Annotated in this window: 94 protein-coding genes and 1 pseudogene (1 of these 95 running past the window's edge); 49 read left to right on the top strand and 46 right to left on the bottom strand. The window is 71.2% G+C overall.

Going from position 1 to position 97,926, the window contains the following annotated elements; translation table 11 throughout:
• The 5 genes from LXN57_RS14115 to LXN57_RS14095 all read right to left on the bottom strand — a co-directional run.
• Positions 1 to 1,411: ABC transporter permease subunit (locus LXN57_RS14115; protein ID WP_251798541.1), on the bottom strand; the 1,411-nt coding region annotated here is incomplete at its 3' end.
• An 8-nt stretch (positions 1,412 to 1,419) separates the two neighbouring features.
• Positions 1,420 to 2,268 carry a branched-chain amino acid ABC transporter permease gene (locus tag LXN57_RS14110; protein ID WP_251798539.1) on the bottom strand — a complete coding sequence of 283 codons (849 nt, stop codon included), beginning with the start codon at positions 2,266 to 2,268 and terminating at the stop codon, positions 1,420 to 1,422.
• Positions 2,265 to 2,945, bottom strand: a complete 681-nt coding sequence (locus LXN57_RS14105; RefSeq protein WP_251798538.1) for an ABC transporter ATP-binding protein — start codon at positions 2,943 to 2,945, stop codon at positions 2,265 to 2,267. The genes LXN57_RS14110 and LXN57_RS14105 overlap by 4 nt, the downstream gene beginning before the upstream one ends.
• Positions 2,942 to 3,700: an ABC transporter ATP-binding protein gene (locus tag LXN57_RS14100; protein ID WP_251798537.1), complete on the bottom strand. Its 759-nt coding sequence runs from the start codon at positions 3,698 to 3,700 to the stop codon at positions 2,942 to 2,944. Before LXN57_RS14100 ends, LXN57_RS14105 begins: the two co-directional genes overlap by 4 nt.
• Positions 3,700 to 4,872 carry an ABC transporter substrate-binding protein gene (locus tag LXN57_RS14095; RefSeq protein ID WP_251798536.1) on the bottom strand — a complete coding sequence of 391 codons (1,173 nt, stop codon included), beginning with the start codon at positions 4,870 to 4,872 and terminating at the stop codon, positions 3,700 to 3,702. The genes LXN57_RS14100 and LXN57_RS14095 overlap by 1 nt, the downstream gene beginning before the upstream one ends.
• A 96-nt stretch (positions 4,873 to 4,968) precedes the next feature.
• Between LXN57_RS14095 and LXN57_RS14090 the strand changes: the two genes are divergently transcribed.
• Positions 4,969 to 5,751 (top strand): PaaX family transcriptional regulator, encoded by a 783-nt coding sequence (locus tag LXN57_RS14090; protein WP_251798535.1) that lies wholly within the window; start codon positions 4,969 to 4,971, stop codon positions 5,749 to 5,751.
• Here LXN57_RS14090 and LXN57_RS14085 read toward each other — a convergent pair.
• Genes LXN57_RS14085 through LXN57_RS14060 form a run of 6 tightly spaced genes read right to left on the bottom strand, consistent with a single transcriptional unit; the run spans position 5,748 to position 11,478 of the window.
• Positions 5,748 to 6,950 (bottom strand): sensor histidine kinase, encoded by a 1,203-nt coding sequence (locus LXN57_RS14085; RefSeq protein ID WP_251798533.1) that lies wholly within the window; start codon positions 6,948 to 6,950, stop codon positions 5,748 to 5,750. The genes LXN57_RS14090 and LXN57_RS14085 overlap by 4 nt on opposite strands.
• Positions 6,947 to 7,630 carry a response regulator transcription factor gene (locus tag LXN57_RS14080; protein WP_221374264.1) on the bottom strand — a complete coding sequence of 228 codons (684 nt, stop codon included), beginning with the start codon at positions 7,628 to 7,630 and terminating at the stop codon, positions 6,947 to 6,949. Before LXN57_RS14080 ends, LXN57_RS14085 begins: the two co-directional genes overlap by 4 nt.
• Before the next feature lie 7 nt (positions 7,631 to 7,637).
• The gene (locus tag LXN57_RS14075; protein WP_251798532.1) at positions 7,638 to 8,513 is read right to left on the bottom strand and encodes a S1C family serine protease; all 876 of its coding nucleotides are present in this window, start codon (positions 8,511 to 8,513) and stop codon (positions 7,638 to 7,640) included.
• 48 nt (positions 8,514 to 8,561) lie between these two features.
• Positions 8,562 to 9,512: a VWA domain-containing protein gene (locus LXN57_RS14070; RefSeq protein WP_251798531.1), complete on the bottom strand. Its 951-nt coding sequence runs from the start codon at positions 9,510 to 9,512 to the stop codon at positions 8,562 to 8,564.
• On the bottom strand, positions 9,509 to 10,471 hold the full coding sequence (locus tag LXN57_RS14065) for a DUF58 domain-containing protein (protein WP_251798529.1): 963 nt from the start codon (positions 10,469 to 10,471) through the stop codon (positions 9,509 to 9,511). The genes LXN57_RS14070 and LXN57_RS14065 overlap by 4 nt, the downstream gene beginning before the upstream one ends.
• The gene (locus LXN57_RS14060; RefSeq protein ID WP_308206617.1) at positions 10,468 to 11,478 is read right to left on the bottom strand and encodes an AAA family ATPase; all 1,011 of its coding nucleotides are present in this window, start codon (positions 11,476 to 11,478) and stop codon (positions 10,468 to 10,470) included. Before LXN57_RS14060 ends, LXN57_RS14065 begins: the two co-directional genes overlap by 4 nt.
• 64 nt (positions 11,479 to 11,542) lie before the next feature.
• Here LXN57_RS14060 and LXN57_RS14055 point away from each other — a divergent pair, with 64 nt between their 5' ends.
• The 4 genes from LXN57_RS14055 (at position 11,543) to LXN57_RS14040 (ending at position 15,923) form a co-directional block, all read left to right on the top strand.
• Positions 11,543 to 12,034 (top strand): cupin domain-containing protein, encoded by a 492-nt coding sequence (locus LXN57_RS14055; RefSeq protein ID WP_251798528.1) that lies wholly within the window; start codon positions 11,543 to 11,545, stop codon positions 12,032 to 12,034.
• 63 nt (positions 12,035 to 12,097) lie between these two features.
• The gene (locus LXN57_RS14050) at positions 12,098 to 13,792 is read left to right on the top strand and encodes a type IV pilus modification PilV family protein (protein ID WP_251798527.1); all 1,695 of its coding nucleotides are present in this window, start codon (positions 12,098 to 12,100) and stop codon (positions 13,790 to 13,792) included.
• Entirely contained in the window at positions 13,789 to 14,424 is a 636-nt protein-coding gene (locus tag LXN57_RS14045) for a PulJ/GspJ family protein (protein ID WP_251798526.1), read from the top strand. Before LXN57_RS14050 ends, LXN57_RS14045 begins: the two co-directional genes overlap by 4 nt.
• On the top strand, positions 14,421 to 15,923 hold the full coding sequence (locus tag LXN57_RS14040; protein ID WP_251798525.1) for a ricin-type beta-trefoil lectin domain protein: 1,503 nt from the start codon (positions 14,421 to 14,423) through the stop codon (positions 15,921 to 15,923). Before LXN57_RS14045 ends, LXN57_RS14040 begins: the two co-directional genes overlap by 4 nt.
• Here the strand turns inward: LXN57_RS14040 and LXN57_RS14035 are convergent, their stop codons facing one another.
• The 4 genes from LXN57_RS14035 to LXN57_RS14020 form a co-directional block, all read right to left on the bottom strand.
• Positions 15,924 to 16,463 (bottom strand): hypothetical protein, encoded by a 540-nt coding sequence (locus LXN57_RS14035; RefSeq protein ID WP_251798524.1) that lies wholly within the window; start codon positions 16,461 to 16,463, stop codon positions 15,924 to 15,926.
• Positions 16,464 to 16,479: 16 nt separating this feature from the next.
• Positions 16,480 to 17,994 (bottom strand): GGDEF domain-containing protein, encoded by a 1,515-nt coding sequence (locus tag LXN57_RS14030; protein ID WP_251798523.1) that lies wholly within the window; start codon positions 17,992 to 17,994, stop codon positions 16,480 to 16,482.
• 102 nt (positions 17,995 to 18,096) lie between these two features.
• On the bottom strand, positions 18,097 to 18,333 hold the full coding sequence (locus LXN57_RS14025; protein ID WP_251798548.1) for a DUF3817 domain-containing protein: 237 nt from the start codon (positions 18,331 to 18,333) through the stop codon (positions 18,097 to 18,099).
• A gap of 2 nt (positions 18,334 to 18,335) precedes the next feature.
• Positions 18,336 to 18,758 carry a hypothetical protein gene (locus LXN57_RS14020; RefSeq protein WP_251798522.1) on the bottom strand — a complete coding sequence of 141 codons (423 nt, stop codon included), beginning with the start codon at positions 18,756 to 18,758 and terminating at the stop codon, positions 18,336 to 18,338.
• A gap of 86 nt (positions 18,759 to 18,844) precedes the next feature.
• Between LXN57_RS14020 and LXN57_RS14015 the strand changes: the two genes are divergently transcribed.
• A complete protein-coding gene (locus LXN57_RS14015; RefSeq protein WP_251798521.1) occupies positions 18,845 to 19,795 on the top strand; it encodes a GlxA family transcriptional regulator in 951 nt (316 codons plus the stop codon).
• Here LXN57_RS14015 and LXN57_RS14010 read toward each other — a convergent pair.
• The 3 genes from LXN57_RS14010 to LXN57_RS14000 form a co-directional block, all read right to left on the bottom strand.
• Positions 19,792 to 20,460 (bottom strand): YceI family protein, encoded by a 669-nt coding sequence (locus LXN57_RS14010; protein WP_251798520.1) that lies wholly within the window; start codon positions 20,458 to 20,460, stop codon positions 19,792 to 19,794. The two genes, LXN57_RS14015 and LXN57_RS14010, sit on opposite strands and share 4 nt — an antisense overlap.
• 273 nt (positions 20,461 to 20,733) lie before the next feature.
• Positions 20,734 to 21,729: an LLM class flavin-dependent oxidoreductase gene (locus LXN57_RS14005; RefSeq protein WP_251798518.1), complete on the bottom strand. Its 996-nt coding sequence runs from the start codon at positions 21,727 to 21,729 to the stop codon at positions 20,734 to 20,736.
• A gap of 24 nt (positions 21,730 to 21,753) precedes the next feature.
• A complete protein-coding gene (locus LXN57_RS14000) occupies positions 21,754 to 22,365 on the bottom strand; it encodes a class I SAM-dependent methyltransferase (protein ID WP_251798517.1) in 612 nt (203 codons plus the stop codon).
• A gap of 87 nt (positions 22,366 to 22,452) precedes the next feature.
• Between LXN57_RS14000 and LXN57_RS13995 the strand changes: the two genes are divergently transcribed.
• On the top strand, positions 22,453 to 24,765 hold the full coding sequence (locus LXN57_RS13995) for a putative bifunctional diguanylate cyclase/phosphodiesterase (protein ID WP_251798516.1): 2,313 nt from the start codon (positions 22,453 to 22,455) through the stop codon (positions 24,763 to 24,765).
• Here LXN57_RS13995 and LXN57_RS13990 read toward each other — a convergent pair.
• From LXN57_RS13990 to LXN57_RS13965, 6 genes are all read right to left on the bottom strand, one after another.
• On the bottom strand, positions 24,762 to 25,823 hold the full coding sequence (locus tag LXN57_RS13990) for an amidoligase family protein (protein ID WP_251798515.1): 1,062 nt from the start codon (positions 25,821 to 25,823) through the stop codon (positions 24,762 to 24,764). The genes LXN57_RS13995 and LXN57_RS13990 overlap by 4 nt on opposite strands.
• Positions 25,820 to 26,635 (bottom strand): hypothetical protein, encoded by an 816-nt coding sequence (locus tag LXN57_RS13985; RefSeq protein WP_251798514.1) that lies wholly within the window; start codon positions 26,633 to 26,635, stop codon positions 25,820 to 25,822. The genes LXN57_RS13990 and LXN57_RS13985 overlap by 4 nt, the downstream gene beginning before the upstream one ends.
• On the bottom strand, positions 26,632 to 27,129 hold the full coding sequence (locus LXN57_RS13980; protein ID WP_221374735.1) for a SigE family RNA polymerase sigma factor: 498 nt from the start codon (positions 27,127 to 27,129) through the stop codon (positions 26,632 to 26,634). The genes LXN57_RS13985 and LXN57_RS13980 overlap by 4 nt, the downstream gene beginning before the upstream one ends.
• 85 nt (positions 27,130 to 27,214) lie before the next feature.
• Entirely contained in the window at positions 27,215 to 28,144 is a 930-nt protein-coding gene (locus LXN57_RS13975) for a diacylglycerol/lipid kinase family protein (protein WP_251798512.1), read from the bottom strand.
• A 36-nt stretch (positions 28,145 to 28,180) separates the two neighbouring features.
• The gene (locus LXN57_RS13970; RefSeq protein WP_251798511.1) at positions 28,181 to 29,749 is read right to left on the bottom strand and encodes an alkaline phosphatase D family protein; all 1,569 of its coding nucleotides are present in this window, start codon (positions 29,747 to 29,749) and stop codon (positions 28,181 to 28,183) included.
• 202 nt (positions 29,750 to 29,951) lie between these two features.
• Positions 29,952 to 31,205 carry a pyridoxal phosphate-dependent aminotransferase gene (locus LXN57_RS13965; protein WP_251798510.1) on the bottom strand — a complete coding sequence of 418 codons (1,254 nt, stop codon included), beginning with the start codon at positions 31,203 to 31,205 and terminating at the stop codon, positions 29,952 to 29,954.
• A gap of 295 nt (positions 31,206 to 31,500) precedes the next feature.
• On the opposite strand from LXN57_RS13965, the gene LXN57_RS13960 reads away from it, so the two are divergent.
• Genes LXN57_RS13960 through egtD form a run of 4 tightly spaced genes read left to right on the top strand, consistent with a single transcriptional unit; the run spans position 31,501 to position 35,739 of the window.
• Positions 31,501 to 32,694, top strand: coding sequence for a glutamate-cysteine ligase family protein (locus LXN57_RS13960; RefSeq protein WP_251798509.1), 1,194 nt, complete (start codon positions 31,501 to 31,503; stop codon positions 32,692 to 32,694).
• Entirely contained in the window at positions 32,691 to 33,992 is a 1,302-nt protein-coding gene (egtB, locus tag LXN57_RS13955) for an ergothioneine biosynthesis protein EgtB (RefSeq protein WP_251798508.1), read from the top strand. Before LXN57_RS13960 ends, egtB begins: the two co-directional genes overlap by 4 nt.
• Positions 33,992 to 34,783 (top strand): ergothioneine biosynthesis protein EgtC, encoded by a 792-nt coding sequence (gene egtC / locus LXN57_RS13950; protein ID WP_251798507.1) that lies wholly within the window; start codon positions 33,992 to 33,994, stop codon positions 34,781 to 34,783. The genes egtB and egtC overlap by 1 nt, the downstream gene beginning before the upstream one ends.
• A complete protein-coding gene (egtD, locus tag LXN57_RS13945) occupies positions 34,780 to 35,739 on the top strand; it encodes an L-histidine N(alpha)-methyltransferase (protein WP_251798506.1) in 960 nt (319 codons plus the stop codon). Before egtC ends, egtD begins: the two co-directional genes overlap by 4 nt.
• Before the next feature lie 248 nt (positions 35,740 to 35,987).
• Here the strand turns inward: egtD and LXN57_RS13940 are convergent, their stop codons facing one another.
• On the bottom strand, positions 35,988 to 37,259 hold the full coding sequence (locus tag LXN57_RS13940; protein ID WP_251798505.1) for a hypothetical protein: 1,272 nt from the start codon (positions 37,257 to 37,259) through the stop codon (positions 35,988 to 35,990).
• Positions 37,260 to 37,527: 268 nt separating this feature from the next.
• On the opposite strand from LXN57_RS13940, the gene LXN57_RS13935 reads away from it, so the two are divergent.
• Positions 37,528 to 38,481, top strand: a complete 954-nt coding sequence (locus LXN57_RS13935; RefSeq protein WP_251798504.1) for a cyclase family protein — start codon at positions 37,528 to 37,530, stop codon at positions 38,479 to 38,481.
• Between the two features lie 12 nt (positions 38,482 to 38,493).
• Here the strand turns inward: LXN57_RS13935 and LXN57_RS13930 are convergent, their stop codons facing one another.
• Entirely contained in the window at positions 38,494 to 38,892 is a 399-nt protein-coding gene (locus LXN57_RS13930) for an HIT family protein (RefSeq protein ID WP_251798503.1), read from the bottom strand.
• 62 nt (positions 38,893 to 38,954) lie between these two features.
• On the opposite strand from LXN57_RS13930, the gene LXN57_RS13925 reads away from it, so the two are divergent.
• Positions 38,955 to 40,391, top strand: coding sequence for a nitroreductase family protein (locus LXN57_RS13925; RefSeq protein ID WP_251798502.1), 1,437 nt, complete (start codon positions 38,955 to 38,957; stop codon positions 40,389 to 40,391).
• Here the strand turns inward: LXN57_RS13925 and LXN57_RS13920 are convergent.
• The gene (locus LXN57_RS13920) at positions 40,369 to 40,809 is read right to left on the bottom strand and encodes a GGDEF domain-containing protein (RefSeq protein WP_251798501.1); all 441 of its coding nucleotides are present in this window, start codon (positions 40,807 to 40,809) and stop codon (positions 40,369 to 40,371) included. The two genes, LXN57_RS13925 and LXN57_RS13920, sit on opposite strands and share 23 nt — an antisense overlap.
• A gap of 124 nt (positions 40,810 to 40,933) precedes the next feature.
• Between LXN57_RS13920 and LXN57_RS13915 the strand changes: the two genes are divergently transcribed.
• The 5 genes from LXN57_RS13915 to LXN57_RS13895 are packed head-to-tail and all read left to right on the top strand — an operon-like array spanning position 40,934 to position 45,099.
• Positions 40,934 to 42,130 (top strand): MFS transporter, encoded by a 1,197-nt coding sequence (locus LXN57_RS13915; RefSeq protein WP_251798549.1) that lies wholly within the window; start codon positions 40,934 to 40,936, stop codon positions 42,128 to 42,130.
• Positions 42,131 to 42,162: 32 nt separating this feature from the next.
• A complete protein-coding gene (locus LXN57_RS13910) occupies positions 42,163 to 42,855 on the top strand; it encodes a PIG-L deacetylase family protein (protein ID WP_251798547.1) in 693 nt (230 codons plus the stop codon).
• A gap of 10 nt (positions 42,856 to 42,865) precedes the next feature.
• The gene (locus LXN57_RS13905) at positions 42,866 to 43,705 is read left to right on the top strand and encodes an isocitrate lyase/PEP mutase family protein (protein WP_251798500.1); all 840 of its coding nucleotides are present in this window, start codon (positions 42,866 to 42,868) and stop codon (positions 43,703 to 43,705) included.
• Positions 43,702 to 44,436, top strand: coding sequence for a 3-keto-5-aminohexanoate cleavage protein (locus tag LXN57_RS13900; RefSeq protein WP_251798499.1), 735 nt, complete (start codon positions 43,702 to 43,704; stop codon positions 44,434 to 44,436). Before LXN57_RS13905 ends, LXN57_RS13900 begins: the two co-directional genes overlap by 4 nt.
• Positions 44,437 to 44,475: 39 nt before the next feature.
• On the top strand, positions 44,476 to 45,099 hold the full coding sequence (locus tag LXN57_RS13895; protein WP_251798498.1) for a maleylpyruvate isomerase family mycothiol-dependent enzyme: 624 nt from the start codon (positions 44,476 to 44,478) through the stop codon (positions 45,097 to 45,099).
• On the opposite strand, the gene LXN57_RS13890 is transcribed toward LXN57_RS13895, so the two are convergent.
• Positions 45,081 to 45,536: a hypothetical protein gene (locus LXN57_RS13890; RefSeq protein ID WP_251798497.1), complete on the bottom strand. Its 456-nt coding sequence runs from the start codon at positions 45,534 to 45,536 to the stop codon at positions 45,081 to 45,083. The genes LXN57_RS13895 and LXN57_RS13890 overlap by 19 nt on opposite strands.
• A gap of 212 nt (positions 45,537 to 45,748) precedes the next feature.
• Here LXN57_RS13890 and LXN57_RS13885 point away from each other — a divergent pair, with 212 nt between their 5' ends.
• The 6 genes from LXN57_RS13885 to LXN57_RS13860 all read left to right on the top strand — a co-directional run bounded on the left by LXN57_RS13885 (position 45,749) and on the right by LXN57_RS13860 (position 51,195).
• Positions 45,749 to 46,234, top strand: a complete 486-nt coding sequence (locus tag LXN57_RS13885; protein WP_251798496.1) for a GNAT family N-acetyltransferase — start codon at positions 45,749 to 45,751, stop codon at positions 46,232 to 46,234.
• Positions 46,235 to 46,318: 84 nt separating this feature from the next.
• A complete protein-coding gene (locus LXN57_RS13880) occupies positions 46,319 to 46,537 on the top strand; it encodes a helix-turn-helix domain-containing protein (RefSeq protein WP_251798495.1) in 219 nt (72 codons plus the stop codon).
• Positions 46,538 to 46,841: 304 nt separating this feature from the next.
• Entirely contained in the window at positions 46,842 to 47,714 is an 873-nt protein-coding gene (locus LXN57_RS13875) for a class I SAM-dependent methyltransferase (RefSeq protein ID WP_251798494.1), read from the top strand.
• A gap of 132 nt (positions 47,715 to 47,846) precedes the next feature.
• A complete protein-coding gene (locus LXN57_RS13870; protein ID WP_251798493.1) occupies positions 47,847 to 48,746 on the top strand; it encodes a hypothetical protein in 900 nt (299 codons plus the stop codon).
• Positions 48,743 to 49,924, top strand: coding sequence for a serine hydrolase domain-containing protein (locus LXN57_RS13865; RefSeq protein ID WP_251798492.1), 1,182 nt, complete (start codon positions 48,743 to 48,745; stop codon positions 49,922 to 49,924). The genes LXN57_RS13870 and LXN57_RS13865 overlap by 4 nt, the downstream gene beginning before the upstream one ends.
• Positions 49,925 to 50,079: 155 nt before the next feature.
• On the top strand, positions 50,080 to 51,195 hold the full coding sequence (locus LXN57_RS13860) for an alpha/beta fold hydrolase (protein ID WP_251798491.1): 1,116 nt from the start codon (positions 50,080 to 50,082) through the stop codon (positions 51,193 to 51,195).
• 212 nt (positions 51,196 to 51,407) lie between these two features.
• Here the strand turns inward: LXN57_RS13860 and LXN57_RS13855 are convergent, their stop codons facing one another.
• Positions 51,408 to 52,517, bottom strand: a complete 1,110-nt coding sequence (locus LXN57_RS13855) for an erythromycin esterase family protein (protein ID WP_251798490.1) — start codon at positions 52,515 to 52,517, stop codon at positions 51,408 to 51,410.
• Positions 52,518 to 52,624: 107 nt separating this feature from the next.
• On the opposite strand from LXN57_RS13855, the gene LXN57_RS13850 reads away from it, so the two are divergent.
• From LXN57_RS13850 to LXN57_RS13830, 5 genes are all read left to right on the top strand, one after another.
• Complete coding sequence (locus LXN57_RS13850; RefSeq protein WP_251798489.1) at positions 52,625 to 53,857, top strand: endonuclease/exonuclease/phosphatase family protein; 1,233 nt, start codon at positions 52,625 to 52,627, stop codon at positions 53,855 to 53,857.
• A gap of 242 nt (positions 53,858 to 54,099) precedes the next feature.
• Complete coding sequence (locus tag LXN57_RS13845) at positions 54,100 to 54,489, top strand: hypothetical protein (RefSeq protein ID WP_251798488.1); 390 nt, start codon at positions 54,100 to 54,102, stop codon at positions 54,487 to 54,489.
• The gene (locus LXN57_RS13840) at positions 54,483 to 54,710 is read left to right on the top strand and encodes a helix-turn-helix transcriptional regulator (protein WP_251798487.1); all 228 of its coding nucleotides are present in this window, start codon (positions 54,483 to 54,485) and stop codon (positions 54,708 to 54,710) included. The genes LXN57_RS13845 and LXN57_RS13840 overlap by 7 nt, the downstream gene beginning before the upstream one ends.
• Positions 54,707 to 55,813: an NAD(P)-dependent alcohol dehydrogenase gene (locus LXN57_RS13835; protein WP_251798486.1), complete on the top strand. Its 1,107-nt coding sequence runs from the start codon at positions 54,707 to 54,709 to the stop codon at positions 55,811 to 55,813. The genes LXN57_RS13840 and LXN57_RS13835 overlap by 4 nt, the downstream gene beginning before the upstream one ends.
• A gap of 180 nt (positions 55,814 to 55,993) precedes the next feature.
• Entirely contained in the window at positions 55,994 to 56,731 is a 738-nt protein-coding gene (locus LXN57_RS13830; RefSeq protein WP_251798485.1) for a methyltransferase domain-containing protein, read from the top strand.
• Positions 56,732 to 56,856: 125 nt separating this feature from the next.
• On the opposite strand, the pseudogene LXN57_RS13825 reads toward LXN57_RS13830, so the two are convergent.
• Positions 56,857 to 57,433: pseudogene (locus tag LXN57_RS13825) on the bottom strand (GrpB family protein).
• 326 nt (positions 57,434 to 57,759) lie between these two features.
• On the bottom strand, positions 57,760 to 57,882 hold the full coding sequence (locus LXN57_RS47885) for a hypothetical protein (RefSeq protein WP_285904620.1): 123 nt from the start codon (positions 57,880 to 57,882) through the stop codon (positions 57,760 to 57,762).
• Between the two features lie 204 nt (positions 57,883 to 58,086).
• Here LXN57_RS47885 and LXN57_RS13820 point away from each other — a divergent pair, with 204 nt between their 5' ends.
• The gene (locus tag LXN57_RS13820) at positions 58,087 to 59,109 is read left to right on the top strand and encodes a methyltransferase (protein ID WP_251798546.1); all 1,023 of its coding nucleotides are present in this window, start codon (positions 58,087 to 58,089) and stop codon (positions 59,107 to 59,109) included.
• Positions 59,110 to 59,231: 122 nt separating this feature from the next.
• On the opposite strand, the gene LXN57_RS13815 is transcribed toward LXN57_RS13820, so the two are convergent.
• Positions 59,232 to 59,948: an alpha/beta fold hydrolase gene (locus tag LXN57_RS13815; RefSeq protein ID WP_251798484.1), complete on the bottom strand. Its 717-nt coding sequence runs from the start codon at positions 59,946 to 59,948 to the stop codon at positions 59,232 to 59,234.
• A 117-nt stretch (positions 59,949 to 60,065) separates the two neighbouring features.
• On the opposite strand from LXN57_RS13815, the gene LXN57_RS13810 reads away from it, so the two are divergent.
• The gene (locus LXN57_RS13810) at positions 60,066 to 61,325 is read left to right on the top strand and encodes an SGNH/GDSL hydrolase family protein (RefSeq protein WP_251798483.1); all 1,260 of its coding nucleotides are present in this window, start codon (positions 60,066 to 60,068) and stop codon (positions 61,323 to 61,325) included.
• 246 nt (positions 61,326 to 61,571) lie between these two features.
• Here the strand turns inward: LXN57_RS13810 and LXN57_RS13805 are convergent, their stop codons facing one another.
• A complete protein-coding gene (locus LXN57_RS13805) occupies positions 61,572 to 62,300 on the bottom strand; it encodes an SDR family oxidoreductase (protein WP_251798482.1) in 729 nt (242 codons plus the stop codon).
• 72 nt (positions 62,301 to 62,372) lie between these two features.
• Between LXN57_RS13805 and LXN57_RS13800 the strand changes: the two genes are divergently transcribed.
• Entirely contained in the window at positions 62,373 to 62,975 is a 603-nt protein-coding gene (locus LXN57_RS13800; RefSeq protein ID WP_251798481.1) for a TetR/AcrR family transcriptional regulator, read from the top strand.
• Between the two features lie 22 nt (positions 62,976 to 62,997).
• On the opposite strand, the gene LXN57_RS13795 is transcribed toward LXN57_RS13800, so the two are convergent.
• Positions 62,998 to 64,401 carry an MFS transporter gene (locus LXN57_RS13795; protein ID WP_251798480.1) on the bottom strand — a complete coding sequence of 468 codons (1,404 nt, stop codon included), beginning with the start codon at positions 64,399 to 64,401 and terminating at the stop codon, positions 62,998 to 63,000.
• A gap of 83 nt (positions 64,402 to 64,484) precedes the next feature.
• Between LXN57_RS13795 and LXN57_RS13790 the strand changes: the two genes are divergently transcribed.
• Together LXN57_RS13790 and LXN57_RS13785 are read left to right on the top strand one after the other, a co-directional pair.
• Positions 64,485 to 65,414 (top strand): M56 family metallopeptidase, encoded by a 930-nt coding sequence (locus LXN57_RS13790; protein ID WP_251798479.1) that lies wholly within the window; start codon positions 64,485 to 64,487, stop codon positions 65,412 to 65,414.
• 29 nt (positions 65,415 to 65,443) lie between these two features.
• Complete coding sequence (locus LXN57_RS13785; protein WP_251798478.1) at positions 65,444 to 66,154, top strand: SprT-like domain-containing protein; 711 nt, start codon at positions 65,444 to 65,446, stop codon at positions 66,152 to 66,154.
• Between the two features lie 57 nt (positions 66,155 to 66,211).
• Here the strand turns inward: LXN57_RS13785 and LXN57_RS13780 are convergent, their stop codons facing one another.
• The 4 genes from LXN57_RS13780 to LXN57_RS13765 form a co-directional block, all read right to left on the bottom strand.
• Positions 66,212 to 68,725: a M14 family zinc carboxypeptidase gene (locus tag LXN57_RS13780; protein ID WP_251798477.1), complete on the bottom strand. Its 2,514-nt coding sequence runs from the start codon at positions 68,723 to 68,725 to the stop codon at positions 66,212 to 66,214.
• 78 nt (positions 68,726 to 68,803) lie between these two features.
• Positions 68,804 to 69,622 (bottom strand): MetQ/NlpA family ABC transporter substrate-binding protein, encoded by an 819-nt coding sequence (locus tag LXN57_RS13775; protein WP_251798476.1) that lies wholly within the window; start codon positions 69,620 to 69,622, stop codon positions 68,804 to 68,806.
• 66 nt (positions 69,623 to 69,688) lie between these two features.
• Positions 69,689 to 70,345, bottom strand: coding sequence for a methionine ABC transporter permease (locus tag LXN57_RS13770; RefSeq protein ID WP_251798475.1), 657 nt, complete (start codon positions 70,343 to 70,345; stop codon positions 69,689 to 69,691).
• Entirely contained in the window at positions 70,342 to 71,430 is a 1,089-nt protein-coding gene (locus tag LXN57_RS13765) for a methionine ABC transporter ATP-binding protein (protein ID WP_251798474.1), read from the bottom strand. The genes LXN57_RS13770 and LXN57_RS13765 overlap by 4 nt, the downstream gene beginning before the upstream one ends.
• A gap of 272 nt (positions 71,431 to 71,702) precedes the next feature.
• On the opposite strand from LXN57_RS13765, the gene LXN57_RS13760 reads away from it, so the two are divergent.
• On the top strand, positions 71,703 to 72,257 hold the full coding sequence (locus LXN57_RS13760; protein ID WP_251798473.1) for a Uma2 family endonuclease: 555 nt from the start codon (positions 71,703 to 71,705) through the stop codon (positions 72,255 to 72,257).
• A 102-nt stretch (positions 72,258 to 72,359) separates the two neighbouring features.
• Here LXN57_RS13760 and LXN57_RS13755 read toward each other — a convergent pair whose 3' ends face one another.
• Positions 72,360 to 73,376: an NACHT domain-containing protein gene (locus tag LXN57_RS13755; RefSeq protein ID WP_251798472.1), complete on the bottom strand. Its 1,017-nt coding sequence runs from the start codon at positions 73,374 to 73,376 to the stop codon at positions 72,360 to 72,362.
• Positions 73,373 to 73,750 (bottom strand): PCC domain-containing protein, encoded by a 378-nt coding sequence (locus tag LXN57_RS13750; RefSeq protein WP_251798471.1) that lies wholly within the window; start codon positions 73,748 to 73,750, stop codon positions 73,373 to 73,375. The genes LXN57_RS13755 and LXN57_RS13750 overlap by 4 nt, the downstream gene beginning before the upstream one ends.
• 50 nt (positions 73,751 to 73,800) lie before the next feature.
• Between LXN57_RS13750 and LXN57_RS13745 the strand changes: the two genes are divergently transcribed.
• From LXN57_RS13745 to LXN57_RS13735, 3 genes are read left to right on the top strand one after another with little or no spacing between them, the layout of a single operon-like run.
• Complete coding sequence (locus tag LXN57_RS13745; RefSeq protein WP_251798470.1) at positions 73,801 to 76,533, top strand: ATP-binding protein; 2,733 nt, start codon at positions 73,801 to 73,803, stop codon at positions 76,531 to 76,533.
• 48 nt (positions 76,534 to 76,581) lie between these two features.
• The gene (locus LXN57_RS13740) at positions 76,582 to 77,013 is read left to right on the top strand and encodes an SRPBCC family protein (protein ID WP_251798469.1); all 432 of its coding nucleotides are present in this window, start codon (positions 76,582 to 76,584) and stop codon (positions 77,011 to 77,013) included.
• On the top strand, positions 77,006 to 77,329 hold the full coding sequence (locus LXN57_RS13735; protein WP_221374549.1) for an ArsR/SmtB family transcription factor: 324 nt from the start codon (positions 77,006 to 77,008) through the stop codon (positions 77,327 to 77,329). The genes LXN57_RS13740 and LXN57_RS13735 overlap by 8 nt, the downstream gene beginning before the upstream one ends.
• Positions 77,330 to 77,380: 51 nt before the next feature.
• Here LXN57_RS13735 and LXN57_RS13730 read toward each other — a convergent pair whose 3' ends face one another.
• The 5 genes from LXN57_RS13730 to LXN57_RS13710 all read right to left on the bottom strand — a co-directional run bounded on the left by LXN57_RS13730 (position 77,381) and on the right by LXN57_RS13710 (position 81,839).
• Positions 77,381 to 78,970, bottom strand: a complete 1,590-nt coding sequence (locus tag LXN57_RS13730; protein WP_251798468.1) for an SLC13 family permease — start codon at positions 78,968 to 78,970, stop codon at positions 77,381 to 77,383.
• 38 nt (positions 78,971 to 79,008) lie between these two features.
• Positions 79,009 to 79,980 (bottom strand): ArsR/SmtB family transcription factor, encoded by a 972-nt coding sequence (locus LXN57_RS13725; RefSeq protein ID WP_251798467.1) that lies wholly within the window; start codon positions 79,978 to 79,980, stop codon positions 79,009 to 79,011.
• A gap of 339 nt (positions 79,981 to 80,319) precedes the next feature.
• Positions 80,320 to 80,646, bottom strand: coding sequence for a DUF3817 domain-containing protein (locus LXN57_RS13720; RefSeq protein WP_251798466.1), 327 nt, complete (start codon positions 80,644 to 80,646; stop codon positions 80,320 to 80,322).
• Between the two features lie 291 nt (positions 80,647 to 80,937).
• Positions 80,938 to 81,558, bottom strand: coding sequence for a hypothetical protein (locus LXN57_RS13715; protein WP_251798465.1), 621 nt, complete (start codon positions 81,556 to 81,558; stop codon positions 80,938 to 80,940).
• Positions 81,555 to 81,839: a hypothetical protein gene (locus LXN57_RS13710; protein ID WP_251798464.1), complete on the bottom strand. Its 285-nt coding sequence runs from the start codon at positions 81,837 to 81,839 to the stop codon at positions 81,555 to 81,557. Before LXN57_RS13710 ends, LXN57_RS13715 begins: the two co-directional genes overlap by 4 nt.
• 129 nt (positions 81,840 to 81,968) lie before the next feature.
• Here LXN57_RS13710 and LXN57_RS13705 point away from each other — a divergent pair, with 129 nt between their 5' ends.
• The 10 genes from LXN57_RS13705 (at position 81,969) to LXN57_RS13660 (ending at position 96,472) form a co-directional block, all read left to right on the top strand.
• Positions 81,969 to 82,976 carry a hypothetical protein gene (locus LXN57_RS13705; protein ID WP_251798463.1) on the top strand — a complete coding sequence of 336 codons (1,008 nt, stop codon included), beginning with the start codon at positions 81,969 to 81,971 and terminating at the stop codon, positions 82,974 to 82,976.
• Positions 82,973 to 84,247: a hypothetical protein gene (locus LXN57_RS13700; protein ID WP_251798462.1), complete on the top strand. Its 1,275-nt coding sequence runs from the start codon at positions 82,973 to 82,975 to the stop codon at positions 84,245 to 84,247. The genes LXN57_RS13705 and LXN57_RS13700 overlap by 4 nt, the downstream gene beginning before the upstream one ends.
• 47 nt (positions 84,248 to 84,294) lie before the next feature.
• Positions 84,295 to 85,635 (top strand): ferredoxin reductase family protein, encoded by a 1,341-nt coding sequence (locus LXN57_RS13695; RefSeq protein WP_251798461.1) that lies wholly within the window; start codon positions 84,295 to 84,297, stop codon positions 85,633 to 85,635.
• Positions 85,636 to 85,700: 65 nt separating this feature from the next.
• On the top strand, positions 85,701 to 86,978 hold the full coding sequence (locus tag LXN57_RS13690) for an MFS transporter (protein WP_251798460.1): 1,278 nt from the start codon (positions 85,701 to 85,703) through the stop codon (positions 86,976 to 86,978).
• A gap of 76 nt (positions 86,979 to 87,054) precedes the next feature.
• Positions 87,055 to 90,150, top strand: coding sequence for an AAA family ATPase (locus LXN57_RS13685; protein ID WP_251798459.1), 3,096 nt, complete (start codon positions 87,055 to 87,057; stop codon positions 90,148 to 90,150).
• Positions 90,151 to 90,387: 237 nt separating this feature from the next.
• The gene (locus LXN57_RS13680; protein WP_308206616.1) at positions 90,388 to 91,167 is read left to right on the top strand and encodes a DUF4142 domain-containing protein; all 780 of its coding nucleotides are present in this window, start codon (positions 90,388 to 90,390) and stop codon (positions 91,165 to 91,167) included.
• A gap of 119 nt (positions 91,168 to 91,286) precedes the next feature.
• Positions 91,287 to 91,781: a MarR family winged helix-turn-helix transcriptional regulator gene (locus LXN57_RS13675; RefSeq protein WP_251798458.1), complete on the top strand. Its 495-nt coding sequence runs from the start codon at positions 91,287 to 91,289 to the stop codon at positions 91,779 to 91,781.
• 543 nt (positions 91,782 to 92,324) lie between these two features.
• Positions 92,325 to 92,957: a TetR/AcrR family transcriptional regulator gene (locus LXN57_RS13670; RefSeq protein WP_251798457.1), complete on the top strand. Its 633-nt coding sequence runs from the start codon at positions 92,325 to 92,327 to the stop codon at positions 92,955 to 92,957.
• Between the two features lie 102 nt (positions 92,958 to 93,059).
• The gene (locus LXN57_RS13665) at positions 93,060 to 95,246 is read left to right on the top strand and encodes an MMPL family transporter (RefSeq protein ID WP_251798456.1); all 2,187 of its coding nucleotides are present in this window, start codon (positions 93,060 to 93,062) and stop codon (positions 95,244 to 95,246) included.
• Between the two features lie 50 nt (positions 95,247 to 95,296).
• Positions 95,297 to 96,472 carry an FAD-dependent oxidoreductase gene (locus tag LXN57_RS13660; protein ID WP_251798455.1) on the top strand — a complete coding sequence of 392 codons (1,176 nt, stop codon included), beginning with the start codon at positions 95,297 to 95,299 and terminating at the stop codon, positions 96,470 to 96,472.
• A gap of 84 nt (positions 96,473 to 96,556) precedes the next feature.
• Here LXN57_RS13660 and LXN57_RS13655 read toward each other — a convergent pair whose 3' ends face one another.
• Complete coding sequence (locus LXN57_RS13655; RefSeq protein WP_251798454.1) at positions 96,557 to 97,438, bottom strand: N-acetylglucosamine kinase; 882 nt, start codon at positions 97,436 to 97,438, stop codon at positions 96,557 to 96,559.
• Positions 97,439 to 97,533: 95 nt separating this feature from the next.
• Here LXN57_RS13655 and LXN57_RS13650 point away from each other — a divergent pair, with 95 nt between their 5' ends.
• Positions 97,534 to 97,926: the start of a MurR/RpiR family transcriptional regulator gene (locus LXN57_RS13650; RefSeq protein ID WP_251798453.1), read on the top strand. 657 nt of this gene lie beyond the right edge of the window; only the first 393 of its 1,050 coding nucleotides appear in the window; it begins with the start codon at positions 97,534 to 97,536; its stop codon lies off the right edge, out of view.

Raw genomic sequence — 97,926 nt, 5'->3', positions numbered from 1 at the left:
AGGCACCGTCATCCGAAGCGGAGCCATCAAACCCTGAACCGACAGAAGCAGCCGCCTCCGTGGCGGAGCCACCGGACCGAACACCAGGCGAAACAGAGTCATCGAGCCCAAGACCGGCAGCGCGTGACGTGGATCCACCGGCGGCACCACCAGACGAAGCAGAGCCATGTGACCCAGGACCGAAAGAACCAGCAGCGTCCGATGCGGAACCGCCGGACACATCACCAGGCGAAGCAAAGTCATCGAGCCCAGTACCGGCAGAACCGGCCGCGCCCGACGCCAAGCCACCGGACACAACGCCAGGCGAAACAGGGCCACCGAATCCAGGGCTGTCGGAAACACCAGCACCCGACGCGGAACCACCGGACTCGGCACCAGCCGGAGCCGAGTCACCAGGCCCGGGACCGATGGAAGCGGCAGCCGGGGCGGGGCCGGCCGACGGGAAGTGACCGCGACTTCGGAGCAAGCGGCTCACGGCCGGAACGATTCCGCGCGGCAGGTAGCGAACCACTGCGATCAGCACCAGGGCGTAGACCGCGTACGAGAAGACGGTCGGGGCGTAGCTGGGCATGCCAGGCTGGGTGCCGACGGTGTTGAGCACTTGGACCAGCAGCACGATCACCACGGCGCCGACTACCGGGCCGCTGAGGGTGCCGAGGCCGCCGACCACGGCCATCACCACGAACTCGATGGAGAGCAGCACCGGGAAGGAGCCTGGGGAGAGGTATCCCAGGTAGAAGGCGTAGACGCCGCCGGCCAGACCGGCGAACGCGGCTGACAGGGCGAACACCGCCAGGCGGTACGCGCCTATCGGCACGCCGGCTGCGGCGGCAGCGATTTCGCTGGTGGCTGCGGCCCGCAAGGCTCGGCCCGGGCGGGACTTCACCACGTTGCGCGAGATCAGCAGGACCACCGCCAGCACGAGCCAGGCCAGGTAGGCGTAGCCGAGGTCGTCGCGCGGTTCGTATCCGGGCACCGACAGGCGCGGGATGCCCTGCAGGCCGATCGCGCCGCCGGCCCACGTTCCCTGGCCCAGCAGCGAGAGCAGGATCAGCTGCACGGCCAGCGTTGCGAAGGCCAGGTGATGACCGCGCAGCCGCAGCAACGGCGCGCCGAGCAGCACCGCCGCCGCGGCCGCAATGACCGGCGCTGCCAGCAGACCGACCACCGGGGGCAGCCCGTGCACCGCCAGCAATCCCGCGCCGTAGGCGCCAATCGCATAGAACGCCGCCTGCCCGAGCGACACCTGCCCGGCGTAGCCCATGAGCAGGGACACCCCCACCGCGACGGTCGCGGTGAGACCCAGCAGCACATACGTCGTGAGGTGACGCTCCGGCAGCAGCGGCGGAATCGCCAGCGTCACGACGGCGGCGAGCGCCACCAGCCGCCACTTCCCGGCGTCACCGGCCATCCGCCTGCTCATCGCGTCACCTCGGCCGGTGCGCCCGCCCGCGTAGCCTGCACGACCATGACCGTCAGCATCAGCAACAGGGCCACCTCCAGCTGATAGGCGCCTCCGCCGAAGCCCGCGATCAGCGTCTGGGCCACGCCCAGCAGCAGCCCGCCCGCGAGGGCGACGCCCGGCCGGGTCAGGCCGCCCAGGATCGCGGCCGCGAAGCCGTTCACGATCAGGGCCACGTCGCTGTCGAAGGTGACCTGCTGGATCGGGGTGGTGAGCACGCCGGCCAGCCCGCCCAGCGCGCCCCCGAGCGCGAACGCCAGCAAACCCATCCGGCGCACGTCGATGCCCACCACCCGGGCCGCGTAGCGGTTGCTGGCGCAGGCCGTGAGGGCCTTGCCGAGGTCGGTGCGCCCGAAGAACGCGCCCATGGCCACGAAGACGGGCACCGTCACGGCGAGGATCAGCAGGTAGTGGGCCTGGATCCGGGCGTCGCCCACGGTCACCACGCCGGGCAGGCCCGCGAAGGAGCGCGGCTGGTCGCCCCAGACCACGATCTCGACCGCGTACGCGAAGACTCCCACCCCGAGCGTGACGATCAGCGCCGCACCGGGCTCCCCGGTTGCGATCAGGCCGACGAGAACCCCGACGCCGACCGCCACCAGGACCGCCGCCGACTCGGCCAGGACGTGCGGCAGACCGGCCGACAGCAGCGTCGAGGTGAGCATCGCGGCCACGACCGCGAACGCGCCCTGGGCGAAGTTCACCACCCCGGTCACCCGGTAGATCGCGACCAGCCCGCTGCCGACGAGGGCGTACCCGGCGCCGATGCCGAGACCCGTCACCACGTACGCGATGAGGTCGCTCATCCCGCCGCCACGTGACCGCCGAGGTAGGCCGCCGCCACGCGGGGGTCCCGCGCCAGCTCCGCCGCGTTTCCACTGAGGGCTATCCGCCCGGCCTCCAGCACGTACGCCCGCCGGCACATCGACAGGGCGAGCCGCGCGTTCTGTTCGATGAGCAGCACGGCGAGCCCTCGATCGCGGTGCAGCGCCTCGAGATGGCCGGCCAGGATGCGGACGACCAGCGGCGCCAGCCCCAGGCTGAGCTCGTCGACGACCAGGATGTCGGGCCGGGCCATCAGCGCCCGTCCGATCGCGACCATCTGCTGCTGACCGCCCGACAGCGTGCCCGCCGCCCGCCGGCGGAGCCCGCTCAGTTCGGGCATCAGCTCGTAGATGGCCGAGGTGTCCCGGCCGCGCCGGCCGTTGCGCCAGCCGCCCAGCCGCAGGTTGTCGTCGACGCTCAGGCCGGCGAAGACCTCCCGCCCCTCCGGCACCTGCGCGAGCCGGCCCCGCACGGTGATCTGTCCGGCCTCCGCCCCCACGAGGCCGGACAGAGCCTTCACCAGGGTGGACTTCCCGGCGCCGTTGGCCCCGATCAGCGCCACCATCTCGCCCGCCTCGACGGTCAGGTCGACCCCGTCCAGCGCGGTCGCCCCGCCGTACCGGACGATCAGCCCCTCGACCCGCACGACAGCCGTCACGCCGCCTCCTCGCCCAGGTAGGCGTCGATCACCGCGGAGTCGGCGCGCACCTGTTCCGGCCGCCCCTGCGCGATGACCCGGCCCAGGTCGAGCACGGTGACCCGGTCGGCCAGCCGCATGACGAAGCCGACGTCGTGCTCCACCAGCAGCATGGTCAGCCCCTCGCGGCGCAGCTCGCCCAGCAGCGCGGCCAGCCGTTCCCGCTCCCCCGCCCGCAGCCCGGACGCCGGCTCGTCGAGCAACAGCAGCCGCGGCTGCCCGCACAGCGCCCGCGCCAGCTGGAGCGCGCGCTGCTGCCCCAGCGGCAGCGTCTCGGCCGGTCGCCCGGCCCACTCGGAGATTCCGGTCCGGGCCAGGCATTCCCGCGCCCGGGCCTCGATCTGCCGTTCCTCGGCCCGGAACGGTGGCAGCCGCAGGGCTGCGGTCACGAACCCGGCCCGGGTCGTGCCGTGCGCGCCCACCATCACGTTCTCGAGCGCCGTCATCCCCGTGAAGATGCGAGCGGCCTGGAACACCACGCCCAGCCCACGCCGGTGGGCCGGCAACCGGTCGATGCGGCGCCCGTCGAGTTCCACCGTTCCCGCGTCCGGCGCGAGCTGCCCACCGATCAGCGCGAACAGCGTCGACTTGCCGGCGCCGTTGGGCCCGATCACCGCGCGCAGCTCGCCCGGCTCGACGGTGAGGTCCACATCGCGTACGGCGTAGACCCCGCCGAACGACCGGGACGCGCCGGCGACCGTGAGCGCCGCGCCCATCAGCCGCCCACCGTGGCCAGCTTGGCCTTCGAGTACGCGGTCGGCTCCAGGACCCCGCCGCGTACGGTGGTGATGGCGATGAAGTCCGTCGTCAGTCCACTGTGGTTGTCGGCCGCGTACTTGTAGGCGCCGTTGGGCGTGGTGAGGGTCAGGCCCTCCAACGCGTCCCGCACCTTCTCACGCTCGGTGCCGCCGGCCTTCTCGATGGCCGCCGCCAGCAGCTTGACCCCGCTGTAGCCGTCCTGGGCGAACTGCGGCGGCGGGTAGCCGTACTTCGCCTCGAACGCGGTCGACAGCTCTTCGATCGCGGTCTTCTGCGGACCGGCGGGCAACGCGTCGCCGACGACACCGATGGAGCAGGCGATCGTCACGCCCTCGGCGGCCGGCCCGGCCGGGTCGAGGAACAGCTTGCTGGCCTGTGATCCGGTGAGCACCAGCGGAATCTTCAGGCCGGACGCCGCGTACTGCTTGGTCAGCGCGACCGCGGGCGCACCGGTGCCCCACACCATCAGGGCCTGCGCGTCCGAGGCCCGCACGTGGGTGAACACGGCGCTGAACTCGGTGGCCGTGGTCTGGAACTGCTCGACCGGGCCGAGAGTCACCCCGTACGAGGAAGCCTTGGCCTGCAGGCCCTTGAAGCCGGCCGAGGCGTAACTGCTGCGGGTGTCGTACGCGACTGCGACGCGGGTCAGCTTCTGAGCCTGGAAGTACTGGAGCGCGGCCTCGGCGTACGTGCCGGAGAGGGCGGGCACGACGAAGACGTACGGGTGGATGGGCGTGACCTGCTCGTCGGCCGGTGTCAGCGAGAGGTACGGGATCTGTTCGCGGTCGACCAGCGGGATGGTGGCCAGCGCCGAGTTGCTGAAGGGTGAGCCGATGACGGCGTCGGAGTCGGCCTTGAGCTCGTTGAACGCGAGCACCGCCTGGTCGGGCAGGCTCTTGTCGTCCCGTACGGAAAGCTCGATCTTGCGACCGCCGATGCCACCGGCGGCATTGATCTGGTCGACGGCGAGCGCCACCGACTTCTGGTTCTCGGTGCCCAGGGGCGAGTAGTTGCCGGTCAGCGAGACGATCTGGCCGACCTTGATGACCTCACCGGAGGAGCCGCCGGAGGAATCGGCGGCGCACCCGGCGGTGACCAGGACGAGGAGACAAACGAGGACGAGTCGCACGGTATACCCCCAATGGGAGCGTGAAAGCCGTGAATATCTGCACCGAAGTTAGGCGTATCTGGAACTGCCGTCAAGAATCTGCCTAACATCTTCCGCATGGCGCAACCGCAGACCCTGCTGCTGATGCTGTTCGGCGACTTCGTGCTCGACCGCGGGGTCAGCGTCTTCTCGGGCAGCGTGATCGAGGTGTGCGCGCGGCTCGGCATCTCGGAGCACGCCGCCCGCTCGACGCTGACCCGGATGGTCAATCGCGACCTGCTGCGACGACGCCGGGACGGCCGGCGCATGTACTTCGGGCTCACCGACCGGTCGACGGCGATCCTGCGCGACGGCCGCACCCGCATCTGGGAGACCGGCGCCGTCAACGACCGCTGGGACGGCACCTGGACGCTGCTCAGCTTCTCGCTGCCCGAGTCGTGGCAGCGCCAGCGGCACGACCTGCGCTCCCAGCTCGCGTGGGCCGGCTTCGGCCCGATCCAGGGCGGCCTGTGGATAGCGCCCGGCGAGGTCGGCGCCCAGCAGATCGTGGGCGAGCTGGGGCTGGAGGCGCACGCCCGCGTCTTCCACGCCCGGGCCGGGGCGCTCACCGACATCGAGGCGATGGTCCGCGACGCGTACGACCTGGACGGGCTGGCCGGTCGCTACGCGGAGTTCCTCGACCGGTGGGACGGCCCGCCGCCGCTCGCCGACCCGCTGGCGGCCCGCCTCAGCCTGATCGCCGAGTGGCTGCACGCCATCCGCCGCGACCCGCGCCTGCCGGTCGAGCACCTGCCCCCGCAATGGCCGGCCGTCCGCGCCCAGAAGGTGTTCCGCGAGCTCGAGACGGCGTCCCGACCGGCCGCCCGTGCCATCGCCGACGACCTGCTCGACGTTCTTTAGGGCCAGGGGCTCCCGTGTGGGGGCGGCGCATCCTCGGTGCGGCCCGTGGCGGGCAGCCACAGGACGAACGTGCTGCCGTTGCCCGGCGTGGAGTAGGCCGCCACACGACCGTCGTGCGACTCGACGATCTGGCGGACGATGGCCAGCCCGAGGCCGGTGCGGCGTTCCCGGCGTACGCCGTCGGCTGCCGCGCCGTCGGCCCCGCGCCAGAAACGGTCGAAGACGCGGGGCAGGTCGTCCGGGGAGATGCCGGGCCCCTCGTCGGCGACGGCCAGCCACAGCCACGAGCCCGAACGGCCGGTGGCGACGGTGATGGTCGACGGCGCCGGGGCCAGCCGCACCGCGTTCGACAGCAGGTTGCCCGCGGCCCGGCGCAGCGCGTCGGCATCGCCGATCATGTGCAGGCCCGGCGTCGTCTCGTAACGCAGCCGCAGCGGACGGTCGGTCACGAACGACTCCTCGCCCGCCTCGCGCGCCACCGCCGAGAGGTCGACATCGGCGTCGAGGCTGGTCTCGGCGCTGCGCCGGGCCGTGGCCAGCAGGTCCTCGACCAGGCGGGACATCCGCGTGGTGGCCCGGTCGACCATGACCACGGCGCGCTGCCGCTCCGCCGGGGTCGCCTCGGCCACGTTGAGCGAGGCGTCCAGGTGGGTACGGATGATCGCCAGCGGGCTGCGCAGCTCGTGCGACGCGTCGTCGATGAGCTGCCGCTGGGCCTGGAACGCACGGTCGAGCCGGTCGAGCATCGAGTCGATGGTGTCGGCCAGGTCGCGCAGCTCGTCGCGCGGCCCGCCGAGCCGGATGCGCCGGGACAGGTCGGTGGCCTGGATGTCGCGGGTCGTGCGGGTGATCGCCCCGACCGGCCGCAGCGCCCGGCCCGACAGCACCCACCCGATGGCCAGGCTGGCCACGAACAGCACGGCCAGGGCGATCATCGAGTACGACCGGAGGGTGGTGAGCGTGTTGTAGTTGACCGCCGCCTCGATCTGGCCGATCTCGGCAACGTTCGTCACTCGCTGCAACTGCCGGTTCTGGTCGTACACCTTGGCCAGCTGCGCCGTCACCGGCTGCGGTTCCGTGGTCTGACGGACCGCCAGGTAGATCGCCCCGAGGGTCGCGGCCGCGACGGCGAACAACACCATCGAATAGATGACGGTGAGCCGGAACCGGATCGACCGGATCACCTCGGGGAGATTCACGCCGCCGCCTCCCGCAGCCGGTAGCCACGGCCCACGACCGTCTCGATCGAGCCCTCCCCCAGTTTGCGCCGCAGCGTGCCCACGGTGACCCGCACGGTCTGGGTGAACGGGTCGGCGTTGGCGTCCCAGACGTGCTCGAGCAGCTCCTCGCTGGAGACGACGTGGCCGGGCCGGGTCATCAGATATTCCAGCACGCCGAACTCCTTGGGCGTCAGCGACAGCGGCCGGTCGGCCACGGTCACCGTGTGGCGGGCCGCGTCGAGCACGACGTCGCCCACGGTGAGCTGCGACGACCCGCCGCCGCCGTCGCGCCGCAGCAGCGCCCGCACCCGGGCCAGCAACTCGGCCAGGTGGAACGGCTTGACCAGGTAGTCGTCGGCTCCGTCGTCGAGGCCGCGCACCCGGTCGTCCAAGCCGCCGCGGGCGGTCAGCATGAGCACCCGCGGGTCACCGTCGCCGGGCGTCGGCAGCTCGCCGGTGCGCAGCGAACGGCACAGGTCGAACCCGTTGCCGTCGGGCAGGTTCACGTCGAGCAGCATCAGGTCGTACTCGTTGACGGTCAGCCGGTCATAGGCCTGGGCGGCGTCGAAGGCGACGTCCACCGCGTAGCCGGTGCGGGCGAGCCCGACGCGCAGGCCCTCCGCCAGATCTTCCTCGTCCTCCACTACCAGCAACCGCATTCTTCGACTATCCACGCGCGATGAGGGAATCGGCGACCTGCCGGGCCCTTTCGATGGGAACCGCGAAGCCGATCCCGATCGAACCGCCGCCCTCCAGGGTCGCGATGGCCGTATTGACCCCGATGACCTCGCCCCGGGCGTTCACGAGCGGTCCGCCCGAGTTGCCCGGGTTGATGGACGCGTCGGTCTGCACCGCCGTCTGCCGCGAACTTCCCCCCAGCCGTACGGGCCGGTCCAGCGCACTGACGATGCCGGCCGTCACGGTGCCGCTCAGCCCGAGCGGGGAGCCCACGGCCAGCACCGGCTCCCCGACCCGGGTCGCGCCGGAGCCGGCCAGCGCGAGCCGGTCCAGCGCGGCCGCGTCGTCGACCCGCAGGACAGCGATGTCGTTGCTCGGGTCGGTGCCGACCACCTCGGCGTTGAGGCGGCGGCCGTCCGTCCCGACGACGGTGATCGATCCCCGTGCGGCGCCGGAGCCGGCCGTGACGACGTGGTTGTTGGTGACGATGTGGCCGCGGTCGTCGAAGACGAACCCCGAGCCGGAGCCGCCGCCCGAGGCGGTGCGAACCTGCACCGACACGACGCCGGGCAGCACCCGGGCGGCCGCGCCGACCAGGTCCGACGGCACCCCGCCGACGGGCGGCGGAGCGGCGGTGGCGGGCTCGGCGCCGCCGTCGTCGTCGCGGCCGGCCATGTAGCCGGCCGCGCCCCCGGCGCCGGCCGACAGCCCGATGACGGCCAGGGCGGCGAGAGCGGCGGCCGGCAGCCGGCGGCCCCGGGAGGCGGCGGCGTGGGCCGGGAAGGGTGTCCGGCCCGGCTCCGGCGCGGAGGCCCAGTCGGGCGAATGGAACTGTGGGCCACGAGGCGTCCCTAGTCCGGACATGGCGTTCCCTTTCAGGGTCAGGCGAAGGAGCGAAGGGAAGAGTGGGGGTTACGGGAGGCGGGCGAACCAGAACATCGACGCCAGCGCCGCGAGCAGCGCCAGGCCGAGCCCGATGCCGATGAAGCGCGCGGACACGTCCCGCACCTCGGTCTGGTAGCCCACGGAGGAGCCGATGTCCGCGTACGCGTTCCGCAGTTCCTCGGTGTTGGCGGCTTCGAAGTAGCGCCCGCCGGTGGCCTCGGCGACCGACTGGAGCGTCTCGCCGTCGACCGGCACCTGCTGGCCGTCGCCGATGGTGCCGCTCGCCGTGCCGAACGAGATGGTGTCGACCGGCACGCCCAGTTCGCCGGCCATGCGGGCCGCCTCGGCCGGGTCCTGGCCCGAGGTGTTGGCGCCGTCCGACAGCACGATCACGCGGGCCGGCGGCACATCTTCCTCGGCGGCCGAGTCGACCGACCGGATCTGGTCGAGCGCCGCCGCGATCGCGTCGCCGATGGCCGTGCCGGCCTGACCCGCCGACCCGTCGGCCAGCCGGTCGATGCCGGTGCCGAGCTGGGCCCGGTCGGTGCCCGGCGGCACGAAGACCGAGGCCTGGCCGGCGAACCCGACCAACCCGACGTTGAACTGCTCGGGCAGATCCTCGACGAAGAGGCGGGCCGCGTCCTTGGCCGCGCTCAGCCGGTCCGGCGCGACGTCGTCGGCCAGCATCGACCGGGACACGTCCACCGCCACGAGCACGGTCGCCCGTTCCCGCGGCACCCGCACCTCGTCCTGCGGCTGGGCGAAGCCGACGACCAGCAGGCCCAGCATGGCCAGGAACAGGGAGGCGGGCAGGTGCCGCCGCCAGCCCGGGCGGCGCGGCGCCACCCGGTCGAGAAGCTTCAGGTTGGTGAAACGAACGGCATACCTGCTGCGGCGGCGCTGCGCCACCACGTACGCCACGACGAGCGCGGCCACGCCGAGCAGCAGCCACAGCCGTTCCGGGGAGAGCCAGGTCATCTCGGTGTCCTTTGGGGTTTCGTCGCACCCCGGCTGAGCCGCCGCCGGGTATGCACGTGACGCACGATGTCGGCGACCCAGTCGCGGTCGGTCCGAAGGGGAAGGTGGGCGGCGCCGGCCCGCTTGACCGCCTGCGCGATCGTGGCCTGCTGCTGGGCGGCGGCCGCCGCGTACCGTTCGCGCAGCTTGCGACTGGCCGTAGGCACCTCGCGGCGCCGGCCGGTCTCCGGGTCGACCAGCGTGAGCAGGCCGACGTCCGGCAGTTCCTGCTCGCGCGGGTCGCCCACCTGCACGGCCAGCACCTGGTGCCGGGAGCCGAGCCGGCGCAGGGGCTCCTCCCAGGACGGGGCGGCCGGGCCCAGGCCGTCCTCGTCGAGCCCGTCGAGGAAGTCGGAGACCACCACGACCAGGCCCGTGCGCGGCGTCTGCCGGTGCAGCGCCTCGATGCCGTCGCCCAGCCCGGTCGCCTGCTGGTTGCGCGGCGTCAGCATCATCGCCCGCAGCAACGAGAGCAGGGCCTGCCGGCCACCGCGAGCGGGGAAACGCCGTACGCCCTCGCCGGTCAGCAGGTGCGCGCCGAGCCGGTTGCCGTTGCCGAGCGTGAGGAACCCGATGGCTGCCACCGCGGCGATGGCCAGCTCCCGCTTCTCGAGGTCGGCCGTGCCGAAGTCCATGCTGGCGCTGGCGTCGACCAGCACGTGGGTGCCCAGTTCCCGGTCGGCGTCGAGGGTGCGCACGTGCGGCACGGTGGTGCGGGCCGTGACGGACCAGTCCATCCGGCGCACCTCGTCCTCGCCGGGGCGGTACTCGCGGCTGCCCGCGGGCTCGCTGCCGATGCCGGGCAGCAGGCCGAGATACGTGCCGTGCAGGAGCCCGTCGAGCCGCCGCGTGATCATCAGTTCGAGCCGCCGCAGCCGGCGCTCCGGCACGAGCTCGGCCTGGAAGCCGCCCTCGTTCATGCGGCCATCCCCAGGCCCGGGCCGGCATTCTCCTGAGCCGGGGCGATCAGGGGCAGCGGGACGGCCTCGAGGATCCGCCGGACGATGTCCTCGGGCTGCACGCCGTCGGCCACCGCGTCGAACGAGAGAACCAGGCGGTGCGCGAGGACGTCGGGGGCGATCTCGAGCAGGTCGGCGGGCAGCACGTAGTCCCGGCCGCGCAGCAGGGCGAGCGCCCGCCCGGCGGCCACCAGGCCCAGCGTGGCGCGCGGGCTGGCCCCGTACGCGAGCTGCGACGCTACCTCGGGCAGACCGAAACGCTCGGGCTCGCGCGTGGCCAGCACCAGCCGCACGACGTACTCGGCCAGCGCGTGGTGGACGAAGACCTCGCGGGCCCGTCCCTGGAGCCCGTGCAGGATCATCGGGTCGAGAACCCGCTGGGCGACCGGGCGGGCGCCACCCATGCGGTAGAGGATGCCCAGCTCCTCCTGCTCGGTGGGGTAGTCGACGATCACGCGCATGAGGAAGCGGTCGCGCTGAGCCTCGGGCAGCTGGTAGACGCCCTCGCTCTCGATCGGGTTCTGGGTGGCCAGCACCAGGAACGGCTGCGGTACGGGGTAGGTGCGGCCGCCGAGCGACACGTGGCCCTCGGCCATCACCTCGAGCAGCGCCGACTGGACCTTGGCGGGGGCCCGGTTGATCTCGTCGGCGAGCACGATGTTGGCCATGATCGGGCCGAGCTCGACGTCGAACGACTCCTTGCCGGCGCGGTAGATGCGCGTGCCGAAGATGTCCGAGGGCACCAGGTCGGGGGTGAACTGGATCCGGTTGAAGGAGCCGCCGACGGCGACGGCCAGGGTCTCGGCGGCCAGGGTCTTGGCGACGCCGGGGACACCTTCGAGCAGGCAGTGACCGCCGGCCAGAAGTGCGGTCATCAGACGCTCGACCAGACGGTCCTGTCCGACGATCACCTTCTTGACCTCGAACAGGGTCCGCTCCAGCCGGCGGTCGGTTGCTTCGTCTGTCATGCGTCGATGACACCAACTGACACCGAAAACCAACCGAAGGCGAAACTGTGGATAGCCTGACCGCATGACATATCCCCCGCCGCGATACCACGGCATAACCGGAGAAGTCAGCGCCACGTACCGGTCGAAGGACACACCGCCCGAGTTCGTCTATCCGAACGGGACCAGGGTGTCCTACCTGTCGACCGGCGACTCGACGGGCGGGTTGTTCGGGCTCTACCGCTGGGAATGCGGGCCGGGGGTCACCGGGCCCGACCCCCACTTCCACCGCTCGATCGCCGAGTCGTTCTACATCCTCAGCGGCAGCATGACCATCCACAACGGCAAGGAGTGGGTCACCACCGAGCCGGGTGACTACGTGCACGTGCCGATCGGCGGCATTCACGGGTTCAAGAACCGGTCGGGCGCTCCGGCTTCGATGCTGCTGCACTTCTCGCCGGGCGCGCCGCGCGAGGCGTACTTCGAGGGGCTGGTCGAGATCGCCCAGATGGACGACGAGGAGCGCGCCGAGTTCTACGCCAAGCACGACAACATCTGGCTCGACGGCAAATCCTAAGGGTCGCCCGCGTTCTGCCGATCAGGCTGGTGAGAAATCGGACCAGCGTGCCGGAAGGAACGTATGCGGGACAGTGCCTCCGGCGGCGCCGGCGAGGAGGGCTTCAGCCTCGTTGAGGTCCTCGTCGCCCTGGCCGTCCTGTCCATCACCCTGCTCGCCAGCACCCCCTTCTTCGTGGGCAGCCTGCGCAACGTCAACAAGCAGCGCACCGAGCAGGCCGCCATCCAACTGGCCGACACCGCCATGGAGCAGGTGCGCGGTCTCAAGGGCAGTTCGCTGCTGACCGGGCACGGCCAGCAGGCCGGCGAGGCGCAGTTCGCCGCCGCGCCGGCTGCGGTCAAGCCCTATCTGGCGACCATGCAGGTCGGGCACGACGAGGACAACGCGGTGCTGCCGACCGACGGCGCCGATGCCCCGATCTCGACCGCCGCCCAGGTCACCACGGTCGAGGGCACCCCGTACACCCGGATGATCTACATCGGGATGTGCGAGGTCTATCTGACCCGCACCGGCGACTGCGTCTATCCGCTGGGCAGCGCCGCCGAACCGGCCGACAAGACGAAGATCTTGAAGTTCTTCCGCGCCGTCGTGCTGATCACCTGGCCCGACAACTCGTGCGCCGCGACCCCGGGCAATCCGCCGAACACCTGCCTGTACGTCACGTCGACGCTGGTCTCGCGGGCCCCGGAGCCCAACTTCGACCTGCACCGGCCGTCGCCGATCGTGCTCACCCAGTCGCTCACCTTCTACCGGGGCATCCTGACCGCCGCCCAGCTCGAGGCGCGGGGCGGTCAGCTCCCCAACACCTGGACCGTCGGCGCGCTGCCGGCCGGGCTCTCGATGACCCCGCTCGGCGTCATCAACGGCACTCCGGCCACGGTCGGCGTCACCGTGACCACGACGACCGTCACCGACAAGCTGAACCGGACCGACACCGAGCCCATCAGGTTCACGGTGGTGCTGCCGACCACCGTGACCGCGCCCGCCGACGCCACCAACCATGTCGGCGAAGCGGTGGCCCTGCAGGCCACGGCGGCCAACGGCGTCGGCCCGTACGTCTACAGCTCCTCGACCCTCGCCCCGGGGCTCACGATCAACCCCGGAACCGGCGCGATCACGGGCACGATCACCACCGCCGGCGCCTACACCTCGACGATCACCGCCACCGACCAGAACGGCATCGCCGGTTCGAGCACCTACACCCACACGGTGCTGCCCGCCGTCACCCTCGGCCCGCTGGCCGACCAGGCGATCGACATCAAGTCCAAGCTCGTGATGACCGCGGTCGGCGCGGGCGGCAACGGGAACTACTCGTACAGCGCCGCCGGACTGCCCCCCGGCGTGACCATCAACGACAAGAACGGCAAGATCAGCGAAAAGGTCGACGTAACGGGCCGGTTCCTACCCACGATCACCGTCACCGACAGTCTCGGGGGCGCCGGCGGCACCGCGAGCCGGCGGCTCGTCCTGATCGTCAACACCACCAACTCGCTCATCTTCACGGCCCCGGCCCTGGCCGCGCCCGACCAGACGACCGTCCGGGGCACCCCGGCGTCGCTGGCGCTGACGACCAACGGCTCGCTACTCGGCCTGAGCCCGATCGTGACGGTCACCGGCCTGCCGCCGGGCCTGACGTACAACGCGCTGTCCGGAGCCATCTCGGGCACGCCGACCACCGCGGGCGCGTACACGGTGACCGCGACCGCCACCACCGTGACCGCGACCAGCGTCCTCACCCTCGTCTGGACTGTCACATGATCGACGACGAACGCGACGACGCCGGCTTCACCCTCGTCGAGCTGCTGGTCGCCATGGGCCTGATGTCGGTGGTGCTGATCATCGTGACCAGCGGGGTGGCCGAGGTCTATAGGAACGTCAACCGGGCCGACACCCTGAGCGCCGCCCGCGAGCAGCTCACCACCAGCTTCCGCCGGCTCGACAAGGAGTTGCGCTACGCGAGCTGGGTCTCGACGCCCGGCCAGGTGGGCGGCAACTGGTATCTCGAATACGCCACCCCCCTGGGCTGCCGGCAACTCGTCCTCAGGAACGGAGTGCTGACCATGGCGAGCTGGAACCTGCCGTCGACCACGCCGGGTACGCCGACGACGATCGGCACCAACCTGACCCGGACCGGCGCCACGGACCCCTTCACGGTCTACCTGCCCAACTCCCAGCCGTTCGCGTCGGCCAGCCCCGGCACCGCCGGCGTGGGCAACGACTACCAGCTCGCGCACACCCAGGTCCGGATCCGGCTCACCGGCGCGCTGGGCCCGACCAGCCTGCCCTTCGACGTGCTCTTCACGGCCCAGAACACCAACGCCAGCAACGTGTTCTCGGACAACGGCAAGCTGATGCCCAACGACTGCAGCAAGGCGAGGCCCGCGGCATGAGACATTCGTGGCTGCGCGAGGACAGGGGCTCGATGCCGATGGCGATGCTGGTCGTCACGGTGGTGTTGTCGCTGTCGGCGCTGATGGTCCCGCTGGTCCTGCGCCAGATCAGGGCCACCCAGAACCTCGCCGAGCGCGTCGCCGCGCTCAACGCCGCCCAGGCCGGCATGGACGTGATGATGGCCCGGGTCCGCGCGGCCGCCGACCAGGACACGCAGAGCGGCTACCTGGAGAACCTGCCCCCGTGCACGCTCACCGGCGACGCCGGCCTGAGGTCGAACGGCGACAAGCTCACGTACGCGGTGACCCTCAAGTACCGCGACCAGGACGGCCTCGACATGCCCTGCCCCGTCACCGAGGTGCCCACCACGGCGGTCGTCAGCTCGGTCGGCACCGGTGGCGCGACCAAGCGGAACCTGGTCGCCACCTACGTGTTCTCCACCAGCAACACGAACATCCCGGGCGGCCAGATCCGGATCGCGTCGTCCCCCCTCGGCAACCAGTGCATGGACTCCACGTCGAGCAAGGCCCCGGCGGCCAACACCGCTGTCCTCATGGCCCCGTGCGACGGCAGCAGCCGGCAGCAGTTCGGCTACACGGCCGACCTGTACCTCAAGTTGATCAACTCGGAGTCGTCCGACGCCCCGTCCGGCATGTGCCTGTACTCGGGCGACCGCAAGGCGGGTACGGCGGTGGTCTTCCGGCCATGCCCGGCCGTCCGCACCACCACGTTCCAGTGGGCGCTGGACGGCAGCTCGCAGTTCCACTCCACCACACCCGCGAGCAAGTCCGACGGGAGCTCCTGCGTGAACGTCAAGGCCCCGGGCTCGACGGCTGACCGTGCAGTGGTCCTGGGCGGCTGCTCGGGCAACACCCAGACGGTCATCTGGCGTTCGGCGACCGGTGTCGGCGCGGGCATGGCCGGCGACAGCACCAACCAGCTGGTCAACTACGCCCAGTTCAGCCGGTGCCTGGACGTCACGAACAAGTCGACGGGCTCGACCTACATGATCGCCTGGTTCTGCAAGCAGGACCCCGGCGGCGTCGTCGACTTCAACCAGCAGTGGGTCCACCCGACACCGGTGATCCCCAACATCACCGCGACCGGGCCCATCATCGTCAACAACACGACCGCCACCAGCAACAGCAAGAACGGCGCCGCCGCCAACAACTACTGCCTGCGCTCACCCGGCATCGTGACGTCTACCTCGTGGGTAACGGTCGTGCAGTGCGCCACCCCGGCCGCCCAGGCCCAGCAGAACCTGACCTGGACCGTCTACCACGACACCGGTGACTACGGCACCAGCTACCGCATCAAGGACTACAAGGGCAACTGCCTGCAACCCACCGACCAGGCCAGCGGCGTGGCCAACGACTTCCACGGCGACGGCACCAGCAAGGTCAAGGTCTCGGTGTGCAACCGGTCCGAGCTGCAGAAGTGGAACGCGCCGGCCAACATCAGCCAGCCCACACCCCTGACCGACCTGGTGGAGTACTGATCAACGCCAGAACCTGGCGTGCTTCTTGCGGTGCTTCTCGTCCGGTTCGGCGGCGATGATCTCGTGCGCGAGGGCGCTCACCTGCTCGTCGGGGACGGCGTCGTGCAGCCGGCGCAACGACTCGACGAGGTCGCCGCGCACCAGAGTGCCGTTCTTCTCGTCGAAGCTGTCGCGGTAGCGCGCCCGAAGAGCCTCGAGCAGCCCACCGCGTTGTTTCTCCCCGGCGAGCCCGATCTTCCACAGCGACCGCAGGGTGTGCCGCGCGGTGACGAACCGGGGGTCTCTGGAGACCGTGACGAGCGCCGGCAGGTCGGCCAGAATCCGGTCCCCGGTGTCGTGTGCGGCCAGGTTGCACAGCAGCTGCCCGGCGATCGCCCGGTTGTGGTTGTCGCGGTCGGTCAGGTGGTTCTTGACGTCGTCCCACACGGAGTCGGCCCATGGCACAGACTGCTCGGTAGCGGCCATCAGAGACTCATAGGCGGCGTTCTGCCGTCCCCGATCCGTTCCCCACAGGTCCGCATAGCTGTCCGGCGCGTGCACGCACCGGATACTACGGTCAGCTCGCGTGGGTCATGGTGGGGTCGTGACGTAGCCACGTGTTCGTGCCCCGGCGCTTGGCCGTGTACATGGCCACGTCGGCGTCGCGCAGCAGGGACGTCACGTCGGAGCCCGGGGTCGCGGCGGCCACGCCGATGCTGGCGGCCGCTCGCACCGGGATGCCGTCGATCTGTTCGGGAACGGTCAGGGCGGCGAGGATGCGTTCGGCCGTCCGGGACGCCTCGGGGGCTACGCAGTCCGGCAGCAGGACGGCGAATTCGTCGCCGCCCAGACGGGCGGCCAGGTCGCCGGCGCGGATCGCGGTGCGCAGCCGGTCCGCGACCGCCGTCAGCAGGGCGTCGCCGGCCGCGTGGCCCATCGTGTCGTTCACGGCCTTGAAGCCGTCCAGGTCGACCAGCAGCACCGACACCCGGGCCGACGGCGCCGCCAGGGCGTGCGCGACCTGGTCGTGGAAGTGGGTGCGGTTGGCCAGGCCGGTCAGGCCGTCGAAGTTCGCCTGGTGCCGCAGGCGGGTCTCGTGCTCGCGCAGGCGGTCGATCAGCGCGCTGTTGTCGTGGAAGGCCACCAGCTGCCGGCCCGCCACCAGCCCGCAGATCAGCACGAGCCCGGCCACCACGCCCCACAGGCGGGTGGTCACGCCCGCCGGCAGCACCACGATCAGCGCGCCGAAGGCGACCACCATGGCGGCGTACGGCAGGAGGCTGTAGGGCTTACGCCGGCGCTGGCCGAACGCCGTGGTCCGGTCGGCGCCGGCCAGCAGGAACTGGATGCGCGGGCCGCTGTTGATCAGCAGGGTGGGCAGGAAGCCCACCAGGTACACCACCGGCGGCACCACGCTGCCCGCTTGCGGCGCGAGAGACATGCCGACGGCCATCGCGGCCGCCGAGCCGATCATCGGGATGGCGGCCGCCGTGTGCATGGGCGCGTTGCCGCTCAGGATCATCTTGATGGCGGCGAACGCGGCCGTGATGCTCACGCCGGTCGCGGCGATCACGGCCAGCAGCTGCGGCTGGGAGTATTCACCGGGCGTCGCGAGCAGGCACCAGGCGACCACGCCGCCTGCGGTCAGCACGGTCGCCGAGTCGAGCCAGAAGCCGAGCCGCTCCCGGCCGGACCGGGTCGGATGCGGGTGGGCCAGCATCGCCACCACCACCGCGGTGAGCCCGATGCCGAAGCAGGCGGTCTGCACCGGGCCCCCGGTCGTCGTCCACTCTCCCGGCGTGAAGCTGAGGATGGCCTGGGAGGTGTCGCCCACGGTGAACAAGAGGCCGACCGCGGTCAGAACCAGCCAGAACCGGCGGACCGCGCCGGTGGCCAGCCGGGCCACCCGCCACGAGCAGAACGCGAGCATCAGGTCCATCGGCGACTGGAACGCCCAGAACACCCGGACCTGACCGGCGGCATGCCCGTCGAGAAGGAAGAACAGCAGCGCTGCGAGCCCTGTCCAGGCCACGAACGCGGCCAGGACGGGGTCGCGGCGCAGTCTGGCCACGACGGGCACGGAGTCGGCCACGCGCGACCCCCTCCGCTCGATACGGGCCCCGGCGACCCATGAAGCTCCGTATCGACACCGCGGACGCACGGTTGAGAAATCCGTCCCGCCGGGCGACGCACCTCACGCCGGTATGGCCCGGAGAGCCAGCAGCCCTCCGACGCCGGGCACCACGGCGAGCAGCCGGGGCCGCGTCCGGCCCGTCGCCGCCACGGTGGCCCCGATGACCAGCAGGTAGGCGCAGCCGTGCAGGGGGCCGAGCAGCGCGGCGACCCACGGCACGTGAACGGTGGCCAGATTGCCCAGCAACACCAGCAACGAGAAGAACTCGACACCGGCGGCGGCCCGCAGCAGCCTCATCGTCACGCGCCCGTCGTCGAGCCGGGGCGCACGATCATCAGGACGACCACCGTGGCCCAGAGCAGGTTGAAGACGCCGGAGACCATGCCCAGGCGGCCCGCGTCGACGGGGTCCTGCGACCACAGGGCGGCCGCCTGGGCCGGCAGGATCGCGTAGCCGAGCACCGCGGCGGCCAGCACCGTGAGCAGGATCGAGACGAGCAGCCAGGCGTCGGTCAGGACGCCCAGGGACGCCCCGGTGGCCAGCCCGAGCACCGGAACAGCCAGCCCGACCAGCGCGTAGACGCGGCTGATCCGGTGCAGGGTACGCATCTGGTCGAGGTCGGCCCGGCGCACCGCGGCCGGGAACATGCTGGCCGCCACGGTGACCGGGCCGATGGCCACGATCGCCGCGAGAACATGCAGGGAGAGCAGCACTTTTGTCACGGTCACCGACCGTATGGGCGAGCCCGGAGATCCGGAAGTGGCTCGAATGACACAGGTCAACGGATTCTCGCCATACACTGCCGGGCATGCATCGGCTCGCCGTTCTCGCGCTCGACAACGTCGTCGCCTTCGACCTCGCCACCCCGCTCGAGGTCTTCGGCCGGGTGCGCCTGGCCGACGGCTCGCGGCCCTACGACGTACGCGTGTGCGCCCCGCAGCCGGAGGTCAGCGCGCAGGCCTTCACCGTGCGGGCGGAGCACGGCCTCGAGGCGCTCGAGCCGGCCGGCACGATCGTGCTCCCGGGTTGCCACGACGCCACTCAGCCCGTACCGGAAGAGGTTCTGACCGCCCTGCGGGCGGCCGCGAGCCGCGGCGCCCGCATCGCCTCGATCTGCGCCGGCGCCTTCGTCCTGGCCGCCACCGGCCTGCTCGACGGCCGCCGGGCCACCACCCACTGGCTCGGCGCCGCCCAGTTCCGCGCGATGTTCCCGGCGGTCGAGCTCGACCCCGGGGTGCTGTACGTCGACGAGGGGCAGTTCCTCACCTCGGCCGGCGCCGCCGCCGGGCTCGACCTGTGCCTGCACCTGCTGCGCCGCGACCACGGCTCGGCGCTGGCCGCGCAGGCCGCCCGGCTGTCGGTGATGCCGCTGGAGCGCGAGGGCGGCCAGGCCCAGTTCATCGTGCCCCAGCAGCCGCCGGCGCCGCGCGGGTCCGAGCTGGAACCGCTGCTGCGCTGGCTCGACGACAACGCCGCGCACGACCTGACGCTGGAGGCGATCGCCGGCCGGGCCGGCATGAGCACCCGGACGCTGAACCGGCGCTTCCGCGAACAGATCGGCACCACGCCGCTGCAGTGGCTGCACCGGGCCCGCATCCGCCGCGCCCAGCACCTGCTGGAGACGACCGCCCACCCCGTCGACCGGATCGGCTCACAGGTCGGCTTCGGCTCCCCCACGGCCTTCCGCGACCGCTTCAAGCGCGTCGTCGGCACCAGCCCGCACAGCTACCGCCGCAGCTTCCGCCCGGAGCAGTCCTAACCGGCCGTCTCGAGGATGGCCTCGCCGGCGATCTCGATGCGCACGCTCTTGCCGACCAGGAAGCCGCCGCTCTCGAGCAGCACGTTCCACACCAGGCCGAAGTCCTCGCGCTCGAAGTCGGCGGTCGCGCTGAACCCGAAGATGTCACGGTCGTAGGGGTCGCGGCGCGCGCCGCCGTACTCGACGTTGAGGTCGATCGGCCGGGTCACGTCGCGGATCGTGAGCAGGCCGTTCACCACGAACCTGCCGCTGGGCCGGGCCGCCGGCACCGCCGCGGCGTTGGGCCGGCGCGACAGCGGGTTGTTGCGCAGCCGGGCCCACAGGAAGATCTCGTCGTTGTTCTGCTGCCACTGCACACCGGTGCTGCGGAACGTGATCACCGGGTAGCGCTCGACGTCGAGGAAGTCGGGGCCCGACAGGTGCGTGTCGCGATCGGCGTTGTGCGTGGTGAGACTGGTGGTGTCGATGGTGGCCGTCACCGACGAGCGCATCGGGTCCTCCGCCACGACGATCGTCGCGTTGCCGCGGGAGAACTCGCCGCGGACCGGGCTCACCATCATGTGCTGGGCGAGGAATCCGAGCCGCTTGTGCGCATCGTCCAATTTGTACACACCGGTGTCGGGAATGGTCAGGCCGTTCCACTCCCGGATCGGTCGGTCGACCATAACGTCGCTTCACCCCTCGGCCACGTGCCCACAATGCATTCTCCGAATTCAAAGGATCTTAGGCCGAGAAAGGCCGCGGTCGCCGCCCACCCGGCCACTCAGGGTGCGGACCGGCAGCTCAGTGGCCGGGAACACCGTCACGAACGTGCGCTTAAGACCGATTTATACGGCGACCGGAATCACAATTCCCAGGCATTGGTGACGCAGTGTTTCAGTGAATGAAACAAACCCGGCAGGGTGACGATGGCCACCCTTTCCCAGAATGACTTCGAGCTATTTCGATGCCCGCATGATCTCGCCGGTGAGTTCGACCGAGCGCACCCGATCGGTCACGGCCGACGCGTGGTGAGCGGTGATGAGTTCGTCGGCCTTCGCCTCCTCGGCGAACTTCTCCAGATACTCGCGGACCTCGCTGGGCGTGCCGACCGCGGTGTACCGGGTCATGTTGGCCAGGCCCGCCCCGCCCGGGGAAGCCAGGAAGGCGTCGATCTCGGCGTCGGTGAAGTTGGCCCCGCGCGCGCCCCGCGTGATCATCGCCCGGGTGCGGGCCCGGTAGGCCCGGGTTCGCTGCTCTTCCGCGGTCGCGGTGTCGTCGGCCGCGAAGACGTTGACCCCGGCGATCACGTAGGGCTCGGCCAGCTGCTCGGACGGGCTGAACGTCTCGCGGTAGACGGTGACGGCCTGGTGCAGCGCGTCGGGAGCGAAATGCGAGGCGAACGCGTACGGCAGGCCGAGCTGAGCCGCCAGCTGGGCGCCGAACAGCGACGAGCCGAGGATGTAGAGCGGAACCGGCGACTGCGGACGGGGCACCGACTGGACGCCCGGCACCCGGGTGTGACCCGTGAGGTAGCCGTTGAGCTCGAGAACGTCCTGCGGGAACGAGTCGGCCGAGCTGTTGTCGCGGCGCAGCGCGAGCATCGTGTTCTGGTCGGTGCCGGGGGCGCGGCCCAGGCCCAGGTCGATGCGGCCGGGGTAGAGCGTGGCCAGCGTGCCGAACTGCTCGGCGATCACCAGCGGCGAGTGGTTGGGCAGCATGACACCGCCCGAGCCGAGCCGGATGCGCTCGGTGTGGGCGGCCACGTAGCCGATCACCACGCTGGTCGCCGAGGACGCGATGCTGGGCATGTTGTGGTGCTCGGCGTACCAGACGCGCTCGTAGCCCGTACGTTCCGCGGCCCGGGCCAGCGCGACGCTGGCCTCGAAGCTCTCGAGCGGGGTCTGCCCGCTGCTGATCGGGGCGAGGTCGAGAATCGAGAGCGCGGTCACCATGGGACCGAACGTACTCCGCGGTCCTTACACCGGCACTGTGCGCCGGAACACGTCGAGCAGGAACCACTCGTCCTCGTGGTGGACGACCCGCTCCAGCCCGGGCCGGGCCGCCAGCGCCTCGTGCACCTGGAAGCCGTCGTAGTTGCCGCCGGTGGCCCGGTCGCGGAAGTGCACACCGACGATGTCGCCGCCCGGCTCCAGCCGCTGCACCAGGCCGTCCAGGGTGGCGTGCAGGTCAGCCTCGTTGAAGTAGTAGAGCAGGTCGCCCACGACGATCAGGTCGAAGGTGGCGTCGGGCAGCTCGGCCGGCAGGTTGGCCCGCTCCACCCGTACGTTCGCCAAGTCGCGAACCACCTCGCGGGCCTGCTCGACGGCGGAGTCCACCGAGTCGACGGCCAGCACCTCGTCGCAGCGCGGCGCCAGCAGGGCGGTGAGCAGCCCGATCGAGGCGCCCGGCTCGTAACAACGGCGGTAGCGCTCGCGGGGCAGGCTGGCCACCGTCACCGCGTACTTGCGGCGGTCGTGCCATTTCGTCGCCAGGTCCCACGGATCGTCCTTCGCCAGGTAGAGCCCGGTGAAGTAGTCCAGCGAGACGGAGTCGGCCGGGGGTTGCGCGTCGTCGAGAGCTCGTGCCACGCGACGACAACTTACCGGATCGCTTGAGGAACGCCGCGCGCTGCCGATGGGACAGATGACGGTGTCGGGCCGAAAGGAGGGGGCGCGATGCTCTCGCGTGCCCGTCGATGGTGGTGGTGCTGGCTCCTGGCCGTCGCGGCGCCGCTGATCCTCGTGGTCGCGCCGCCGCTGGGAACCACGGGCGAGCTGACCGTCTACGGCCTCACGGGCGCCTGCGCGGTCGCCGCCGTCGTGCTCGGCATCCGCGTGCACCGGCCGGACCGGCGACTGGCCTGGTCGCTGCTCGCAGTCGCGGCCGGGTTCGGCGCGGCCGGGCCGATCACCTGGGCCGTCGCGCCGGGCGTGATCCTGGTTCCGGGGGCCGGCATCACGCTCTTCGACGCGTTGTTCATGGCCTCGTATCCGGCCCTGATCGCCGGGCTCGCGCTGCTGGCCGGCCGGTCCGGCGCCTCCCGCTGGGCCGGGCTCACCGAGACCGGTGTCGTGCTGTGCACCGGCGCCGTCCTGGCCTGGGTCTTCCTGTACGACCCGTACGTCCTCGACAACCCGGCGACGCACCCCAACCCGGTCGTCATCGCCTACCCCTTCCTCGACGCGCTGGTCACCGGGCTGGCGGTGCGGCTGATCGTCGTCCAGGCCCGCCTGACCCACCCGCACCTCATCGTGCTCGCCGCGGCCCTGCTGATGGCCGCCTCCGACGTCCGCTACTTCCTGCAGGTCACCCGGGGCGAGTCCCTCGACGGCGCGATGAACCTGAGCGTGGGCGCCTACATCGGGGCGTACGTGCTGATCGGGGCGGCTGCCCTGCACCCCGGCGCGGCCCGCCTGGAACCGGCCCCCGGCGCCCGGGTGAGCGCCCGGCGCTCGCTGACGCTGCACGTGGCCCTGGTGATCGTCAGCCCCCTGGCCATGGCGCACTCCCTGTTCACCGACCGCGACCCGCACGACCTGGGACCGCACGACCTGAGCGTGCCGCTCACCCTGACCGCGATCGGCGCCGTGCTGCTGGTGGTCCGGATGGCTCTGGCCATCCGGCTGGCCGAGCACCAGGCGGCGTCGCTGGGCCGCTCGCTGTCCGAGCAGGCCGAGCTGCAGGAGTCGATGCGGCGTATGGCGCTGCACGACAGCCTCACCGGACTGCCCAACCGTCACCTGTTCGACGAGCGCCTCACCCTCGTCTGTCAGGCCGGTCAGCGCCGGGGCGCGCTGCTGATGCTCGACCTGGACGGCTTCAAGGACGTCAACGACCGGCTCGGCCACCCGATCGGCGACCAGCTGCTGGTCGAGGCGGCCGAACGGCTGGGCCGGCTGCTCGGCCCCGGTGAGACCCTGGCCCGTCCCGGCGGCGACGAGTTCGTGATGCTGCTGCCGGCCGCGGGCATCGCCGAGGTGAAGGCCCGGGCCGACGCCGTGCTGGCCACGCTGCGCCGCCCGGTCGAGGTCAGCGGCCACACGCTGCACGTCACGGCCAGCATCGGCATCCGTCGTCTGGCGCCTCCGGCCGGCCCCGACGAGCTGCTCAGCGACGCCGACCTGGCGCTCTACGCGGCCAAGGCGGCCGGTAAGGACCGCCAGGAGCTCTTCGACCCTCGTCTGCGGCACGAGCAGGCCGAGCGGATCCGCATCGTCGAGCGGCTCCGCGCGGCCCTCGACGCGGGCGAGTTCGCGGTGCACTACCAGCCGATCGTCGCGCTGCGATCGGGCGCCTCGGTGGGCTTCGAGGCCCTCGTGCGCTGGACGCCGCCCGGGCAGCCGCCGGTGGGACCGGACAAGTTCATCCCGGCCGCCGAGGACAGCGGTCTGATCGTCGCCCTGGGCGAGTGGGTGTTGCGGCAGGCCTGCGCCGAGGCGGCTCCCTGGCACCGCCGGCACGGCACGACCATCGCGGTGAACGTGTCGCCCCGGCAGCTGGCCGAACCGTACTTCGCCGACCAGGTGCGCCAGGCCCTGACCGACAGCGGCCTGCCGGCGAACGCTCTGACGATCGAGATCACCGAGGGCGTGCTGGTGCGTTCGGGGGCGCACACCGAACTGGTCCTGACCCACCTGAGCGAGCTGCGCGCCGACGGCGTCCGGGTGGCGATCGACGACTTCGGCACCGGGTACTCGTCGCTGGCCTACCTGCGCGACCTCCCGATCGACATTCTGAAGATCGACAAGTCGTTCATGCCGGTCGACCCGGCCGACGCCCAGCAGGCCGCGCTGGTGCGCGCGGTCGTCGACCTGGCCCGCAGCCTGGGGCTGACCACCGTGGCCGAGGGCGTCGAGACGGCTCACCACGCCGAACTGCTGCGCACCCTGGGCTGCGACCGCGGCCAGGGCTGGCTCTTCGGCCGTCCGGGGCCGCCCGCCGCCGCGTCCATCCGCCTGTCCGCCGAGAGCACGGTGACGATCAGCTAGCGCCGGGCCAGGGCCTCGGCCGCGAGATGCATCAGCTGCTCCACAGCCTCGGCCGGGTCGGGGTCGGGCTCGGGCAGCGACGACGAGAACAGGCAGCGTTCGAGCAACAGCTCGACCAGGGCGGCGCGGTCGACGACCTCGGCGGTGGTGATCGCCCCGGGCAGGATGCGGACCTCGACCGTGTCACGCACCGGGCGCTCGGCGAACAGCTGCGTCAGGTTGACGTCGAAGAACTTGGTGAGCCCGCCCTCCTTGGCCGCGGCGCGCAGCTCGTCCCACCCGGGCCGGCCGGTGGTGGCGGCCACCAGCGGCCCGGGCAGCGGGGCGAGGCGGCGGCAGGCCGGATTGGTCTGCAGCAGCGCCCGCAACGGCTCGCGCCAGCCGGCGAACAGGCGCACCACGTTGGCCAGGGCGGTCGGCCCCCGGAACGGGCCGCCGTCGAAGTGCAGGTGGACGGCGGCCTCGCGGGGAACCGTGAAGCCGAGCTCCCGGGCCGGGCCGAGCAGCTCCTCGAGTGCCTCGTCGTGACCGGCGGCGATCGGCGGCGTCACGATCTCGCACGGCCGCTCGCGCTCGGAGCCGGCCGGGGCGGCCAGCGCGATCGTGCCCCCGTCGGGATCGTCGAGCCGGAAGACGTCGCCGATCTGCGACGGCTTGGCGCCCCACAGGGAGGCGGCCGTGTCGAGCACCGTGTCGAGCGGTCCGGCCGGGTCGCACTGCTCGGCGAGCAGGCTCAGCAGCCGGGGCTCGTCGCTGAGCACCCGGAACCAGCCCGGCCGGGCCGGCGTGCGCGGATCGAGGCCGTCGAGCAGGGTGATGTCGTCGACCAGGGCGCACAGCGGGCTTCCGTCCGGCCGGTCGACCGCGAAGCCCAGCGTGAGGTTGAGGAACTTGCCCAGGCCGGGCACCAGCGACGGCTCACTGTCGCGGTGCCAGACCGGGCGGACCCGGCCGCCGCAGCGGGCGGCCAGGTCGTCGGCGAGGCTGCGCCGGCTGGCGCCGCGGGGCGCCATCAGCTCGATCTCGAAGCCGATACGCCGGCGCAACCGTGCCGTCACGGCTGGATCGGAAGGGTCTGACCGGCCAGCAGGCGCTTGCCGCCCTCGACCTTGGCCGACCAGGCGTCCTTCAGGTTCCACACCTTGGCCAGCTTGACCGCGTCCTCGACGTCGTAGCCGGTGTCGAAGAACTTGCTGACCCGCTTGGCGGTGAGCGCCTCCTTCACGCCCTCGGCCGTCGGCTTGACCGGCAGTTCCTGGCCGGCCAGCAGGCGCTTGCCCGCCTCGAGCTTGGCGTCGGACGGGTCGGCGATCTTCCAGATCTTGGCCAGCTTCTCGGCCTCGGTATAGGTGTAGCCGGCGTTGAAGAACGCGGTGAACCGCGCGTCGTCGATCGGCCTGGTCGTCTCTTCCCCGACCGGGGCATCGGGCTGCGGCTTGATCGGCAGCGTCTCGCCGAGCAGCAGGCGGCGGCCGGCCTCGGCCTTGACCGCGATTCGGTCGTCGTCGCTCATCTTCCAGATCTTGGCCAGGCGGCCGGCGTCGTCGTAGCCGAAGCCGGCGTCGTAGTAGGCCTCGAACTGCGCGTCGCGCTGCTTCTCGGGGTCGGCGCTCGGGCTGGCGGGCGCCGCGGCCGGCACACCGGCGGCGGTGTTGCCCGCCGCGTTGTTGGCCGGCAGGAACGCGGGCAGGTTGATGGCCCCGGCGATCAGGCCGGCGCCGAGCACGCCACCGGCGGCGATCTGTGCGCCCCGCCGGCGCCGCTTGTACTTCTGGGAAAGCTCTTGGACGCGGGCGTAGACCGCGGAGGGGTCAGGGGTGTTGTGCTCGTGGCTCTCGAAGGCCTCGCGCAATTGATCGCGGTCGGTCACGACTTCTCCTCGGCGGGAATGCGTTCCATGAGCTCCGGTGAGAGCCGGAGCGTTTTCAGAGCCCTCGAGGCGTGGCTGCGCACCGTTGCCTGGGAACACCCCAGCAGGTCGGCGATCTGGTCGTCGTCCAGCTGCTCGTAGTAGCGCAGCACCAGGACGGCCCGCTGTTTGCGCCCGAGAGTGGCCAGGCGCCGCCAGAGGATGTCGGCCATGACGACACCCTCGGCGTGATCGCGCACGCCGCCGCGGGCGTCATCCAGCTCGACCAGCCGTTCACCGACCGAGTGCACGTGGCGGACCGCCCAGCTGCGCCGCCACGACAGGTACTCGTTGAGCACCATGCGCCGCACGTACGCCTCGGGCGATTCCGCCTCGCTGATCCGCCGCCATCGGACTTGCGCCCGGGCCAGGACCTCCTGAACGACGTCCTGGGCCAGCTCGCGGTCGCCGGTGAGGACGACCGCGTAGCGCAGGAGACTCGGAAGCCGGGCCATCGCAAACTGCTCGAAGGTCACAATCACTACGACGCCCCCCGTGCCGAGTCTGTGCAGTCGTGCCGGAATTAATTTTCCCGGCCGGTCAGCGGTCCGGCGCATCGACGGGCGCCATCACCCGCAGCGCGTTGGCGGCCAGGCCGATCCGCATCGGCGTGCTGCCGGCGGGCTCGCCGTCGACCTCGACGCGGGCCGGGCGGTCGGTCTCGAGCCACAGCTCGTCGACCGCCAGGAACGGTTCTTCCCGCAGCGTGCGCGAGGGGCCCCGGGCCGCGTTGCGGGCAGTCTCGACGAGCAGCTCACGCCGCGAGGGGCCGCCGACCGTGTACGCCACCAGGAGCCGGTCGTCGGCGTCGGCGTCGCCCGCGATGGGGCGCCCGGCGTGGTGGCCGCCGTTGGCGACGTACACCTGGTGGCTCCGGAAGTCGTGGCTGCGGCCGGCCGTCCGTACGGTGATGCGCAGTGGCTCGTGCCTGGCGAGCAGCCCCAGCGCGGTGAGCGGGTAGGCGTAGCGGCCGAGCAGGCGCTTGAGCGGCCGCGGCGCCTTGAGCATCACCTCGGCCGACAGCCCCACCCCGACGTGGTTGGTGAACGGCTCGTCGCCCGCCAGCCCGAGGTCGAGGTCGATCACCTTGCCCTTCACCAGCACCTCGACCGCCTCGCCGAGGTCGAGCGGGGTGTGGGCGGTGCGCGCGAAGTTGTTCGTGGTGCCCAGGGGAAGCAGCCCGAGCGCGGCGTCCTGGTGGGCCAGCAGCCGGGCCGCGGTGCTGATCGTGCCGTCGCCGCCGCCCGCGATCAGCAGGTCGGGCTGCTTGGCCAGGCCCTCGGCGAGGATGTGGGGCAACTGCCGGGGCCGGTCGACCGCGCACGCGCCCAGCAGCGTGAACCCGGCCTCGATCAGGCGGTCGCGGGCGGCCTCGTAGAGCAGCCGCCCGCGGCGCGAGTGAGTGTTGACCACCAGCACCGCACGCTTGTTGTCGCGGATGTCCTCGGTCAACTGCTCCTTCGTGCGCATCGCGTCGACTTTATCGGGTCAGGACGCTGGTTCCCTTTATCGGGTCAGAACGCTGGTCCCCGCCTCGACGGTCCACGACGAGCTCGTGGTGACCGGTGTCTCGCGGACGTCGATGGTGTCGACGGTGCGCACGTCGGTGTGCCAGGCGCCCCCGGTGACCAGGCAGCGCAGGTAGCCGCGCCGGGAGCCGTCGAAGTAGCGCACGTGCGGGTTGAGCGTCGGGTTGACCTGCTTGAGCGGCGCGTCGAAGGCGATCGGGAAGTCGGAGCTGACCGAGGTCGCGGTGAACTCGACGGCGACCGGCTTCAGCTCGGGCCGGTCGAAGTCGGTGCGCAGCTCGGAGAACCAGGTCGAGTGGATGTCGCCGGCCAGGATCACCGGGTTCTCGACCCGCTTGTCGGCCAGGTAGTTGAGGAAGCGGGTGCGCTGCGGCGCGTAGCCGTCCCACTGGTCGAGGTTGGCGACGATCGGCGGCACCGGGGCGCCGGTCGGGTTCGGGAACTTGATCCGGCTCATCATCACCTGCTGGGCGACGACGTTCCAGCGGGCCGGCGAGTGGTCGAGCCCGGCCTTCAGCCAGCTTTCCTGGTGCTCGCCGGTGAGCGTGCCGGTGTTCGTCTCGCCGGCCGCGGCCAGGCCGAAGTCGCCGGGGAAGCCGCCGGGCTGATCGCTGCGGTACTGGCGGGTGTCGAGCACGTTGAGGCGCAGCAGCCGGCCGAAGTCGAACCGGCGGAAGATGCGCAGGTCGGCCCGGCCCGGGCGCGGGTCGGCCCGGATCGGCATGTGCTCGTAGTAAGCCTGGTAGGCGGCGGCGCGCTGGCGGGTGAACTGGGCGAGCGTCTGCCGTTTGGCGCCGGTGTCGTCGATCTCGTCGATCAGGCCGGCGTAATTGTTCTCGGTCTCGTGGTCGTCCCAGGTGACGATCCACGGGAACGCGGCGTGGGCGGCCTGCAGCGCCGGGTCGGTCTTGTACTGCGCGTGGCGGGCCCGGTAGTCGTCGAGCGTCACCAGCTGGTCGATCCCGGGAGTGGCCGGCGTGGTGTGACGGCGGTCGGCGAAGCGGCTGTCCGGGTCGTACTCGTAGATGTAGTCGCCCAGATGCACGACCACGTCGAGATCCTCGGCGGCCAGCCCCCAGTAGGCCGGCCAGTAGCCGTTCTGGAAGTCCTGGCAGTTCACGACGCCGAAGCGCAGCGTCCCGGCGGGACCGGCGGTCTTCGTCCGGCCGGTCGGGCTGATCCGGCCGAGCGCGCGGAACCGGTAGAAGTACTCGTGGCCGTCGTCGAGGCCGCGGGCGTCGACGTGCACCGAGTGGGCGAGCTCGGGCCGGGCGACCGTTCGGCCGTCCCGGACGATCCGGCGGAACCGCTCGTCCCGGGCGACCTGCCACTCCACCTCGACCGGGCGGCGCAGGCCGTCCCGGATCAACCGCGTCCAGAGAATGACCGAATGGGGTAGCGGGTCGCCGCTGGCCACGCCGAGCGGGAAGAGGCTGCCGCCCCCGTGGGCCTCGGCGGCCTCTCCGTAAGCTTGCTCGGCGGGCGGCAGGGCCGCGACCCCGGCCGCCACGGCGGCGCCGGACAGTAGCTGACGGCGGGTGGGCATCGGCGCCTCCTCAGCGGACGTTCATCGACCGTCACCCTTGCGGCGGCTCATGGCAAGGGGGCGACGGCGTGGCGACACCCGGGTGACGCGAAGATGACTGTCGATCGATCACGGCGGCCGACGCGCGGACTATTTACGGCGTCGCCGAGGGCTCTTCGGCCGGCGGGATCTGGCCCACCGGTGCGGCCGGCGTACCAGGCAGCTACGCATTGGCGGCACGACGGGCCGTGTACTCGCCCGAACGGCGCGACGGGTACTGGATGAGGTTGTCGGGGGCTTCCTCGCGCGGGGTCTCCCAGCCGCGGCGGGGCTCGGCCGGCTCCTCGTACGAGCGCACCCGGAACTGACGGCCGTAGTCCATCATGCCGTCGATGAGACGGTCGACGTCGCGCGCGGGACGCACCACGAGGCGCATGAACTGGCTGGTCATGCCCAGCTTGTTGCCGCACTCGCGGGTGTAGACGCCGTGGTTGGCCACCAGGTAGTCGCGCAGCGCCGTGCCGGACCACTCGGTGGGCAGCTTGACCAGGATGAAGTTGCCCTGCGAGGGGAAGACGGTCAGCCCCGGGATACGGGCCAGCTCGCCCGCCATGGCCCGGCGGTCGCGGCTGAGCAGGCGCAGACTGTCCTCGTAGTCGTCCTCGTGCTCCTGGATCATGAAGACGACCTTCTCGGCCAGCGAGTTGAGGTTCCACTTGGGCAGCGCCTTGCCGATCTTGCCGGCGATGGCCGGGTTCGCCATCAGGTAGCCGAAGCGGATGCCGTGCAGGCCGAAATTCTTGCCGAGGCTCTTGAGCACGATCGCGTTGGACCGGATGACCGCGTCCGGGCCGACCGACGGGTACTGCTCCAGGTCGGAGAAGTCGATGAACGACTCGTCGATGATGACCAGGTCGAGGTCGCCGAGCATGTCCATGAAGCGGATGACGTCGCGGCGGGGCAGGTAGCAGCCGTCGGGGTTGTTCACGTTGCACACCACGGCGACGCGCGAGCCACGGTCGCGGATGAACCGCACGTAGTCGTCGAGGTTGAGCCGGAAGCCGTCCCGTTCCTGGAGCGGGAACATGTCGACCCGCTTGCCCGTCTCGAGCGGCTGGTCGGTCCAGCGGCCGAACGTCGGGATCGGGATGGCCACGCTCTCCTTGATGAGCAGGTGGTCGATCCAGGTGATCAGCTCGGTCGAGCCGTTGGCCATGGCGACGGTCTGCGGGTGCAGGCCGAGCACGCTGCACAGCTTCTTGGTGATGCTGGACGAGTCGCTCGGGTAGTACTTCAGGATGTTCTTCAGGTCGCGGCTGAGCTCGTCGAACATCTCCGGCGTCGGGAAGTACGGGTTGCAGGGGATACAAAAGTCCACGATCTCGACGCCCTCGCCCGCGCTGCGGGAAAGGTCGAAGTAGGACGCGCTGTGCGCGCCCTTGTGCAGGATCGAGGTGTCGATTCCGGTCCCCGCCATCGAGACTCCTTAACTCCACCGGTGTGCGCGCCACTCCGCCGGGACGCGCGACAGAAGGTACGAAGGTGGTCGATGAAGGGTTCAGGATTCTCCAAGGAATCAACGTTTCCGCAGGTGACTGCCGGTTGCATGACCTTAAGTGGCGCTTAACCCAGGCCCTTGATCAAGTGAAACGCTTCCCATTTTCAGTGACTCAGATCACTGTCAGGGGAACTCCCAGCGTGTCGGCGGTACACGTTGGACCGGCCGCCGGGCCGCCGGAAAAATGTCGGACCCCGGCCGTAAATTCGGGCCCATGACCAACAGCATGCGGTTGCTGGCGGAAGGTGACGCCGACCCGGCGACCGTCCTCCGCGCCCAGAGCGAGGTGGAGGCGCGCATCCGTGCCATCTGCTTCAAGACCGGCCCCCCGGCGCTGATCGGCGCCGAACTGGAATGGACGGTGCACAGCATCGCGGCGCCCGAGGCGCCGCTGGCCGTCGAGACGCTGCGGCAGGCGCTCGGCCGGCACACCCCAGCCACCCTCGGCTCGTCCCACCCGCCGCATCCCCTGCCCGCCGGCGGCACGATCAGCATCGAGCCCGGCGGCCAGGTCGAGATCTCGTCCGCCCCCTTCCCCACCCTGAGCGCGCTGCACGCGGCGGTCTCCGCCGACCTGGCTCATCTCACCGTCCTTCTCGAGGCGTCCGGCCTGGTCCTCGGCTCGCACGGCATCGACCCCCACCGCGCTCCCCGCCGCCTCGTGCGCACCCCGCGCTACGACGCCATGGAGCAGGCGTTCGACGAGCGTGGCGGCGACGGCCGCGTGATGATGTGCAGCACGGCCGGTCTCCAGGTCTGCCTCGACGCCGGCACCGATCTGCCGCTGCGCTGGGCGGCCGTGTCCGCCCTCGGCCCGCCGCTGCTGGCCGCGTTCGGCAACTCCCGTTTCCACGCCGGTCGCGACACCGGGCTCTCCTCGGCGCGCATGGCCGCCTGGTGGGCCATGGATCCCCGGCTCACCCACCCCGTGGGCGTCTCGGCCGACCCGGCGGAAGACTGGGTGCGTTACGCGCTCGCGGCCCCGCTCACCTGTGTCCGGCGGGACGGCGACCGCTGGGACGCCCCGCCCGGCGCCACCCTGCGCGACTGGATCCGGGGCGCGCTCCCGCTGCCGCTCACCGCGGCCGACGTCGACTACCACCTGAGCACGCTGTTCCCACCCGTGCGCCCGCGCGGCTACCTCGAGGTGCGCTACCTCGACGCCCAGGCCGGCGACGACTGGTTCGCCCCGGTCGCCGTGCTCGCCACCCTGCTGGCCGATCCGGCCACCACCAGCGCCGCGCTCGACCTGGCCCTGCCCACGGCCGACCGCTGGGTTTCGGCCTGGCGGTCCGGGCTCGGCGATCCCGCGCTGCGCCGCACCGCCCACGCCGTCCTCGAGCTCGCGCAACGTCGCGGCTCGTTCGACCGCGGCGTCACCGAGACGATCGAACGGAAGCTGCGATGACGACAGAGACCGAGCGGCTGCGCGACCGCGTCGCCGCCGAACTGCTCCGCGCCCGCGACCGCACAGTCCGGCTCACCGAGGCGGTCGACGAGGGCGACCTCGTCGCCCAGCACTCGCCGCTGATGTCGCCCCTGGTATGGGACCTCGCCCACGTCGGCAACCAGGAAGAGCTCTGGCTCGTGCGCGACGTCGGCGGGCGCGAGCCGGTGCGCCGCGACATCGACGAGCTGTACGACGCGTTCAAGCACGCCCGCCGCGACCGCCGTGCCCTGCCGCTGCTGAACGCGGCCGAGGCCCGCCGCTACGTGGCCCAGGTGCGCGACAAGGCGCTCGACGTGCTCGACCACGCACGCCTCGACCAGGGCCGCCGCCTGGTCGCCGACGGCTTCGCGTTCGGCATGATCGTGCAACACGAGCAGCAGCACGACGAGACCATGCTCGCCACCCACCAGTTGCGCGCCGGCCCGCCGGTCCTTTCCGCCGCCGCACCCCCTTCGCCGTCGTCCGTGGTCACGGGCGAGGCGTTCGTGCCCGGCGGGCCGTTCACGATGGGGACGTCCACCGAGGCATGGGCACTCGACAACGAGCGTCCCGCGCATCAGGTCCTCGTGCCGGGCTTCCACATCGACCGCGCCGCGGTGACCAACGCCGCCTATGCCGCGTTCATCGACGCCGGGGGCTACGACGACCCGCGCTGGTGGAGCACACCGGGCTGGAATCACCGGCAGGAGGCCGGGCTGGTGGCGCCCGCCCACTGGCAGCGCGACGGGCGGGGCTGGGCGGCCACCACGTTCGGCCGCACCGAACCGATCGTGCCCGACGAGCCGGTGGTCCACGTCGGCTTCCACGAGGCGTCGGCGTACGCGGCCTGGGCCGGCAAGAGGCTGCCGACCGAGGCCGAGTGGGAAAAGGCCGCCCGCTGGGATCCGGCGACCGGGCGCTCCCGCCGCTATCCCTGGGGTGACGAGTCTCCGTCGCCGCACCACGCCAACCTCGGCCAGCAGCATCTGCGGCCCGCCGCTGCGGGTGCGTTCCCGGCCGGGGCGTCGCCGCTCGGGGTGCATCAGCTGATCGGCGACGTGTGGGAATGGACGTCGAGCGACTTTCACGGCTATCCCGGCTTCGCCGCGTTCCCCTACCGCGAATACTCCGAGGTGTTCTTCGGCCCCGACTACAAGGTGCTGCGTGGCGGCTCGTTCGGCACCGACCGGTCAGCCGTGCGGGGCACGTTCCGCAACTGGGACTATCCGATCCGGCGGCAGATCTTCACCGGCTTCCGCTGCGCGCGGGACGCCTGATGTGCCGTCACCTGGCCTACGTGGGCCCGCCGATACCGTTGTCCCGCCTACTCTTCGAGCCGCCGCACTCGCTGTCGCACCAGTCGTGGGCGCCCCGCGACATGCGCGGCGGCGGCACGATCAACGCGGACGGCTTCGGCGTCGGCTGGCACACGGCCGACGGCCCGGTGCGTTACCGCCGGGCCGGCCCGCTGTGGAGCGACCCTGATCTGCCGGCGCTGGCCCGCTCCGTCCGCTCGGGCGGGGCGCTGGCCGCCGTCCGCAGCGCCACCGTGGGCATGCCGGTGACCCCGTTCGCGGCCGCGCCGTTCAACGAGGGCCCCTGGTTCTTCAGCCACAACGGCGTCGTGGCGGGTTGGCCTGCCTCGGTCGAGAAGGCGGCCGCCGCTCTACCGCTGAACGACCTGCTGACGCTCGACGCACCCACCGACTCGGCGCTGTTATGGGCGCTGGTCCGCGACCAGCTGCGGCGCGGCTCGGGCTTGTTCGAGGCGGTGGCCGGCACCGTGGCTTCGGTCGCCGCGTCGGCCCCCGGCTCCCGGCTCAACCTGCTGCTCACCGACGGCACGACGGTCGTGGCCAGCACGGTGGGTCACGCCCTGTCCGTCCTCGCCGACGAGCATTCGGTGCTGGTCAGCTCCGAGCCGCTCGACGCCGACCCGTCCTGGCGCCCCGTCCCCGACGGCACAATCCTGGTCGCCGAACCCGGAAGTCTCAAACAGATCCCCCTCAGCGATAGCCAGCCTGCCCGGGCGGTTCACGCCGGGCCCACCACACCCGGAGCAGCATGACCGTCCCTCTCGAAGTCCATCTCGACGCCGGCGACCAGGAGCGTGCGCTGCGCGCCGACGTGGTCGCCGGCCTCACCGCGACTCCCAAGTGGCTGCCGCCGAAATGGTTCTACGACGCGCGCGGCAGCGAACTGTTCGAGCAGATCACCGAACTGCCCGAGTACTACCCGACCCGGGCCGAGCGGGCGATCCTCACCGAGCGGGCCGCGCAGATCGCCCGGCTCACCGGCGCCCGCACGCTGATCGAGCTCGGCTCGGGCTATTCCACCAAGACGCGCCTGCTGCTCGAGGCGCTGCACCCCGCTCTGTTCGTGCCGATGGACGTCTCCCCCACCGCGCTCGAGGCGGCCGCCGACCAGATAGCCACGGACTTCCCCGCACTGCCCGTGCGGGGCATCGTCGGCGACATCACGCGGCACCTCAACTCTCTGCCCGACGCCTCCGACCGCCTGATCGCCTTCCTGGGCGGCACGATCGGCAACTTCGAACCGGCCGACCGTGCGCGCCTCCTGGCCGACGTGCGCCGGGTGCTCCGCCCCGGCGAGCATCTGCTGCTCGGCACCGACCTGGTGAAGAGCCCGCGAGCGCTGGTGCCGGCCTACGATGACGCGGCCGGCGTCACGGCCGAGTTCAACAAGAACGTGCTCCGCGTCCTCAACCACCACCTGCAGGCCGATTTCGACATCGACGGCTTCGCCCACGTCGCCCTCTGGAACGCCGACCACGAGTGGATCGAGATGCGCCTGCGTGCCCGCTGGCCCATGCGCGTCACGATCCCCGCGGTCGACCTGGTGGTCGAACTGGCCGCCGGCGAAGAGATCCGCACCGAGATCTCGGCCAAGTTCCGCCGCGAGGGCGTCGACAAGGAGCTGACCGAGGCCGGCTTCGCCCTCGACCAGTGGTGGACCGACCCCGAGGCCCGCTTCGCCCTCTCCCTGGCCCACGCCACGCCCTGACCCAACCAGCCCAGCCGCAACCAGCCCGGCTCCGGCCCGGCCCAGCTCCGAACGGCGCGATCGGCACGGCTCGGACCGTGCCGGCACGGCTCGGACCGTGCCGGCGCGGCTCGGTGCCCGCCCGGGCGCTGCCGACCGAAGCGGCCTTGGGGGCGCTCCGAGACAGCGACCTGGCGGGGTCGCCGCCTCGGAGCGGGTCGGGGTGCGGTGGACGTGTGCGGTGGGAACGGAGCGTGGACCGGTTCGGGCTACGGGAGGTAGCGGACCAGGGCGAAGGCGTCGCCACCCTGGACTCCGGCGCTGCCGCCGATCAGGAGGCGGCCGTCGGGCTGAATCTTCAGGACGTTGCCGCGGTCGTAGCCGCCCAGGTCGGTGGTCACCCTGCCGCGGATGCCGAAGGCCGGGTCGAGGCTGCCGTCGGAGCGGTACTGGACCAAGGCGATGTCGCCGCCGATCGAGCCGGTGGCCGTGATGCGGCCGTTGGGGCGGAGCACCGGGGACGTGGTGGGGCCCGCGACGTAAGTGAAGCCGTCGCGGCCCAGCGAACGGTCCGGCTTGCCGTTGGGCAGGTAGCGCAGCATGCCGTCGCGGCGGATGTCGTCCTTCTGGGTCCAGACGGTCTGCAGAATCCGGCCGTCCCGTCCGACGGCCAGGCCGGCCGAGCCGTCGATGGCCTGGGGGCCGGTCAGGTCGCGGATCACCCGGCCGCCGGCGCCGAACGAGGGGTCGAGCCGGCCGCGGGGCGTGAAGCGGGCCACCAGCACGTCGGCGGTGGGTTCGGGCAGCGTACTCCAGTAGCTGCTGGCGCCGGCCACGACGATGTCGCCGCCGGGAGCGAGGGCGATGGTGGTGACCGACTCGAACTCGTTCGGACCCAGGTCGACGCGCACCACGCCACCGGCGCCGAACGTGGGGTCGGCGGCGCCGCTGCGCAGCAGGCGCAGCAGGACGGGCGGGGCGCTGCCGTCGTTGGTCGCGGCGCTCACGCCCAGCAGAATCTTGCCGTCGGGCTGCTGCACCAGGCCCGCGGGCCGGGTGCCGTAGACGGCGTCGCCGAGCGCCGGGAAGAGCCGGCCGTCGGCGCCGAACGAGGGGTCGATGCTGCCGTCGGCGAGGTACCGAACAAGCGCCAGCTGCGAGGACCCGGCCCACGAGACCGTCCCCGCCACCAGGATGCGGCCGCCCGGCTGTAGCGTCACCGCGATCGGGTCGTCCCAGTACGAGTCGGGGTCGACATCGGTGACGACCACCCCGGACGTGCCGAACGAGTCGTCGAGCGCGCCGTTCGGCAGGCGCCGCTCGATCAGGAAGTAACCCTCGTTGCCGTTGCCGACCGCGATGATTTTGCCGTCGGGCTGCAGGGCGACGTCACGCACGTAGTCACCGCCGCCGTAGTCGGCCGTGACCCAGCCGCCCGAGCCGAACAACGGGTCGAGCACCGGCCCGCGGGCCGCGGCTCCGGCCGGCGCCGCCAGGGCCCCGGCGATCAGCACTCCGGTCAGCAAACTCCGCACGAGCATGGCGACCACCTCCCGTCCGACTGGTCCACCGTGGACCAGTCGGGGTCACGCCGTAGTCTCACCCGCTCAGCGGTCCTCGTGCCCGCCCGTCCCCACGATCCGCCAACAACGTCATTGCATCCATACCGCCGGCAGCACGGCCGACATTGATGCCGCGCGCAGGGTGAGGTAGCAAGGGACGCGTCGGCGTGTGTGGTGAGCGGCGGCCCGGCGGCGGGCTAACCTGCCGTCGGTGCCTCGAACCGCGTGACCGGAGGAGTCGATGGTGATGACGCCCGGGCGACCGACGCCCACGCAGGACGACGTGCTCGGCTACTTCGGCGCGCTGTCGAACTGGGGACGGTGGGGCGACGACGACGAGCTCGGAACCCTGAACCACATCACCGACGACGTCCGGCTGGCGGCGGCGCGGGCCGTGCGCCACGGTCGCAGCGTTTCATGCGCGTGGGAGCTTGCGGCACCCGACGACATGGAGCGGTCGACGACGACGTGCCCGTGCGCCGCCGACATGCCGGGCGCCGAGAGCATGCCGCCCGCCTTCCACGCCGACCGGCACTGGGGCTTCTCCTCGGAACGCCTGGGCATCACGTTCCACGGCAACACCCTCACCCACCTCGACTCGCCCTGCCACATCTTCTGGGACGGCCGGATGTACAACGGCCGGTCCCACGAGCTGGTCGGGGCCACGACAGGATCGGCGTGGGGCGCCGTCACGGCCGCGGCGAACGGAATCGTCACGCGCGGCGTGCTGCTGGACATCGCACGGGTTCGCGACGTTCCGTGGCTGGAGCCGGGCCAGGGCGTGTTTCCCGACGACCTGGACGAGGCCGAACGTCGCCAGGGTGTCCAGGTGCGCCCCGGCGACGCGGTGCTGCTGCGGACCGGTCACGCCCGCGCCCGCCACGAGTCCCGTGTCACCGCCGGTTTCACCCAGCCCGGCTGGCACGCGTCCTGCCTGCCGTGGCTGCACGAGCGCGGCGTCGCACTGATCGGCGCGGACTCTCCCCAGGAGGTCCAGCCGTCCGGTTACGGCGACGTGCTGATGCCGGTCCACGCCGTGAGCCTGGTCGCGATGGGCCTGTGGCTGCTGGACAACTGCGACCTGGAAGCCTGCGCGGCGACCGCCGCCGAGCTCGAGCAGTGGGACTTCCAGCTCGCGCTGGCCCCGCTACGCCTGGCCGGCACCTCCGGCAGCCCCGTCAATCCGATCGCGACGTTCTGACCGGGAACTCGCTCAGTCCTCGAGCGCGGCGAGAATCCGCTTCTGATCGTCGTCGAGCCGCGTCCCGGGAACATTCGGATCGACCCGGGCGAAGTCGAAATCGGCCATCTCCCAGGCCGGGAACACGTGAACGTGCGCGTGCGGCACCTCGAAGCCCGCGATGACCAACCCCACCCGCGGGGCCTCGTACGCCTTCTTCAACGCGGCCCCGACCCGATGACTCACCGCCATGACGTGGCCCAGCAACTCGGGCGACAGCTGGGTCCAGTCGTCGATCTCGTCGCGGGGCACGACCAGCGTGTGCCCGGCCGTCAGCGGGGCGATGGTGAGGAACGCGGCCACCCGGTCGTCGGTCCAGATCATCCGGCCCGGGATGTCGCCGTTGATGATCTGCGTGAAGATGGTCGCCATCGTCTGCCTTTCCGCTGAGCTGGCCCCCCACCTTAAGGCGTGCGGACTGGCAGAGTGTGGATGTGGACCTCGATTCGGGCGCCGGCCTGCTGCACGTGCTGACTTCGTACTCCCCCGGGCGCGAGTGGGAGGTCCCGCCGGATGACCCCCGGGTGCGGCAGGATCTGAAGTCGAACGATCCCGAGACGCTTCCGCCTCAGGTCAAGCGGTACCCGGACGAGCTGCCCACCCTGCCTCTGCCCCGGGATCTGCCGGATCCCGGGGTGCCGGCGGCCGCCGTACTGTCGGGAATGGTCTCGCCGCCGCAGCCGCTCGATGCCGCCCAGTTGGGTCGCGTGCTCTTCCTCGGCGCCGGTGTGGTCCGCACGTCCGACCGCAACGGGCAGTCCTGGCTCTTCCGTGCTTCCGGCTCGGCCGGGGCGCGTTTCCCGCTGGAGGTGTACGCGGTGACGCGCGGGGTGGCCGGGGTCGAGGACGGCGTTCACTGGTACGACCCGGTGGCGCACTCCCTGGTGCGGCTCGGGCCGGCGGCGCGCGGCGACGCGACCACCCTGGTGGTCACCGGCGTTCCGTGGCGGACGGGGTGGCGCTACCGAGAACGCGGTTTCCGGCACCTGTACTGGGACGCGGGCACCCTGTTGTCCCAGCTCGAGGCGGCGGCTGCGTCGGCCGGGCTCGATCCGCGCCTGCGCACCGGCTTCCCCGACGACGCGGTCCGCGATCTGGTCGGCGCCGACGGCGTGCACGAGTTCCCCTTGGCGTTGCTGACGTTCGGGGCGGGCGCTCCCGCGGTCGAGGCGACGGGGGCGGCTGCGGCCGGTGAGCTGCCGCCGGTCGAGTTCCCGCTGGTGACGGCGGCGCAGCGGGCCGGCGACGGCACGGTTCTGGGTGGCCCGTGGCCGATCGGTGACGAGGTGGCGGCGCCCGGGACGGTCGAGACGGTTGACGCCGTGGTCCGCCGGCGCGGGTCGCAGCGGCGCATGGACCGGTCGCAGTCGCTGCCCCGGGAGGCTCTGGACTGGCCGATGGCGGCCGCTCTGCGGGGCATCGACGTGCCGCACTGGGTGGCCGTGCACGCCGTGGACGGCGTCGAGCCGGGCATCTACCGCTGGCCGGATCTGGGCGACCCGATCGCGACGGGTGACCTGCGCTCGGAGTTGGAGCGGGTGTCGCTCGGCCAGTCGCTGTCGGCCGAAGCGGCGTACGTGGTGATCGCGGCCGTGCGCGCCGGGAGCCTGGACGACCGCGGCTACCGCGCCGCGCAGCTCGCGGCGGGGCTGGTCGAGGGGCGGCTGCACCTGGCCGCGTACGCCGTGGGAGCGAGCGCGACCGGCATGACGTTCCTGGATTCCGAGGTGCCCGCGCTGCTGCACGAGCCCGGCGATCTGGTCACGCTGCTGTTCACGTGTGTGGGCGTGCCCGAGTACGAGGCGCGGCCCGGTGGCCGGCCGGGTGCGCCGGTCGACGTGCGCGCGGTCATGCCGCGAATGGTGGACTGACTTCCTGCCACACGGCCCAGCGGGTCTGCGGGCCGACCTGCTGGGCGCGGCGCATGGCCTGCCGGGCCCGGTCGACGAGTTCGTCGCGGGTCAGCTCGCCCGGGGCCGAGACGGCGACGCCGATGGCCGCGGCCAGGGGCACCAGCCGGCCATCGGCGATGACCGGGCTCAACGCCGAGGCGATGCCGCCGGCCACGTCGTACGCCTGCTCGGGAAAGGCCAGATCCGGCAGCAGCACCGCGAACTCGTCGGCGCCGAGCCGGCACACCTGGCCCGACGGCGGGACGCAGCTGCTCAGGATCCGCTGGAACTGCGAGGGCACGGGCTGCACCACGTCGATCATCACGACGGCGGTGTAATGGCGGCCGGACAGGGCACGCGTCGCGGCACGGCGGAAACGCCACTTCCGGATGTCCATGGTCCCCCTCACGACTGCGCCGATCCCGGTCTGCGCACCATCGGGTGCGGCGGAGCCCACTTGAGGGATCGGCCGGTCCCGAAACCTGGTCGTGGGCAACGGCGAAAGAGCGTAGTAACGCGGGATGACCGCGGATTTCAGCGCCCGGTACGTGCGGTGGATCTGGTGCCGGGCCGTGCTGCATCGCGGGTGGTGGCTGGTCACCAGCGTCTATCTGGTGGTCGACGCGCACCTGACCGCCTCGCAGCTGGTGTTGATCGGGGTCGCCCAGGCCCTGGTGGGGCTCGTGCTGGAGATCCCGGCCGGGGTGCTGGCCGACACCGTCAGCCGCAAATGGTCGCTGGTCGTCTCGCACCTGCTGATGGGGACGGCCATGCTCGCCACCGGGATGGCCGGCGACTTCCCGGCGCTGGTGGCCACGCAGATGCTGTGGGGCCTGTCGTGGGCGGTCGCCGGCGGCGCCGACGTGGCCTGGATCAGCGACGAGCTCGGCGACCCGGCCCGGGTCCCGGTGGTGCTCCTCCGGGCCGAGCGGGCTCAGCTCACCGGCACGGTCGCCGGTCTGGCCGCACTGGGCGGCCTGGCGTGGATCATCGGCCGCGGCCCGGCGATGATCCTGGCCGGGGCGGCCATGCTGGTCCTGGGTCTCGGGGTCGCCGCCGGTTTTCCCGAACGGCAGTTCGTAGCCGTGCCTGCCCGGCGGTGGCGGGCGGCCTGGTCGATCCTGGGCGGCGGGGTTCGGCTGGTGCTCGGCAGCCGGGTGCTGATCGCCGTTTTCGCCGCGACCCTGCTGGTCAACGGTGTGGCCGGCGCCTTCGGACGGATCTATCCCCTGCGGCTGGCCGAGCTCGCGCCCGGGCTCGATCCGGTTCTCTGGTTCACCGGGCTGGGGGTCGTCACCTGCCTCGCCGGTTCGGAGGCGCTGCGCCACATCGGCGAGCTCAGCACCATCGGCCGCAAGTACGCGGCCTCCTGCGCGATCGCCACGGCCGGCGTCCTGGGTCTGGCGTTCGCGCCCGACGCGATCACCGGCAGCCTGGCCGTGCTGGTCGCCGCGGGGGCGCTTCCGCTCGCCCGCAGCCTCGGCATGATCTGGGTCAACGGCCGGGCCGCCCCTGACGTACGGGCCACGGTCCACTCGCTGCTGGCCCAGGTCGACTACGTGGGGACGATCGGCTGCGGGCTGGCCGTGGCAGTCGTCGCGGACGGGGCCGGATTCCGGGCAGCGCTGACGATGTGTGCCGCGCTGCCGGTGGTGGCCGTCGTCCTGGTCCGGCGCTCCGCAAGCGGTTGGCAAGCGAACCGCAAGCGGCGTCGCTGATGCTCGTCGCGACTGGAGGAGGGACGAGAAGCATGTTCGACGTCGGCGAGCTGGGCACGATCCTCGGCATCTGGGCGCATCCGGACGACGAGGCGTATCTGTCGGGCGGGATCATGGCGATGGCGGCCGCCCGGGGACAGCGGGTGGTGTGCGTGACGGCCACGTGTGGGGAGCTGGCCGGCTCGGCGGCCGAGCGCCGGCGGGAACTCGACCGCTGCCTGGGGGTTCTGGGGGTGCGCGAGCATCACTGGCTCGACTACCCGGACGGCGGCTGCGCGGGGGTGCCGGTGGCGGAGGCGGTCGGCAAGCTCGCGGCGCTGATCGGCGAGGTGCGGCCGGACACCGTGCTGACCTTCGGGCCGGACGGCAACACCGGTCACACGGATCACCGTACGGTCGCGGTCTGGGCCGCCGACGCGTTCGACCAGGCCGCTCCGGCGGGTGCGCGGCTGCTGCAGAGTGTGGTCGGCGAGCGCTGGGCCCGGCGCTGGGCGCCCCTGAACGACGGGCTGAACGTTTTCTACCCGGGCTACCCGGTGGTGGTTCCGGACGGCGACCTCGCGATCGACCTGGTGCTCGACCCGAACACGACCGAGCTCAAGGTGCGGGCCCTGGCCGCCCAGCGGAGCCAGACGGCGGCGCTGATCGGTGCGATGGGCCGCGAACGGTACGCCGAGTGGGTCGCGGACGAGGCCTTCGTCGAGCGCGGGCGGGGACCGCGTTAAATAGTTGTTCATGAACGCCTTTCGAGAGTTGCTCGCCGCCGCCCGTGTGACCCACGTGCCGGGGGTGCACGATCCGCTGAGCGCCACGCTGGCCGTGCACGCGGGTCACCGGGCGGTCTACCTCTCGAAGAACGCGGTGGCCGCGGTCATGATGGGACGGCCGGACGTCGATTACGTGCCGGCCACCCAGATCGCCGACCGGGCGGCCACCCTCGCGCCGGTCCTCGACGGGGTGCCGCTGATGGCCGACGCGGGTGCCGGTTTCGACACCGCGCAGGACGCCGCGTGGACGGCCCTGGCCTATCAGCGGGCCGGGATCTCGGCGCTGGTGCTGACGGATCACGACGGCGGTCACGTCGCGGCGATGGCCCGGCAGGCGCCGGACGTCGCGGTCATCGCGCGGACCACGGCGTACGCGACGGGTGGGCTCGACACGGCCGTCGAGCGCTGCCGGGCGTACGCGAAGGCGGGCGCTGACGCGGTGCTGCCGGCCGGGGTGCGTACGCCGGAGGAACTCTTCCGTCTCAAGGCCGCGCTCCCCGGCGTGCCACTGGTGTTGTCGCGCACCGAAGCCGGACCCGCCGCACCCACCCTGGCCGACGCGGACCTCGCGGCCTTGGGCGTACGCCTCGTCCTGCACCCGCTGGCCGCGCTGCTGGCCGCCGTCCGCGCCGCCTCGCAGGCCTACCGCTCGATCGCCGAGGACGGCTCCGCCGACGACGTCGAGCGCATGCCCTGGGCCGTCTTCGCCGCCCTCTCGGCCGCCTCCACGCCGGGCTCGTCGCCGCGCTCGTCGTCCGGCTCGCCGGGTGGCGGGGATCAGCCGGCTTCGGCCAGTCTGGGGTCATGACCATGTTGCAGGTGACGCCGAACGGGCCCTGGGGCAAGGACGCGCACCCGGCGATGCCCGTCTCGCTGGACGAGGTCGTCGACGAGGCGCGCGAGTGTTTCGCGGCCGGAGCCACCGGCGTCCACCTGCACGTGCGCGACGAGTCGGGCGCCGAGACGCTCGACCCGGCGTTCGTGAACGAGACCTGCCGGCGGGTACGCGAGGTGGCCGGCGGCCCGGTCGAGGTCGGCCTCACCACCGGCGCCTGGATCGTGCCCGAACGAGCCGACCGGATCGCGATGATCCGCGAGTGGGAGGGCGTCGACGTGGCCACCGTCAACCTGTCCGAGGACGGGTTCGACGAGGTCATGCGGTCCCTGCTCGACGTCGGCATCGGCATCGACGTCGGCCTGTGGTCGCCGGCCGAGATGCCCGCGCTGCTGGCGTCGGGGCTGCTGCCGCGGGCGGCCCGGGTCAGCATCGAACTCGACGCCGGCGAGCCCTACTTCCTCGAGGGCCCGCCCGAGACCGTGGCCCAGCGGGTCAACGACCTGCTCGACGAGGCCGGCTCGACCTGCCCGCGGCTGACCCACGGCATGAACGACTGGACGTGGCCCCTGGTCCGCGACGCCTTCCGCCGGGGCCACGACACGCGCGTGGGCTTCGAGGACTCGCTGCTGCTGCCGGACGGCAGCACGGCCACTTCCAACGCCGACCTCGTACGGGCGGCAGTGGCCCTCCGGACCGGATGACGACCCGGGCGCACTCGGCCCGGCGGTTACGATCATGCGATGCGGGACCTCTGGGCGGCCATCCATGCCGAGCGCGCGGCCCTGGCCGACGACCTGGCCGGGCTGAGCGAGCAGCAGTGGCGGCAGCAGTCGCTGTGCGGCGAGTGGACCGTCGACGAGGTCGTGGCCCATCTGACGGCCGGCGCGAGCATCGGATCGCTGCGGTGGATCCGGAGCATCGTCGGCGCCCGCTTCGACGCCGACCGGCACAACCGGCGCCGGCTCGAAGAACACCGGGGTGCGACTCCGCCCGAGACGCTCGACCGGTTCCGGCAGGTGGTCACCAGCACCACGGCGGCCTCGAAGCACCTGCCGGCCTGGCTGGGCGAGGTCGTGGTGCACGGGGAGGACATCCGCAAGCCGCTCGGACTGCCCCCCTCGGCGCGGATCGAGTCGGTGACCGAGGTGGCGAGGTTCTTCGTGGCGCGCGACTTCACCGTGAACAGCCGCAAGGCCGCCCGGGGGCTGCGGCTCGAGGCGACCGACGGCCCCTTCGCCAGCGGATCGGGGCCGCTCGTCACCGGCACGACGCTGGCCATCACCATGGCCCTGGCCGGGCGCCGGGCGTACCACCCCGAGCTGACCGGACCCGGCGTCGAGATCCTTCAGGCGCGCGCCGTGTGATCGCGGGCCTCGATGGCCTTGACCGAGTTGGCGAAGGCCTTGGTCAGGGCGCCCTTGCCGACCGAGCCGAGCAGCAGGCCGATCAGTTTGCCCTTGACGTTCTTACCCTCCCGGACGACAACGGCGTCGACGGCGGTCGTGCCGTCGGGCCGCGGTGACAGGGTGTAGGTGTGGCCGGAGGCGCCGCCCCAGACGTTCGAGTCGACGGTCCGCATGGTGATGCGCCGAGGGTTCGACCAGTCGTAGTGCAGGCGCTCCCAGACGCCGCCGGCGCCCTCGGTGACGTCGGCGCGGGTGTCACTCTTCTCGTGCAGCACCAGGTTGGCGTCGTCGCTGTTGCCGAACAGCTGCTTGCGCCCGGGGCCGAAGTCGGTCAGGCCGGCGAGGAACTGCTCGGGGGTGGCGGTGGTGACGGCGTGCATGCGGATGGTCGGCATGGTGATTCCCTCTCGTTGTGGCTCGTTCCAGCGTCGCCGGTCGCTGGTGCGGGTCGAGCCGGTCATCACCCTGGCCGAGTCCCTGGGGATGACTTCGGGACGCGGGCGTAGGCTGCGACGCCGGTTGCGGACAAGTCGCCGCCGCATGTGACTTCGCCGCCGTAGGGTGGTGGCCCCCAGGGTGGGTGGGCCGGGATAGGAGCAGTAACCGGGTGCTGACCTTGGAGAGGCTGACGGAAGGGCACGCGCCGGCGCTGCTGAGCTTCGAAGCCGAGAACCGCGCTTACTTCGCCCGCTCGGTGCGTGATCGCGGCGACGAGTACTTCCTGCACTTCGCCGACCAGCACGCGGCGCTGCTCGCCGAGCAGGCCGAGGGCATCTGCCACTTCCATGTCCTCCTCGACGACGACGGCCGGGTGGTGGGCCGGTTCAACCTCTTCGACGTGGTCGACGGGGTGGCCGAGCTCGGATTCCGGGTCGCCGAGGCGTCGTCGGGTCGCGGCGTCGCCCGCGCGGGCGTACGGCAGGTGATCGCGCTCGCCCGGGGCGGCTACGGGCTCGTGCGGCTGATCGCCGACGCCGAGATCCGCAACGGTGCGTCGCGGGCTGTGCTGCGGGCCACGGGCTTCGTGCCGGTCGGCGAGGTCGAGCGCGGCGGGCAGCCGTGCGTCCGGCACGTCCTCGATCTGTCCGGCTGACCTTGTTGGGCCGGCCGGGGCGCGGGATCTTGGGTTCCGGCTCACAATGGACGCCATCGCGGACGTTCGGGGGAAGGAATCGCGATGGATGCTCTGGTTGGCGAACTGCGTGGATTGCGCGGCGAGGCAGGTCTCACGCTGCGCGAGCTCAGCTTGAAGGTGCACGTCAGCGACTCGTCTTTGTCCCGCTACTTCACCGGGCAGGCGCTGCCGCCGTGGGAGGTGGTGGTGACGCTGGCCGACCTGGGCGGGGTCACGTTCCGGCCGGGGCGAACCTTCGATGGAACGGGGACACCATCATGAACCGATTCGCACGCCGCAGCCTGATCACGCTCGGCACGGGCGCCGCGATGTTCGGCGCGGTCCTGCTCGGCGCCGGGGTGGGTGGCGCGGCTCTCGCCGGCAGGGCGTCACGGGCACGGACACGATCGTCGCCGGCACGAACTGGGACGGGGCGCCGGCGGGTTGGGCCGGGCCGACGTGGGCCGGACCGACCTGGGCCGGGCCCACTGTGGCCGGAGCCTGACGATCACCTCACTGATCACGTTTCCATTGCCTCCCGCGTATGTCTCACCCATCGAGAGATGTCGTGCCCTACGGTGATCCGATGGGTTCGGACGAGTGGACGCGGTGGCTGCTGACGCGCCGCGACGGCGGCAACGCCGCACTGCGGGCGGAACACGCCACCGCGCTGGAGGTCTTCCGCGACGAGGTGCTCGACCGGGCGGCGCTCGCGCCCACCGACACGGTTCTCGATGTCGGCGCGGGCACCGGCCTGATCGCCTTCGGCGCCCTCGACCGGCTCGGCCCGGACGGGCACGTCATCTTCAGCGACGTCTCGGAGGCGGGGCTGGAGGAATGCCGCCACCGGGCCGGCGACGACAAGCGGTGCAGTTTTGTGCACGCGCCGGCCGAAGACCTCGCAGCCGTTCCCGACAGTTCCGTCGATGTCGTCACCACCCGCTCGGTGCTCATCTATTGCGAGCGCAAGGCGCAGGCCTTCCAGGAATTCTTCCGGGTGCTGCGGCCCGGCGGCCGGCTCTCCATCTTCGAGCCGATCAACCGCTTCCTGCTCGAGCACCGCCCGGACAGCCTGTTCGGGCTGCGGGATCCGGAGGTCGCCGATCTGCTGGCCAAAGTGGTCGCCGTCTACCGCGACGGGGCCCGGCGCGGCGAGAACCCGATGACCGACTTCGACGAACGTGACCTGCTGCGCTGGGCGGCCGAGGCGGGCTTCGACGGCATCGAGGTCGACTACCGGGCCCAGCTCGACGTGCCGGCCGAGCCGATCGCCGATTGGGAAGCGCTCAAGAACGCCTCGCCCAATCCGCTGGCGCCGACGTACGGCGAGGCGATGCGGGCGGCCCTGTCCGAGGCGGAGTGTGAGCGTCTCGACACGCGGATGATGCAACTTGCCCAGTCAGGCACCCCTACGCGGCGTACGCTCGCCACCGCGTACCTCCGCGCTTTGCACCCCTGACGAGCTGGGAAAATCCACGGAGCGCGACTGATCGGTCACAGATCGTGCGTGCTAAATGCCCGAAGGCCTAGCCTGCGAGTACTACGCACGTGCGCACTTGAAGGTCCGAGGATTCCGACAACAATCACCTGCATGACGTACGGCAAGAAGGATCTGCCCTACCCGTACTGCGCGGACTTCTCGGGGATCGTGACCCGCGTCAAGGGAGTGCGCGAGTCGACCCGTGCCGCCCTGGTCAACTCGCTCAAGGTGGCGTCGTACCTGAAGGCCGGCGCCAATCTGATCGAGCGCAACCTCGGCGCCCAGCGGCCCGCCACCGCCACCGGCGACGGCCGCAAGCAGTACTGGTCGGGCCTGAGCTTCCTGACCGAGCGGGCGCTCTCGGCCGAGGTCGAAGAGCTGGAGCTGCCGTTCCTGCGGCAGAAGGGCGCCGGCCCCTACCGGTCGACCTGGGCCAGCCACGACGACTACCTCAACGACCTGCTCGCGTTCATGCTGCACGCCATCAACTACGACCCGCAGTACGGGGCCGACGTCGAGACGCGTGGCGACTGGCTGGCCACCGACGAGAGCTTCGTCGACGCGGTCGACCGGTCCAGCTACCACGAGCTGATGGCGCTGTGCCGCATGCCGCTGTTCAAGCTGCAGCTGATCATGGTGGCGACGGCGCACCGCAACGACGGCATCCGCAACTCGATCGCCAACAACTACGCGGGCGCGCTCGAGCCGTGGATGAAGATCTACGAGGAGACGATCGCCGCGCGCGGCTACCGGCTGCGCCCCGGCATCACGATCCAGGAGTTCAGCAATCTGCTGGCCGCGGTCACCGAGGGTCTGGCCGTGCGGCACCTGGGCGACCCGACGGTGGACATCGCCGACCACGGCCCCACCGAGAACCTGGTCGGCAAGGGCGTGCTCGGCCTGATGGCCGCCTACCTGGAACCCATCGACGAGCCGTCCGGCCTGACCTTGCGCGAGCTGTTCGAACGGTCGGCGAACAACAATGTGAACAACAACGGGGGACCGACATGACGAGTACCACGGAGAGGCCCGCCGGAAACCGGGAGCCCTCCTGGTGGGACAAGCAGGGCGATCTGATCATGCGCCGGCCGTTCAACGAGTGGACGTTCACTCACATGAACTGGCTGATGCCGACGGAACGCGTCGCCAGTGGGGGCCCCGCGATCCCCCTGCCGGTCGACATCCAGCCGCTTCCCCCGACCTTCCGGTTCGACGGCCGCGACCACACGCTGGCCGAGCTGCACCGTCACACCCACACCACCGCGTTCGTCGTGCTGCACCGCGGCACGATCGTGCACGAGACCTACCCCGGCGCCTTCACCGGGCCGCGCTCCCGCATGCAGCTGTTCTCGGTGTCGAAGTCCGTCATGTCGATCCTGTTCGGCATCGCCCTGCACGACGGCGCCATCGGCAGCGAGAAAGACCGGATCACCGACTACCGGCCCGACTTCCTCGGTACGGCGTACGAGGAGAACACGATCGCCGAACTGCTCGACATGACGACCGGCGTGGGCGACCTGGAGACCTGGGAGGTCTCCGACAGCGGCATCAAACGCTTCGAGCAAGCCGTGATGGGAGGTGGCGACATCGCCGACGTGGTCCGCGCGGCAACGCGGACCGCGCCGGCCGGTGAGCGCTTCAACTACTCCACCTTCGACACGCAGATTCTCGGCTGGGTCCTCGAGGCGGCCACGGGTCAGAGCCTGGCGGCGTACGCCTCGGAGCGCCTCTGGCAGAAGCTGGGCTGCGAACGCGACGCGTACTACTGGCTCACCCGCAGCCGGCCCCGCACGGCGATCGGCGCCGGCTCGCTCAACGCGACCGCCCGCGACGTCGCCCGCGTCGGCCTGCTCATGGCCGGTGACGGCGTCTTCAACGGCGAGCGGATCGTGCCCAGCGAGTGGGTGCGCCGCAGCCGGGGCGACGACCGCCCGCATCTCGCGGTGGGTGCGCTCGGCCCCAGCGGCTACGCCCACTACGGGTACGGCAACCAGTGGTGGACCCTCGGCCCGGAGTGCTACAACGCCTTCACCGGCCTCGGCGTTCACGGCCAGTACCTGTTCGTCGATCCGACGGCCGAGGTCGTCATCGTGAAATGCAGCGCGTGGCCCACGCAGGACGACGAGCGCCGCGACGCCGAGACCGTCGCCGCCCTCCGCCGCGTAGCCGACCACTTCGCCACGCGCTAGCTCCCTTTACTGACCGGTCGCACCACGTTGCCCGGACCTGGCCCCGCGCGGCCAGGTCCGGCCGGTTTCTGAACCCCTCGCACGGTGTTCGCGCCGCCCGCCCGGGCGGCGCGAACGATTCTGCCTGTGCTCTTTCCCTTCGAAAGGAAACATCGGTGAACCCTGCCCTGAGAAGAAACGTTCTCGCGTCCATTCTGATTGTTCTGCTCGCCGTTTCGGCCACGCTCGCGCCCGGTAAGCCGGCCCGCGCCGCCGTACTGGCGGGAGCCGTTCTCACCAGCGCCGCGGCCGCCCTTCCGGCCGAATTGGCGCCGCTCGCGAACGGTAGGCGCATTTCGTATGTGTCGTCCAATGTGTACGGCCTGCCCATTGCCGCCACCGGCCTGATTCTGACCCCGAAGACGAACAAGAAGAACCGTACGGTCGTGTGGGGACACGGCACGACCGGGCTGGCCGACCAGTGCGCGCCCTCGGCGAGCCAGGCCGTCTTCTGGCCCGAGGCGAGGGCCGCGATCGCCGTCCTGCTGCAGCGTGGCTGGACGGTCACCGCGCCCGACTATCCCGGCCTCGGCACGCTGCAGGCCCACCCGTACCTGGTCGGCGCAAGCGCCGGGCGATCGATGATCGACAGCGTCAAGGCGGCCCGCAACCTCGACAGCGCGCTCAGCACCCAGTACGTGATCGACGGCCACTCGCAGGGTGGGCAGGGCGCGCTGTTCGCCAACGAGCTCGCGCCCTCGTACGACGGCGCGCTCTCCCTGCGCGGCGTCTCGTCGATCGCCCCGGTCTCCAACGCCGACCTGTTCGCGCCGCTGATCCCCGGCACGCCGGCGCAGGGCTACCTGGTGATGGCCCTGTTCGGGCTGCAGGCGGTGGACCCGACGGTCAACCCGAACACGCTGCTCGCGGCCCCCGCCCGGCAGCGCACCGGGGTGCTGCAGAGCGGCTGCCTGACTGAGATCCTCACCGCGTACGAGACCCTGACCGCCTCGGAACTGCTGGTCGGCGGCGCCCTGCCGCCGTCGGTGATCACCAAGCTGTCCCGCTACGCCAACCCGGCGCAGAAGGCGCCGAGCGCCCCGATCCTGCTGATTCAGGGCACGGCCGACGAGGCGGTCCCGTACGTGATCACCGCCGGCCCGCTGCTGACCCAGCTCACCGCGTACAACCAGCCGGTGCAGTTCGTCGAGCTCGAAGGCGCCACCCACGACGGCGCGGTCTTCCAGAGCACGACGCTGGTGGCCGACTGGATCGCCGGCCGCTTCACCTGAGGCCCGATCCTCGGCGGCGCGTCCCCGTCGGAGCCGCTCGACCTGCGGCGTCTCGCGTCGGGGCCGCTCCAACTGCGGCGCCCCCGTCGAGGCCGCTCCACCTGCGGCGCGCTCGCCTGCCGCACGTTCGCCTGCCGCACGTTCGCCTGCCGCACGTTCGCCTGCCGCACGTTCGCCTGCCGCACGTTCGCCTGCCGCGGGTGCCGTCGCGGCTAGGGGCGGCCGCCTGACCAGATCGCCTGCTCCGTCGGCGTGCTGACCGGCACGCAGGCCACCAGGTCGAAGGCCTCGGCGACGGGTTGCTCGGCGTACGTGTCGAGCAGTCTGATCCGGTCGGCGCCGAACCGGCTCGGGTCGGCGATGGTGACCCGCCCACTCGCCATCGCCGCCTCGATGCTCCCCGCGACCGGCGGCTCGAGCCCGACCTCCACCGTCTCCGCCATCGCGGGGGCGTCGGGCGCGAGCCGCCGGGTCGCCACCCGGCCGCCCTCGCACGTCACGCCGATGGCCACGTAGTCGTCGCCGAGCATCGCCGACAGGTGGGTGCCGAGCACGTCGAACGCGGGGTGCCGGCGCTGGATGTGCGAGTTGGCGGCGGCGATGATCACCCGGCCCGGCGTGCGCTCGACGATCCACTCGGCCGTGCGGGCCATCGCGCCGTCGCGGATGTTCAGGCGCGCGTATCCGGGCGAACCCTCGACGGCGGCGGCCTGGGCCCGCAGCATCTGATCGAGCAGGGTGACCAGGCGCAACTCGTGGCGGGCGACGGGGTCGGCCGGTCCGGGCGTCGCGTCGAGGCGCGCGCTCACCTCCGCAAAGGCCAGCGTCAGCGCGTCACGGTCGATGAGCGCCATTTCCCGATACGCCGAGAAGGCCGGAATCGTGTAGGCCGACGCGAACTTCGCCACCTGGCGCCGTACCTGGGAAAGGGTTCCCCGGGGCGCGCCCGGCAGCCGTTCGAGACGATCGAGCGCCGGCCCGGGCGAGCCCAGGTCGCCGGGCAGGTCGAGACCCCAGTAGTCGATGCCCCGCTGTTTCATCAGGTGCAGCAGGTCGCGCATCTCGGCCGACCGCCCGAACCGGTAGGTCATGCCGTCCGCGGGCGGATCGCCCTCGCCGGCGCGCATCCACTCCCGCACGGCCAGCCCTTCGCTGAACCCGGACTCGAACGCGACCGTCGCGAACCCGAAGCGCTCGTGCAGAAAGCCGATCAACTGCTTCCGGAGTACGTGGTACTCGCGCACGAAGTGGGCCGACTCCCCGATGGCGACGACTCGGGCGTTGCCGATGCGCTCGGCCAGGGGTTCGAAGTCGATCTGCATGGGGTCCGACCTTAGGGCCTGGCGCCGGTGTCCACAGGATGAACTATCCACGTCGGAGGCCGTGACGGCGTGGCGTGTCATCGGCCGGTCCGGTAGACACGGGGAACATGAAGCGACTTCTTCTTGGTGCGGCGCTGGCCTCGGCCATGGTGCTGGGTCACGCCGCTCCGGTTTCCGCACATGGGCGCTCGCTACGGGTGGCGACGTACAACCTTTCGCTCAACCGGCCGTCCGCCGGGCTGCTGCGCGAGCATCTGGCCAACCCCACTGTGGACGACGTCTACCGGCGGCAGGCACGCAACGTCGCCGAGGTGATTCAGCGGGCGCGCCCCGATGTGGTGCTGCTCAACGAGTTCGACTACGACCCCGAGGCGGCGCGGCTGTTCGAGCGCAACTTCCTGGCGGTGTCGCAGAACGGGGCCCGGGCGCAGCGCTACCCGTACCGGTATGTGGCGCCGTCGAACACGGGCGTGTCCTCCGGGCTCGACCTGAACAACAACGGCGTGGCCGACACGACGCCGGGCGACCAGGCGTACGGCGACGACTCGTACGGCTTCGGCCTCTTCCCCGGCCAGTACGGCATGGTCGTGTACTCGAAGTACCCGATCGACAGCCAGGCTGTCCGAACGTTCCGGCTCTTCAAGTGGAAGGACATGCCCGGCAACCTGCTGCCGGCCGACTTCTACACGCCGGCCGCACAGGCCGTGCTGCGCCTGTCGTCGAAGAGCCACTGGGACGTCCCGATCCGGGTCGGCGGCCGCACGCTGCACTTCCTGGTCTCGCACCCCACTCCCCCGACGTTCGACGGCCCCGAGGACCGCAACGGCCGCCGCAACCACGACGAGATCCGCTTCTGGGCCGACTACGTGACCCCCGGCAAGCGCTCGGCCTACATCTACGACGACAGGGGACACCGCGGCGGCCTGCGCCCCGGCCAGCCGTTCGTGATCGCCGGCGACCAGAACGCCGACCCGAACGACGGCGACTCCTACGACGACGCCATCAACCAGCTGCTGACCCACCCCTTGATCAACGCCCGCACCACCCCGTCGAGCCCCGGCGCGGCCGAGGCGGCCACCCTGCAGGGCGGAGCGAACGCCACGCACGCGGGCAACCCGAGCTACGACACGGCCGACTTCGCCGACACCGCCCCCGGCAACCTCCGAGCCGACTACGTCCTGCCCCGAGCCGGCCTGAAGGTGACCGCCTCCGGCGTCTTCTGGCCCGTACAGGCAGACCCGCTGTCCCGCCTGAGCGGCGTCTTCGACCCGGTGTGGTCCCCGGTGAACGGCTTCCCCACTTCCGACCACCGCCTCGTCTGGCTCGACCTCAAGCGCTGACCAACACCACACCCGGCCGCCGACCCTGACCGGCGGCCGGGCCTGACCGCCGGCCAGGTCTCGACCGGCGGCGGGGTGGGGCGGCCGGGCTTGCGCGGGCCCCGCAACCAATCGGCCGCGCCCACTCACCTCGCACCCTCAGCTTCGCCGTGCCGTGTCGTGCCACTCGTGAAGCTGAGGCGCGGCTGAGAATCATGTAAAGAAACTTTGACCACGTGTCGGTCTTTCTTTACCTTGAAAGCATGACTAGTGAGGAGCGGCGGGCCTGGAGCCTGGCCGTGACCAGCCTGATCGCCTACGTGGTCTACCTTTTCGTGCTGCTGAGCGGGGCGGCCTACGTGCCGGCGCTGCTGTGGACGGTCGGTGGGGCCATCGCCGCGAACATCGCGGTCGACATCTCGTTCGGGCGCGGGCATGAATCCGACCAGCGCGACCGGGAGATCGGACGTTTCGGCGACCACATCGGCCAGTCGCTGGTGGTTGCGGGCGCGGTGGCGGCGATGCTGCTGGCACTGTTCGAGGCCCGCTACTTCTGGATCGCCAACGTCATCTATCTGGCGTTCGTACTCTCCGCGATCCTCGGCTCCACCGCCAAGATCTTCGCCTACCGCCGGGGCTTCCACCCATGGTGAAGCCGACCAGCATCACCAATGAGATCCGGGCATTGCGCTTCGCCGCGGGTGAGATGACACAGGCCGACCTGGCCGAGCGCATCGGCGTCACCCGTCAGACCGTGATCGCCATCGAGCAGGGCCGTTACTCGCCGTCGCTGGAGACGGCGTTCCGCATCGCGCGGGTCTTCGGAGTCGGCCTGGACGACGTCTTTCAATACCCGGCGGAGGAGCCATCATGAGAGCCATAGTCCGCGACATCTACGGCGACGCCGACGTCCTGCACCTGGCCGACGTGCCGAAACCCACGATCAAACCCAACGAGGTTCTGGTACGCGTCCACGCCGCCGGCGTAGACCGCGGCGCCTGGCACGCGATGACCGGCCTGCCGCACATCGCCCGCCTCGGCTTCGGCCTGCGCCGCCCTCGCAACCGCATCCCCGGCCTCGACCTGGCCGGAGTAGTGGAAGCCGTAGGCGCCGAGGTCACCGACTTCGAGCCGGGCGACGAGGTCTTCGGCGAGGGGTCGAGCAGCTGGGCCGAGTACGCCCGGGCCAGGCCCCACCGCCTGCTGCACAAACCACCCCACCTGACGTTCCCCCAGGCCGCCGTGATCCCCACGTCAGGCGCAACCGCCCTGCACATGCTGTTGTTACCCACAGCCCCCGCTCCCGGCTCACCGTCATCCACAGTTGATGGCCTCGGTTCGGCGTTTTCCGCGCCCCAGCAGCCCGGCTCGACCCCGCCCGGCGCCAACGATCACGACTCGTCCTCGTCCGGAGCTGAAGACCGGGGAATCGACTCTCGGGCAGTCGGCGGAACAGCGTCGGCCGGTTCCGGGCGCGAGGTTCTGGTGATCGGCGCCGGCGGTGGGGTGGGGTCGTTCGCGGTTCTGCTGGCCAAGGCGAACGGCGACGTGGTGACCGCGGTGTGCAGCACGGGCAAGGTCGAGGCCGTCCGCGGCTTCGGCGCCGACCGCGTCATCGACTACACGCGGGAACCGTTGACGGGCTCCTACGACCTCATCGTGGACATCGCCGGAAACCGGGCCCTGTCGCAGCTGCGCGGCCTGCTCAAGCCGCGTGGCGTCCTGAGCATCGCGGGCGGTGAGCAGGGTGGCCGGTTCTTCGGCGGGCTGGAGCGGAACGTGAAGGCGTTGTCCATCTCTCCGTTCGTGAAGCAGACGTTGCGCGCCCCCATCGTGATCGCCAAGCGCGACGACCTGGCCGCGCTGACCTCGATCCGATCACCGTTGCAACGCACCTATCCCCTGGAAGAGGCGAGCAGCGCCATGCACAGCCTGGCCACGGGTCAGATAGCCGGAAAGGTGGCCTTGACGCTGTAGGCGGCATGCCGGGATCAGCATCGGCACCGCGCGCACGGCCGCGATGCCACGGCAACACCGAGGCTCGACAGGCGCGGCGTTGTCGCCAACCGGGATGCAGGCGCTGCCGGAGTCGAAGGCTTCGCGGTTCCTCCACAGAATCGACACCAAACGACGCCGGAAAGCTGATGAGGTCTGTGGATGACCGACCAGATCGCGTACATGGATGTCGCAGCGGCCACCGACGTGGGGATGTCGTACAAGCGGCGGCTGCTCGAGTTACTGGGAATCAGGCCTGGGCAGACCGCTGTGGATATCGGCTGCGGGCCCGGTACGGACCTCGGGGCGCTGGTGGAGGCGGTAGGTGACGACGGACGGGTGATCGGCGTCGACCGGGATCCCGGGATGGTCGACGAGGCGCGGCGAAGGCACCCGGGCGCTGACATCCGTCAAGGGGATCTGCACGCGCTGCCGCTGGCCGACAACAGTGTTGACTGCATCAAGGTCGACCGCGTCATTCAACATGTTGACGATCCACAGGCAGCGGTTGCGCAAGCCCGGCGAGCGCTGCGCCCGGGCGGCCTGTTCGCCATGGCAGAACCCGACTGGGACACCCTCGCCGTCGCCGACGAGGACGTGGAAACCAGCCGCGCCTTCGCCCGCTTCAACGGTCGCCGCGTGCGCAATCCGACCATCGGCCGCGAACTCGCGCGTCTGTGCACCGGCGCGGGTTTCCACATCCGGACGGTCGAGCCCGTCCCCATCCTGTTCCGCGACTTCTCCACAGCCAGCCACATCCTCGGCCTGGAACGAAACTCGGTCCGGGCTGTGGACAACGGCGACATCGCTCCGGCGGCAGCGCAGGCTTGGCTGAAGAGGCTCGAGACCGGTCCGCTCATCGCCGGCTTCACCTTGTACCTGGTCGTAGCCGAGGCCTGACCGCCAATGCCAGCAGCAAGCCGGTCGTAAGGCCGTCCTCGACCAGGCCGCGGACAATGCGGCACGCTGCCGTCTTTCCTCAACGGTTGAGGGAAGACGGCAGCGTTGGGTGGGCGGGATCTGGATCAAGCGGCGAAGATGCGGGCGAAGATCTGATCGATGACGTCGCTCTTGGCCATCGTGTAGTCCGGGGACTGCTCTTCGGCCAGGCGGCGCTTGGTGTCGGCGTAAAGGTCCCGGTCTCCGGGATGGGCGCGTAGCCAGTCGCGGAAGAGGCGGTGACGGATCGGCTCGGCGGCGTCGTGTGGCCACACGTGCAGGTGGGATGTCTTCGTCGCCGCCGATCAGCATGCGGTGGCCGTGCCACCAGGGCTCTCGTAGCAGTAGCCGGTAGCCGAGTGGTTCCAGCGCGGGCACGTAGAGGGCCTCGGCGGCCGAGTCGTGCACCAGCAGGTCCACGTCGATGACCGGCTTGGCGGGCAGGCCGGGCACCGACGTCGACCCGACATGTTCGATCGCCAGCACCCGGGAGCCCAGAGCCAACTCGATCCCGTCGCGGACCTCGGCATACCGGTCGACCCAGGCCGGGTCGTAGTCCTCGATGTCCACCGGCGACAACCAGCGCTTGGGCGTCTCGCTCACGAGACCGGGCTTGCTGTCGCCGACGAAACGGTTCCTGACCTCGGGCGGGTAGTCGGGCATGGCGTACCTCCGGAAATAGGGAAGTCGGCCAGACTAACCACGCCCGGAGGACGCCGGGAACCGATTAAGATCATCGATCAATTGCTCGGCGGATCGGACACTCTCCCTGACCACCGCTGACAATGAGCGCTCAGGACGTGAACGTCCACTCGCGCCGGCACTGACGCGCAGCAACATCGCGAAGGAGCCCGAACGGCGGCCAAAGGGCGGTGGCGCGGCCGACCTGGACGACGCGACCATCTGCCAGACCGGGCCGTACGAGGAAAAGCGCCAGCCCGAAGAAGGCCGGTAGGTCACCTGGCACCGGTACGGTGAGGCGAACGGGATCAGCTCGGGACCTCGAGCACGGCCCCGGCCCGCTCGACCGCGCCCTGCATGAAGCCGAGATGCAGCCCGCAGGTGACCCGGTTGTGCGGTTCGACCACGTCGAGGAACGGGCAGTTGCGCAACGAGATCTCGCCGTGGCCGGCCTCGGGCTCGAAGCACGCTCACGCGGCGGGCGATCTCGCCGATGCTCAGCGGTTCGCCGGACTCCTGCAGCGTCCGCAGGATTCGAGCCGGCGGCCACTCACGGCACACTCCGGACGCGCATGGCGGCAGTTCGACTCAACGGGCCTTGCAGAAGTTGCAGGTATGATCATCGATCCATGAGCATGCCGACACCGACGCCTCTAATGGGGCTGGTCACCGGGTTCTGGAGTTTCAAGACGTTCGCCGCGGCGGTGGAGCTCGAGCTCTTCACCAAGCTGTCCGGCGGGCGGACGATCACGGTCGCCGCGGCCGAAGGGGAGCTGGGGCTGCCGGACAGGCCGGCCGATCTGCTGCTCACGGCGTGCGCGTCGCTCGGGCTGCTGGAGCGGCACGGCGACGGCTACCGCAACACCGAATTGGCCGAGGAGTTCCTGGTCAAGGGCAAGCCGTACTACTTCGGCGGACAGGTCACCTACTGCGACGAGCGCACCTATCTGCCCTGGCACCGGGTCGGCGAGGCCCTCCGCACCGATCGGCCGCTCACCTGGGATCCGGCCACGCAGGAGTCCATGTTCGACACGGCCGACCCGCAGATGCTGCAGAGCTTCTGGGGCGCGATGTACTCGACGTCGATCTTCACCGCCAAGTCACTCGGCCGGCACGTCGACCTCAGCGGCAGCACCCGGCTGCTCGACGTGGGCGGCGGCTCGGGGGCGTACGCGATCGAACTGTGCCGTTCGCTGCCCGGCCTCAGCGCCACCGTTTTCGACCTGCCCCACGTCTGCGAGATCGCCGCCGGCAACGTCGCCGACGCGGGACTCGGCGACCGCATCGCCACCACGGCCGGCGACTTCCTCACCGGCGACGGCCTGCCCGGCGGACATGACGTCGTGCTCTTCAGCATGATCCTGCACGACTGGGACGAGCCGACCAATCAGCGGCTTCTTTCCCACGCGTACGAGGCCCTGCCGCCCGGCGGCCGCGTCGTGATCTCGGAGTTGCTGCTCAACGCCGACCGTACGGGCCCCGCCGCAGCCGCCCTCATGGGCATGAACATGCTGATCGAGACCGAGGGCGGCCGCAACTACTCCGACGCCGAGTACGCCGCGTGGCTGGCCGCCGCCGGCTTCACCGGCATCCACACCGTGCATTTCGACGCCCCCGGAGCGAACGGCGCGGTGATCGGCATCAAGCCGCACGGCTGAGCAGCGACGCGGCGACCGGCCGCACGGCTGAGCAGCCACCCGGCGACCGGCCGCACGGCTGAGCAGCCACCCGGCGACCGGCCGCACGGCTGAGCAGCCACCCGGCGACCCGGTGATCGGCGTCAGACAGGCGGCCTGAGCGGCGGCGTACTGAGCAGGGCGAGCAACGCGCCCGGATCTTCGACGTGGGCGTTGTGACCCAGTCCGGGCAGCGCCACGGGCGCGCTCGAAGCCGGCACCATCCGGTCGTGTTCGCCCCGCGCGAGCACGACCGGCACTGGCGACGCCGCCACCAGCGCCTCCACCTGCGGATCGCCGATCCCGAAGGCCCGCTGGTCGAAGGCCGGCCGCCAGCCGTCGCCCGTCTCGACGACCGCCGCGTCGGGCGCCTCGAACATCAGGCCCTCGAGCCCGGCCACCCGAAGGTGCCGCTGCGCCGCCTCGGCCCGGGTCGCGTAGGCAGGCGCCGGACGCTGCGCCATCGCCGCCGCCTTGGCCAGTTCCTCGTCCGACCAGGCCGACTTGATGCCCAGCCCCGCCACTGCGAGCACCCCGGGGCGCCCGGCGAGGTGCAGTCCGACCACGCCGCCGAAGGAATGCCCTACGATCACCGTCCCGCGCGGGTCGATCAGGCTCGACACCGCAGCGGCGACGCCCGCGAACGAGTACGACGGCAGCGACGACGATCCCCCGTGCCCCGGCAGGTCTGGAGCCTCCCAGGACGCGTCCCCGAGCAGCCCGGTCAGGCCGTGCCAGACGTCGGCGGTCGCCCCGAGGCCGTGCAGCAACAGGTAGGTGGGCGACGACTCGCCGCCGCGCAGCACACGCAGATCGGTCACCCCGCCAGCATGCCGCACAAGCGCCTGAGATCCGCGTCACGCGTACACCGTACTGTCAGGAATCTCCCAGCTCACCGGTAACGGGAAGGGGTGATCGCACCCAGTACCGTGGTCGCGGTGAAATGGACCAGGAAGACGACGCTAGCGATCTCGGCAGCCCTCGTGGTCCTCGTGGTGGCAGCGGTCGTGTTCGTACGGCGCGACTCGTCGCGAGAGACAGCCGGCACCAGCCCCACACCCGGCACGAACACCCAGCCCAGCCAGTCCGCGACGCCGGGCGAGACGCCGTGGACGGGCACCTGGGCGGTGGCCGTCCAGAACGGCGGGCGCGGTTTCGAGCAGCAGACCGTGCGCCAGGTGGTCCGCACGAGTGTCGGCGGTGACACCGTACGCATCAGGCTCTCGAACGAGTTCGGCAGCGACCCGCTGACCGTCAGCGCCGTCTACCTCGCCAACCACCTGCGCACCAGCACGGTCGACGCGAACACCAACGCGCACGTGACCTTCGACGGCGGCGACTCGGTGACCATCGAGGCCGGCCAGACCAAGGTCAGCGACCCGGTCCAGTTCACCCTGCCGGCCGGCGGCGACGTTGCGGTGAGCGCCTACGTCCCCGAGCGCATCGGCTCGGTCACCCAGCACACGTTCGCCAACCGGAACAACTACGTCGTCGCGGGCAACCAGAGCACCAAGGGCTCGCTGAGCGGCGTCCAGACGTTCGACAACTACGCGTTCCTGGCCGGCGTCGACGTGCAGAACCCCGACGCGGCGGGCGCGGTCGTCACGCTCGGCGCCTCGATCACCGACGGCTTCGACTCGACCTTCAACGAGAACCGGCGCTGGCCCGACCAGCTGGCCCGGCGGCTGGTCACGGCGGGTCAGCCGGTCGGCGTGCTCAACGCCGGGATCAGCGGCAACATGCTCCTCGGGGACGGCGCCGGGCAGAGCGCCGTCGACCGCTTCGACCGGGACGTTCTCGGTCAGACCGGGGTCAAGTGGGTCATCGTCTCGGATGCCGCGATCAACGACCTCGGCGGCGACAACCCGCCCAGCGGCGACGAGCTGATCGCCGCCATGCAGCAGCTGATCCAGCGCAGCCACGACGCGGGCATCAAGATCTTCTGCGCGACGCTCACGCCGTACGAGGGCGCGGGCTACTGGAACGCCGAGGGCGAGGCCGGGCGGGACGCGGTGAACGACTTCATCAAGGCCGACGGCAGCGGCTGCGACGCGGTGATCGACTTCGACACGGCCACGCACAACCCGGACGCCCCGACCCGCTACAACAGCCGCTACGACACCGGCGACCACCTCCACCCGAACGACGCCGGAATGGAGGCGCTCGCCGCCGCCGTGGATCTGAAGCTGTTCGCCTGATCGGAGCCGCGAGCCCGCCCCGAGCCGAATCAAGCCGAGCCGCAGCCGCAAGCGGGGCGGCAGCCACAGCCACAGCCGGGCGGCAGCCGCAGCCACAGCCGGAACAGGGTGGCCGCAGCCACAGCCGGAACAGGGTGGCCGCAGCCACAGCCGGGCGGCAGCCGCAGCCGCAGCCGGAACAGGGTGGCAACCGCGGGCACGCCCGAGCCGAATCGCAGCCGGAGCCGGCTGCCGGGTCGGGCTGGGTCAGGCGGCGCCTCCGTTGGCGTACAGGGTCTGGCCGTTGATCCAGCGGCCGTCCGGGCCGGCCAGGAACGAGACGCTGCGGGCGATGTCGTCCGGCGTGCCGAGGCGCCCGAACGGGTTGGCCGCGGCCACCCGGTCGATCAGCTCCTGCGGCTTGCCGTCGAGGAAGAGCGGCGTCTCGGTCGGCCCGGGCGCCACGGCGTTGACGGTGATGTCGCGGCCACGCAGCTCGCGGGCCAGGATCAGCGTCATCGCCTCGACGGCGCCCTTGGTGGCCGCGTACGCCGCGTACGTCGGCTGCTGCAACCGGACCACCGAGGTCGAGACGTTGACGAGCGCGCCCCCGCTGCGCAGCCGGCGCGCGGCCAGCTGCGAGACCACGAACGTGCCGCGGATGTTGGTGCGCATCATGCGGTCGAAGTCGTCGAGCTTCATCTCGGTCACCGGGGCCAGCAGCATGATGCCGGCCGGGTTGACGACCACGTCGACACCGCCGAAGCGCTCCTCGGTTGCGTCGAACATCGAGGTCATGGCCTGCTCGTCGGCCACGTCACCGCCGTACGCGAAAGCCTGGCCGCCGTCTGCCGTGATCTTGGCGACGACCTCCTCGGCGGCCGCCTGGTTGGCCGCGTAGTGCACGACCACGGCCAGACCGTCGGCCGCGAGACGCTCGGCCACCGCCCGGCCGATGCCGCCCGAACCGCCGGTGACGATCGCAACCCTGCTCATAGTGACCATTCCTCACATCTTGTAGACAAGCTGTCCATTTAAAAGTAGACGCCTTGTCCATATACTGCAAGGGTGAGTGACCTGCAGAACGGGCTCCGGCGCGGCCGCGGCCGTCGTCCCGCCGAGGCCGTCCGCGCCGCCGCCCTGGCCGCGGCCGGCGAGATGCTGTTCGAGAGCGGCCTGGCCGGGCTGACCTTCGACAAGATCGCGCAGCGGGCCGGCGTCAGCAAGATGACCCTGTACAAGTGGTGGCCCTCCCCCGGCGCGCTGGCCTTCGAGGCTTACTCGGCAGCCGTCGAGCACCGGCTGGCCTTCGAGGACACCGGCGACATCGAGCGCGACCTGCGAAGTCAACTGCATTCCTTCGTACGCCTGCTGACCGCCGACCGCGGCGGTCCGGTGATCGCCGCCCTGGTCGGCGCCGCCCAGCACGACCCCGACCTGGCCGCCGTGCTGGCCGAGCAGTACACCGTCCCGCGCCGCACCCTGGCCGTGGAACGCCTGCGCCGGGCCCAGCGGGCCGGCCAGATCGCCCCCGACGTCGACCTCGAGGTGATCATCGATCAGCTCTGGGGCGCCTGCTACCACCGGCTGCTGATGCCGGCCGAGCCCCTGACGCTGCATTTCGTCGATGCCCTGCTACGCAACCTGCTGCGCGGCATCGCTCAGGCCTAGGACCAGGCGGCTGCCACATGTGTCAGCCGCTGACGGCAACGGTGTCCGGGGTCTGTGTATAGCGCTTGCTCAGGCGGCGGTAGGGGCGGCTTCGCAGGGCGATGACGGTGGCGATCAGACCGGCTATTCCGGTGAGGACGAAGACCAGGGCCAGGCCGCGGGCGGGGCCGGTGCCGAACCAGTCGCCGATCAGGCGGGCCCCGGCGCCGTCGGTCATGTACGGGATGAAGACGAACTGGGCGACCGGGGCGATCAGGAACGCCGTCAAGGGAGACGCCGCCTGTTCGACGCTCTGAGCGAAGCCGAACACGCGGCCCTGACGCTCGTAGGGAACGACCTTCTGCAGGATCGTCTGTTCGGCGGCTTCGGCGTACGGCACCACCAGCATGTACACGTACAGGCCGACGGTCAGCCAGATGACCGAGTCGCGCAGGGGGAAGAGCAGGGTCACCGTCCAGCAGACGACGTTGATGAGCAGGAGCAGTCGGACCGGGTTGCGGCCCAGGCCGGTCCGCGCGATCAGCAGGCCGCCGACGATGAACCCTGTGCTCAGGACGCCCCACAGCAGGCCCCAGCCCTGCACCGACATCATCGACAGGCCGTACGCGTCGAGCAGCGCCATGAAGATGCCGCCGAGCAGGTTGTTGAAGGCCGAGAAGATGATCAGCGCGGTCAGGCCGGGCACCTGGGCGATCACCCGCATCGTGCCGCGCAGGTCGATCTTGCTGACGGGAGTCTCCGACTTCGAGCCGGGGACGGGCTCGCCGGTAGCCGCGGTGACGCTCGCGGGCTGGGCGGGGGCTGCGGCGGGCTCGGTCAGGCCGGTCGGGACCCGTACGAGACCCAGGTGCACGATCGACAGGCCGAGCACGACCAGGGCCACCACCAGCACCCAGAACATGCCGCCCAGCGCCACCAGGAGGCCGCTGATCACGGAGGTGACCAGGAACGACACCCCGGAGGCGGTGCCGACCAGGCCGTTCGCGCGGTCCCGCGTGTCCTCCTCGATGAGCGCCGTCACCATCGTGGGCAGGGCGATCGTACGGATGTTGCCCGCGATGACCCCGACCATGAGCAGCACGATCAGGATCCAGAGGGTCACGCTCGCCGGGTCCCGGAACTCCTCGCGCGGGGTCACCTGGTAGAGGGCAAGCGCCACCACGTACAACGTCAGGGACACCCCGGCCGAGATCTGCATCATCAGCTTCTTGGGGCGGTGGTCGACCAGGCTGCCGAACCAGATGCCGGTCAGCGCCGTGAGGACCAGGAAGATGCCCGAGATGACGCCGGTGGCGAAGACCGAGCGGGTCTCGATGTACGTGTAGAACGTGATCGCGAACCAGACCGTGAAGTTGGTGACCGACACGAGCAGGGTGTTGACCAGCAGTTGGTAGAAGACGCGCACATGACCTTGGATGACCCCCATGGCGTCGACCCTATGACTTCAAGCACGCTTCAGGTCCACCGCGCGGGGTGTGAGACTGGGGTGCTCCGCGTGAGGGAGGGGACATGTTCGACCACTTCGTGGTCTCCGTCATGGTTTGTCCGGTGCTGGTGGCCCTGGCGGTCCGGTGGCTGGCCGACCGGCTGCGCCCGGAGGCTGCGGTCACCGTCCTGGTCCTCTCGATCGTCACCGCCTCGGCCGCCTGCCTGGTCAGCCTGGGCGCCTTCGCGCTCAAGGCCGTGGCCGAGGTGCACGCGGTCGGGCTCTGGCTGGGTTACTCGGACGCGGTCGTACGAGCCGACACCGAACGCGAGCCCTGGGTGTCCCCCCTGTCGGCGTCGCTGCTCGTGGCCGCCGTCGCCGGCCTGGCCGGCGTCTGGCGGCTGCACCGCCGCGAGATGAACGTCACCCGCGGGTTCCGGGGCCTGCCCGTCGACGCCGACCGGGTCACGATGATCGACGACGCGCGGGTGGAAGCGTTCGCCGTGCCCGGCCCGCCCGGCCGGGTCGTGGTGACCACCGGCATGCGGTCCGTCCTCGACGACCAGCAGTACGGTGCTCTGCTGGCCCACGAGCGGGCCCACCTCGACTCCCGGCACCACGCCCTGGTGCTGTTCGCGCGGCTGGCCGCGGCCGTGCATCCGGTCTTCTGGGGACTGACCAGGCGCATCGACTTCCTGGTCGAGCGGGCCGCCGACGAGCGCGCGGCCGAACAACTCGGCGACCGCCGCGTGGTGGCCCGAGCGATCGGCGCCGCCGCCCTGAGCGCCTCGGGGGCCCGGCTCGGCCTGTCGATGGCTCCCGGCCGCCGCGACCTGCGCGGCGCCGGTGTGGTCCCCCGCCGGGTGGCGTCGCTGCTCGCGCCGCGCTACGCCGCCCGCCTGCTGACGCTGGTCGCCGTGCCGGTCGCCGTCGCCGCCGGCTCGGTAATCTGGACCGGCGAGTGTGTGGCCGACTTCGGTCAACTGCTCTACGCAGCGGGCATGCTGCACTGAACCGTGAAACTGGAGCAACGGACGTGGACGTGGCCGAAGCGAGGGAACTCGCCACCGACCTGATGAACAAGCACGGTCTCACCGGCTGGCGCCTGCTCCTCGACAACGCCCGCACCCGGGCCGGGGTGTGCCGCTACGACCGGAAGCAGATCGGCCTCTCCCGCGTCCTGACCGCCCTGCACTCCGTCGAGCAGGTGACCGACACGATCCTGCACGAGATCGCGCACGCGCTGACCGGCCCGGGCCACGGCCACGACCGGGTGTGGCGCGCTACCGCGAAGCGCCTCGGCTGTTCACCGACACGGTGCATACCCGCGGACGCGCCCAGGGTTGAGGGGGCCTGGGAGGGAAGCTGCCCGGCCGGCCACCGGGTGACGGCCCACCGGCAACCCATCCGGGTCCGCTCCTGCCCGAACTGTTCCCCCGGCTTCGACCTGGCCGCCCGCTACACCTGGACCCGCAGCGGCCGTCCGGCGCCGATGCACCCTCGCTACGAAAGCGAACTGGCCCGCCTGCTGCGGCAACCCGCGCCGCAGGCAGCAACGCCGGTCCGGGTCGGCGAACAGGTCCGCCTGACCGGCTCCGGCAAATACCACGGCCTCACCGGCACCGTCCTGAAGCGGGGACGCAGCCGCTATCAGGTCCGGACAGCAGTGGGTGTGCTGAGCGCACCCTTCACGGCAGTGCAACCGCTGACGACGGACGCTCAGCCGAAGCGCAATTCGTCGTGGCCGACCTGACCAGCGCCAACCCGAACGTCTTCGGTCCGCTTGTCGAGCAGCTCGGCGCCTGAGGCGTCAGGCCGACGTCCAGAACAGGGCGCGGGCGAACTGGGCGTACAGGCCCTTGGGGTGGGCGCGGAACAGGGGTTCGGTGCCGAACAGGACGGCCCGGCTGCCGGCGGCGGTCGTGCCGGAGACCACCGATGCCTGGCCCGCGGCCTGGTCGGGGCCGGCGACGCCGGGCGACGTCGGCTGCCAATGGCCGGCGACCAGGGGGTCCGTGGCCGCGTAGCGCTGTTCGACGGTGAAGCCGGTGCCGGTGAACCAGAGCGGCGAGTAGACGAAGGAGTTCGGCAGGGAGCCGGCGCCGACCACCGGGCCCGGGTTGTCGACGGCTACGACGCCGTTCGCGTCGCCGCGGCCGGTGACTGCGGTGGCGGGCAGCAGGGCCGCTGCGGTGTTGAAGGCGGCTCCGGTGGCGCCTCTGGTCACCACGCCGCCGCCCGCGGCCAGGAAGGCGTCGACCGTGGCCTTGCCGGTGGCGTTCAGCTGGGTGTAGCTGAGACCCGACGAGACGATCAGCGTGTCGACCCCGGCGAGCGGGGCGCCGCCGTTGAGCAGGGCGGTTGAGACCGGCTGCACGTCGAACCCCAGGTCCCGCAGGACGAACAGCTCGTCGGCGGCGACCGCGGCGGCCAAGGCCGGCTTGGTGAAGGGGGCGCCGGCCGGGGCACGGCGGGCGGTCTCGAAGCGTACGCCGTAAAGGTCGGCCACCTCCTCGGCCTGGCGCCGCGCCGAGGCCGGAACCACGACCGTGGCCGCCCCGGTCCGCGTCAGCTTGATGTTCCGGTCGAGCAGGGCGTTCACGGCTCGCACGTCGGAGCCGTCGCTCAGGGTGAGGGCGAGATCCTGACCCCGAGCGGCGGTGACCGTGCCGGTGCCGGTGGCGGCCGACACCGGCACGGAAGCGACCCGGGGCGCGGCGAAGCGGCTGATGTCGACGGGGGCGCCCCAGAGCAGGCGGTGGCTCCAGCCGGAGATGTCGTACATCTGCGGCACCAGGTCCGAGATGTCGCGGCCCGCCTCGAGCATGACGTTGGCCAGGCCGCGCTTGGGCTGGTGCATGTCGATCAGGTACGTGCCGGCGGCGTACCGCTTGCCGTTCAGGGTGAAGCCGCGCAACGCCCGCTTCACCCGCACGTCGTGGTCGACCAGCAGGTCCACGAGGCGGGCGGCGGCCGGAGTGCCGGCCGGAACGACGTACGCGCGGGGGAAGGTCGTCGCATAGCGGTCCTCGGGGCCGAAGCCGGGAACGAAACCGTCGGGGATGACCGGCGACGGCGCGCCGGCCCAGCCCCGCCGGAACTGCTCGATCTGGCCGGCCAGCAGCGAGGCACGGTTCGTGTCGGCGTACGACAGGGTGGCCGAGATCGTCGCGTCGACCACCTCGGTGTTGATGGCGGAGCGTCGCTGCAGTTCGGCGACCGGTAACGACGTGTAGTCGCCGCGGTTCACGCGCAGCGGGATCTCGACGGTGTGCCCGATCGCGCCGTGATACATCGCGTACATCGGGGTGAAGATCGGCGGCCAGTCGTCCCAGTCACCCGGGGCGTAGTCGCGGAACGGGATGTCGACGCTCCGGGTCTCCGCGTGGCCGAGCCGCTGGACGGCCGCCTCCATGCCGAGCGCGTTCGGCAGGGCGTGCTTGATGTACAGGTCGTACTCGTAGTTCTGCCCGTGCGGCGGCGTCGCCGGCTCGATCAGCGTCGTGCCGGTGTAGCCGTGCTCGTCCAGCATCACCAGCGGCTGCGTCGCGAGCAGCACGTCCCGCACGGCCCGCGACTCGGGCTGCGAGCTCGTCGCGTGGTCCCGGTTGATGTCGAAGCCGGCGCCGTTGGCGCGGGTGCCCGCGATCCGCCCGTCGGGGTTGTTGGTGACGGTCACATACAGCCGCGTACGACGGAGGAACGCGGCCGTGGCGGGGTCGGTGGCCGTGGCGAGGCGCTCGATGACGCGCAGCGCCCCGTCGGTGCCCTCCCACTCGTCTCCGTGGATGTTCCCGTTGATCCAGACCGGCGTCTTGTACTCGCGCGCCAGCCTCTTGTCCCGGGCCGCCGCGCGCGGGTCGTCCTCGATCAGCTCCCGCCAGCGGTCCTGCCGGGCGGCTTCGGCGGCCGTCTCGGGCGCGGTCACCGTGGCCAGGTAGAGGTCGCGGCCCAGCGCCGAGTGCCCGACCACTTCGGCCGACACCCGCTTCGAGGCCGCCTGCAGCGCATTCAGCTTGGGCGCGATTCCGTGGTACGGGATGAGGCCCAGCTTGATCGACCGGTCCTCCGCGTTCACCGGCGGCAGTGGCAGCCGGTGCTGCCGCGGATAGCCCTGCCTCGACGGCTTCCACCTCGTGGTCGCGGATGCCGACAGCAGAGAAATCGGCGGCTCCGCGAGGGCAGCGACCTCGTTGCGCTCAGGTCCGTTGCCGAAGTCGCGGGTCGAGGAAGGTTCCGGCGCGGAAGCCGCGGAAGCCGCGGACGAGGGAACGACGATCAGTCCGGCGGTGAGCAGCGCTGCGCAGAGTCGAGCCAGGTCCACAGTGCTCAGCCTCACCCATGCCGAGGCGGCGCCGCTCATACCGTTCAGGTCATATCGCGGCGCCGCCGAGCAGGTAGATCAGAAGGCGGCGAGCACCGAGCCCTGGTACTTGTCGTCGATGAACTTCTTGACCTCGGCCGAGTGCAGCAGCTTCTCGAGCTTCACGACCCGCGCGTCGGTCTCCTCGCCCGTGCGGACGACTAGCAGGTTCGCGTACGGGTTGTCCTCGCCCTTCTCCAGCGCCAGCGAATCGGTGGCCGGCTTGAGGCCGGTCTCGATCGCGTAGTTGCCGTTGATCACCGAGATCGCCGTGTCCTCGAGGCTGCGCGGTAGCTGGGCCGCCTCGAGCGCCTTGAACTCCAGGTTCTTCGGGTTGGCGGTGATGTCCTTCTCGGTGGCCTTGACGCCCACGCCGTCCTTGAGGGTCAGCAGGCCGTTGGCGGCGAGCAGGTTGAGCGCGCGGCCCGAGTTCGACGGGTCGTTCGGAATGCCCACCACGCCGCCGGCCGGCACGTCCGCGATGTTCTTCACGGTCTTGGAGTAGACGCCGAGCGGCTCGATGTGCACCGGCTTGAGCGCGGTGAACTTGTAGCCCTTCGACGCGACCTCCTCCTCCAGGTACGGGATGTGCTGGAAGTAGTTGGCGTCGAGCTGCTTCTCCTGCAGCGCCACGTTGGGCTGGATGTAGTCGTTGAACTCGACGATGTCGAGCTTCAGCCCCTCGGCCGACGCGAGGTTGTCGGAGATGTGCTGGAGGATCTCGCCGTGCGGGACCGGGCTGACCCCGACCTTGAGGGTGTCGTCGCTCGAGGAGCCCTCGTCGGAGGAAGAGCCGCAGGCGGCCAGCCCCAGCAGGAGCGTCGCGGAGGTGAGGACGGCAGCGAGGGTGCGGCGCATTCTCTTCAACAACCTTTCTTCTATCGGTGGGACAAGCGGTCTTCTATCGGTGGGACAAGCGGTCTTCTATCGGTGGGACAAGCGGCGGACGAGGAGGTCGCCCGCCATCTGGACGAGTTGCACGAAGACGATGAGGACGACGACGGTGGCCACCATCACCTGCGTGTCGAAGCGCTGGTAGCCGTACCGGATGGCCAGGTCGCCGAGTCCGCCGCCGCCGACCACGCCGGCCATGGCCGAGTAGCCGACCAGCGCGATCACGGTGATGGTCAGGCCGGCGACGAGCCCGGGGCGGGCCTCGCGCAGCAGCACCTTGCCGACGATCTGGCGGCGGGTGGCGCCCATCGCGGTGGCCGCGGCGACGACGTCGGGCGGCACCTCGCGCAGGGCGGCCTCGACGATGCGCGCGAAGAACGGGATGGCGCCGATGGTCAGCGGCACGATCGCGGCGTCGGTGCCGATCGTCGTGCCGACCACGGCCCGGGTGAACGGGATGACCGCCACCAGCAGGATGATGAACGGCAGCGAGCGGGCGACGTTCACGACGAACCCGAGGACGGACGACACCGCGGGCGCGGAGAGCATGCCGCCGGGCGCGGTGAGCACGAGCAGGATGCCGAGCAGCAGTCCACCGACCGCGGTGAGCACGGTGGAGACGAACACCATCCAGGCGGTCTCCCGCAGACCGACCGCGAGCAGCTCGGTCAGTTCGGAGGTGGTCACGACGCTGCTCCCTGAATGTCGGGTCCCTGGATGTCGGGCCGAGTGGTCGGGACGACGGTCTCGTCGGGCTCGGGCCGGTCGACGGGCCGCGCGTCCGGCTCGGCCACGGCCGGGCTGACCTGGGCGCCGCGCTCACGCAGGAACGCCACCGGCGCGTCGTCGCCGGCGGGCAGGGCGAGCCGGAACCGACCGGCGCGGGTGGCGGCCAGCTGTTCGACCGAACCGGCCAGGATCCGTACGTCGATCTCGAAGCGCCGGGCGACCTCGGCCAGCAGCGGAGCGTCAGCCTCCGCGCCGCTGACGGTGACGTCGACGACGGCCTGACCGGCCAGGGAGGTGGGAGCATCCAGCGGGAAGAGCCCGCGGGCGAGCTCGGAGCCGGGCCGGTGCAGCAGGTCGGTGACCGCGCCGGATTCGACGAAACGCCCCTCGCGCATGACGGCGGCCGACCGGCAGATCCGCTTCACGACCGTCATCTCGTGGGTGATCAGCAGGATCGTCAGGTTGAGGCGCTGGTTGAGGTCGAGCAGCAGGCGCAGGATCGAATCGGTGGTCTCCGGGTCGAGCGCCGAGGTGGCCTCGTCGGAGAGCAGCACCTTGGGCCGCGCGGCCAGCGCCCGGGCGATGCCGACGCGCTGCTTCTGCCCGCCGGAGAGCTGACCGGGGTACGCGTCCGCGCGCCCGCCGAGCCCCACCAGCTCCAGCAGTTCGGCCACCCGCTCGCGCCGCTCGTTCCGCGGCACACCGGTGACCTCGAGCGCGAAAGCGACATTCCCCGCCACCGTACGCGAGGAGAGCAGCGCGAAATGCTGATGGATCATCCCGATCCCGTGCCGCGCGAGCCGCAGCGGCCGCCGCTTGAGCGCGGTCAGCTCGACCCCGCCGACGGTGACCGTGCCCTCGTCGGGCCGCTCCAGCATGTTCACGCAGCGCAGCAGCGTGCTCTTGCCCGCGCCGCTCTGCCCGAGCACGCCGAACACGTCGCCCTCGGCCACACTGAGGTCGACCCCGTCGACGGCCACGACCGCCCGGTCGCGCCGCCCCTTGGCCCGGTAGGTCTTCCGGAGCCCCTGTATCTCGATCACGTAGCACCCTGGTATGCGTGGTTGACGACCCGGCAAAACCTATAAATCCCATAGGCTTCGAGACGTCGACACGCTAGCGCGCCACCCCGCCGGAAGGCCAACCGCTGTAACGACCATCACGGCGAATGCCCCTGACCGGCCACCCTCCTGTCTACCCCGATAAAACGGAGTCGCGCAGGGATACTCACAGTGAGCTTGACCGCATCGCCGAGTTGTCCACAGGCAGTTGCGCCGCACGGCGCCGGCAGCGCGAAAACCGCTACGATGCCTGCATGAGCGCGGAAGCTGTCGGCAGGTACATGCCCCCGGTGGTGACGCTCGATGACCTCACCGCGATGATGGCCGCGGACGAGCATCATCGATACGAGGTCAGTCCCGAGGGAGCTCTCTCGATCATGCCGCCGCCCGGGTATGTCCATGCGATCATCGCGACCCGGTTGATGGGATGGCTGCTGGCGGCAGGCATTCCCGCGGAACGCATCGCCCAAGCCGTCGGAATCCGCATCCCGGGGCGCAGTGGCGGAGTCGGGGGGCGCATCCCCGATCTGGTGGTTTGGAACAAAGAGCAGAACGACGGCGTCTGGCTCCCCGTCGACGACGTCCTCTTGGTGGTGGAGATCATCTCACCTGGATCCGAGGGGATCGACACAGTCACCAAACGCGGCGAGTACGCGGCTGCCGGCATCCCCCAGTACTGGGTAGTCGACCAGGACACGGCACAGACCGTGACGATGCACGTGCTCGCCGATGGGCACTACACCGCGCGTGCCACAATGCCGCTCGCCTGGGTCCTCAACACCACTCCCGTGGAACACGAGCTCAGCTGACGAGATTCGGTAGCCCGTCCGAGCCGTTCGAAATTCGACATCGTTCCTGCCGTTGCCTCACAGATTTGAGTGATGGCTGGCTCCGCACGACGGACCAGGAGCTCATCCCAGGGCGAGGGCGGCGGCGTGGTCGCGTAGTTCGGTGTGGCGGAAGTCGTAGAGGCGGCCCTCGCGGCGGAGCAGGCCGGCCTCGTGCAGGGCCCGCAGGAAACGGCCGGGCCGCGGGCCGACATCGGTGACGCGCAGGCGGCGGGCCAGGGTGGCGGTGCGGTGGCGGGGCCAGCGGCCGTTCAGGGCGCCCGCTATCTCGAGGTCGAGCAGCACCTTGCGGGCGCCCGGCAGGCCGGAACGGGCCAGGCAGGTGATCAGGTCGGAGGGCCACATCAGGCCGCGGCGCAGGGCCTGGACGGCCAGGGCCAGGTCGAGCGGGCGGCACAGCAGCACGCCCAGCGGGCCGTACGGGTCGGTGCGCACGGCCTGGGCCAGGCGGTCGAAACCGGCGACGGCGCCCGCGATGTTCGGCAGCTCCAGCCGGCCCAGCGCGTCCAGGTAGTCGGCGACCGCGGCCGGACCGGCCGGATCGATGCCGATGTGCTGCGCGCCCTCGAGGCGCAGCGGGTCGTCGAGGGCGGCGTCGCCGGTCAGCAGCATGACCGGGGCTTCGCGGCCGAAGAGATGGCAGACCTCCTCCAGGGCCCAGCGCCGCATCCGGGCCGGCATCTCGTCGAGCCCGTCCAGGATGAACAGGTGCCCGCCGCCGTCCACCAGGTCCGCCACCGGTGTCCGCCGCAGGTCGGGGTAGGCGCGGGCGAGACGGCGGCCCAGGAAGCCGGGCAGGTCGGCAGGGTGCCGGCGCGAGCTCATCGAGAACAGCAGCGGCACGACCGGGGCTCCGCGTTCGGCCAGGCCCTGCGCGGCCAGGGCGGCGAACGTCGACTTGCCGCTGCCGGGCGCGCCGTAGACGACGGCCCGCCACGATCCTGGCAGCTCGAGGAGGTTCGCGGCCTTCCGGGCGTACTCGGAAGTCGTCCACAATGCCTCGGCGAAGCACAGCTGCTGTTCCAGGGGCTCGCCCCGGCGCAGCAGGCGCAGGGCCGGCGGGAGGTACGGCGCGCTCACGGCGAGACGTCCATGGATAGATCGACCGCGCCCAGCAGCACGCCCACCACCCCGTGGCACCGCGCCGCGAGGAGCCGCCCGCCGACCGTACGGTTGCGGGCGTCGTTGAGGACGGCCTGGAGCCGGGCCACCTGCGTGCCGTGGCGGCGCAGCACGCTTCCGGAGAGCGAACTGAGGTCGAGCGGGCCCGCGAAGGAGCGTCTGCCGCCGCCCGCCGCGGACCCCAGTTCGGCCGACCGCACCAGCCCGGCGCCCGAGGCCACCACGACCGCCGGCAGGTCGAGCCGCTCGACCGCGAGCCGCACGGTGGCCACCAGATCCTCGTCCTGGTCGACCCGCACGAAGATCCGGCTGCCGTCGCTCTCGATGTCCATGTCGAGACATTGACTGCGGTAACGGGGAATTCGGCGGGGAACATGAGGACATGGATTTCCGGTTGCTCGGCCCGGTCGGCCTGTTCGACGGCGACACCCGCATCCATCTGGGGCGCGACGCCGAACTGCCCAAGGTGCACTGCGTCCTGGCCGCGCTGCTGCTGGCGCAGGCCCGGCCGGTCACCGGCACGTTTCTCGACAACGCGCTCTGGGGCGCCGAGGCGCGCAACCCGGAGACCCGGCGCGGCTACATCGGCGACCTTCGCCTCGCCCTCCGCCGGTACGGCTTCACGCTGCCCCGCCAGGGGCAGGGCGGCGTCTACCGGCTCGACGTCCCGCCCGAGCGGGTCGACGTGCACCGCTTCCGGTCGGCGACCGAGGCCGCCCGTCAGCTGATCGCCCGGGGTGACTGGGCGGCCGCGCTGGCCGAACTCGACCGCGGCCTCGACGAGTGGCACGGCTCGGCGGGCGCGCTGGCGGGGGTGCCCGGCGACTGGGCAGCCGGGATCCGCCGCCAGCTGGACCGGGAGCGACGCGAGGCGGCCGTCCGGCGTACCGAGGCCCGGCTGCGGTGCGGGCTGGTCGGGCCGGCCCGGTCCGACGCCGAACGCCTGGTCGCCGAGAACCCGGACGACGAGCGGGCCGTGCGCCTCGAAATGCACGCCGCCTACCTCGACGGCGACTACGGCACGGCCGTCGAGGCGTACGAGCGACTGGCCCAGCGCCTCGCCCCGGCTCCCGCCACCCGCGCCCTGGCCGACCGGATCCGGGTCCGCGATCCGCTGCTCGGCACGCCGGGCGGGGACGGCCACGACACCGCTGTGCCGCATCAGCTGCCGGCCGTGACGGCTCACTTCGCCGGGCGTACGCGGGAAATGGCCCGCCTGTCCGAGCTGGCCGACCCGACCGGCCCGCGCCCGCCCGTCCTTCTCGTCTACGGCACCGCGGGGGTCGGCAAAAGCACGCTGGCCATTCACTGGGCCCGCACGGTCGTGGCCGGCTATCCGGACGGGCAACTGCACGCCGACCTGCTGGGACGCCGTCGCCGCCGGCCCCGCCGCCGCAAGCCGGCCGAGGTGCTGCGCGGGTTCCTGGGCGCGCTGGGGGTGCCGCCCGACCGGCTGCCCGCGGGCGAGGACGAGCTGGCCGGGCTGTTCCGCAGCCTCGCGGCCGGGCGCCGCCTGCTGATCGTGCTCGAGAACCCGGCCGACGACGAGCAGGTGCGCGCCCTGCTGCCCGGCGCCGACTCGTGCCTGACCGTGGTCACCAGCCGCACCCGCCTGAACGGCCTGGCCGTCGCCCCGGGCGGCGCCGCCCTCACCCTGGAGCTGCTCGACGACGGAGCCGCCCGCGACCTGCTGGCGGCCCGGCTCGGCCGGCGGCGTCTGGACGGCGAACCGCCCGCCGTGGTGGCCGAGCTGATCCGGCTCTGCGCCGGGCTGCCGCTGGCTCTCGCCATCGTGGCCGCGCAGGCCGTCGAACGCCCCGACCTGCCCCTGGCCGGCCTCGTGGCGCAGCTTCGCGAACAGGGCCGGCGGCTCGACGTGATCGCCACCGGCGACGGCTCGACCGACCCGCGCGCCACGTTCGCCTGGTCGTACCACCGGCTGCCCGCCCGGGCGGCGCGCCTGTTCCGGCTGCTGTCCCGCCATCCCGGCCCCGACTTCACCGTCGCCGCCGCGGCCAGCCTCATCGGCGAGCCCGATCCACCGCTGGCCGAGCTGGCCGCGGCGCACCTGGTCAGCTCGCCCGCGCCGGGGCGCTTCACGGTTCACGCGCTGCTGCGGGCGTACGCCGCGGAGGTCGACGACGACGAGCCGGCCGCCACGATCCGCCTGTTCGACCACTACCTGCACACCGCGGCCGCGGCCGACCGGACCCTCGGGCCGTACTCGCACGTCGCCGATCACGAGCCGCCCGTGCCCGGGGTCGTCGTGATCCCGCCGGCGGACGATGCGGCGGCGACGGCGTGGCTGCGGGCCGAGGCGCTCAACCTGGCCGCGGTGGCCGAACGCGCGCTGCGGCTCGGCCTCCCCCGCTACGCGGTGCAGCTGCCGCGCATGTCGGCCAACTACCAGATCCGGCAGGGCCGCTGGCACGAGTACCACGAGGCGCAGCTGATCGCGCTGGCCGGCGCGCAACGGATGGGCGACACCGGCGACGTGGCCGACGCGCTGATCGAGCTCGCCCGCGCGCTGGGCTGGCAGGGACGCGCCGACGAGGCGCTGCGCCAGGCCGAGCGGGCCGTCCCCCTGGTCGCCGACCCGGCTCGGGCCTATCGGCTGCGCACGCTGCTGGCCTGGTTGCTCGGCCTGCTCGACCGGGTGCCGGAAGCGCTGGCCAGCGCCGAGCGGGCCCTGGCCGCCGCGCGCGATTCGGCCGAGCCGCGGGCGGTGGCGGTCGCGCTCAACGAGGTCGGCTGGTGGAACGCCGTGCTGGGCCGTCACGAGCCGGCCCTCGAGAGCTGCGCGCTCGCCCTGAAACAGTTCGAACGGCTGGGCGACCGGAGCGGCATCGCGGCCGCCAGCGACAGCCTCGGCCTGATCCATCACCGCGCGCGCCGGTTCGAAGCGGCGCTCGAGCAGTACGAGCGGGCCCGCGCGCTCTACGAGGAACTGCCCGATGTGTACGAGCACGCCGCCACCCTCGACCGGATCGGTAACACGCTGAGCGCGATGGGCTGCCCGACCGAGGCCACCGATTCCTGGCGCCGGGCGCTCGCCCTCTTCAACGACCTTCAGCACCCGGCCGGCGCCGCGGTCAGCCAGAAGCTCAGCACTTGACTCCTTACTGTCTGGTAATGCATTACCAGACAGTAAGGAGTCGACATCATGCCCGAGGTCGTTCGCACCCTGGAGATCCCCGCACCGCCGAGTGCCGTGTGGCGGCACCTGTCCACCCCCGAGGGCTTGCGCCGCTGGCTCTCACCCGAACTCGAGATCGATCTGCGCGTCGGCGGCGCCTACCGCATGCCGGGCGGCGACGGCGCCACCCGGATCAGCGGCACCGTGCTCGAGATCGTCCCCGAGGGCCGGCTGGTGCTCTCCTGGCTCGAGGAGGAGTCGGGCTGGGTGCACCCGAGCCGTCTCGTGGTCACGCTGGAGCCGACCGCGTCCGGCACCCGGGTCGGCCTGGTCCACGACGGCTTCGCGGGGATCGGCAAGGCCGACTGGGCCGGCACACAGCAGGCGTACGAGCGGGGCGCCGACAAGCACCAGGTGCTCCAGCGACTGGCCGGGGCGGTGGCGAGCGGCGGTGCCTGACCGCAGCGACGACCTGTTCCGGGCGATGGCCGACCCGACCCGCCGCCGCATCCTCGACCTGCTGGCCGAGCGCGGCACGATGACGGTCGCCGAACTGGTCGCCGAGTTCCCCGATCTGGTCGCCTCCGGCATCTCCAAGCACCTGATGGCGCTGCGCGCGGCCGGATTGGTCACCGCGACCCGGGAGGGCCGCCACCAGCGCTACGCCATCGACGCCGAGACGATGGCCCGGGTGATGGCGCCGTGGGTCGCGCGCTACGAGAGGTACTGGTCGGACGCGCTCACCCGGCTACGCGACGCCTCCACCGACTCCTGAGGGGCCATACGCCTTCCTGCACGAGAGGGGGCGCGCGCAAGCGCCCGCCTCTCACCCCAGCCCGACGGCGGCGACCATGAGGGGCAGGATCAGCAGGATGATGATCGCGCCGAGGACGTCGAACGAGACGCCCGACCTGATCATCGTGGTGATCGGGACGACGCCGGAGCCGTAGACCACCGCGTTCTGCGGTGTCGAGACCGGCAGCATGAAACCGAACGACGCCGCGAACGTCGCCGCCAGCGCGGGCACCAGCGGATTGACGCCGGCCGCGACGGCGATCGGGATGATGATCGGCACCACCACGGCCGCCGAGGCGGTGTTGCTGGTGGTCTCGGAGACCACGATGGCCAGGATGACGGCGAACGCGGTGATCGCGAACATGCTGCTCAGCCCGAGCGCGTCGGCGCTGGAGTTGCCGATCGTCTCGGCCAGACCGGTGTCGGCCAGCAGCGAGCCGAAGATGATGCCCGTGCCGAAGAGGACGATCGTGCCCCAGTCGATGCGCGCCGCGTCGCTCCAGTTCAGCGTGTACTCCCGGTTCCGCCACGAGACCGGCAGCAGGAAGAGCAGCGAGGCGCCCAGCACGGCGACCACGCCCTCGTTGAGGCGGGCCGACACGGTGTCGTAGACGGCGGACTCGGTGCCGGCGATCACCGCGATCACGCCCGGGAAGATCCAGAGGGTGACCGTGACGACGAAGGCGATCAGGGTGTTGCGCTCGGCCGCCGAGAATGTGCCGAGCTTGGCCCGTTCGCTCGCGACGTACTCCTCGACGCCCTCGATGCGGCGGATCTCGGGCTTGTTGAGCAGCAGCAGGACGACGGCCAGGACGGCGAACATGAGCAGGCAGATCGGGGCGGCCATGGCCATCCACTGGGCGAACGAGATGCGTTCGCCGGTGGCCTCCTCGATCAGGCCGCGGCCGATCAGGTTGGGTGGCGACCCGACCGGCGTCAGCAGGCCGCCGACGCTGGCTCCGTAGGCCAGCATCAGCATCAGCGCGGCCCCGACCCGCAGCCGGGTCGGGTCGAAGCCGGGCTCGACCAGCCCGCGGTCCTGCAGCAGCTTGGCGATGACCGACAGGATGCCCAGGGCCGTCGGCAGCAGCATCGCGACCGTGGCCGTGTTGGACACGAACGCGGACAGCAGGCACGTCACCGCCCCGAAGGCGATGATCACCCGGCTCGCGGAGCGGCCGACGCCGGGCAGCGACAGGATACGGAAGGCGAACCGCCGGGCCAGGCCGTGCTTGAGCATCGCCTGGGCCAGGATGAACGCCCCGATGAAGGTGAAGACGGTGGACGATCCGAACGGCGCGAGCACATCGGCCGCCTCGGCCACCCCGAAGACGACGATCAGGGCGACGCCGATCAGGCCGCCGATCGGGATCGGCACCGCCTCGGTGATCCAGAGGACGATGACGCCGAGCAGCAGCCCGCCGAGCACCTGCTGGCTGGGCGGGATGCTGAGCGGCAGCGCGAGAAAGAAGAGGGTGACGGCCGGGGCGAGGAAGAGGCCGACGGTACGGCGTCCCCGCTCGAATCGTTCCTCGGCCGGGGACAGTTGCTGTTCACCCAAACTGCGGTAGGTCGCACCGCCGAGCAGGCGGCTCTCCACATCGGTCTTGGCGCCGTTCATGCCAGCCCCCTTGATCGAGTGATCTACGTCACTTGATATTAGGGCTCTTCTCCCAGAAGCGCTTCGCCGAGCGGGGTCAGGGTGTGCACGACCGCCTTGCCGGCCCGGCTGGTCCGGATGAGCCGGGCCTCCCGCAGCACCGCCGTGTGCTGACTGACCGAGGCCGCGCTGACGCCGACCCGGCGGGCCAGTTCGGACGTGGTGCGGCCGTCACCCAGCGACTCGAGCAGCGACGTGCGGGTCTTGCCGATCAGGGCGGCCAGCGAGGCGCCGTCGGCCGGCCGCAGGCCCGGGTTGAGCGTGAGGTCGTGCTCGATCGGATAGACCAGCACCGGCGGCAGCGTGGTGTCGCGCAGCGCGTCGGGCGTGCCGTAGGAGAGAAAGGACGGCAGCAGCACCAGCCCACGGCCGTTGAGGTGCAGCGTCTGGACGAACGGGGTGTCGACCTCGAGCACCGGGGGTTCCCACCGCATCATCGGGCGGAAACTGTCGAGCAACCCCTCGGCGCCCTGGTCGAGCAGCACCCGGGCCCGGCGGGAACGTTCGGCCTCGACGTGGGCCCGGCCCTCGGCCCAGAACGGGGCGATCGCGCTCTCGTACTGGGACTGGAGCGCCCCGGCCAGGCGCTCGACCATCTCGCTCTCGCCCTCGGCCAGCCGGCTCAGCCAGGACGGCTTGGGGCCGGCGTGCCGGACCAGCTCCTCCAGCTCGTCGCGGAGCCGGGTGGCGGGGGTTGACTTGATCACCTCGAGCGCGGCCGACAGGCCCAGCGACCCCTCGGCCGGGGTCAGGAAGTCGGGGTAGTAGGCGCCCCGGACCAGCGGAAGCAGCAGCTCGAGGTCGTCGCGCCGGCTCGTCCGGAGGGCGTGGTCGCGCCAGCGGCCGTAGACCAGCTCGGGAGCGGGGCGGCGCAGGCGCCACACGCTGAAGATCGTCTCCCACAGCGGATCGGGCTCGGCCGCAATCCGCACGCGGCCGACGTCCTCCGGCGTGAAGTGGATGCGCAACACGTCGGCCCCCAGTTGCCATTCAGCAAGGATTCACGGCCGAAAGTCTATCCGGAGTCCGCGACCGGCCAGAAACCAGTCCGCGACAAAGATCCGTAGGGCCTCCAGGGCCGTACGGATGGGCGGGCGTCGCCACGAGCAGCACCGACGAATCAGGAAAGTCCCGGATATGCACCCCCGATAACGGCATATCCGTCTTGCGACCTCACCTCGTCGGTTCAGCTCGTGGCCGACCCGGCGGGATGACAATCGCTGGCGGACGTGGGGTGCGACAAGACGTTTAATGCGTCGCTGAAACCATCGGGCCGGGTTCAGCCGAACGGCCGATCCCGCCATTGCCGTTCAGCTCGGAATAGACATTTCCGAAATAGGAGCTTCGGGCGCCGTACGCCGCTTCGCAACCCAGCGCTCGAAGATCAGCGACGTGAACGGGGGAATCGACGCGGCCAGCCCGGCCAGCGTGCGCCACACCGACCAGCGCTCGGTGCGGGCCACCCACAGGGCAGCGACGATGTAGGCCACGAACAGCGCGCCGTGAATCCTGCCGAACAGCCAGACGCCCAGGTCGGTGACCTCGGCGACGCGCTTGAGGTACATGCCGACGAGCAGGCCCGCCCACGAGAACGCCTCCGCCACGGCGGTGATGCGGAAGATGCGGTACGGCTGCACGTTCGGGCCCCCTGGTGCGAGATCGACCTTGACGGCGTCCGATCGTAACCGCCCTCCCTGACAGAACCGCCGGGGGGGGGGGGCGGGGGCGCCCCCCCCCCCGCGCCGCCCCCCCCCCCCCGGGGGGGGGGGGGGGGCCGGCCCCCCCCCCCCCGCCCCGCCCGCCCCCCCCCCGGGGGGGGGGGGGGCCCCCCCCGGGGGGGGGCCCCCCCCCCCCCCCACCCCCCCCGGGGGGGGGGCCCCCCGGCCCCCCCACCCCCGGGTTCAGGTCGGCTGGGGGCAAGCCGACCGTCAGTGGGCCTCGCCGGCCGGTACGGCGACGTCGCCGACGAAGCGGAAGGTTCCGGTGATCGCGTCGAAGATGTCGTACAGGGATTCGGCGAGCGCCAGGTTCGGGCTCATCCCGGTCACCACCAGATAGGACCCTGGCTGATCGGGCAGGGGGATGACGGTGTGCATGGCGACCATCACCGCCGAGGTCTCGTCGGTGAGCGCGACGGTCTCGGTCCCGGTGATCCGGGCGACGGATCCGATCTCGGGAAGCTGCACCGCAGTGACGGTGCGGTCGCCGTAGCCATCGGCGCCCGCGGGTCGCGACAGCTGCTGGGCGATCTCGGCGATGGAGAGGTCCATGCCCTCCGGCACGGTCACGCCGAACACCGCCACGAACGCCATCAGCAGGCCGTCCTCGTCCCGGGCGATCAGGCCGGCGGCCGAAACAGCGCCGCGCCGGCGGGCGGCCCGCAACAGGCGTCGCGCCTGCAGGAGCGCGTCGTCGGCGGCCCGGCGCTGCTCGGGCGTGGTCATCTCCGATCGCAGCTCTTGTTGTTGCCGGGCGAAGTCCTGCTGGGCGAGGTCATAGTCGAGCCAGCTGCCGGGCACTTGAAGGGTGAACGATCCGGGGGCGGTCATCGGCCGCCGCCGAGGCTGTCGCCCGACTGGTTGTCGACCGAGGTGAAGGCGTTCAAGATCATGTCGATCGCCTCGACGATGTCGTCGCATTCCTGCCGTAATTGCTTGCGACCGGCGTCCCAGCGGTCGTCGAAGTGATCCGCCGCGTCGCGGACCGGCGGTCCGACCACCCGGGTGAAGTCTGCCCGGCTGGGCTTCAGGTTGATGTGCTGGAGCACCCGGCGCATCGCGTCCGCCGCCTGCTGGAGGTCGTCGCCGGGCACCACGATAGATCTGGCCATGCGGGCTCCACGACCGAGGACGCCCTTCGGTTCGAGTCTTGTGGCATGAGTCACATTCGTCGAACCCGATCGGCTCGTCGATCGTGCACAGCGTGCCTGTCTGTCCCGATCCGACCTGGAGGTGTCATCGTGGCCCGGACCTCGGCCCGCGCGCCGGCCGTTTCCCTCGCCGCCGCAACATTGTTCGCGGTGGCCGCCTGTGCCGGCGACAAGCCCGCCGAGCCCGCAGGGACCGCAGGGGCCGCTGCCGCCGGCCAGATCCAGCTGGTGGACGCTCCGGCGAGCAGCCTGGGCCTCACCGGTGACGGGCGCGGTGGCCAGCCCACCGCTTCGGCCGAACCCACCGCGACCGTGGCTTCGCCCAGCGCCGTTCCGGACACGGGCTCGGCCGCGCCGTCGAAGTGGGTTCAGCTCTCCGTCAACAAGGCCTCGATCGGCGAGACCGTCACCGAGGTCCGCGGATTCACGCTCTACCGTTTCGCCAAGGACACGGCCGAACCGGTGGCCACCAACTGCACCGGCGACTGCGCGGTGCGCTGGCCGCCGGTGCTGATCCAAGCCGGTGGGCGCGTCTTCCTCGACGGCCTTCAGACCGACGAGGTCGGCGCGATCCGCCGGTCGGATGGGGGTGTCCAGGTCACCCTCGGCGGCCGGCCCGTGTATCGGTTCGCGGATGACACCGTTCCCGGCGACTTCAACGGCCAGGGTGTCGACAACGCCTGGTTCGCCATCAAACGTGATGGGTCGGCGAACGACGCGCTGATCGGGACCGAGGTCGTCAAGCCCGCCAAGCCGGACCGCACCGCGACGCTGACCGCCAAGAAGGGCAGTGACGGCGCCGTCGTGGTCGACGACGACGGCGCGACCCTCTACCGCAATGACGAAGACAGCACCGACCCGCCGGCGAGCAAGTGCACCGGCGCGTGCGCCACGCTGTGGCGGCCGGTGGTCGCCGAAAACGGCAAGAAGGTGAAGGTCGTGGGGATCGACGAGAAGCGGGTCTGGTGGCTGCGCCGCGAGGACGGGACCAAGCAGGTCACCTTGGACGGCGCGCCGCTGTACCGGAACGCCGCCGACAAGTCCACCGGCGTGGTCATCGCCAGTGCCGCTGTGCAGGGTTGGACCCCGGCCCGATGATCCGCCGTATTCTCCTGCTGCTCGCCGCGGTCCTCGCCGCCTCGCTGCTCACGCCGTCCGGCGCCGTCGCGGCGCCCGATGACGTCGTCAAGGTCACCGTTGTCCGTACGCCCGAGCAGAACGGTGGGCGCGCCGACTCCCTCGGCCAGATAGCGCAGCGGACGCTCGGCGATTCCGCCCGGGCCCGCGAGATCCTCGAACTGAACCTGGGCCGGCCCCAAAGCGACGGAGGGTCACTGGCCGCGGCCGGCCAGGTGCGGCCCGGATGGATCCTGCTGGTGCCCGGCGACGCGACCGGGCCCGACGTCCGCCTCGGTCGCGTCGGGCCGGACCCGGGCGGCGCCGACCAGCCGTACTTCACCTGGAAGTTGGTGCTCGCACTGGTCGGAGCGGTGGTTCTGGCGTTGCTCACCGTCCTGCTGTTCATGCGCCGCCGGATCGTGCGGTGGGTGCGCGACCGCCGTCGCACGCGCGCCGAGAACGCCCGCCTGCACCGTGAGATCAAGCAGCGGCTGCGCGAGCGGGCCGAACTCGTCACGGAGTTCGCGGCCGACCAGGCCGGTCCCAGGCTGGCCTGGCAGGCAGCCGCCGGGCTCGCCGCCGACAGCGTCGAAGCCTATGCCCTCCGGGTCGGCGACCGGGAGATCACCGCCTGGGTGACCTCCGGTCACGAGCCCCGGCCGCCGTGGCAGGCGGTCTCCGACGGCGTCTGGACGCGTCCGAGCGAGGCTCCCCACGGCCAGATCCCGGGTGGTCAGCTTTCACCATGCCTGGTCCGGGTCGGTGGTGGGGCGTCTGGTCCGCTCTTCGTCGATCTCACCTGGCTCGACGGTGTGCTGGCGATCGGCGGCTCGCTCGGCGTCGCCGCCGACGTGGTGCGGACCCTTCTCACCGACCTGGTCCGGTTCCGTCCCGACCTGCCTGTGCTGTCGGTGCCCGGGCTGGGTGGCGAACCGGTCGGCGTCCCGTCCACCGCGACACGCCTGCGGTCCATGGCCGACCTGCGCCCGTCCGGGGCGGCGGCCGGGACGGACGACGGCATGGTGCGTCTCGCCTCCCGTCGCTGTGCGCTCACGGCTGTGATCGTCCTCGCCGAGCCGCCGTCCGCCGAGGAGGCCGAGCAGCTGTTCGCGGCATGCGGCCCCGGCAGCGGACAGGTCGCGGTGGTGCTCGGTGATCTGCCCGGCGCCCACTGGCGCTGGAAGGCCGAGGTCGACGGGGGAGTGGCCCTCCCCATGATCGGCGTCACGGTGACGGCGCCGGCCCGATAACGCGTTCAGTCCGGCCACGCCGGTCCATCCTTCAGGAAGGTTCCACGATGTACACCGCGACGTCGCCGCGCGTCAGCCGCATGAGCTCGGCCCGGACCGCATATCTGCTGCTCTGGGGTTTCCTGCTGGTCAACCTGGTCGTCGTCGAGCTGCTGTTCGTCCGCGCCGTCCCCTCGCACAACACGCTCGGCTCGATCGGGCGCTTCCTCGGCCTGCACCTCGGCCTCGCGATGGCGCTGCAAGTGCTGCTGATCGCCCGGCTCCCGTTCTTCGAGCGGCGGATCGGCATGGACAAGCTGACCAACTGGCACCGCTGGACCGGCTTCACCATCTTCTGGCTGGTGGTGCTGCATCCGACCTTCGTCCTCCTCGGCTTCGCCGAACTCGACCAGATCTCGTTCTTCGCGGAGATTCCCAACCTGGGCGGACAGATGCCCGTGCTGCTGGGCATGATCGCCGCTGGGCTGGTGGGTGTCATGGCGGTCACCTCCGTGCGGGCGGCGCGGAAGCGCCTGTCGTACGAGGCCTGGCACGCCGTCCACCTGCTGGTGTACGTCATGCTCGTGCTGGCGGTGATCCACCAGGTCTACGAGGGTCGTTCCTTCAACGCCAGCGTGCCGGCCAGCGTCTATTGGTGGGGGCTGTGGGCGTTCGCGATCGGCGCCCTGCTCACCAACCGGCTTCTCGTGCCGTTGGTCCGCAATGCCCGCCACCAACTGCGAGTCGTCGCGGTGGTCCCGGAGACGAACGACGCCGTGTCGGTGTACGTCGGCGGTCGCGGCCTCGAGCGGCTGCGTGCCCGGCCGGGCCAGTTCTTCTGGTGGCGGTTTCCCGGTCACAACTCCTGGTGGCAGGTGAACCCCTGGTCGTTGTCGGCCGCACCCGACGGTCGCACGCTGCGCCTGACCGCCAAGGCCATCGGCGCCACCAGCGGTGGGCTACGGCAGTTGCCGGTCGGCACACGGTGCTACGCCGAGGGGCCCTATGGCGCACTGACCACGGTCCGCCGGACCAAGCCGGACGCCGTGCTGATCGCCGGCGGGATCGGTATCACCCCGATCCGTGCGCTGCTGGAGGATCCGAACCTGACGGGCGACATCGTGGTGCTCTACCGGGCGCGGACGGCCGGTGACGCTGTGCTGCTCGGCGAGCTGCGCCAGCTGGCTCAGCAGCGTGGCGCCCGGCTGCACGTGCTGACCGGCCGGACCAGCCGGGAGAACCAGCCCTTCAGTCCGGCGGGCCTGCGTGGCCTGGTGCCCGACATCGCCGAGCGGGACGTCTACATGTGCGGGCCGGCCGCGATGGCAGACGCCGTCCTGCATACGCTCCGAGCGTTGCAGGTGCCGCCTCGCCAGCGTCACATCGAGGCTTTCCGGATGGCAGTCTGAGCGCCCGGCCACCTGACGGCGGCCACGATGGCTTCGCCCTCGCTCGACACGGACCCGGAGGCCTCATGACCGACGTCCGTCCCCCGCACCAGATCGTTGCCGTCGATGGCGAGCCGGCCTCACGACCGCGAGTCGGCCGGCTGCTGGCGCTGCTGCTCCCGGCTACTGCTGCCATGTACGCGCTGTTCAACGGTATTTCGGCCGTCATCCTCCCGGTCCAGGTGGAGGCGGTGGACCCGGCGTCGAAGGTCGGTAACCTCGCTCTGCTCACCACGCTCGCGGCCGTCGCGTCGATGGTCGCCATCCCCGCCGGCGGCGCGATCTCCGACCGCACCCGTTCCCGCTTCGGACGCCGGACGCCGTGGATCGCCGCCGCCGCGGTGGTCTCCGCCGTCGCCTGCATCCTCATGGGGCTGGCCGACAACCTGCCGGGCCTGATCGCGACAACCGTGATCCTGTGGTTCGCCGCGAACTTCTATTCGGGGGCGATCACGGCGATCCTGCCCGACCGCATTCCGGAGGACCGGCGTGGTGTGGCGTCGGCGGTCATCGGGATGGGCACACCGATCGGCATCGTCGTCGGTGTCCAGGTGGCCAGCCGGGCGGGCCAGCTGACCGCGTACGCCGTCATCGCCCTGGTCCTGCTGGTCACCACCGCGCTGCTGCTGTTCGGTGCGAAGGAAGGCTCGGCGCGTGACCTGCCTGCCCCGGTGCGGAATCGGGGGAGAGCGGGGGTGCCGTTCCGGTCCTTCTTCGCCGCGTTCACGGTCCGGGACTTCCGGTTGGCGTTCCTCAGCCGGTTCCTGCTCTTCGCGTCCTACTTCGTGGTCAACGGCTACCTGTTCTACACGCTGCAGGACCACATCGGCACCGGAAATGTGCCCGGCGGCGACGTCGCGGCGGCGGTGAGCACCCTGCTGACGCTGAGCATCGTGGTGTGGGTGCTGGCCGCCAATGTGGCGGGCTGGATCGCCGACAAGGTGGACCGCCGCAAGTTGTTCGTCGGGGTGAGCGCCCTCGGCGTCGCCGCCTCGATGACGATCCCGCTCGCGATGCCGACCTGGACCGGAATGCTGGTCTACGCCGCCTGCCTGGGGGCCTCGATCGGCACGTACTTCGCCATCGACCTGGCCGTCATGTCCCTGGTGCTGCCCGATGCCGGGAGCGAGGGCCGCGACCTGGGCATCCTGCAGGTAGCCACCGGCCTGCCCCAGTTGCTCGCCGGAGCAGTGGGCGGTGCGGTCATCAGCTGGTTCGGTGGTTACCCCGCGCTGTTCGTCTTCGGCTCCCTGTGCGCGGTGGCGTCGGGTGTGCTGATGCTCCGCATCCGCTGTATCCGATGACACCGCCGAGCCGGTACCGGGCGCACAACGAGGTGGCCGCTACGGCCCGGTCCGCCCGGGGCGGTGTTCCGTCGTCGTGTGGCGCCCGACGGAGATCACTGCCGCGTCCACCAGCTGCAGTAGTATCATCCGACCCGTGGATGGAGCTTCGTACCGTTTCCACGGGTTCGAGCTCGATACTTCCCTCTACGAGCTGCGCCTGGGGAGTGAACGTGTCCCGATCGAGCCCCGGGTCTTCGACGTCCTCCATTATCTGATCTCGCATCGCGACCGGGTCGTCTCCAAGGAGGAGCTCCTCGACTCGGTGTGGGGTGATCGCTTCGTGAGCGAGGCCGCGGTCACCACGGTGCTCCGCGCGGCCCGCAGGGCGATCGGTGACACCGGCAGAGAACAGCGGCTCATCCGTACCACCCATCGCCGCGGCTACCAGTTCGTCGGGACGGTATTGCTGACGAATGCCGGGCCAGGGCCGAAGCCCGCGGGCGGTGTACCGCTACCCGCCCGGCTCGCCGTGTCATCGGGCCTCGGGTTCGCCGGCCGGGAACATGAGCGCGCGATGCTTGCGAAGGCGTGGAAGGAGGTGGTTGCCTCCGGACAGCGGCGAGTGGTGTTGATGAGCGGCGAGGCCGGGATCGGCAAGACGACGCTGTCTGCCGTATTCACGGGGACAGCGCAGCACGAGGCGGTGGTTCTGTACGGGCGCTGCGACGAGGATCTGTCTATTCCGTATCAGCCTTGGCGGGAAGCGCTGACCGGCCTCGACCGGCATGTGCCCGGTGTCTTCGCCGGCCGTCACGAAGCCCTCGCACCGCTGTTGGGCGGCACGGGCGCGGCGGACCTGGAATCGGATTCGGCACGGTTCGCGCTCTACAACTCGGTCGTCGATGTGCTCGGCGCCGTCTCGGACCGGGGAATGCCGGCGCTCGTCGTGCTCGACGATCTGCACTGGGCGGACGTCCAGTCCCTCGCCCTGGTGCGTCACCTGCTGGAGCGGGCGCTGACGACTCCGGTGCTGGTGATCGCGACCTTCCGGGATTCCGACATCGACCCGTCGCATCCGCTGACCGCCCTGATGGCGGCGACCCATCGAGAGCCGGGCACGATCCGCTTGGCGTTGCGCGGACTCGACGACGGCGAGATGCTCCGCCTGTTGGAGACGGTCGCGGGCCACGAGATGGACCCCGACGGACTCACGCTGCGGGACGCCTTGCGGGCCGAGACGGAAGGCAACCCGTTCTTCGTCACCGAGATTCTTCGCCACCTCACCGAAACCGGGGCCATCCGCCAGCACGACGACGGCCGCTGGACGGCCCCGGCCCACCTGCGAGCCCGGGGGCTGCCCGTGAGCGTCCGCGAGGTCGTGGGCCGCCGTGTCCAGCGCCTCGGCCCCGAAACTCGCAGCGCCCTCGACACAGCGTCGGTCATCGGCCGGGATTTCGAGCTCGACCTGCTGTCCGAACTGCTCGGCGAAGACCACGTCCGGACATTCGAGCGCCTCGCTCCGGCCGTGGACAATGCGCTGGTCACCGATGCCGCCGGCCGGTTCGCGTTCACGCATGCCATCGTCGCCCACACTCTTTACGCCGAGCTGACTCCCACCGCACGGGCCTTGAGCCACCAGGCAGTCGCGGTCGCGCTGGAGAGGCGTGGCGACGACACAGGCGAACGGGCCGGCGAGATCGCCCACCACTGGATCCACGCCATCGCCCCCCGGAACCGTGAGAAGGCCGCCGAGCACGCGGGGCGAGCGGGTGACTACGCGCTGGCTCACTTGGCGCCTGACGAAGCGGTGACGTGGTACCGCCAGGCTCTCGATCTTCTGCCCAACGTGCCCACGGCGCGGCGATGTGAAGTCCTTGTCGGCCTCGGGACCGCCCAACGCCAGACCGGAAACCCCGCCCACCGGGAAACGCTCCTTGAGGCCGGTCGTCTCGCCGTCGACCTCCACCACGACGACCTGCTCGTGCGGGCGGCGCTGGCCAACAACCGAGGCGACGTCAGTCAGTTCGGGACCATCGACGACGAACGGGTCGAGCTCCTGCAACGCGCGATCGCGACACGGCCCGGTGTGGCCGACCGCGCGCTGCTCCACGCGATTCTCGCCATTGAGATTCACGCCGCGCCCGAGGAACAGGTCGACGGCGTCGTCTCACGTGCGCTCGCGCTCGCCCAGGAGGCCGGCGAAGACCGCGTCATCGCGCACGTCGCGCGCCTCACCGAAAGCGCACTGCGTACGCTGGACCTGCTCGGGCGCCGTGAGCGGTTGCTGCACGAAGGCATCGCCGCCGCGGAACGCGCCGGCGACGCGCGACTGCGCGGCCTGCTCTCGATGTCGCACCACGAGATCGCACTCGAACGCGGCGATCGCGACGTCATGAACCGCGAGCGAGACATCCGCGACTCGTTCGCCAGGCGCAGTCCGGAACCGTACATTCGCTGGACCAACGCGCAGACACAGTCGATGCACCACTTCTTGGACGGCGACCTGGACGCGGCCGAAGCCGCCGCTCACGCCGCATTCGAACTCGGCGTCGCAACCGGACAACCTGAGGCGTTCTTCAGTTACGCCGGTCAGATCTTCCAGATCCGCCGCGTTCAGGACCGCCTCGCCGAAGTGGCTGAGGCCCTCGAACAGGTCCTCGAAACGAACCCCGCATTGCAGGTCTTCCGGGCCGGCGTCGCCTATGTGTGGTGCGACCTCGGCCGCGAGCCGGAAGCCCGAGCGATCACCGACTCCCTCGACCTCTCATCCGGCAGCGCACCCCAGTTCTGGTCGACGACCCTGATGTTGTGGGCAGAGCTCTGTCATACGCTCGCCCTTACCGAGCCAGCTTCCCAACTCGTGCCGGTCCTCAACGGCTGGCGAGACCAGGTCGCCAGCACCGGCGCCACCACCGAGGGATCCATAGCCCACGGGCTCGGCCTCGCGCTGGCAACCCTCGGGCAGATCGACGAGGCGGCCGCTGCCTTCGACATCGCCCTCGCCGTCAACCGCCGCCTCCAGGCGCCGCTGTTCGTCGTGCGAACTCAGCTCGCCTATGCCGAACTGCTTGCCGGGACCGAAATCGGCCGGGCGCGGAATCTCACCACTGAAGCGAGCACGACCGCCGAACAATGCGGCTTCGTACGCCTCAAACGCCACGCCGACCGACTCTTCGACCACCTCCCCTGACGCGAGAGAATTGGCGGGCAGGACCGGTAGTCAGCGGCGCTGTCGTTGGCGCCCTGCTGGTGACATCGACCGCTTCCCGGCCCGGGCCGGCAACGCCGTCAGCCGCGGTGCGCAAGGCCGCGGTGAGGGCGAACGGTGGGCCGGCGGGCCAGGGTCGCATCCGAGGTTGTCGGCCGCCGGAGTCGGTGCGGCAGGTCAACGGTCACACGAATCGGTCGTCCTAAATTGCGTGTATCAGTGAACCTTTCTCGTTCGGCGGCCGTACTGATCTCCGACAACCGATCAGAGCTGGAGGCGCTGATGTTCGCCCCGTCGTCCGTACGCCGCGCGGCAGTCATCCTCGTTGCGGCTGTCGCTGCGCTGGCAGCAGTGCCGGGCGCCGCGCGTGCGGAGCCCGCCGTGCCGACGCAGCTCAATGCCGCCGACACACTGTTGCTCAACGGGGTCAGGCAGGCCGGGTTGTGGGAGATTCCCGCCGGTCAGATGGCCGCCCAGCGAGGCAGCTCCGCCACCGTGCGGAAGGTCGGCACGATGATCGCCGACCAGCACGTCAAACTTGACGAACTGGTCGTCGCCGCGGCCAACCAGCTGGGCGCCGCCATCCCCGCCACTCCTACCGCGGAGCAGCAGGGCTTTCTGAAGGAGATGCAGAACAACAAGGGCGTGCAGTTCGACCAGATCTTCGTCACCCGGCTCCGTGCCGCCCACGGCAAGATCTTCCCGGTTATCGGGGCGGTGCGCGCATCCACCCGGGACCCTGTCGTCCGCAAGCTCGCTGATGACGCGAACATCTTCGTGATGAACCACATGAAGATGCTGGAGAGCACCGGCTTGGTCCGGTACGAGCGGCTGCCACCTGCGGCACTTCCCCCGGCGCAAGACCTCTCCGGCACGGCAATCGCCGAGGCCAACATCGGCATGCTCGCGGTGAACCCGGTCGTTCTGTGGCTCGTGCTCCTGGGCGCGGCAGGCGTCACGGTCGCCGTACTCATCAGGCTCACCCGCGCCCGGCGTTGAGCCGATGCGGACAACGGTCGCCGAGATTAATGCAGGTGTGCATGGTTTGTTGTCGAGGCGGTGAGGTTCTCCCACGGCTCGCCTGACAGCCGCGGAGCAGCTCATGTCAGAGTGGTCGGATGCTTGAGCAGACGGCGCTCACTGCGAGCGAGGACGAGGTGGTCGGGGCGCTGCTGTCGCTCAGCCGGGCCTTCGTCGGTCTGGCCGCCCGATCGCTGGCCGACCTCGATGAGGACGTCACCCTCCCGCAGTACCGGACACTGGTCGTGCTGGTCTCGCGCGGCCCGCAGCGGATCGTGGACCTCGCTCAGGAGTTGACCGTCACGTCGTCCACGGCCACCCGGATGTGCAACCGGTTGGTCCGCAAAGGGCTGGTGGCTCGCCAGGAACGGCCTGACGACCGCCGGGCCGCCTGGGTCACGCTCACCGCGGCGGGCCGCGACCTTGTCGGTGCGGTGATGCGCCGCCGCCGTGAGTCGCTCGCCGGGCTCGTCGGCGAGCTTGCGATGACCCGCCCGCTGGCCTTCGCCGCCACGCTGAACGCATTGGTGGAAGCAGCCGATGAGATTCCGGACGCCCAGTGGTGGCAGCGGTGGGAGACGGCCGTGGACTGACCGGCAACCCGCAACCGGGCGATCACCGCGGCATGGCGAGGAGCGCGCACCGGCCAGCTGACTGCGCTCAAGATTTCCACCTCCGATACACCGTCGGTTCATCCGGGGTTTCCGGCGTGTTCGCACAGTTCTTTGAGGTTGCGCGGAGCTGACTCTCGGGATTGTCTGATTTGCTCTGGTCTGCCTCGACGGACTACGAGATAGGCCAGCCACCATGCGCTTTTCGCTCCGCCGTCGTCCCGCGGCAGGGGAGGTCGCCAGCGGCGAAACCCCGGCTGATCCGGACGCCGAGTAGTCGCCCGCTCAACGGTCGAGAAAGCGCGACACGCCGCGCGGTAGAGACCACTGACCGGGCGGTTCGGTGAAGTGCCACTTCGCGTTCCGCCCGAGGAGAACGAAGGGACGGGCCACGACGTGATGTCATGGACCGCGCTTGGACGACCATGGTCGCGACGACCATGGTCGTGCTAGGGTTCGACCATGACGTCGCGCACTCCGGAACCTGTTTCGCGAAGCCGCCGGGAGCGGCCGGCGAAAGCCGCCTTGACCAGGCAGGGGATCATCGATGCCGCGCTCGGCATCCTCGCCGAGGAAGGCCTGGCCAAGGTCACCATGCGGAGGATCGCCGGGGTGCTCGACACCGGACACGCATCCCTGTACGTGTACGTCCGCGACACCGAAGACCTGCATGCTCAGATCCTCGATGCCATGCTGGCGGCGGTGGAGCTCACCGGCGGCGGGACCTGGCGGGACCGGGTGAAGGCCCTGTTGGCCGGCTATGGCGAAGTGCTGCGGCGGCACCCCGAGCTCGCCCGCATGGCGTTGTCCACCCGGCCCAACGGCCCGCATTTCACCGCGATCGTCGAGCAGGTTCTCGCGCTGCTGAGCGAGGGCGGCGCCGACGACCGTTCGGCGGCGTGGGGGGTCGATCTCCTCCTGCTGGTGCCCACGGCGCTGGCCGTCGAGCACAGCGCCGAGGTCACGCCGAAGCGCGAGGAGATGCGGATCTCCGACGTGGAGGCGCGTATCAAGGCCGCGGACCCGCAGAAGTACCCGAACATCACCCGGCTCGGCGCCGAACTCGTCTCGGGCGACGGCCTGGTCCGCGGTCTCTGGGCGCTGGACGTGGTGCTCGACGGCATTCTCGCGCGCACTGCCACCAACCGCGCGCCGTAGCCCGGCCCCGAATGAATAGCTGAACCCGCGGCGAAATCGCATTGCCGTGGCGCTTCACCCTGCCCGAATTCGACGCACGAGAATTGTTGTTGGGGGATTTCCATGTCCAAAATTGCCCGTTGGTGTTTCCGGCACAGGCGCACGGTGCTCGGGCTGTGGGTGGCCCTGCTGGTCGCTCTGGGCGCCGGCTACGCGGCCGCCGGCAGCAGCTATTCCGCCGATTTCAGCCTGCCCGGCATGGAATCCACCAAAGCCCTGGAACTGCTCGAGGACGCCCTGCCGGCGTCGTCGGGCGACATCGAACAGATTGTGGTCCACGTCGACAACGGCACCGTCCGTGACCCGGCCGTGCGGACGAAGATCGCCGCGATGCTGGCCGAGGTCGAGAAGATACCGTCGGTCACCTCGGTCTCCAGCATGTACGCCGAGCAGGGCCCCGGCCAGATCAGCGCCGACGGCCGCACCGCGTACGCCGAGGTCCAGATGGACAAGCTCCCCGCCGAGCTGCCGCCGGCCGACGTCGACCAAGTCATCAGCACCGCCCAGGCGGCCCGCAGCCCCGGACTTCAGGTGGAACTGGCCGGGCCGGCGATCAGCAACGCGACCGAGCCCGCCCAGGGCAGCACCGAACTGATCGGCATCCTCGCCGCCGCGCTGGTTCTGTTCCTGTTCTTCCGCTCACTGGCCGGAACGGCCCTGCCCCTGATCGTGGCGGTGGCCGGCCTGGGCGGCGGCCTGATGACCATCGGGCTGCTCTCCCACCCGATCACGTTGAGCGACATCGCCCCGACCCTGGCCACCCTGATCGGACTCGGCGTCGGCATCGACTACGCCCTGTTCATCGTGACCCGGTACCGCAGCGGCCTGCGCGCCGGCCTGCCGCCTGAGGAAGCCACCGTCCGCGCGATCACCACCTCCGGACGCGCGGTGCTCTTCGCCGGCGGCACCGTGATCATCGCCCTTCTCGGGCTGCTGGTGCTCCGGCTCAACTTCCTGACCGGCATGGGCGTCGGCGCGGCCGTGACCGTCACGTTCACCATGCTGTCGGCGCTGACGTTGCTGCCCGCCATGCTCGGCTTCGCCGGCGCCCGGGTGCTCAGCCGCAAGGAGCGCCGCGCCCCCGCTGCCGACCGGCCCCGTACGGGGAAGTGGGCGGCCCTGATCCAGAAGCGCGGGACAGTGCTGGGCACGGCCGCGCTGATCGTCGTCGCGCTGCTGGCGATCCCGACCTTCTCGATCCGGCTCGGCGCCTCCGACGACGGCAACGACCAGGCCGGCACCACCACCCGCAGCGCCTACGACCTGCTCGCCGCCGGATTCGGACCGGGCTTCAACGGGCCGCTGCAACTGGTCGCCGAACTCGGCTCACCCGCCGACGGCGAGGCCCTGACGCGACTGCTCGACAGGGTGAAGACCGTCGAGGGTGTCGCCGCCGTCGCCGCCTTTCCCGCCGAGCCCGGCGCGAAGGTCGCCATCGCCATGGTGATTCCGACGACGTCCCCGCAGGACGAAGGCACGACCGACCTGATCGACCGGCTTCGCGACGACGTGATCCCGGCCGCCGAGAAAGGCAACACCCTGCAGGTGTACGTCGGCGGGGCGACCGCGATCTTCCAGGACTTCGCGAGTGTGCTGACCGGCAAGCTGCCGCTCTTCCTCGGTGTAGTCATCGTCCTCGGCTTCCTGCTGCTGATGCTCGCCTTCCGCAGCCTGCTGGTGCCGCTCACCGCCGCCGTGATGAACGTCCTCGCGGCCGCCGCCTCGTTCGGGGTGATCGTCGCGATCTTCCAGTGGGGCTGGGGCTCGAGCCTGCTCAACCTCGGCGGCGCCGGACCGGTCGAATCGTTCGTCCCGGTCATCATGCTGGCGATCCTGTTCGGCCTCTCGATGGACTATCAGGTCTTCCTGGTCAGCCGGATGTACGAGGAATGGACCGGCGCCCACGACAACCGGCGGGCGGTCACGACCGGGCAGAGCGAGACGGGCCGGGTGATCGTAGCCGCCGCCCTCATCATGGTCTTCGTCTTCGGGGCCTTCGTCCTCGGCGGCGAACGCGTGATCTCCGAATTCGGCATCGGCCTGGCCGCCGCCGTCGCGATCGACGCGTTCCTCATCCGCAGCGTCCTGGTGCCCGCCCTGATGCACCTGTTCGGCCGCGCGAACTGGTGGCTGCCCGCCTGGCTGAATCGCATCCTGCCGCGCTTCAGCGTCGAGGGCGAGCCGCACATCCCGGCGCACGCCGATGGAACGGTCCCGCCCCCGCAGCCCGCCCCCACGGCGGTAAACTGACCGACCGGCCTGGAACGGCAACGCGTCCTGGACTGGCAAGGAGAAGAGACATGTCGATTGCCATCGTGGGCGCCGGCCTCAGCGGCCTGGTCTGTGCCCGGATCCTTCAATTGAACGACATCCCGGTGTCCATCTACGAAATGGACGAGTCCGAAGAGGTGCGGCAGCAGGGCGGATCGCTCGACATCCACACCGGAACCGGTCGGGAAGCGCTCAGACAAGCGGGTCTCCACGAGGAATTCCGCCGGAACACCCATGCCGGCGGCGAGGCGATCCGGGTCCTCGACAAGAACGCGCACGTCTACGTCGATCGCCAGGAGCCGGCCGGCGGCCACGGACGTCCGGAGATCGACCGGAAGGTGCTGCGCCGTCTGCTGGTCGAGTCGCTCGAGCCGGGCACGATCGTCTGGGGGAGCAAGGTCACCGCGGTCCGATCGGAAGGCGCGGGGACTCTGCTCGGGTTCGCCGACGGCGCCGCCGCACAGGCCGATCTGATCATCGGAGCCGACGGCGCGTGGTCGAAAGTCAGGGCACTGCTCACTGCCGTGCGCCCGGCGTACACCGGGATCACGCTGGTGGAGATCCGGCTCTCGGACGCGGCGACCCGGCACCCGCGAGCACTGGAGGTCACCGGCAGCGGAAGCCTCTTCGCACTCTCCGACAACAAATACATCGGCGGGCACGGCGGTGACCAGATCGCGCTCGGCTGCGGCATGCGCGTACCAGAGGACTGGGTCACCGCGAGCGGGATCGACTGGACTGATCCTCCGGCGGCGCGGGCAGCGCTGCTGCGGGAGTTCCCCGATTGGGACACGTCGTTGACCGATCTGATCAGGGAGTGCGACGACACCATCTGGTCGCGCCCGATCTATGCGCTCCCGGTCGGCCACACCTGGGAGCACGTTCCCGGGGTCACGCTCGTCGGCGACGCGGCTCACGTGATGCCACCGTTCGCCGGGGAAGGGGCCAACCTCGCCCTGATCGACGGCGCCGACCTGGCCCGCGCGATCGTCGAGCACGGCGAGGTGAACGCCGCGATCATGGCGTACGAGAAGAAGATGTTTCGCAGAGGCAAGAAGGCCGCCGCTGCGTCCGCGAAGGGCTTGACCATGATGTTCACCGGCGGACCACCTCGCAAGCTCGCCGCGTTCTTCAACGGGATGGCGCTGCTGTCGAGCGTGGCGCGGCCGATCGAGAATCTCCGTCACCGCGACCGGCGAGTTTGACCGCAGGAAGCGGGTCGACGGGTGGGGCGCGGACAGGCCTGTCGGCTCAGGTCGAAGGCCGCCCGGCCGGCGGGGTTCGGCGACCTACCGGGAATTCGCCAGGGCTCGGGCGGCCAGGCGGGCGGCCCCCGCGGCCGGGTCGGTGCTGGTGGTCGTCTCGACGGCGCGGCTGTGCAGGATGGCGCGGACCTTCTCGCGTACGGGCGTGTCGTTGGACAGAAGGCTGCCGGCCAGCACGACCGGGCCCGTGGGGGAGACCTGGTCGAGCGTGCTGACCAGCTCGGCGGCGGCCGACGAGGTGATCGCGCGGGCCTGCGGGTCGGCCAGCTGGGACAGCTCGCACACGAGGGGCGCCAGGGCGTCGATCTCGGGGAAGGGCAGGCGCTGGGCCCAGGCCACCAAGTCGTCGGCCGAGGTCACGCTCACCTGGTCGGCCACTGCGGCGGCGAAGGGCGAGGACCAGTCGCGTACGGCGGCGCGTAACGCGGCCAAGCCGATCCAGCGGCCCGAGCCGAAGTCGCCCAGCAGCCAGCCGTTGCCGTCCACTGTGCGCATCACCCGCTCGCCGTCGATCTGGGCGGCTATCGCGCCGGTGCCGGCGATCAGCACGACGCCGGACGGCGCGTGGGTGCCGGCCGCGAAGGCGGTCACCACGTCGCCGACGACCATCATAGGGGCGGTCAGGCCCAACGAATTCCAGACCTTCTCGTACGCGGGAAGGCCGTTGCCCGCCGTCAGGCAGCTCGTCCCGGCTATACCCAGCACGCCGCGCGCGACCCGGGCCGGTGGCAGCGTGCCGAGAGCGGTGCGCACGGCGCTGCCCATGGCTTCGGCGGCTGCCTCGAAGCCGGCTGTCAGGGGATTGCCCGGGCCCGCCGAGCCGCGGCCGATCACTGCGCCGTGCACCTCGGCCACGACGGCCCGGGTCGAGGTGCCGCCGGCGTCCACGCCCACCACCAGGTCCATGCCAGGGATCGAAACATAGGAAACAGTTGTTGACTAGTGGCGTCGACGGTCGTAATTTTCATCAGCAACAGCCATCGATGAAAAGGATGACCGAAGTGACGGGTGAGAGCGGAGGGCTGCTCGGGCGGCTGCGCATCGAGGGGCCGCAGATGCCGGAGGCGCTGGCCCGCATCGCCGAGACCATTCTGGCCGATCCGGAGACCGCGGCGCATGCCAGCATCGTCGATCTGGCCGAGCGGTCGGGGACGTCGACCGCGACCGTCACCCGGTTCAGCCGCACGCTGGGGTTCAAGGGCTACGCCAACCTGCGGGTGGCCATCGCCACCGAGACCGGGCGGGCCGAGCAGGCGCGGTGGGAGACCGACATCAGCGGGGACATCGCGCCCGGCGACCCGCTCACCGACGTGCTCGCCGTGGTCACCACGGCCGACACCCGGGCCATCCAGGACACCGCGGCGGGGCTCGACGTGGGGGCGATCGAGCAGGTG

Source organism: Paractinoplanes hotanensis (genome assembly GCF_023717965.1).
GTDB lineage: Bacteria > Actinomycetota > Actinomycetes > Mycobacteriales > Micromonosporaceae > Actinoplanes > Actinoplanes polyasparticus.
This window is presented reverse-complemented; position numbering and strand designations above follow the sequence as displayed.

What these genes read in the sequence shown, in the direction of transcription:
- LXN57_RS14110 (WP_251798539.1), bottom strand. Translation starts at nt 2,268, where the DNA reads ATGAGCGACCTCATCGCGTACGTGGTGACGGGTCTCGGCATCGGCGCC.
- LXN57_RS14100 (WP_251798537.1), bottom strand. Translation starts at nt 3,700, where the DNA reads ATGGGCGCGGCGCTCACGGTCGCCGGCGCGTCCCGGTCGTTCGGCGGG.
- LXN57_RS14090 (WP_251798535.1), top strand. Translation starts at nt 4,969, where the DNA reads ATGGCGCAACCGCAGACCCTGCTGCTGATGCTGTTCGGCGACTTCGTG.
- LXN57_RS14080 (WP_221374264.1), bottom strand. Translation starts at nt 7,630, where the DNA reads ATGCGGTTGCTGGTAGTGGAGGACGAGGAAGATCTGGCGGAGGGCCTG.
- LXN57_RS14075 (WP_251798532.1), bottom strand. Translation starts at nt 8,513, where the DNA reads ATGTCCGGACTAGGGACGCCTCGTGGCCCACAGTTCCATTCGCCCGAC.
- LXN57_RS14070 (WP_251798531.1), bottom strand. Translation starts at nt 9,512, where the DNA reads ATGACCTGGCTCTCCCCGGAACGGCTGTGGCTGCTGCTCGGCGTGGCC.
- LXN57_RS14065 (WP_251798529.1), bottom strand. Translation starts at nt 10,471, where the DNA reads ATGAACGAGGGCGGCTTCCAGGCCGAGCTCGTGCCGGAGCGCCGGCTG.
- LXN57_RS14060 (WP_308206617.1), bottom strand. Translation starts at nt 11,478, where the DNA reads ATGACAGACGAAGCAACCGACCGCCGGCTGGAGCGGACCCTGTTCGAG.
- LXN57_RS14055 (WP_251798528.1), top strand. Translation starts at nt 11,543, where the DNA reads ATGACATATCCCCCGCCGCGATACCACGGCATAACCGGAGAAGTCAGC.
- LXN57_RS14050 (WP_251798527.1), top strand. Translation starts at nt 12,098, where the DNA reads ATGCGGGACAGTGCCTCCGGCGGCGCCGGCGAGGAGGGCTTCAGCCTC.
- LXN57_RS14045 (WP_251798526.1), top strand. Translation starts at nt 13,789, where the DNA reads ATGATCGACGACGAACGCGACGACGCCGGCTTCACCCTCGTCGAGCTG.
- LXN57_RS14040 (WP_251798525.1), top strand. Translation starts at nt 14,421, where the DNA reads ATGAGACATTCGTGGCTGCGCGAGGACAGGGGCTCGATGCCGATGGCG.
- LXN57_RS14025 (WP_251798548.1), bottom strand. Translation starts at nt 18,333, where the DNA reads ATGAGGCTGCTGCGGGCCGCCGCCGGTGTCGAGTTCTTCTCGTTGCTG.
- LXN57_RS14015 (WP_251798521.1), top strand. Translation starts at nt 18,845, where the DNA reads ATGCATCGGCTCGCCGTTCTCGCGCTCGACAACGTCGTCGCCTTCGAC.
- LXN57_RS14010 (WP_251798520.1), bottom strand. Translation starts at nt 20,460, where the DNA reads ATGGTCGACCGACCGATCCGGGAGTGGAACGGCCTGACCATTCCCGAC.
- LXN57_RS14005 (WP_251798518.1), bottom strand. Translation starts at nt 21,729, where the DNA reads ATGGTGACCGCGCTCTCGATTCTCGACCTCGCCCCGATCAGCAGCGGG.
- LXN57_RS13995 (WP_251798516.1), top strand. Translation starts at nt 22,453, where the DNA reads ATGCTCTCGCGTGCCCGTCGATGGTGGTGGTGCTGGCTCCTGGCCGTC.
- LXN57_RS13980 (WP_221374735.1), bottom strand. Translation starts at nt 27,129, where the DNA reads ATGGCCCGGCTTCCGAGTCTCCTGCGCTACGCGGTCGTCCTCACCGGC.
- LXN57_RS13975 (WP_251798512.1), bottom strand. Translation starts at nt 28,144, where the DNA reads ATGCGCACGAAGGAGCAGTTGACCGAGGACATCCGCGACAACAAGCGT.
- LXN57_RS13970 (WP_251798511.1), bottom strand. Translation starts at nt 29,749, where the DNA reads ATGCCCACCCGCCGTCAGCTACTGTCCGGCGCCGCCGTGGCGGCCGGG.
- LXN57_RS13965 (WP_251798510.1), bottom strand. Translation starts at nt 31,205, where the DNA reads ATGGCGGGGACCGGAATCGACACCTCGATCCTGCACAAGGGCGCGCAC.
- LXN57_RS13960 (WP_251798509.1), top strand. Translation starts at nt 31,501, where the DNA reads ATGACCAACAGCATGCGGTTGCTGGCGGAAGGTGACGCCGACCCGGCG.
- egtB (WP_251798508.1), top strand. Translation starts at nt 32,691, where the DNA reads ATGACGACAGAGACCGAGCGGCTGCGCGACCGCGTCGCCGCCGAACTG.
- egtC (WP_251798507.1), top strand. Translation starts at nt 33,992, where the DNA reads ATGTGCCGTCACCTGGCCTACGTGGGCCCGCCGATACCGTTGTCCCGC.
- egtD (WP_251798506.1), top strand. Translation starts at nt 34,780, where the DNA reads ATGACCGTCCCTCTCGAAGTCCATCTCGACGCCGGCGACCAGGAGCGT.
- LXN57_RS13940 (WP_251798505.1), bottom strand. Translation starts at nt 37,259, where the DNA reads ATGCTCGTGCGGAGTTTGCTGACCGGAGTGCTGATCGCCGGGGCCCTG.
- LXN57_RS13935 (WP_251798504.1), top strand. Translation starts at nt 37,528, where the DNA reads ATGACGCCCGGGCGACCGACGCCCACGCAGGACGACGTGCTCGGCTAC.
- LXN57_RS13930 (WP_251798503.1), bottom strand. Translation starts at nt 38,892, where the DNA reads ATGGCGACCATCTTCACGCAGATCATCAACGGCGACATCCCGGGCCGG.
- LXN57_RS13920 (WP_251798501.1), bottom strand. Translation starts at nt 40,809, where the DNA reads ATGGACATCCGGAAGTGGCGTTTCCGCCGTGCCGCGACGCGTGCCCTG.
- LXN57_RS13915 (WP_251798549.1), top strand. Translation starts at nt 40,934, where the DNA reads ATGACCGCGGATTTCAGCGCCCGGTACGTGCGGTGGATCTGGTGCCGG.
- LXN57_RS13910 (WP_251798547.1), top strand. Translation starts at nt 42,163, where the DNA reads ATGTTCGACGTCGGCGAGCTGGGCACGATCCTCGGCATCTGGGCGCAT.
- LXN57_RS13905 (WP_251798500.1), top strand. Translation starts at nt 42,866, where the DNA reads ATGAACGCCTTTCGAGAGTTGCTCGCCGCCGCCCGTGTGACCCACGTG.
- LXN57_RS13900 (WP_251798499.1), top strand. Translation starts at nt 43,702, where the DNA reads ATGACCATGTTGCAGGTGACGCCGAACGGGCCCTGGGGCAAGGACGCG.
- LXN57_RS13895 (WP_251798498.1), top strand. Translation starts at nt 44,476, where the DNA reads ATGCGGGACCTCTGGGCGGCCATCCATGCCGAGCGCGCGGCCCTGGCC.
- LXN57_RS13890 (WP_251798497.1), bottom strand. Translation starts at nt 45,536, where the DNA reads ATGCCGACCATCCGCATGCACGCCGTCACCACCGCCACCCCCGAGCAG.
- LXN57_RS13880 (WP_251798495.1), top strand. Translation starts at nt 46,319, where the DNA reads ATGGATGCTCTGGTTGGCGAACTGCGTGGATTGCGCGGCGAGGCAGGT.
- LXN57_RS13875 (WP_251798494.1), top strand. Translation starts at nt 46,842, where the DNA reads ATGGGTTCGGACGAGTGGACGCGGTGGCTGCTGACGCGCCGCGACGGC.
- LXN57_RS13870 (WP_251798493.1), top strand. Translation starts at nt 47,847, where the DNA reads ATGACGTACGGCAAGAAGGATCTGCCCTACCCGTACTGCGCGGACTTC.
- LXN57_RS13865 (WP_251798492.1), top strand. Translation starts at nt 48,743, where the DNA reads ATGACGAGTACCACGGAGAGGCCCGCCGGAAACCGGGAGCCCTCCTGG.
- LXN57_RS13855 (WP_251798490.1), bottom strand. Translation starts at nt 52,517, where the DNA reads ATGCAGATCGACTTCGAACCCCTGGCCGAGCGCATCGGCAACGCCCGA.
- LXN57_RS13850 (WP_251798489.1), top strand. Translation starts at nt 52,625, where the DNA reads ATGAAGCGACTTCTTCTTGGTGCGGCGCTGGCCTCGGCCATGGTGCTG.
- LXN57_RS13845 (WP_251798488.1), top strand. Translation starts at nt 54,100, where the DNA reads ATGACTAGTGAGGAGCGGCGGGCCTGGAGCCTGGCCGTGACCAGCCTG.
- LXN57_RS13840 (WP_251798487.1), top strand. Translation starts at nt 54,483, where the DNA reads ATGGTGAAGCCGACCAGCATCACCAATGAGATCCGGGCATTGCGCTTC.
- LXN57_RS13835 (WP_251798486.1), top strand. Translation starts at nt 54,707, where the DNA reads ATGAGAGCCATAGTCCGCGACATCTACGGCGACGCCGACGTCCTGCAC.
- LXN57_RS13830 (WP_251798485.1), top strand. Translation starts at nt 55,994, where the DNA reads ATGACCGACCAGATCGCGTACATGGATGTCGCAGCGGCCACCGACGTG.
- LXN57_RS13820 (WP_251798546.1), top strand. Translation starts at nt 58,087, where the DNA reads ATGCCGACACCGACGCCTCTAATGGGGCTGGTCACCGGGTTCTGGAGT.
- LXN57_RS13805 (WP_251798482.1), bottom strand. Translation starts at nt 62,300, where the DNA reads ATGAGCAGGGTTGCGATCGTCACCGGCGGTTCGGGCGGCATCGGCCGG.
- LXN57_RS13795 (WP_251798480.1), bottom strand. Translation starts at nt 64,401, where the DNA reads ATGGGGGTCATCCAAGGTCATGTGCGCGTCTTCTACCAACTGCTGGTC.
- LXN57_RS13790 (WP_251798479.1), top strand. Translation starts at nt 64,485, where the DNA reads ATGTTCGACCACTTCGTGGTCTCCGTCATGGTTTGTCCGGTGCTGGTG.
- LXN57_RS13775 (WP_251798476.1), bottom strand. Translation starts at nt 69,622, where the DNA reads ATGCGCCGCACCCTCGCTGCCGTCCTCACCTCCGCGACGCTCCTGCTG.
- LXN57_RS13760 (WP_251798473.1), top strand. Translation starts at nt 71,703, where the DNA reads ATGAGCGCGGAAGCTGTCGGCAGGTACATGCCCCCGGTGGTGACGCTC.
- LXN57_RS13750 (WP_251798471.1), bottom strand. Translation starts at nt 73,750, where the DNA reads ATGGACATCGAGAGCGACGGCAGCCGGATCTTCGTGCGGGTCGACCAG.
- LXN57_RS13745 (WP_251798470.1), top strand. Translation starts at nt 73,801, where the DNA reads ATGGATTTCCGGTTGCTCGGCCCGGTCGGCCTGTTCGACGGCGACACC.
- LXN57_RS13740 (WP_251798469.1), top strand. Translation starts at nt 76,582, where the DNA reads ATGCCCGAGGTCGTTCGCACCCTGGAGATCCCCGCACCGCCGAGTGCC.
- LXN57_RS13730 (WP_251798468.1), bottom strand. Translation starts at nt 78,970, where the DNA reads ATGAACGGCGCCAAGACCGATGTGGAGAGCCGCCTGCTCGGCGGTGCG.
- LXN57_RS13715 (WP_251798465.1), bottom strand. Translation starts at nt 81,558, where the DNA reads ATGACCGCCCCCGGATCGTTCACCCTTCAAGTGCCCGGCAGCTGGCTC.
- LXN57_RS13710 (WP_251798464.1), bottom strand. Translation starts at nt 81,839, where the DNA reads ATGGCCAGATCTATCGTGGTGCCCGGCGACGACCTCCAGCAGGCGGCG.
- LXN57_RS13700 (WP_251798462.1), top strand. Translation starts at nt 82,973, where the DNA reads ATGATCCGCCGTATTCTCCTGCTGCTCGCCGCGGTCCTCGCCGCCTCG.
- LXN57_RS13695 (WP_251798461.1), top strand. Translation starts at nt 84,295, where the DNA reads ATGTACACCGCGACGTCGCCGCGCGTCAGCCGCATGAGCTCGGCCCGG.
- LXN57_RS13690 (WP_251798460.1), top strand. Translation starts at nt 85,701, where the DNA reads ATGACCGACGTCCGTCCCCCGCACCAGATCGTTGCCGTCGATGGCGAG.
- LXN57_RS13675 (WP_251798458.1), top strand. Translation starts at nt 91,287, where the DNA reads ATGCTTGAGCAGACGGCGCTCACTGCGAGCGAGGACGAGGTGGTCGGG.
- LXN57_RS13665 (WP_251798456.1), top strand. Translation starts at nt 93,060, where the DNA reads ATGTCCAAAATTGCCCGTTGGTGTTTCCGGCACAGGCGCACGGTGCTC.
- LXN57_RS13660 (WP_251798455.1), top strand. Translation starts at nt 95,297, where the DNA reads ATGTCGATTGCCATCGTGGGCGCCGGCCTCAGCGGCCTGGTCTGTGCC.
- LXN57_RS13655 (WP_251798454.1), bottom strand. Translation starts at nt 97,438, where the DNA reads ATGGACCTGGTGGTGGGCGTGGACGCCGGCGGCACCTCGACCCGGGCC.